An 85,435-nucleotide genomic window follows, 5' to 3' on the forward strand; every position below is an offset into this window, starting at 1 on the left:
TCCCGCCAAAAAATGCGCACCTAGTCGGGTGCGCATTTTTGTTGGGCCGGGCGCCACACCTGTGGTGCGGCGGGGCAAGGCGCGCACTTTGGGCTAAACTCATCCCTTGGTTTTCCGGCGCTGAAATCGCATATAGGGCGCAAGCAAGACTCGAAAGGAGTGCAGAGCAATGATGGACATTCTGGGCGGCGGCGCAAGCGCGGCACCTGCAGGCGATCTCATCAAGGATGTGACCGAAGAGACTTTTATGGCCGATGTGGTCGAGGCCTCGATGGATGTGCCAGTTGTCGTGGATTTCTGGGCGCCTTGGTGTGGCCCGTGCAAGACGCTTGGTCCGATGCTGGAAGCCGCAGTGACCAAGGCCAAAGGCGCGGTCAAGATGGCCAAGATCAACGTCGATGAAAACCAGCGCCTCGCGGCAGCACTGGCCCAGCAGGGCCTGCCGTTGCAGTCGATCCCAACGGTTGTCGGCTTCTATCAGGGCCGCCCGGTAGATATGTTCCAGGGCGCTCTGCCGCAGTCGGAGATCGAAGCCTTCCTGCAAAAGATGGCCGAAGCCGCTGGCAGCACCGCAGATGGCGGGCTGGGCGAAGCATTGGAAACCGCAGAGCAGATGCTCGAGGAAGGCGCGGCCGCCGATGCTGCACAGGTCTTTGCCGCAATCCTTGGCGAAGACGACAAGAACGCTGCGGCCTATAGCGGACTAGCGCGGTGCCACGTGGCCATGGGCGAGCTCGACCAGGCCGAGGCAGTGCTGAATGGCGCTCCGGCGGAAATCTCCACCGCAGCCGAAATCGAGGCAGCACACGCACAGATCGAACTGGCGCGGCAGGCTGAAAACGCAGGGCCGGTGGCAGAGCTGCGTGCGGCGGTCGACGCCAACCCGGACGATCACCAGGCACGTTTTGACCTGGCGCAGGCGCTGCACGCGGCGGGGGACGCCGAGGCGGCCGTGACCGAATTGCTGGAGCTGTTCCGCCGCGACCGTGAGTGGAATGAAGGGGCTGCAAAAGCGCAGCTGTTCACCATTTTCGAGGCGCTCAAACCCAACGATCCGGTTGTGCTCAATGGCCGCCGCAAGTTGAGCTCCATGATATTTGCCTGAGCCGTTTGCGGCGCTAGGTTCTCACTCATGATAAAAGCCGCAGACCTGCCGGATACGATCCCCGTCTTCCCTTTGCCCGGAGCGCTCCTGCTGCCTCGGGCAAAGCTACCTTTGCATATCTTCGAGCCGCGTTATCTCCAGATGCTGGAGGACGTGCTTAAGACACCGAACCGCGTCATTGGCATGATCCAACCGAGCCATGCCCGCAACGCGGATGGCTCGGGGCTGCATGCCATAGGGTGTGCCGGGCGTGTGACCCAGTTCTCCGAGACCGAGGATGGTCGATATTTCATAACCCTCAGCGGTCTGTCCCGCTTTCGGGTCAAGGAAGAGATCGAAGGTTTCACCCCCTATCGCCGTTGCGCTGTGGATTGGGCCGGGTTTGATATGGATCTGGGCCCAGCGGAATGTGATGATGGTTTCGATCGCACAGCCCTGATGGGGCTCCTTGGGCGCTATCTCGATGCGCGCGGGATGTCGACGGATTGGGGCGCGCTTGATGAGGCCGGAGACGAGCTTCTGGTGAACTCGCTTTCCATGCTGCTCGATTTCGAACCCGAAGACAAACAGGCGCTTTTGGAAGCGCCAAGCCTGTCGACACGGCGGGAAACGCTGGTCACATTGATGGAGTTTGCCCTGCGTGGCGGCTCTTTAGAGGAAAAACTGCAATGAATGAAACGACACCCGCCTTTGATCGGCATATGCTGGAGGCGCTGGTCTGCCCGGTGACGCAGACCGTTCTGGAATATGATGCCGAGGCGCAGGAGCTGGTGTCGCGCGCGGCCAATCTTGCTTTCCCGATCCGCAACGGTATCCCCGTGATGCTGACGGATGAGGCGCGCCCGCTTGAATAACCTGTCGGTACGTGGGCGCTCAGAGCGGGCGCCCGCGCAACAGGCGCGGCAAATCTCCCGAAAGTCCTGCCGCTTCGCGCACAAAACCTCGGCGTAGGCCAGGCAGTGCATTTGTGAGGCCAAGCCCCAGATCTCGGGTGGCGCGCAGGATAGGATTGTCGTTTGAAAACAGCTTGTTGAACACATCTGTCGCTAGCGCGAGAGAGGTGGTGTCGAACCGGCGCCACTGTTGATAGCGCGCCAGAACCAAGGGGCTGGCGAGATCCTCACCGCGCCGCGCTGCATCGGTCAGAACTTCTGCAAGGCTGGCGATGTCGCGCAGCCCCGCATTGAGTCCCTGGCCCGCGATCGGGTGCAGCCCATGCGCCGCATCGCCCACCAAGGCCAGTCGCTCGCCATAAAAGGCATTGGCAAGGCTCAATTTCAGCGGATAGCTGAAGCGCTTGCCTTCCAAATCGATCTCTCCGAGGAAAGACCCAAACCGGGGGCGCAGCACCGAGAGGTAGTCCTGATCCGAAAGTGCCTGAATGCGCGCAGCCTCGGCATGAGTCTCACTCCAGACAATAGAGCTGCGATTGCCCGGCAACGGCAGAATTGCAAGCGGCCCCGGCGGCATAAAGAACTGATGGGCAATGCCGTTGTGAGGTTGCGCATGTGAGATAGCGCAGACCAGTGCGGTCTGGCCGTAATCCCACCCGGTGCGCTTGATGCCGGCGCGCGCGGCGGTGCCGCTTTGACGTCCATCCGCGCCGACCAAAAGCGCACCCGAGAGCTGTGTGCCATCTTCGAGAGTGACGGTGATGGCATCCGCACTCACGGTCTGTGCGATCACAGGCTGGCCCGAGATCTGGGTGATTTTTGGCTCGGCCTCGAGTGCTTTCAGAAGGGCGCGGCGCAGGTAGCGATCTTCGACCATGTAGCCCATGGGGCCCTCGTCGAGGTCGCTTTCCTCAAAATGCAGGAAAAGCGGCGAAGGGCCGCGACCGGCAACGCCGTCGCTAACCTTGATCTCGTTCATCGGTTGAGCGTGATCCTCGATAACTGCCCAGATCCCGATCTGTTGCAGGAGCCGCGTCGAGGCAAGCGCCAGAGCATAGGAACGGCCGTCAAATTCGGCGTCCTCGCGCAGGGGCGCCGGAAGCGCGTCGATCAGGGTCACAGAATGGCCAGCCTGTGCCAGCGCAAGAGCAAGCGACGGACCATTCAGGCCTCCGCCCACAATCAGGATATCACGCGTATCAGTCATGCCTCGCAATATGCGCTGCCTTGGGGGATTGTCCATGCTGTTGTCATGCCATCGCACAGAGGCATGCTGCCGCAGCCCGCCGATCGCGTGGTGCCCGTCACACCTTCAGTGTCTTGGTGCGCCAATGTGGGGCCGAGCGGGATTGTGCGCGCGGGGTGCTCTCGCTACGGTGGCCGCAAATGACACTCTACCCTTCCAGGGGACCCACAAAGAGGCACAGGTGATGCAGGACTGGCTGACCATGAGCGCGGCGCAATTGGGGCGCGGGATCGCCTCCGGAGAGATCGACCCGGTGGCACTGACAGAGGCCTATTTGACGGCGATCGACAGCCATCCTGAGACAGCGCGGATCTACACGAAAGTCACCCACGAGCGCGCACGCGCCGAGGCCAAGGCCGCGCAAGAGCGCGCAAAAGCCGGCCTGCGCCGCTCACCGCTCGATGGGGTGCCAATCAGCTGGAAGGATCTTTTTGACAGTGCCGGGGTAGAGACCGAGTCCGGCTCGGATCTCCTCAAAGGACGGATCCCCGATACCGACGCGCTGGTGCTGGACACAGCTACGGCGCTGGGGTCGGTGTGCCTTGGCAAAACACATATGAGCGAGCTGGCCTTTTCTGGTCTTGGCCTCAATCCGATCAAGGCAACCCCGCCTTGTGTGAATGATCCCGAGGCGGTGCCGGGCGGGTCGTCCTCGGGCGCGGCAGCCTCTGTGGCTTTTGGGCTAGCGGCAGGGGCGATCGGCTCTGATACCGGCGGATCAGTGCGAATCCCATCGGCCTGGAATGATCTCGTGGGGCTCAAGACCACCTCCGGGCGGGTGAGCCTTGAGGGAGTTGTGCCCCTGTGTCTGAAGTTCGACACTATCGGCCCGCTGGCGCGCAGCGTCGAAGATGCGGCCTTGATGCTGGCGCTCATCGAAGGCTCTGCCACGGCGCCAGATCTCGAGGGCGCGACGGTCGAGGGCAAGCGCTTTGCGGATCTGCGCACCGTGGCGCAGGATGATCTCGCACCCGAAGTGGCCACGGCTCATGCGGCCGCCCTTGATAAGCTGCGCGAGGAAGGGGCAGAGATTGTCCCGCTCGAGGTGCCAGAGTTGCCAGACGCGATGGCGCTCTCTGCTATCCTTTTCACCACCGAAGCCTACGGCCTGTGGAAAGACGTGATCGAGGCCTCTCCTGATCTGATGTTCCCCGAGATACTCGCCCGCTTTCGCTCTGGTGCGGAGTTTTCGGGCTCTGATTATGTGGCTGCCTGGGCCAAGCTTGAACAGGTGCGGATGGCCTGGGATCAGGCGGTTGCGGGCTTTGATGCGGTGCTGGCCCCGGCAGCGCCGATCCTGCCGCCCAATCTTGCACGGCTTCAAAGCGATCACGATTACTACGTCACCTCGAACCTGATGGCGCTCAGGAATACGCGGATTGGCAACTTGATGGGCGTCTGCGCGTTATCGTTGCCCACAGGCACGCCAAGCTGTGGTTTGCAGGTGATCGGCCAGCCCGACTGCGAAGAGGCGCTTTTGCGCATCGGTGCTGGCGTCGAAGCGGCACTGGCCTGAAAGACACAACTGTTGCACCCGCGCCATCAGCGGGTGGACGCATGCCCCTTTGGCCTGTAACTTACGGATCAAACGGGGCGATTACGATCCCGGTATTGAGGCACAGACATGAAGTTTCCCGAGCGGTTTGCCCATCTGCCGCCCTACGCGTTTCCGCGTTTGCGTGCGCTTCTTGACCATCACGCGCCTGGTGGCGATGTGGTGCAATTGACCATTGGCGAACCAAAACACGAATTCCCCGCATGGGTGACGGATGTGATCGTAGAGAATGCCTCCGCGTTCAACAACTACCCGCAAAACGAAGGCAGCGATGCGCTGCGCGGTGCGATGGCCGACTGGGCTGCGCAACGCTATGGTGTGACGCTTGATCCTGCGACACGCGTGATGGCGCTGAACGGTACTCGCGAGGGTCTTTACAATGCGGCGATGGCACTATGCCCCGAGGAAAAGAACGGCCAGCGCCCGGTGGTGTTGATCCCGAACCCCTTTTATCAGGTCTATATGATCGCGGCGATTTCGGTGGCGGCGGAGCCGGTCTTTGTGCCAGCAACCGATGAGACCGGCCATCTGCCGGACTATGCATCGCTGCCCGAAGAGGTGCTGAACCGCACCGCGATAGCCTATATCTGCTCGCCCGCAAACCCGCAGGGGGCCGTGGCCTCGCGGGAGTATTGGCAGCAGCTTTTTGCGCTTGCCGAAAAATACGATTTCAAGGTCTTTGCGGATGAGTGCTACTCGGAGATCTACCGGGACACTGCACCGGTTGGTGCACTCACCGTTGCCGATGAAATGGGTCTCGATCCCGAACGCGTGGTTCTGTTCAACTCGCTGTCCAAGCGGTCCAACCTGCCGGGGCTGCGCTGTGGTCTTCTGGCTGGTGGACCAGAGACGCTGGTGCAGGTCAAGAAACTGCGCGCCTACTCCGGCGCGCCCATTCCTGGCCCCTTGCAGGCGGCGGCCGCAAAGGTCTGGGCGGACGAGGTACATGTCGCCGAAAACCGCGCGCTCTATCAGGAAAAATACCGGATCGCGGACGAGGTCTTTGCGGGTCTCAATGGCTACATGTCACCCGAAGCGGGCTTCTTTTTGTGGTTGCCGGTCGAAGATGGCGAGGCTGCAACCCTGAAGCTTTGGCAGGAGACAGGTGTACGGGTCTTGCCCGGCGCGTTCCTGGCCCAAGGAAAGGGAGCGGAAAACCCCGGCCACGGATATATCCGCGTGGCGCTGGTTGCGTCCGAAGAGCAAACCCGCGCATCACTGCAGCTGTTGCGCGATTGTCTCTACTAGACTGATAGGAATGCCTGCTTCCGTCACAGCGGGGGCAGGCCAAAAGCAAGACGAAACACCGGTGGGGCTGATCCAAGAGCGAAACAGCCGATGCCCCACACGAGCGAACCGAGGTAGGCATGGCATTTCAAACCCGCAGCAGGAATCCCCTCCTGGACAGCAACATGCAGGCGGCCATTGAAAAGCGCGGCAAGGAGCTGATCGGCCTTGTGCTGATCGGCGTTGGCCTGTTGGTGGCGGCGATCATCGGCTCTTATACGCCTGATGACAGCAACTGGATGGTCTCCACCGATGCGCCGGTGCAGAACTGGCTCGGTCAGACGGGCGCGACGATTGCGTTTTTGCTGATCACGTTTCTGGGCAAGGGCGCTTGGGCGATTTCGGTGTTCCTCTTTGCATGGGGCACGCGCTTTTTGTTGCACAAGGGGGAGGGACGCATTCTGTGGCCCGCCTTGATGCTGGTGTTCTGGCTCATTGTGGTCGCACTCCATTTCGAAACCCTTGTGCCGGACGAAGAATGGCGCGCCTTCCACAACGCCGGCCTTGGCGGCATGATCGGAAATACGGCGCTTGGGGCGCTGCTGGCGCTATTGCCGTTTGGGCTGGCTTTTCTGGTGAAATCGCTGTCGTTCCTGACCGCCGTTGCGATGATTGCGCTTGGGGCCTTTGTGCTTGGGTTCTCTCGTGATGAGCTGAAGCGCATCGGGCGCTTCCTGCTCCTGGGCGTGCTGTTGGCCTATGACATGATCGCGCGGCTTTTGGGCCGTGGTGCCAGCGGGGGGCTTCAGGCCGCGCGCACATGGCAACAGCGTCGTGCCGAGCGCCGCAGCGATGCGGCTTATGACGATGATGCGCTGGTCTACAGCGATCCGGTGGAGCCTGCAGCGTTTACGCGCGCCGAGCCCCAGTTTGGCTTACATGCGCCTGCGCCCACACCTGAGCCTCACCCGGAGCCTGCGACCTCGACCGAGGACCGCGGCGGGCTTTTCAGCCGCGCGACCAACCTCATTCGTCGCGCCGAGCCGGTCGAAATGCCCGAGCCGGAATTGGTAGAGCCGCAGCCGGTTGCCGATGTGGAGCACGCGCCCGGCGACGAACGGATCGCACAGAAGATCGCAAATGCGGTCCGTATCCGGCGCGCTCAGGCCCTGCCGCCAGAACAGGATCCGAACCTGCCGCTGACCAAGGGACGCGGTAAGCGTCCCGAGCCGTTGATCTTCAATGCGCCAGCACAGGAAGCTACGACAGAGCCGCCTCTCTCGGCACCGGTACAGCAGATCCCGGCTGCGCCGACCATCACCAGCGTGATTCCGCAGGCGCCCCAGGTCGAGGATACGGTTTCCGGACCCAATGAGGCGTTTTTTGTGGACGAGGTCCCAACCGAAGATCTGCCGCAGGACCCGGTCACTTCCAAAACCGCCGCACCCGAACCTGCACCCGCGCCTGCCGTAGGGTCCGCACCGCGTGTGCAGATCACGCCTCGTGTCGATCCGACACCGGCTGCGCCCGTATCTGAACCCCGCGCGGCTATGGCTATTCCGGTTGCAGAGCCGCGCAAAGCCGTGGTGGAGCAGCCCCAGCGCAAGCCGCTTCAGCCTTCGACCCGTGCCAAGGCCGAGGCGCAACCGAACCTGTTCAAAGAAGAAAACAGCGATTTTGAACTGCCGCCGCTCTCGCTCCTGACGAACCCGACGGCAATCGAGCGCCATCATCTCAGCGATGAGGCGCTTGAGGAAAACGCCCGCATGCTCGAGACGGTTCTGGATGACTATGGCGTCAAGGGCGAGATCGTCTCGGTCCGTCCGGGGCCGGTCGTCACAATGTATGAACTGGAGCCTGCGCCGGGTCTCAAGGCCTCGCGTGTGATCGGTCTGGCGGATGACATCGCCCGTTCCATGTCGGCCCTTTCCGCGCGCGTCTCCACCGTGCCGGGCCGGACCGTGATCGGGATCGAACTGCCCAACGAGAACCGCGAAAAAGTGGTGCTGCGCGAGATCCTCGCCAGCCGTGACTTTGGCGATGGCAACCAGCACCTGCCGCTGGCGCTGGGCAAGGACATTGGCGGTGACAGCATGGTGGCCAACCTCGCCAAGATGCCGCACCTGTTGATCGCGGGGACCACTGGTTCCGGTAAATCCGTTGCCATCAACACCATGATCCTGTCGCTTCTCTACAAGCTCACGCCCGAAGAATGCCGCCTGATCATGATCGACCCCAAAATGTTGGAACTGTCCGTCTATGACGGCATTCCGCATTTGTTGTCGCCGGTTGTGACCGATCCGAAAAAGGCGGTGGTGGCGCTCAAGTGGGTCGTGGGCGAGATGGAAGACCGCTATCGCAAGATGTCCAAAATGGGCGTGCGCAATATCGCGGGCTACAATGGCCGTGTGTCCGAGGCGCTGGCCAAGGGCGAGATGTTCAGCCGCACCGTCCAGACGGGGTTTGACGATGATACCGGCGAGCCCGTGTTCGAGACCGAAGAGTTCGAGCCCAAGAAACTGCCCTATATCGTCGTGATCGTTGACGAGATGGCCGACCTGATGATGGTTGCGGGCAAAGAGATCGAAGCCTGCATTCAACGCCTGGCGCAGATGGCACGAGCCTCGGGTATTCACCTTATTATGGCGACGCAGCGCCCGTCCGTGGATGTGATCACTGGCACCATCAAGGCCAACTTCCCCACCCGGATTTCCTTCCAGGTGACCTCCAAGGTGGACAGCCGCACCATCCTTGGCGAGATGGGCGCCGAGCAGCTCCTCGGGATGGGCGACATGCTCTACATGGCCGGTGGCGCCAAGATCACCCGCTGCCACGGCCCGTTTGTCTCGGACGAAGAGGTCGAGGAGGTGGTGAACCATCTCAAACAATTCGGCCCGCCAGACTATGTGGGCGGTGTCGTCGAAGGTCCCGATGATGAAAAGGCCGACAATATCGACGCCGTGCTGGGTCTCAATACCGGGGGCAACACTAATGGCGAGGATGCGCTTTACGATCAGGCGGTGGGAATCGTGATCAAGGATCGCAAATGCTCCACCTCCTACATCCAGCGCAAGCTTGGCATCGGGTATAACAAGGCCGCGAGGTTGGTGGAGCAGATGGAGGAAGAAGGTCTCGTCTCTGCCGCAAACCACGTCGGGAAAAGGGAAATTCTGGTTCCCGAGCAATAGGCGATAAAAGGCCGGGCGGGGTGCCCGGCCTCTTCACATCAGATTTCAGACGCATATCTTTATATACATGAAACAGTTTGTCTTTGCCCTTGCGCTTGGCGCAACCTCGCTTGCGTCGGCTGCTGCATCCGCGGCCGAACAGCTGAGCCTCAATGAGATCTCGGCCTATCTCAACAGCTTTGCCACCGCGAAGGCCGATTTTACGCAGGTGAATGACGACGGCAGCTTGTCGACCGGCACGCTCTATCTGCGTCGCCCCGGCAAGGTGCGGTTTGAATACGCTGACAATGCTGGGCTGGTGCTGGCAGAGGCCGGGACGGTGGCGATCATGGATCCCAAATCCAACCAACCGCCAGAGACCTACCCGCTGAGCAGGACGCCGCTTTCGATCATTCTGGCGCGCAATGTGAACCTAGCGCAGGCCAATATGGTGGTGGGACACGGCTTTGACGGGGTGTCCACCGTGGTGCGCGCCCAAGATCCCAAGGCACCAGAGCATGGCAGTATCGAGATGATGTTCACCGACAACCCGGTGCAGCTTCGCAAATGGGTCATTCACGGTGGTTCAGGTGAGGAAACCACCGTCATTCTTGGCGAGATGCAGACTGGGTTGTCTTTCCCGTCGAGCTTGTTCAGCATCTCCCGTCCAAAACGCGACCGCTGAACGTTATAAAGCCCCGCACCCATAAGGCGCGGGGCTTTGTTTTCATCAAGTCAATTCCTCAACGGAACTTGCGGCAATTGCTCAGCTGCACCTGATAGGCGTTCGAGCGCGCCTCGACCTTGTTTGCCACGTTCAAAAGCCATCCCTTGCTGCGGTAGGTGCCGCGTGCATAGCCGGTGTGGCCCTCATGATAGGCGAGATACTGATTGCGAGCGTCCGAGAGCGGGATGCCGTTTCGCTGCAGACTGCGGGTCATGTACCAGCCCATGAAATCGGTGGCGTCCTCGATGCGATCCCGTCGCGCCCTGCGGCGCCCGGTATCATCTTTATAGTCTTCCCAGGTGCCATCCAGAGCCTGACCGTAACCATAGGCGCTCGAGATGCGGCCCATCGGAATGATGCCGAGCGCGAACCTATGTGGCGTGCGCGCATTTCCGACAAAGCGGCTTTCTTGATGGATTGTGGCCATCTGGACATGGACCGGGATTCCCCAACGGCGCTCGGTATTCTTGAACGCGCGCAGGTAGTTGGGGCGTTCCGTCACAATACTGCAGGCATCGTCCAGATCCCGAGGCGGAGAGTTATACCCTCCACCACAGGCGGCCAATGCCAACAACAGCGCCAGGGCACTTATGATTCTGCTCATTGCCTCTGCCTTTTGATTTTTGCTGCAGTTTAGCCAATCCGCCTGACAGAGAAAATCCCTTTTGAAATCCGACCATGTTTCGCGCGGAACTTGGGAAAGGCGTTTGAAAATATCGGTTTGCCGCACTGTGAGATATGGCCGGACAGACTGTTTCTGCAAAAACTCGCTGCCAAGGTTGGACATTCACGGTCAGAAAACGCTAGTACAGGGGAAGAAGAGGGCCGACAAACATGCTGAAAACGCGCGCAAAATATAATCTTGGCCAGGTCGTCCGTCATCGCAAACACCCGTTCCGCGGTGTCGTTTTTGATGTCGATCCCGAGTTTGCAAATACCGAAGAATGGTACGAGGCAATTCCCGAGGACAGCCGTCCTGCAAAAGAGCAGCCCTATTATCATCTGCTGGCTGAAAACGAGCAGACCTATTACGTTGCCTATGTTTCAGAGCAGAATCTTGTGGCCGATTATTCCGGCGAACCCGTGACCCACCCGGATCTGCACGAGATGTTCACGGGCTTTGATGACGGCAATTATCAGTTGCAATACCAGTTGAACTGATGGGGACGCCGGGTGTGGCCCGGCATCCCGCGTGGTTTTAGTAACCGAGCGCGCAACCATCCTTGCGTGGATCGCTTGCACCCTCCAACACACCGGTGTCGTGAATGTGGATCGCCTGCGAGCCGCCGATTGCGGTGGTAGGGATATCCACCTTGTGGCCCATCTCCGTTAGTTCGGCGCGGACAGCATCGCTGTATCCGCGCTCAACGTTGAAGACGCCGCGATCGGTAAAGGCGCGGGGGGCGTCCATGGCCGCCTGCGGCTCCATGCCAAAGTCACGCAGGTTGGAGACAAACCGGGCGTGGCCATTGGGCTGGTATGCGCCGCCCATTACGCCAAATGGCATGGTGATGCGCCCGTTTTCGGCCAGCATGGCCGGGATGATCGTGTGCATCGGACGCTTGCCGCCTGCAAGCTCGTTGGCGTGCCCGTCCTCGAGGCAGAAACCCGCCCCTCGGTTCTGCAGCAGGATACCGAATTTGTCGGAGGCAATCCCGGAGCCAAACCCATGAAAAATTGAATAAATCAGCGAAACGGCCATGCGGTCCTTGTCGACCACGGTGATGTAGATGGTGTCTTTGTGGACTGCTTCGCTGATGTCGGCGGGCGACGCCATCGCGCGTTTGGGGTCAATTAGCGCGGCCAGCTTCTCAGCGGTTTCCGGCGCCAACATGTAATCAAGACGCGACATATGGTCGGGGTCGGCGAGGAACCGGTTGCGCGTGTCATATGCCAGCTTGGCTGCCTCGGCCTCGATGTGGGCGCGCGCGGCACCAAATGGATCCATCCCCGCGATGTCGAAATGCTTCAGGATGTTGAGCATCAGGATCGCCGTTGCCCCTTGCCCGTTGGGTGGATGCTCCAGCAGGTCGACCCCTTTGTAGTGCCCTTGGATCGGGTCGGTCGCGGTGGCTTGGGTGGCCGCAAAATCCTCGGCGGTGTGCACCCCACCGCGTGTGGTGAGGGCTGAAATCATGTCTTCTGCGATTTCACCGCTGTAGAACGCGTCGCGCCCGTCGCGGGCAATGCGGCGCAGCACTTCGGCCTGGCCGGGGGCGCGGAAGATCTCTCCGACGCGCGGCACGCGCCCGTTGATCAGGTAGGTGTCGCGTGCGCTGCCCTGCAGTGTTTCGGCGTCGTTGCCCCAGTCGAAGGCCACGCGCGGTGCGACCGGCACGCCTTCCTCGGCGTAGTGGATAGATGGCGCCAGGAGCGCATCGAGGCCAAGTTTACCTTCGGTTTCAGAGAGATGGCAGAATGCATCAATCGCACCGGGCACGGTCACGGCATCGGCACTGTTCAGCGGCACCGCCTCCAGGCCACGAGCGCGCAGATCTGCGGCCTGTGCAGCCTTCGGGGCACGACCTGATCCATTCAGCGCCCGCACGGTTGTTTCGCCCGCGCGATTGTAGAGCACAAAGCAGTCGCCACCGATTCCGGTCATTTGCGGCTCACAAATCCCCAAAAGAACGGCGCCAGCAATCGCGGCATCCATGGCGTTGCCGCCGCGTTTCAACACATCCACCGCAACCTGAGCGGCCAGCGGGTGGGACGTGGCACATAGGCCGTTTTGCGCAAAGACCGCAGAGCGGCCCGGTGTCTGGAAATCACGCATTCCTGTTCTCCCTTTTTCGCGCAGAGCCTAGTGGTCTGGGGCAAAGTGGCAATGGCAAAAACGCCAAGGCTGCGAACGCTGGAATGCTGAGAGTGTGCTGCGACGGCATAGTATGGCCCGCAGGAGTATAGCCCCGACGCCACTTGCTTGGTGGGGGCAAAGAACAGGGCGCCGGGGCAAGCCATATAGTCCAGCTCTGCGTTGATACTTTGCTGAGGAGTGAGGCGTCTGTTGGCCGCTTTTATGGCAGGAATGCGGCGCGCACCCCCGAGTTATTCGTGATTTTACGAAACTCCCGACCGGTCGCTTATTGCGTGAGCTGGATCTCAAAGCACAGCGACAGCTGGTTGTTGTCAGGATTGCGCTGGTACTGGATGTCGCTTGCCAGCTCACGGATCAAGAACCAGCCAAAGCCACCTTCGGGCAGATCTTCGAGCGGCGTGCTCGGATCCACCAACGCGGGCTTGCCTTCGGGAAGTTTGGCATCGGGGAACGGCGTGCCCGCGTCGCGTATTTCTACCCACAGGCGGTCGGAATGGAGGTTGCAGCGTATGAGAACATCACCCGTCGCCGTTTCGGCATAGGCATGTTCGACAACGTTATTCACAGCCTCGGCGAGGGCGATCTGCACCTCGTCGACCCGGGTATCGGCAATACCCATGTCCTTCAGCCGCTGAACCACCAAAACGATGCCGCGTCGGGCTTCAATCTCGGTCGCCCTGAAGGAGCAGGCGAAAGTCTCAACCATGAATTTTGGTCCTCAAAGACAATCCCGGCAGTTTCAATTCTCTGCATGCTCAGTATCGAGCGCTTCTTGCAGTGTGTCGAACAGGCTAAAGACGGTGTCCATCCGCGTCAGGCGAAACACCTTGTCGACCATCGGGGTAAGCCCCGCGAGATCGAGTTTGCGATCCTTGCCGAGCTGTTTCATCGCGGCGACGATCGCGCCCAGCCCGCTCGAATCAATGAATTCCACATGGGAGAGGTCGAGGATCACCCGCGACGGACCAGCTTCGGTTTCCGTGCGCATGTCTTCTTTGAATTGGATCGCCATGGCCGCGTCAATGCGCTGGGCATTCACCGTCACCACTTGTGCGCCGCCTGCTTCCGTGCTCGTAAGGCTCATGAGAGTGTTCCTTGGCTCGTCATTCTTGGAACTCACTCTAGATCTTAAATGTTATTATTCAGTATGGATAGTGCCGACAATTGGAGGAGAAGGTGGAATGACCAAGATCGTTATCGCGGGTGCAGCCCGAACGCCGATGGGTGGATTTCAGGGCATGTACGACGGCGTCAGCGCAGCGGATCTCGGTGGCGCGGCCATCAAGGCAGCGTTGGAACGCGCCGGTGCGACAACCGTGGATGAGGTCTTGATGGGATGCGTTCTGCCAGCAGGTCAGGGTCAGGCGCCGGCACGGCAGGCCGGATTTGCTGCCGGTCTTGGCGAGGAGGTTCCCGCCACCACGCTCAACAAGATGTGCGGCTCTGGCATGAAGGCGGCGATGGTGGCCTATGATCAGATTGCGCTTGGGCACAGCGATGTGATGGTTGCGGGCGGTATGGAGAGCATGACCAATGCCCCCTACCTTCTGCCCAAGATGCGCGGTGGCGCCCGGATCGGCCACGGTCAGGTCATTGATCATATGTTCCTCGACGGGCTTGAGGATGCCTATGACAAGGGGCGCCTGATGGGCACCTTCGCCGAAGACTGCGCAGAGCATTATCAGTTCAGCCGCGAGGAGCAGGACGCCTTTGCGCTGGGGTCCTTGTCAAACGCTCTGGCGGCGCAGGAAAGTGGCGCGTTTGAAGGTGAAATTACTGAAGTTACAGTGAAAACCCGCAAAGGCGCTGTTGTCACAGATGCGGATGAGCAGCCCAAATCCGCCCGCCCCGACAAGATCCCGACCCTGAAGCCCGCCTTTCGCGAGGGGGGGACGGTCACCGCAGCCAACTCCTCGTCGATCTCGGATGGGGCGGCGGCGCTGGTACTGGCCTCCGAGACCGCCGCTGCAGCGCGCGGGCTTTCGGTGCGCGGTCACATCCTTGGCCACGCGAGCCACGCACAGGCACCGGGCTGGTTCACCACCGCCCCGGTTCCTGCCGCACGCAAGCTGATGGCGCAGATCGGTTGGGACGTGGAGGATGTCGACCTCTGGGAGGTCAACGAAGCCTTCGCCGTTGTGCCCATGGCCTTCATGCGCGAGATGGGCATCCCGCGTGAAAAGGTGAACGTCAACGGCGGTGCTTGCGCGCTTGGCCACCCCATCGGGGCGTCTGGTGCGCGCATCATGGTGACGCTCTTGAACGCGTTGGAAAAGCGCGGCCTCAAGCGGGGAATTGCCGCCATCTGCATCGGCGGCGGCGAGGGAACGGCCATCGCGATCGAACGCGCCTGATCTCTTGCGATCATCAAGACGGCGCAAATTTTGCGCCGCTTTTTATATGCTCAGGGGCGGCGAGAGCACGTCGCTCAATTTTGAAAAGGCAAATATCCCATGCGGGTAAACTATGAGGATCTCTCCAAGGTCGTGGCGGCGCTGACCGAGGGCGAAACCGATGAGGTGGCCCTGATGGCGACCGTCGTCTGCGAGCTGCATCACGCCGATGACCGGTTTGACTGGACTGGCTTTTACCGCGTGACCGAACCCGAAGTGCTCAAGATCGGTCCCTATCAGGGCGGGCATGGCTGTCTGGTGATCCCATTTGCACGCGGTGTTTGCGGCGCAGCGGCGCGATTGAACGAAACCCAGCTGGTCGATGACGTCGACGCCTTTCCCGGCCACATCGCCTGCTCGTCGTCGACGCGGTCTGAGATCGTGCTTCCGGTGCGCAACAGGGCGGGCGAAGTCATCGGGGTTCTCGACATCGACAGCAACCAACCTGCCGCCTTTGATCGCGATGACCAGGACGCGCTGGAAACCTTGCTCCATGCGGTCTTCGGGCGCCTGCCATTGCAGAGCTGACGGCCACCTCACCACATGAGCTTTGACGCCTGGATCATCTTCACCCTGTTCTGGATCGCTTTTGTCACCACGCCGGGACCAAATGCGGTGAACTGTATTTCCAACGGGATGAACCTCGGCTTTGCCAAGGCGATGCTTGGCGTTCTCGCGATCCTGACGCAGGCGTGTGCCTTTTTGATCCTCTCGGCGCTGGGCGTGACGGCCTTGATCGCCGCATCCCCCACGGCGTTTTTTATCGCCAAGCTGGTCGGGGCAGGATTTCTGATTGCGCTGGGCATAAGGGGCTGGCGCAATGCTACCAAACCGGCCCCCGCCGCTGCACGCCCCGCGCGTCACGTCTATGTCCATGCGCTCGCCGTTGCCACCATCAACCCCAAAAGCGTTGCGGGTTATCTGGCGGCGTTTTCGCAATTCGTGCAACCGGATGTTCCCATCTGGTCGCAGATGCTGGTCATCATGCCAACGGCGCTGACCCTCACGGCCCTGAGTTATGCGGGGTTCACACTCCTGGGCGCCCTCATGGGTCGCGCGGCTCTGGCAGCGGTGTTCAACGTCTGGATTCGCCGCCTGCTTGGAGTCTGCTTTATCATCTATGGTGTATTGCTCGGGCTGAGCAGTGCGCCGACCCCGACCGCCGCGCCTTGAGGTGGCAAACATTTGAAAGGAACGATTATGATCAAAGGTCACTGTCTCTGCGGTCAAATTCAGTTTGAAACCACCGCACGGCCCGAGGCTTCCTCCATGTGCCATTGTAGCCAGTGCCGCCGTCAGTCTGGTGGGATTTGGTCTTCGGCCCATGTGACCCAGGATGCGCTGCACATCACGGGTGATGTCAGCTGGTACAACGCCAGCCCAGAGGCAAAGCGCGGTTTTTGCGCGACATGTGGCTCGTTTCTGTTCTGGAAGCGCTCTGACGAAGACACCATCAGTTTCTCCCTCGGGGCGATCGACAATCCAACCGGGCTCAAGTTGGAAAAGCACATCTTCGTCGCGGAGAAGGGAGACTATTACGACATCGCCGACGGCGTGACGCAACAATCCTGAGCGCCGCAAATCCCGCTCATGCGCAGGTCGTCGCAGAGAGTGTTTACCCTTTGTCATTAGGCTGTTCTGATGCAGCTAGATTTTGCTTTATAAGTTAACCAGTTGCGGGCAGATTGCGCGAATATCGAATCGGCGTTGAGGGAGACGGTCCATGAGCACGAAGCCAGAGAATGTGGACACGCCTCAGGGCCTCTCTTTTGCGCTGACGGCTTATATCATGTGGGGCTTTCTGCCGCTCTACATGAAGATGCTGGCCCATATTCCCCCCACCGAAGTTGTTGCGCATCGGGTGATCTGGTCGGTTCCCATTGCCGGAGTCTTGCTGCTCGCCTTGGGCCGAATGGGGGATCTCAAGGCCGCGCTCCGGAGCCCGCGCGTCCTCGGCATGGGCTGTGTCACGGCGGCGTTTGTCTCGATCAACTGGGGGATCTATGTCTGGTCAGTGGGGGCAGGCTACGCGCTGGAGGCCGCACTCGGCTATTACATCAACCCGCTCTTCTCCATCGCGCTTGGGGCGCTGTTGCTGGGGGAACGGCTAACCCGTGCGCAGATGGTTGCGGTGGGTCTTGCCACGCTTGCCGTTGTCATCCTCACGGTGGAGGCTGGTCGTTTGCCGCTCGCCGCATTGGGGCTGACATTTTCCTGGGGCTTTTACGCGTTCTTCAAGAAGTCTCTGCCAATCGGGCCCAACCAGGGCTTTTTGCTGGAGGTGTTGATCCTCACCATCCCCGCGATCGGCTACATCGCTTATCTAACCACAACCGGCCAAAGCCATTTTGCCAGCGTGCGGTTTGATACGCTTTTGCTCTTGGGCTGTGGTGTTGTGACCGCGGTGCCGCTCATCATCTATGCCAATGGGGCCAAGCTTCTCAAACTCTCCACCATTGCGATCCTGCAATATATTGCGCCGACTATGATTTTCCTGGTTGCGGTCTTTGTCTTCAAGGAACCATTTGGCGGTGCGCGCATGGTCGCCTTCCCGTTGATCTGGGCCGCACTTGTGATCTATTCAACTTCGCTTTTGCGCGAAATGCGGCGCAAGGGACGCCAGGCGCTCACCGATGCGGCGCCCCCCCGAGAAGCCTGAGAAGACCGTGCGCCAGTTTTCTGGGTCAACGGTTTGCCTTGTCACTGGGGCGGCGCGGCGCTAGGCAGCGCCCATGACTGTATCCAGCGAGTATTGTCCACCGAGCGATCCGCTCGATATCCTGCACCATGACGCGCAGCTTCTTGTGGTCAACAAGCCTGCGGGCCTGTTGTCCGTGCCAGGCAAAGGCGCGCATTTGGCAGATTGCCTGATTGCGCGTATTCAGGCGGCATTTCCCGAGGCGCTCTTGGTGCATCGATTGGATCGCGACACCTCCGGCGTGATGGTCTTTGCAATGACGCCCCATGCACAACGCCATCTGGGTTTGCAGTTTGAAAAACGGATGACCAAGAAAGCCTATGTCGCCCGTCTAACGGGCCGGTTGGAGCCGCGTTCGGGAACGGTGGATCTGCCCCTGATCGTGGATTGGCCGAACCGCCCGCTGCAAAAGGTCTGTCACGAGACGGGCAAACCCGCGCATACGGACTGGAAAGTCATCAGTTATGGTGAGAATGAAACCCGCGTGCGGCTTTCGCCCAAGACGGGTAGGTCTCATCAGCTGCGCGTGCATATGCAGTCGCTTGGTCATCCGATCCTGGGCGATCCGCTTTATGCAAGCGGGGCTGCGTTGGAACACCCACGCATGATGCTGCATTCCGAAGAGCTGCGGCTAAAGCATCCGGAAGGCGGCGCGTCGCAAAAGTTTCGGGTCAAAGCGCCGTTTTGACGCTCTCCCTTGGTTGGCTGCGAAATCGCCTTGGGGTCTGACCGCTGACTTTGCGAAATTCCCGCTGAAAATGCGCCTGATCCGCGTAGCCACAACAAAACCCGATCTCGCCCAGGCTCTGGTCGCTGTTGCGTAACATGTCGGAGGCGAGGCTGGTGCGCATATGGCGCAGGGTTGCGGAGAAGCGCCCCCCTTCGGCCAGCAAGTAGCGTTGCAGGCTCCGTGTCGAGAGGCCAAGCCATGCTGCCGTTTCCTCGATACGCCACGCCCGTGCCGGATCGCTTGCGATCAGGTGATGCAGATGATCGGTCAGTCGCTGCGAGGTTCCGGTGTCAACCTCGGGTAGCGGCGGAGCATCCTGCCAGTGAATGACACCCTGCCGTGAGGTTCGCACCTGAAGCCCTGCGCGCTCCATCAGTGCGTGCAGGATAATGAGCTGTTCTTCCACGCGGTCTTGAGATGCCGCTGGATCGATTGCGAGTCGTAGGCTCCGGTCGCCGACATCCTGAACAGCCATCCGAATTTCGAGCGCGCAATAGCGTTGCAAGCGCAAAAACTTGCCGCAGATCACACCGGGATCCGGGACCAGGCAAAGGCTGCGCACAACAGCAGTGTCCGAGCGCGCAATCGCCCGGCGAATGTCATCCGGCGGTGCATCGCTGGCCACCCTGAGCCCCAATGCGGCGCGGAAATCCATATTCTCCCTCCCGGCGGATGCCAGATGTTCGGGCTACTTTTGCAAGTTTGCGTGACGGTTTGAAGACAAAAGGAGAGCGCAGTAGTCGTGTCAACAAAAAGAGCCGCCCCAGAGGGCGGCTCCTGATGCGATGTCTGTCGTTTAGGCGTCGGGCGTCCAGCCCCCTACGGCTTTGACTTCCATAAAGTCCTCAAGCCCCCAGACGCCGCCTTCACGGCCGTTGCCGGACTGTTTCATGCCGCCAAACGGCGACCCGGCGCTGCGGGATTTACCGTTCATTTCCACCATGCCCGAGCGCAGCACCCGCGCCAGACGGTTGGCGCGCGCACCATCCTGTGTCTGCACGTAGTTGGTCAGGCCATAGGGGGTGTCATTGGCGATCTCGACAGCTTCTTCTTCGGTCTCGAAGGGGATGATTGCCATCACTGGGCCAAAGATTTCCTCGCGCGCGATGGTCATCTGGTTGTTTACATCTGCAAACACCGTGGGCTTCACATAGTAGCCCTTGTTCAGACCGTCCGGGCGACCGGTGCCCCCGGCCACAAGGCGCGCGCCCTCGTCGATGCCCTTCTGGATCAGATCCTGGATCTTGGTCCACTGCAGTTCGTTGACGACGGGGCCGATATGGCGGCCTTCTTGCGAGGCGGGGCCCACCTCGACCTTGTTGGCAACCGCAGCGGCCTCTTCAACCACGCGGTCGTAGATACTCTTTTGAACCAGCATCCGCGACGGTGCGTTGCAGCTCTGACCGGTGTTCTGCATCATATGCAGCACGCCGCGTTTCACGGCCTTTTCATCGGCGTCTTCAAAGACGAGGTTGGCGCCTTTGCCACCCAGCTCCAGATGCACCTTTTTCAGGGTATCTGCCGCAGCCTTGGAGATCGCCGTACCCGCGCGGGTCGAGCCGGTAAAGGATACCATGTCCACATCCGGATGCGACGACAGTTGCGTGCCCACGCCCGCGCCATCGCCGTTCACGAGGTTGAAAACACCGGGCGGGAAGCCGGCTTCGTGCACCAGTTCGGCAAAGATCATCGCATTGAGCGGGCTCTGCTCGGAGGGTTTCAGCACCATGGTGCAGCCCGCAATCGCAGCGGCGCCGAACTTCAGCGTGATCTGGTTCATCGGCCAGTTCCACGGGGTGATCAGCGCGGCAACGCCTACGGCCTCATAGATGATGCGATCGTTGGGGGCATGATCGCCGAGTGGGCGCTCGAACTGGAAATTCTTTGCCGCCTCGATAAAACCGTTAAGGTGCCAGCTGCCCGCGCCTACCTGACTGGAGCGCGACATGTCGATGGGGGCGCCCATCTCGCTGGACATGGCCTGCGCCAGATCTTCTGCGCGACTGTTGTAGATCTCGACGAGCTTCTCCACCAGTGCGATGCGCTCTGCTGGTGGCGTCGCCATCCAGCCGGGCAGCGCGGCTTTGGCGGCGGCAACGGCAGCATCGGTGTCGGCCTGACTGCCGAGCGAGATCACCGTGCAGGGCTCTTCGGTGGAGGGGTCGATAACGGCGCAGTCATTGGCCGCCGAGGGTTCAACCCACTGGCCATTGATGTAGAATTCGCGTTTCTCAAGCATGGTATGCTCCCTGATCGAGGCTTGGAATTGGCCCATAGGTGGCCATCTGGCGCCACTGTGTCAGGGCGCGTGCGGCGCGGCAAGTCGGATTTTTGATCAAATTCTGAAATCGCGCGGTGTCTCACCGCCTGACGTCGGGGCTGCGACAATTTCAAAGGCATGTGGGCAATGCCCTTTAACCCAAGCCGAAAGAGAGTAGGGTTGCCGCAGCGATTCACGCGACTTCAGACAAGAGGAGTACTCAAATGGGTTTGCGTATTAACGACGTTGTGCCGAATTTCACCGCAGAGACGGATCAGGGCACCATCACTTTTCACGATTGGATTGGCGACAGCTGGGCCATCCTGTTCTCGCATCCAAAGGACTTCACCCCTGTCTGCACCACCGAATTCTCTGCCGTTGCGCAGCTCTCGGAAGAGTGGGCAAAGCGCAATACCAAAGTGATCGGCGTCTCCGTTGACGGTGTTGAGGATCACAAGAAATGGAAGGGCGACATCGAGAGCTACGGCAATGCCCCGGCCGGTTTCCCGATCATTGCCGATGAGGGTCTTGCGGTTTCCAAAGCCTTCGACATGCTCCCGGCCGAGGCCTATCTGCCCGACGGCCGTACCCCTGCCGACAGCGCTACGGTTCGCTCTGTCTTTATCATCGGTCCCGACAAGCAGCTGAAGCTTTCTATGACCTATCCGATGACCGTGGGCCGCAACTTTGCCGAGATCCTGCGCGCGCTCGACGGTCTGCAGATGTCCGGCAAAGGCGTTGCAACCCCCGCAAACTGGGTGCCCGGCGAAGACGTGATCATCCCGCCGACCGTTTCCAACGAGGACGCCAAAGCCAAATTCGGCGAGTTTGAAACGATCTTCCCTTACCTGCGCAAAACCAAAGCGCCAGAGTAAACGCGCATTGCGCACCAAAGATCAAAGCCACCGCATTTCTTGCGGTGGCTTTTTGCCTGCAGGTCGTCGCGAGGGAGGCGGCTCAGTCCGGGGCGGGTGCAAATTCCGCCGCTCTTGTCCGGCGCAGGTCCAATGCCTCAGCCTGCAGGACTTTGCCAAATTCTCCATCAAGGTCGCGGGTGAAGGCGAGGGTCAGGTTTGAGGCATCCTCATCCAGCCAAAGCGGCGATTTCTTGAGGAACGCGAACCCGTAGTCACGGTGGATCAGACGAGGTTGCGCATAGCTGATGCCTTTCCTCGCGATCGCAGTCAGGATCACGTTGACCAAATCTTCTTTGCTCTCTGCCGAGCGGACGGTGTCTTCCAGGACCTCTTTCATCGAGGGGCTCTGCGGCATCAGGGTCTGCGCGGCAATCGCGCGCAGCTCATCTATGCCATATTCAGCCAGCCTTTGATCAAGCGCGGCAATATCGAGCGTAGAGCCATGCGAGAAACCTTGCTGGATGACCCATTTCGTGAGGCCAATCTCGCCCCGCCTTACCGTGACGGTCTTGTCATTGGTGAGCGGAAAGCTCTTCCAGAAGCGCTGAAACCGCTTATCGTTGAACAGCTTCCCGCTCATCATCAAAGCGAAGGAGCAGTAGTGAAAGTTGCGGTGATTGCTGGAATAGTGCCAGCGGATGTCCCGGAAATTCTTCGGATCGACCCGCGTGTGGCCATAGTTCGTCGCCGCACCCGCGAAATCCAGCTCCAGCGCTTCGGCATCGGCCAGCCAATTGCGCGACCCAGGCAAGGGGAACCAGGCAGAATCGTTGAGCAGGACAAAACGCTCCACGCTTGTGTGACGCGCGGCGACCTCAAGAACACCATCGCGGTAGCCGCCAAAATCATAGCCATAGTTCGGACGCTGGATGACGAGATGCGCATGAGCGCGCAGGTGTTCAAGGTCGCCCTCATCAAGGGGCAGGTTTGAGACCACGACGGGCGCGTATCCGTTCTGTGCAAGATACCGCAGCGCCTCGATATGAGACCCGAGAATGCCGGAGCTTGGAAAGATCAGGTAGACCGCGACCTTTGGACGCTTGGGGATCTGACCTTCGGTGACGGTCTTCTTTCCAGAAAGGAATAGATCATAATAGGTCCGCGAAAACAAAAGGCTCGCAAGACGAGGCCCAATGTTCTTTAGCTGCCTGCCTTGACGCTTCAGCTCGCGTTTGATCTTCCATAGAGGCAGCGACATCAAAAACCCACTTTCAGCTCAATATGCGCCGGTGATTAGCCTGTTCGAGATGCCAAGGCAACTTGGGGCGCTAGCGTGCGTCAAAGGGCTTGAGCGCGTCCGCACATTGACGTGCGGCCAAAACCCCACGCAGAAAGGCCAGGTGTTTCGCCCGTTTGCGCGCCGACAGCAGGGTGAGTGGCGACAGAAGCTTGCTCAGGGCTTCGATCAGGGCATTTCCAAAGGCGTTGGGCATCCCGTGTTTGCGGCAGGCGTAGACACGGGATTGACCCATGTACCAGGCCTTGAGCGCCGCCGTCCGCGGTGACCGCGCGGTGGATTCGCCAAAGAGATGCACCACCTCAGCGCCTGTCACCAGCCGCAGCGGTCCACAGTCAGCCTTGAGCCGGAGGCTCAGGTCGTCATCCTCGTGATAGAGAAAGATCTTCGGATCAAAGCCCTTAACAGCTTCGAACGCCGCGCGGCGCACAAAAATCGCAGAGCCTTGCAAAACGGGTAGCTCGCAATCCGCGTCAGCCGCCTCGCGCGGCAACCACTGCGCCTTGGGCAAGAGTTTGCTGCGCCGTTTAAAGGCGACCTTGCCATTGCCCTCGCGCAGGCGGGGGTTGAAGGCGCAGGCGTCAGGGTGCGCGTCAGCGGCCGCCAGAAGCGCCTCGATCGCGCCGGGCGCAAGCTGGGCGTCGGGATTGACGAAAAACAGGAACTCCATTGTCGCCCGTGCCGCGCCGAGATTACAGCCCCGGCCAAAGCCGATGTTGCGTTCTGAGGCTATGAATTCTGCGCCATGGGCTTGCGCCAGATCCCGAATTTCACCCGGATCCTTGGACCCGTTATCGACCACGATACAGTCCACGCCCGCAGGGATTGAGGCCAGCAGGGTCGGCAGCACCGCCGCAGAATTATAGGCAACCGTGACAAGCGTGACGCGGGTCATAAAATCCTTTCCGGCGCTTGCAGAGCGCGGCCCATAAAAAATGCCCGGGAGACATCGCTCCCGGGCACCTTATGTCAGATCAGATTGTCGTGGGACAGATCTTACTCTGCTTCTTTCTTCTCTGCGACGATCTCTTCGCCAGTTTCCTGATCCACGACTTTCATGGACAGGCGTACCTTGCCGCGATCGTCAAAGCCCAGGAGCTTCACTTTCACTTCCTGACCTTCCTTCAGCACGTCGCTGGGGTGGTTCAGGCGGCGGTTTTCGATCTGGGACACATGCACCAGACCGTCGCGCTTGCCGAAGAAGTTCACGAAGGCGCCGAAGTCGACGATCTTCACAACTTTACCGGTGTAGACCGCGCCTTCTTCCGGCTCTGCCACGATCGCGTGGATCATGTCATAGGCCTTCTGGATCGCTTCGCCGTTGGCGGAGGCAATCTTGATCACGCCGTCGTCGTTGATGTCGACCTTGGCACCGGAGACTTCGACGATCTCGCGGATGACCTTACCGCCGGAACCGATCACTTCACGGATCTTGTCGGTCGGAACCTGCATGGTCTCGATGCGCGGTGCGTGCTGCGAGAACTCGGAGGCTTCGGTCAGCGATTTGGCCATCTCACCAAGGATGTGCAGGCGGCCCGCTTTGGCCTGAGCCAGCGCGTTTTTCATGATTTCAGGCGTGATGCCTGCAACCTTGATGTCCATCTGCAAGGAGGTGATGCCTGCTTCGGTACCCGCAACCTTAAAGTCCATGTCGCCGAGGTGATCCTCGTCGCCAAGAATATCGGTCAGGATGCCGTAGGAGCCGTCCTCTTCGAGCACGAGGCCCATGGCGACACCGGCAACCGGTGCTTTCAGCGGCACACCTGCGTCCATCATCGAGAGCGAGCCACCACAGACCGAAGCCATGGAGGAAGAGCCGTTCGATTCGGTGATCTCAGAGACCACGCGGATGGTGTAGGGGAAGTCGGTCGGAGCCGGCAGAACCGCCTGCAGCGCGCGCCATGCGAGCTTGCCGTGGCCGATTTCACGACGACCCGGAGAGCCCACGCGGCCCACTTCACCAACCGAGTAGGGCGGGAAGTTGTAGTGCAGCAGGAAGTTCGATTTGAAGTTGCCGTGCAGCGCGTCGATGAACTGCTCATCGTCGCCGGTGCCGAGCGTGGTCACCACGAGACCCTGCGTTTCACCACGGGTGAACAGCGCAGACCCGTGTGTACGCGGCAAAAGACCGGTCTGGCACTCGATCGCGCGGACCTGATCCAGGGCACGACCGTCGATGCGGCGACCGTTTTTCACAACGTCGCCCCGCAGAACAACAGATTCGAGCTTTTTCAGCGCGGAGCCGAGGTTGCCGTCTTCCTGCTGCTCTTCGGTCAGAGACGCGATGATCTCTTCTTTGGCGGCGCCAACGGCGGCAACACGTTCCTGCTTGTCAGAGATCGCATAGGCTGCGCGCATCTTCTCTTCGCCCGCTGCTTTAACGGCAGCATAGAGGTCGGAGTAATCCGGCGGCGTGAAGTCGAAGGGCTCTTTTGCGGTTTCTTCTGCGAGCGAGACGATCAGATCGATGACCGGCTGGATTTGCTCGTGTGCGAAGGTCACAGCGCCGAGCATTTCTTCTTCGGTTAGCTCGTAAGCTTCGGATTCGACCATCATCACGGCATCTTTGGTGCCTGCAACAACAAGGTCCAGACGCTGCTCGGGGTTGAGGCGCAGGTCCTGCATGTCGTCGACGGTCGGGTTCAGGATGTACTCGCCATCCTCGTAACCGACGCGCGCACCCGCGATCGGACCCATGAACGGCACGCCAGAGATGGTCAGCGCGGCGGAGGCGGCGATCATCGCGACGATGTCGGGGTCATTGACCAGATCGTGGGACAGCACGGTGCACATCACCAGAACTTCGTTTTTGAAGCCGGGAACGAACAGCGGGCGGATCGGGCGGTCGATCAGACGTGCAGTCAGCGTCTCTTTTTCAGTCGGACGCGCTTCACGTTTGAAAAAGCCGCCCGGAATCTTACCGGCGGCGTAGTATTTTTCCTGGTAGTGAACGGTCAGCGGAAAGAAATCCTGACCGGGCTTTTGTTCGCGGGCGTAGGTCACGTTGGCCATGACCGAGGTTTCGCCGAGCGTCGCGATCACGGTGCCATCTGCCTGGCGCGCAACCTTGCCGGTTTCCAGTGTGAGCGTTTCTTCGCCCCACTGCATTGTTTTCGTCGTTACGTTGAACATCTATCGTATCCTAAGTCGGAGCGCTCCCAGGCGTATCCCGGGTCTCCTAATTGCGTGGCGGCCCCATTGCCGCCGACCCTTATGCTATCTTTCTTTCGCGTGCCGGGGTCTGGGCACATCGTCTCAGATACTTCCGCCCATACAGCAGTTTCGCGCAGAAAGAAAGTGTTCGCTGACGCCGCGCAGCAATCGGTCAGCTGCGCACGCCCCGTTCGAGTGTTTTGCGCTCGGCGGCATCCAGCCGCGCCAGTGCCGCTTCGGGGCTGAGCCCTTCGCGGGTGGCGGCCTGCCAGATCCGGCGACAGGACTGCGCCGACCACGGCAAAGCCGCCTCGCGCAGCCAGGCCCGCAGGGGGGCGGGCAGGCGATCATAAGCGGCCATCGGATCCTCGCGTCGGGTGCGGGTCGGCAAAGCGACCGCGCCCCGGTTGGCGTTTCTCTGTTGCCGTCTCATGATCATGCTGCCTGATCGGCCCGCCGCCACAGCGGGAAGGGATCGTCCAGATCCGCATAGTCCTGCAGAGTCTCGGCCGTTGCTTCGGGGATCAGGCAGGCATCCAGCGTGGCCTTCAGGGCGGGCCAGTCGATGCCCGCGCCGATGAAAACCAATTCCTGACGGCGATCGCCAAAGGGCTCCTGCCAATGCGTCTGTATATAGTCGCGCGCCTGCTGGTGGGTGGGCCAGCGTTCGGCAGGAACGGATGCCCACCATGTCCCCAAGGGCGCCACGCTTGATAGCGCCCCCGCAAGCGAGAATTCCGCCACCCACTCGGGGCGGGTCGCAACCCAGAAATGCCCCTTGGCGCGGATTACCCCGGGCAGATTGCCGTTCAGCACCACGTGCAATTTGCTGGGATCAAACGGCGCCCGTGCGCGATAGACAAAGGACGCGATGCCGTATTCTTCGGTCTCCGGCACATGATCGGCAAAGCCATAAAGCTCCTTCGCCCACATCGGGTGTTCATGCGCCTTTTCAAAATCAAAGAGCTTGGTGTCGAGGATCTTGTCGGCAGACACCTCGCTGAAATCGGTCTCGATGATCTCGGCATCTGCGTTGAGGCTGCGAATGATCTTGCGTGCCGCGTCCACTTGCTCGGCGCTGGCGAGGCTCACCTTGTTAAGCACAACCACATCGGCAAATTCGATTTGGTCGGTCAGCAGATGCACCAGGGTGCGCTCGTCTTCTTCGCCCAGCGTCTCGCCCCGGTCCGCCAGCAGGTCGTGACTGGCAAAATCGTTCAGCAGGTTCACGGCGTCGACCACCGTGACCATCGTGTCCAGACGCGCCACATCCGAGAGGCTCTCGCCCTCCGCATCGCGAAAATCAAAGGTTGCGGCGACCGGCAGCGGCTCCGAGATCCCGGTGGACTCAATCAGCAAGTAGTCAAAGCGGTTCTCAGCGGCGAGACGGCGCACCTCGGCCAGAAGGTCATCGCGCAGGGTGCAGCAGATGCAGCCGTTGGACATTTCCACCAGCGTTTCTTCGGTCTGGCTGAGGTCAGCGCCGCCCTCGCGCACCAGATCCGCGTCGATGTTGACCTCGCTCATATCGTTCACAATCACCGCAACGCGCCGGCCTTCGCGGTTGTTCAGGATGCGGTTCAAAAGCGTGGTCTTCCCCGCGCCGAGAAAGCCGGAGAGGACGGTGACGGGAAGGCGGGGATCGGACATCTGCGACTCCTGTGTGAAATGTTATAAGATAACAATCATGATGCGCAAAAAGAGGCAAGACCCTTGCTGCCCACCGCTGGTCAAAATTAGACGCCGCGCGCATAAAAAACGCCCGCTCCCAAGGTGGGGCGGGCGTTTCTTGACCGAAGTCCTGAGCGGCGTCTTAGCGACGGATGCCCAGTTTCTTGATCAGGTCCTGATAGCGCGCTTCTTCTTTGCCCTTCAGGTAGTCCAGCAGCTTACGGCGCTGAGCAACCATTTTCAGAAGACCACGGCGGCCATGGTTGTCTTTTTTGTGGGTTTTGAAGTGCTCGGTGAGCGTGTTGATGCGCGAGGTCAGGATTGCGACCTGGACTTCCGGAGAACCGGTGTCGCCCTCTTTGGTCGCGAATTCTTTCATCAGGCGTGTTTTTTCTTCTGCAGTGATCGACATCGGGGTCTCCTTCATAAGGTTAGAGTGGATGGCGCAGGCCGGGATGTCGTCCAGCGCAGGCCCATGGAGAGTCCCAAGTGGCGGTGATTCCACATCGGGATGCGGGTCATTACGGAATTCAGACCCGTTTTGCAAAGGAAATCGCGCGCGGTGCGGTTCGGGGAAGAGGGGGTAAGCACCCGTCTGCTGGTGTTTTCTCAACAGAAGCCATTCGACACCCTTTGTCCAACAGCCTCGGGATACGCGATGGGCACAGTTGCTACCCTATTCTGGCAATGGCAGATGCGCCACGTCGCCCGCCTCGGCCTCCACCAGCAAGATCTCATCTGCTGTCAGGGTCTCAGCCCCGGTGAGGCGCATGGCGATCTCTCCGTCCAGACGCACAAGTGTCTGTCCCGGCGTGTCCGGGTCGGGTTCGAGCTCCAGCTCGGGCAGACCCTGCGCGCTATCATAGATCAGGAGGAGCTGATCCTCGGCGCTGTTGAAATCGACCAGCTCGACAGTGCCTTGTGCGATCCAATCGCCAAGCAGTATCTGGTCCGCGCCATCGCCACCTGTGACGTAATCCGACGCCCCGGCAATCAACGTGTCGTCGCCGTCACCGCCGTTGATAAAGTCGCGCTCTGCATCGTCGTCTGCGCCCGTGACCACGTCATTGCCACGCCCGCCAAACAGCGTGTCCTCGCCCGCGCCGCCAAACACACGGTCGTCATCGTCGTTGCCATGCACCGCATCGCTGCCCGCGCCGCCCGCGACCACATCTGCGCCGGAGCCGCCATGCAGCGTGTCGTCGCCGGCGTCGCCCTGCAAGCTGTCCGCCTCCAGCCCGCCCAACAGGGAATCAGCGCCGTCGCCCCCCGAAAGAGAATCCTGTCCCTCTCCTCCGTCGAGGTGATCGTCGCCCGCGTCGCCGTGGAGTGTATCTTCTCCGGCCGCGCCATAAAGGTCATCCGCACCCGCGCCACCGCTGAGGTAGTCATTGCCGTCATAGCCGTTGATCTGATCATCGCCCCCCAGCCCCGAGATTTCATCATCGGTCGCGCCGCCAGAGAGCTGATCGAGATCCTCCGTACCAAGGATGATATTGCGCTCATCAGTGTCGTCACCGTCAGCGACCTGAGGGCTCTCGTCTGTCTCTGTGGTGTCGGAGGCATCGTTGCCAGCAGGGTCGACGCCCGTGAGGAATTCGTCAGGCGAGACGATTGTGCTGCCGGTGCCATCCGCTTCGGCATCGGGATTTGTTTCGTCCGAATCCGCGTCATCGGACTCAAAATCAATCATGATCGCACTGCCAACTGCGACCATTCCGAGGATACTGGCCAACCACAACATGGCACCGGTCCACTTCGTTTCAGACACTCTTTAACGAGGGAGAGCCTCTCACAAAGAGATGGCCAAACTCTAAACAAAACAGGAACGCAGTTACATGTAGCCCTTATGGCTCAATATCTTGACGCCAGAGCAGGGGCTGTTGCGCATAGGGAATATAGAGGGGGTGTTTGGGGTGACCGGCTTTGCTCAGTCCCAAGTGGTGCAGCGGGCGACCGCTGGCGCGCAATGCTGCGGCGACCCGGGGGCCTTGGTTGCGATGCGCCCCATGGGTCCCCCACGCGCAGATCACCATATCGGCCCAGTCAAGACCCGCCTGCAACACCGACATATTGTCTGCCCCTTCGGGATCCGCTGCGGCGCGCATGTCGCGTGGGTCGGTGGCGCGATAGGCAAAGATATTTGTGGCCTGAAAACCGCCAAACCCCAACGCCCGCGCACGTCTTTCGCAGCGTTCGATGGTGGGGTCGTTCTGGACCTCTGTTGCCTTGGAGGGGTTCAGCATCACGAACATCACCTTTTGCCCCTGCGGCTCCCAGATCCGGGTCAGGCTGTAGCGATATGTTTCGCAATCGGAATAGAGCGCGGTGGAGGGTGCATCGCCCTTAACGTGATGACGTGTGATCATGGGGCGGGTTTTGGCGCATCGCGGGGTGAAGTGCAATTGCTGCCCGGTGCCGGTGTAGCAGCATCCACCGAGCCGCTCACACAAGGGTCGGGCGGGAAGGTCAATACGTCTGACCCATTGTTTCGCGTGCGAAACAATGGGTCAGCGGATTTTCCCTATACTTTACAGTGTCTTAATCTTGGTTGTGCGAGCGTGAATGGCGCGTGCGCGCAACGCGGGTAAAGCGCCTCAGTCCTGATTGAAAACGCGCGAAGGGTGCAGCTCTCCGGCCTTGAAGGTGCCCACGGCCACGGCTTTGCCTTCAAGAGAAGCCCAGGCTTCCTCGCCATATTCCACGTCAGAGGCGATCACCATGCCCGGGTTGCCGTTGCGCAGTCGGGTCGCGCCTTGCGGTGTGCATTTCAGCTCGGGCAGATCCGCAAGCCCCTCCTCAAGCGGCCGCAGGAACTGGTCGATCTCGGGTGATTTTGCAAGCGCGTCAATCTGTTCAAGGGTCACGCCATCTTCTGCATCAAACGGGCCGGACCAGATCCGGCGCAGCTCTCGAACATGGCCAAGGCAGCCGAGTTTTTCGCCCAAATCGCGCGCGATGGAACGTACGTAGCCGCCCTTGCCGCACGTCATTTCCAGAACAACATGATCGGCGTCGGGACGATCCAGCATCACCAGCTCTTCGACCCAGAGCGGACGGGCGGAAAGCTCCACTTCTTCGCCGTCCCGCGCCAGCTTGTAGGCGCGCTGACCGTCGATTTTTACAGCGGAGAACTTCGGCGGCACCTGCTGGATTTCGCCAATAAAGCCAAGCAGTGCTTCTTTGATGTCATCATCCGTGGGGCGCTCTGCGGAGGTCGCAATCACTTCGCCTTCGGCGTCATCCGTATTGGTCGCCGCCCCAAGGGTCACGGTAAACGTATAGGCTTTCATGGCGTCGGTGATAAACGGCACGGTCTTTGTCGCCTCGCCAAGTGCCACCGCAAGCACACCGGTTGCCTCGGGGTCGAGCGTACCGGCATGGCCTGCTTTTTTGGCGTCGAACGCCCAACGGACCTTGTTGACCACCGCCGTCGAGGTGAGGCCTGCGGGTTTGTCCACCACCAACCAGCCGGAAATGTCGCGTCCCTTGCGTTTGCGTCCCATGAATGCCCTCAGAAATGTCGGATAAGGCGCGCGGCGTAGCGCAGGACTGACGGGCTGTCAATTCTGTAGCGTGTCGCCTTCGTTCGTGTCGCGATCTTCGATCACGCCCACCACCGGCCCCATCATGAAGCCCGCATCCGATCGCTGCAGGTCAGGCGCATGCAAACGCGAGATATTTCCATCAAAATAAAGCGCTTGGGGCAGCTGGAGGTGATCGCGAAAGAGGCCCGCAAAATCGTGGAAGTTCACTGTATTGCGCGAAATCGCAAAGACCACGCGGCGGCCATCGGCGCTGGTCCCGACGCCATTGCGGATGTAGCGGGAATCGCTGTCCTTGAGGAACCGAGGATGCAACTCGCCGTCTATCACCAGCATTGGCCCGGATTGGGTCGCACTTTTGCAGGTGGTGCCGCTGGCCTCAAAGGCGAGGGTCTCGATTACATCGGCCCGCCCCTCACGCAGGCAAAAGACGCCATTGGGCACAAGCCCAAAATTGCCAGGACCGGGGTTTGTAACCAACCGCATCTCCTGGCTGCCGTCCTCCACATAGAGCCCCACCGGCGAGCGATCAGAGTGATACATGCCTGCGTTGGTGGCAAAGGCCAGCGTCTTGCCTTCTGCTTCGAGTCGGTCCTCGATGGTAGAGAAATGCCCCATGACCGCACCCGTATCGTCGCGCAGGAACAGTCGAAGCTCTTCCCGGCTGGCGTCCACCTCGCACAGGGCATAGCGATTGCCTTCATAGGCCAGGTCCTGGCACTCGACGGCAGAGGCCTGTCCCGACCAAAGCACAATCCCAAGAGGCAGGCCCCACAGCAGAGCGCGCCACATGGCCTCAGTCCTCCAGATCGCGGCGCACCGCGTCCTGATTGAACAGCCGCCGGGTGTCATCCATGCGATCAAAAGTCTCGTCGATCTGGAATCGCAGATCGGGGGTGAATTTCAGTCCGGTCTTCTTGCCAATGGCGCGGCGCAGCTCGCTCTTGTTGCGTGCGAGCAGTTGCAGCACGTCCTCTTGGCCCTTGCCTCCGAGAGGCAGCACATAGGCCGTTGCGATCTTGAGATCCGGCGAGGTGCGCACTTCGCCGACAGTGATAGAGAGACGGTTCAGCTCCGGATCATGGATGTCACCACGCGCCAGCACTTCGGAAAGTGTGCGCCGGATGACTTCGCCGACGCGAAGCTGACGTTGAGAGGGGCCGGGCCCGTCGTGGAACTTGTTCTTTGCCATAAGACTCGATCTATGCCGAAAGCCGCCCTTTGCCAAGCGGTCCTCAGCAGGGTAGGAGGAATCCAGCGGATAGTCCAATCAGAGAGTGAGGCCATGACGGATAAACCAGGGATCGTGATCACCGGCGCTTCGGGGCGCATGGGGCAAATGCTGATCAAGACGGTGCTGGACAGCGACAAAGCCGAACTTGCCGGTGTGGTCGAGCGCGAAGGCCACGACTGGGTCGGTCAGGATATTGGTATCGCAATGGGGGGCGCGGCCCTTGGGGTTGTGGTCACCGACGATGCGGGCTCGGCCTTCGCGGGCGCACAGGCGGTCATTGATTTTACCGCACCACAGGCCACGATCGCCTTTTCCAAACTGGCCGCAGAGGCTGGCTGCGTACATGTGATCGGAACCACGGGCATGAGCGAGGCGGAAATCGCCCAGCTGGATCCCGCGGCCCAGGACACGGTTCTGGTCCGCGCCGGAAACATGTCTCTGGGCGTTAACCTGTTGGTTCAACTGACCAAAAAGGTCGCCGCCGCACTCGACGAAGATTTCGATATCGAAGTGATCGAGGCACATCACCACCACAAGGTGGACGCGCCCTCGGGCACCGCATTGATGCTTGGGGAAGCTGCGGCAGAGGGCCGCGGTGTGGCGCTTGCCGAGGTTTCGGATCGGGGGCGTGATGGGATCACGGGTGCACGCAAAAAAGGCGACATTGGTTTCTCGGCCATTCGCGGTGGCGACATCGTCGGCGAGCATGACGTTCTTTTTGCAGCGGCGGGCGAGCGCATCGTGCTGCGCCATATGGCCACAGATCGCGCGATCTTTGCCCGTGGCGCACTCAAGGCCGCGCTTTGGGGACAAGGCAAAGACGCCGGCGCCTACGACATGATTGATGTTCTCGGGCTTTGAGCAAGATCTGAAGCCTTGATCACATGGGGGCTTTAACCGCATGGGGCCGGCCTCCGGGTCGGCGCCCCCTGCCGGGGTATCTGGAACAAGCCGGAAACGTCGGAGCTTCTTCTATCCCCAAATATCCCGGGGTGAGCGCCCGCAGGGAGCGAGGGGCAGAGCCCCTTGTGGCTGTGCTCAAAAACTGGACGAGCTCAAAAATCGATCGCGATGCCTTTTTTCTCCCAATCGCCATAGCGCGCGGGATCGGGGCCGTCGCGACCACCAAGTTCGGTTGGCAACGGTTTTTCAGCGTCACGGGCCTTGCGGCGTTCCTCAGCCTCCGCCAAAGCGCGCTGGGCGGCTGCGGGCAGGTCCTTTGCCCGGTTGGATTCGGGGGTGTCGCTCATCGGGGCTTCTCCGCAGCGTGGGTTTCATTATCCTGAGCCTATGATATACGCCCGCGTCCGATGTGGACAAGCCGATCCCCGATCAGGAGCACTTCTCTATGACTGACCATCCTTCCTCCGCCTCAGATGCCCGTCGCGCTGCGGTTGCGCTTCTCGACAAGGTTCTGGGCGAAGGGCTTTTGCTCTCGGAGTGTCAGACGCAGATCTTGGAGCGGCTCGAGCCCGCGGATCGGGCCCGCGCGCAACGCCTCGCGCTGCAGGTCCTGCGCGCGCTGGAACGTGCCGACCGCGTGCTTGCAAAACATTTGCGCAAGCCGCCAGCGCTTCATGTGCGCAATGCGTTGCGTCTGGGCACCGTCGAGCTCTGCTCGGGCGGCGCGGCGCATGGGGTTGTGAATGACATCGTCAATCTCGTGGCGCGTCACCGTCGCCATGGCCAGCTCAAGGGGCTGGTCAATGCGGTGCTGCGCAAGGTGGCCACCGAGGGGCCCGGCGAATGGGCCAAGCTGCGGGTGCCGCGTTTGCCCAAATGGCTGCGCGCGCCTCTGGTGCAGGCGTGGGGCAGCGATGCGATGCTCGCAATCGAAGCGGCCCATTTTAAAGGCGCGCCTTTGGATCTGAGCGCCAAGCCGGGGGCAGATCTGGCGGCGCTGGAAGGTGCGATGACCCCTACTGGAAGCCTGCGTTTGCAGGACGCGGGTCAAGTCTCGGCCCTTCCCGGCTATGAACAGGGGGCGTGGTGGGTGCAGGACGCAGCCGCAGCCCTTCCGGCGCAGCTTTTGAATGCTGCGCGCGGCGAACGTGTGCTTGATCTCTGTGCGGCGCCCGGCGGCAAAACCTTGCAGATGGCTGCCGCAGGGGCTCAGGTCACAGCGGTTGATATTTCCGAAAACCGCCTTGCGCGTCTGCAGGAGAACCTCACGCGCACCGGGCTCTCTGCCACGGTTGTTGCAGGCGATGTGTTTGAACAAAAGGGGCAGTATGATGCGGTTCTGCTGGATGCCCCCTGTTCAGCCACAGGTACCATCCGCCGCCATCCGGATTTGCCCCATGCCAAGGACGGTGCCGGTTTTGGCGGGCTCATCGAGCTGCAGGCGCAGATGCTCGCCCACGCCTGGGGGCTGGTGCGGCCCGGAGGGCGTCTGGTCTATTGTACCTGTTCCCTCTTGCCAGACGAAGGTGAATGTCAGGTCGAGGATATGCTCGAGATGTTCCCCGGTGCCCGGATCGGTGACCGGCTGAAGTCGCTTTCGGGTATTGATCCAAGTTGGATCACCGAAGAAGGTGGCCTGCGCCTCAGACCGGACTATTGGGCCGAGATTGGCGGTATGGACGGGTTCTACATGGCCGAACTCGTAAAGGCCGAGGTCTAAGGCTCCGCAAGGCACCCGGTGCCCCGCCCGCAGGGCGCTCGGCCCAACGGGAGCGGACCCTGCTCTGATGATACGCGACGGGCGGGAGAGTTTGCAGCTCTGGCGTCCTCGTCGCAACAGAGCGCATGACTCCCGACCGCAGGCGCGTTATCCTCCCGCCAAAACGCCAAAGGCGCGTGAGGCAAGAGAGCATGTCCAAATATGACCGAATGGCCAGTCGCGGCACGCGACTGCTGAACCGCTATACCGCCTGGAAGGCGCGCAAACAGCCCGCGGCCACTGGGTTTGTCTCGCAGCCCGAGCCGCGTACCATAGGCAGTTTTGCGCGTGGGCGGCAGCTGGTGGCCGGCAACCTCCTGTTTGCAGGCTATCTGGTAGAGAGTGACACCACTGGCCTTTGGGATGTGGAGGCGCCTGATTTTGCCTTTGAGGCAGAGCGCCAGGGCTGTACATGGCTCGATGATCTGGCCGCGGTCGGCGATCTGAAGGCGCGCAGCAAGGCCCAGCACTGGGTCCGGGGCTGGATCGATGAGTTTGGCAAGGGCACTGGTCCCGGCTGGTCGCCGGATCTGACCGGGCGGCGCGTGATTCGATGGATCAACCACGCCCTATTCCTGCTGAGTGGTCAGGACAAACCAGCCTCCGATGCCTTTTATCGGTCTCTCTCGCAGCAGACGTGGTTCCTGTCGCAGCGCTGGAAGGGGGCATCGCCTGGCTTGCCGCGGTTTGAGGCGCTTACCGGGCTGATCTATGCGGGGCTTGCGCTCAAGGGCTGCGAGGAACTCGCAGACCCTGCGGTCAAAGCGCTGGCTCAGGACTGCGCGCAGCAGATCAACGCCGAGGGCGGCCTGCCGACCCGCAACCCCGAAGAGCTACTGGATGTGTTCACCTTGCTCACATGGGCCGCAGCGGCGTTGCATGAAGCGGGACGGTCGGTGCCGCGCGAGCATCACGCCGCGCTGGATCGTATCGCACCCACACTGCGGGCCTTGCGCCACAGCGACGGGGCGCTGGCGCGGTTTCATGGCGGCGGGCGCGGGCAGGAGGGCTGGCTCGATCACGCGCTGGCCGCCTCGCATGTCCCTGCAAGACCCTTTGAAGGGCTGGCGATGGGGTTTGCACGACTCTCGGCGCGGCGCACTTCGCTCATCATTGATGCCACCGTGCCACCCGTTGGCAAGGCCTCCTACAATGCACACGCTTCGACTTTGGCTTTCGAGCTAACGTCCGGGCGGCGTCCCTTGATCGTGAATTGCGGCGCGGGCGAGAATTTCGGGCTAGAGTGGCGTCGGGCGGGACGGGCCACGCCCTCTCATTCTGCGCTCTGTATCGAAGGGCACTCAAGCGCCCGGCTGGCCGCGCCGCAAAAGGGCACGGGACATGAGTTCCTGATCGACGCGCCCACCGATGTGCCAATCGAGCGCGAAGACCTTGTGGATGGGTATCGGTTTCAGGGTGCTCATGATGGCTATGCCAAATCCTATGGCGTGACCATTGCGCGCTCTTTGGAACTGTCGGTGGACGGGCGCATGGTGTCGGGCGAGGACATGGTGCTGGCACTTGATGACGCCGCAAAAAAGTGCTTCGACAGGGCGCTGGACGCGGGCGGCCTGCGCGGTATTGGCTATGATTTACGGTTCCATTTGCACCCGGATGTGGACGCAGCCCTTGACTTAGGGGGCGCAGCAGTATCCATGGCGCTCAAGAGTGGGGAAATCTGGGTATTCCGTCACGATGGTCAATGCGACCTCAAGCTGGAAACCAGCGTTTACCTGGAAAAGGCCCGCTTGAAGCCGCGTCAATCGCTGCAAATCGTCCTGTCGGGCCGGGCCATTCAATATGCGACCCAGATCCGCTGGACCCTCAGCAAGGCGCAGGAAACGGCTGTGGCCGTGCGCGACTTGGCCCGCGACGACCCCATGGCCTACGAAGAGTGAACCTGAACAAGGATTCTGACACCGATGACCGACCTCCACCCCGTCCGCCGCGCCCTTCTGTCCGTCTCTGACAAAACCGGGCTGATCGAGCTGGGTAAATCCCTCGCTGAGCGCGGGGTTGAACTGCTCTCGACCGGTGGCACTGCCAAAGCGCTGCGCGATGCCGGGCTGACCGTGAAGGACGTCTCCGAGGTGACCGGCTTTCCCGAGATGATGGATGGCCGCGTAAAAACCCTGCATCCGATGGTGCATGGCGGCCTTCTGGCTCTGCGCGACAATGACGCGCATGTGGCCGCGATGACCGATCATGGCATTGGCGAAATCGATCTCTTGGTGGTGAACCTCTACCCCTTTGAGGCGGCGCTGAAGCGCGGTGCGGCCTATGACGAAATGATCGAGAACATCGACATCGGTGGTCCCGCGATGATCCGCGCGGCGGCCAAGAACCACGCGTTTGTCAATGTGGTGGTGGATGTTGAGGATTACGGCGTCCTCTTGGAGGAGCTGGACCAGAACGACGGTCAGACCTCCTTTGCCTTCCGTCAGTGGCTGGCACAGAACGCCTATGCGCGCACCGCTGCCTATGATGCGGCTGTGTCGAACTGGATGGCCGGAGCGATCGGTCTTGATGCGCCGCGCCGCCGTGCCTTTGCTGGTCAGATTGCGCAGACGCTGCGCTATGGCGAGAACCCGCATCAGGACGCGGCCTTCTACACCGATGGCACCGAGCGTGTGGGCGTGGCGACCGCAGAGCAGTTGCAGGGCAAGGAACTCTCCTACAACAACATCAACGACACCGACGCAGCCTTTGAACTCGTGAGCGAATTCGCCCCCGAGGACGGCCCGGCCGTGGCGATCATCAAACACGCCAACCCCTGCGGCGTGGCGCGTGGCGCAACCCTCTTGGAGGCATACAACAAGGCGTTTGACTGCGATCGCACCTCAGCATTCGGGGGCATCGTTGCGCTCAACATGCCGCTTGATGCCGAGACCGCAGAGGCAATCACCCAGATCTTTACCGAAGTGGTGATCGCACCGGGGGCCTCGGATGAGGCCAAGGCGATCTTTGCGGCGAAGAAGAACCTGCGCCTCTTGATCACCGAGGGCCTGCCTAACCCGCAGGACGCAGGCCTGACCACCCGTCAGGTTTCGGGCGGGATGCTGGTGCAGGACAAGGACGTTGGCCACCGGGCCATGGACGACCTGAAAGTGGTGACCGAAAAGGCACCGACCGAAGAGCAGATGGCGGATCTGCTCTTTGCCTGGAAGGTCGCCAAACATGTGAAATCCAACGCGATTGTCTATGTCAAAGACGGCCAGACGGTGGGCGTGGGCGCAGGCCAGATGAGCCGCGTCGACTCCGCCACGATTGCAGGTGTCAAAGCACAGCGCATGGCGGATGCGATGGAACTGCCCGAAAGCCTCGCCAAAGGCTCCGCAGTGGCGTCGGATGCTTTCTTTCCCTTCGCTGATGGCCTGATGGAAGCAGCTTCCAATGGCGCCACCTGCGTCATTCAGCCCGGTGGCTCCATGCGTGATGACGAGGTCATCAAGGCGGCGAATGACGCGGGGCTTGCCATGGTCTTTACCGGTATGCGCCACTTCCGCCACTAAGACCGGAGATCAAGAGACCATGCGGAGCTATGCGCTGTATCTTGCGGCCCTCATTGCGCTGATCGTGGATCAGGCCACCAAGATCGGAGTCGTCTTCGGCCTCGATCTGGTGCGTGTGCTGCGCATTGATGTGGCTCCGCCCTTGCTCAACTTTCGCTATGGCGAAAACCGGGGCATCAATTTTGGTCTGTTCAATGATGGCGGCGATTCCAGCCGCTGGATCTTGATCGGGATCTCTTTGATAATCTGTGCTGCGGTGTTCCTCTGGGTGCGCCGCAGCCACGCCAACAGTCGCCTGATGCTGATCAGCGCGGGGCTGGTCATCGGCGGCGCGCTCGGCAATGTGCTGGACCGGGTGCTCTATGGCTATGTGCTCGATTTTCTCAACATGTCGTGCTGCGGGATCAACAACCCTTATGTGTTCAATGTCGCGGATGTGTTCATTTTTGCGGGAGCGGCAGGGTTGATCCTGTTTGAAGGCCGCGCAAAAAAGCCCGCGTGACCTCCTGCGCGATATGCGCTAGAGGTACAGAGACCGTCTGGGCCTGCGGCGGGTGGATCGCCGGATAAGGACCCAACTGATTGATAACGCATGTCTGAGGCGCTTTCCGGGTTCTGGCTGTCGCGCGGCATGCACAAAGAGGATCGCGCCCCATGCGCTTTGTGACTGCACCGATCATCTTGAGCTCTGTTTTGCTGCTGGGCGCTTGTGCCAACAAGCCGCTGCATGATCTGGATGCGCGCCGCAACTCGCCGGATGAATTCCTCGTTTTGCCCAGCAAACCGCTGGAACAGCCGGAAAGCTATGCTGCCCTGCCCGAGCCCACGCCCGGTGGCAGCAATCGCACCGACCGCAACCCGCAGGCCGAAGCGATTGTCGCGCTGGGCGGACGGCCGAGTGGCGCCGGGATCCCTGCCTCCGAAGGGACATTGGTGGCGGCGGCAAGCCGCTATGGCGTTGAAGGCGACATTCGCGAGACATTGACGGCCGAGGATACGAAGCGGCGCAAGCGGGCGGGGATTCTCGCAAATATCAAGCTCTTCCCCGTGGACCGCTATGCGGAAACCTACGAGGACGATGCGCTGGATCCGCAACGCGTCAGCGCCGCCTATCGTCGGGCCGGGGTTCCGACGCCCTCTTCGCCACCAAACGGCGAATAACCCTTCACAATTTCGGCAAACCGTCTTGTCGCTGACGGTCGGCACCGTAATTTGATGCCCAGCAGGCTAAAACGACTCTGCGCCGGGCCGTGTCGTCGCGCGCGCTCGGGTACCGATCTGGAGGATAGGACACATGACAACTGAGGCAGCAATCCTGTCGGGGCTTCGGGCCAGCTGGCGGTCTGCGCTTTGTGCCGTCGTGATGGCGACAGGACTTGGCGCGCCGGGTCTTATGGCGCAGGAGACGTCCGTGGATGGGGCAGGGGCCGCGCAAACCTCGCAAAGCGGCGCCGAGATGGTCACAACCTTCACACTTGAAAATGGCATGATGGTGGTCGTGGTCGAAGACCATCGCGCCCCTGTGGTGCAGCATATGGTCTGGTACCGTGCCGGTTCTGCAGATGAGCCAGTCGGTCAGAGCGGTGTTGCGCATTTTCTCGAACATCTGTTGTTCAAAGGGACCGACACGCTGGAGGCGGGCGAGCTTTCGGCGACGGTCGCGCGCAATGGCGGGCGCGACAATGCGTTCACCAGCTATGACTACACCGCGTATTTTCAGCGCGTGGCTGCCGACCGGCTTGAGCTGATGATGCAGATGGAAGCGGACCGGATGCGCAATCTGCGCCTCACCGAGACCGACATCGTGACCGAGCGCGAGGTGATCCTAGAGGAGCGCAATCAGCGCACCGACAATGATCCAACGGCCCTGTTTCGAGAGCAGATGCGCGCGGTGCAATATCTCAACCATCGCTATGGCCAGCCGGTGATTGGCTGGCGGCATGAGATGGAGACCCTGTCGATGGAGGACGCGCTGTCCTACTACGGCACATATTATGCGCCAAACAATGCCATCCTTGTGGTGTCGGGCGATGTGCAACCCGAGGCGGTCCGCAAGCTGGCCGAGACCTATTACGGCGTGATCCCGGCCAACCCAGATCTGCCCGAGCGGCTGCGCAGCGAGGAGCCCCCCCAAACCGCGGCGCGTCGGCTGACCTTTGCCGACCCCCGGGTGTCTCAGCCTTATGTGCAGCGGTCTTATCTGGCGCCCGAACGTGACAGTGGCAGTCAGGAAAAAGCGGCGGCGCTTTATCTGCTCTCGCAGCTTCTGGGCGGGGGCAGCACGTCTTATCTCGCCAATGCGCTCCAGTTCGAGCAGCAGGTGGCGGTTTATACGGCAGCCTTCTATTCTGGGGTGTCGCTGGATGACACCACGTTTGATTTTGTGATTGTGCCTGCCGATGGCGTCACGCTGGACGAGGCCGAGGCCGCGCTGGATCGCAGCGTTGCGCAGTTTCTTGAGGCTGGCGTTGATACCGCACAGCTCGACCGGATCAAGCTGCAGCTGCGCGCCTCGGAGATTTATGCCCGCGATGACGTCGATCGGATTGCCAACCGCTATGGTCGCGCGTTGACCTCCGGGCTGACGGTTGAGGACGTGCAGGACTGGCCACGGGTGCTGCAATCCATCACTGAAGACGAGATCATCGCCGTCGCGCGCGAGGTCTTGCGCCCGCAAGCCTCGGTCACCGGATACCTGATCCAAAGCCCGCAGGAGGTCGCCCAATGAGCCGCTTCAAGACAGCCCGACGTGCGCGTGCTTTTGACATGCGTCCCGTGAAACGCGCCCTGATGGCGCTATGCCTCGGGTTTGCACTAATGTTCGCTGCGCAGATGGCGCGGGCGGAGATTGACATCAAGGAAGTGACCTCGCCTGGCGGCATCAAGGCTTGGCTGGTCGAAGATCACAGTATCCCCTTCGCGGCGCTGGAACTGCGGTTCCGGGGCGGCACCTCGCTGGATGCGCCCGGAAAACGCGGGGCCGTGCATCTGATGGGCGGGCTCCTCGAAGAGGGGGCAGGGGAGCTGCGTGCGCAGGACTATGCCCGCGCGCTTGAGGCCCTTGCTGCAGATTTTTCCTATGACGCGGACAAGGACACGGTTTCAATTTCTGCAAGTTTCCTCAGCGAGAACCGGGATGACGTGATGGAGCTCTTGCGCCAGACCATTCAGGAACCACGGTTTGATCAGGACGCTTTGGATCGGGTGCGTGCGCAGGTGCTTGTGGGCTTGCGTTCGGACCAGACCGACCCAAATGCGATTGCGGGCAAGACCTTTGCCCAGCAGGCCTTTGGCGATCATCCCTATGGCAGCGATGGCAAAGGCACCATCGAGAGTGTCTCGGCGCTCACGCGTCAGGATATGTTTGCCGCGCATGAGGCAGTGTTTGCCCGCGATCGGCTTTATGTGAGCGCGGTGGGCGACATCACCCCCGAAGCCTTGGGGGCGTTGCTCGACGAGCTTTTGGGCGATCTCCCTGCCGAGGGTGCGCCGATGCCCGGTCCGGCAGAAGTCCTGTTGACCGGGGGGACCACCGTGGTTCCCTTTGCAACGCCGCAATCGGTGGCGCTCTTTGGGCAGAAGGGTATGGATCGAAACGATCCCGACTTCTTTGCCGCTTATGTGCTTAACCAGATTTTGGGCGGTGGGTCGTTTGAAACCCGCCTGATGCAAGAGGTACGCACCAAGCGGGGCCTCACCTACGGTGTCTATAGCTATCTGGTGCCGCGGGATCTGGCTGCCACCTACATGGGCTCATTTGCCTCTGCCAATGAGAAAATGGCCGAAGCGGTGGGCGTGGTGCGCGATCAGTGGCAGGCTCTGGTCGAGAGCGGTGTCACGGAGGCGGAGTTGCAGGACGCCAAGACCTATCTGACGGGTGCCTATCCCCTGCGGTTCAATGGTAACAGCCAGATTGCATCGATCCTTGTGGCGATGCAGATGGACGGGCTTTCGACCGATTACGTGGTGACCCGCAACCAGAAGGTCGAGGCGGTGACGCTTGAGGATGTGAACCGGGTCGCCAAAGAGCTGCTTGATCCCGAAGGGCTGCGATTTGTGGTCGTCGGAGAGCCCGAGGGGCTGAGTTCTACGGATTAAGTCTCTGCACGTGGTTTGAAATCGAATGCGGCGCGGTCCCAGGTGGGGCCGCGCCGCTTTGGTTTTGTGGTGGTCTCAGGGAAGGCCCGGAGCCCCACCGTTGATCACTCGCCGTAGGGGATCCAGACGGTCTTGACCTCTGTCGCGGCCTGCAAGAAGCGCTTTGACTGATCGCGCGACCAATCGAAGGCGTGGCCGTTGTTGACCCAGGTGCGCTTGAGGTTCCCGGCAGAAGCGGCCTCGATCATCTTGGAGAGGTCGCTGGAAGAGAAACTCCAGACCGCGTCGATATCGAGGTGCTTGGCCATTGTGTCACCGAGGTCCTTGTGCGGGCCGGTGAGGATATTGACCACGCCAGCGGGCACATCAGAGGTTTCGAGCACCTGATAAAGATCCGTAGCCGCCAGAGGAAAGGCCTCTGAGGCCGCGAGCACCACGCGGTTGCCCATGGCAATGGCGGGGGCCATGGCCGAGACGAGCCCCAGGAGCGGCGCCTCATCGGCGCAGAGGACGCCAATGGTGCCCACGGGTTCTTTCATGCCAAGAGCCACGCCACGGATCGGCACGCCATGGGCGAGACCGTCGTATTTGTCGGCCCAGGCTGCGGCAGAGAAGAGGCGTTGCAGCGACGCCTCGACCTCTGCGGCGCCCTCTCCTTTGCCGGTCATTGCGTCAATGCGGGCCGCAAACTCCCCCGCGCGAGCGGCGAGGTTCTCGGCCAGATAATAAAGGATCTGCGCGCGTAGATGGCCGGTGGTCTTGGCCCAGCCCTTGGCCGCATTAGCGGCCTCGACGGCATTTCTGACATCCTTGCGGCTGCCAAGGCCGACGTGGCCCAATAGGTCGCCTTTGGGGCCATACACGGGTTTGGAATAGCCGCTGTCGGGGCGCGCTTGCTTGCCGCCGACAAACATCTTCGCGGTGCGGTCAATCCCTTCCGGGGTCGCGCTTTTGGCGTTGCCTTCAAAGGCCACAACCGGCTGGAGCGCCTCAGACTGTGCCTTGGGCTTGGTATAGGCCATCAGGCCCTCAACTCCGCCCTCGCGGCCAAAGCCGCTCTCGCGCACGCCGCCAAAGGGGGCAGCGGCATCAAACATATTGGTTCCATTGACCCAGACCACGCCGGCAACGAGCTTGGGTGCGACATCCAGCGCGAGGTTCACATTCTCTGTCCAGAGCGTCGCTGCAAGCCCGTAGCGGGTGTTGTTTGCGAGCTCCACAGCCTCTGCTGGGGTGCGGAAGGTGGTAGAGACCAGAACCGGGCCAAAGATCTCTTCCTGCATCAAGGGATCAGAGGGCGAGAGGCCCTCGATCAGGGTCGGCGGGAAGAAACAGCCCTTTGCGGGCATGTTGACTGCCGATTGATGCACGGTGCAGTTTGTGGCCGAGGCCACCAGACGGCTGATCTCGGCGTGTTGAACGGGGTCGACCACAGCGCCGATGTCGATGCATTTGTCGAGCGGATCGCCCAGACGCAGGGTTTTCATCCGTGCGCGCAGTTTCTGGTGGAACCGCTCAGAGACGCCCTCTTGCACCAAGAGCCGGGAGCCCGCGCAGCAGACCTGCCCCTGATTGAACCAGATCGCATCCACGAGGCCTTCGATGGCGCTATCAAGATCAGCGTCGTCAAAGACGATGTAGGGGCTTTTGCCGCCAAGCTCGAGCGTCAGCGCCTTGCCGGACCCTGCAGTGGCTTCGCGGATCTTGCGCCCCACCGAAGTGGAGCCGGTAAAGGCGATCTTGTCGACCTCTGCATTGACGATCATCTCGCCCACGGCCCCGTCGCCGGTTACGATATTCACGACCCCTTTGGGCAGGCCCGCCTGACGGCAGATGTCGGCAAAGAGCAGCGCGGTGAGCGAGGTATATTCGGCGGGTTTCAGCACCACCGTGTTACCCATGGCGAGTGCAGGCGCGACCTTCCACGCGAGCATCAAGAGCGGGAAATTCCACGGGATGATCTGACCGCAAACGCCAAGTGCGGCGCGGTCGCTCATCTCGTCATCCATCAGCTGCGCGTGGCCCGCGTGGTGGTAGAAATGGCGCTGGACCAGCGGCACGTCGATATCGCGGCTCTCGCGGATCGGTTTGCCGTTGTCGAGCGTCTCTAGCACCGCAAAGAGGCGGCTGTGTTTCTGCAGGAGGCGGGCGATGGCATAGAGGTATGTGGCGCGACCGGAACCGCCCATCGCGGCCCAGCCTTCTTGCGCGGCGCGGGCGGCTTTGACAGCCGCATCAATGTCCTTTTGCGTGGCTTGTGTCAGCTCTGCCAGAACCTCGCCGGTTGCGGGGTTCTTGCTCTCGAACACTGTGCCGGGGGCGGTGAAATCACCGTTGATGAAGTGACCAAACTGGCTGCCCTGGTCGACCAACCAAGCAAGGGCTTCTGCGGCATTTTCCGGGGCGGGGCCATAGTCCATGGTCTCGAAGATCTCTTTGATTGTCATATCTTGGTCCTCACGCCATCGGGTGGCGGTAGCCAGCGGAATAGGCGCCGGTCACATGGTGTTCGAGCTGGCGTTCGATGTCGCCCAGAAGGCTGGACGCGCCAAAGCGGAACAGGTCCGGCTGCAGCCAGCGGTTGCCAAGTTCCTCTTTCATGAGGCTGAGGTACACCAGCGCGTCTTTGGCCTTGGAGATGCCACCAGCGGGCTTGTAGCCCACATGAAAGCCGGTGCGCTCGTAATACTCGCGAATGGCGCGGATCATCACCAACGAGACGGGCAGGGTGGCGTTGACGCTCTCTTTGCCAGTGGACGTCTTGATGAAGTCGGCACCCGCCATCATGCAGATCATCGAGGCGCGGGCGACATTGCGCAGAGTGCCAAGCTCGCCAGTGGCGAGGATCGCCTTGACGTGGGCATCTCCGCAGGCCTCGCGGAAGGCTTTCATCTCGTCATAAAGCGCCTGCCAGTCCCCCGAGAGCACATGGCGGCGCGAGATCACAATGTCGATTTCCTTGGCGCCGGCCCGCACGCTTTCGCGGATTTCCTCGAGCCGCAGGTGGAAGGGCGACAGCCCCGCCGGAAAGCCCGTAGAGACGGCGGCAACCGGGATATGGGTGCCATGCAGCGCGCGCACGGCGGCGGGGATCATGTCGTGATAGACACAGACGGCTCCGGTCGTGATCCCGTCGATGCCAAGTGCCGAGAGAATATCCGCTCGCACCGGCTGGCGCGCCTTGGCGCAGAGACGGCGCACGCGGGCCTCGGTATCATCGCCCGAGAGCGTGGTGAGATCGATGAGGCTGATCGCCTTCAAGAGCCAAGCGGCCTGATAGTCCTTCTTGACCGAGCGCCGACCCGGCAGGCTCGCGCAGCGGCGTTCAATCGCGGAGGTATTGGCCTCCAGGCTCAGGGCCCAGTCGAGATCAAGCGCGATACCCGGATTGCGGGGCAGGTCGCTGTGTTCATGGTCCTGCGTGGCGGCTGCGGTCGGCTTGGCCTTGGCGGAGGGTTTGGCAGCGGAGGTCTTCGGCGGCTGCGTGCCGTCTTCTGCGGTTTGGCTGTCCATTTTCGGGAGTCCTCGAACGTTTCGCCCCAAAATCGCACGCGATCCCGCTTTGATGCAAGGTTTCCCCGAGGTTTTCCTGTCCAATTTTTTACCAAAAGGACAAAAAACGAAGTTATGTGAGAATAATTCTCATTTTCATTGACGAAGTTGCGAAGCGTTCTCATATTGACCGGGAGAGAAGCGAGAATCTTGCGGACAGGGAGCACATACATGTTGAACCGACGTCATACGCTTTTGGGGCTTGGGGCTGTCGCGGCTTTGGCTGCGACACCGGTCGTTGCCACAGAAGGGCGGCTCGATGTTGTGGCGACCACGGGCATGATCGCGGATGCTGCGCGTCAGATTGGCGGCGCGGATGTAGAGGTCACGGCGCTGATGGGTGCGGGGGTCGACCCGCACGCCTATCGCCAGACCCGCAGCGACATCGCGGCGATGACCCGCGCGGATCTGGTCCTGTGGCATGGCCTCTATCTCGAGGCGCAGATGGAGGACTTCTTTCACGGTTTGGCCCGCAAGCGCGAGGTCGTGGCGGTGGCGGAGGCCATGCCCAAGGATCTTTTGCGGGGTCACGACGACTATGCGGATAAGTTCGACCCGCACGTCTGGATGAGCCCCGAGCTGTGGAAGCATGTCGTGCGAGAGGTGGCGCGCGCGCTCACGGCTGCGCGTCCCGCGCTTGCGGATCGTTTTGCCGCCAACCTTGAGCGCCACCTTGGCGAGCTAGATCGGCTGTCAGATTACGGACGGCGTGTTGTGTCCGGCGTTCCGCAGGAAAACCGCGTGCTGGTCACCGCGCATGACGCCTTTGGATATTTTGGTCGTGACTACGGGTTTGAGGTGATGGGCCTGCAGGGCATCTCCACCCAATCCGAGGCGGGGCTGAACCGGATAGGCGCCTTGGTCGACACCCTGGTGGAGCGCCAGATCAAGGCCGTTTTTGTAGAGACCTCTGTTGCGGATCGTTCCATGCGGGCGCTGATCGAAGGGGCGGCGGCCAAAGGGCATGCAGTTGCGATTGGCGGCGAGCTCTTCTCGGACGCGATGGGGGCGGATGGCACCTATGAGGCGACCTATGTGGGCATGCTCGACCATAACTTTACCACCATTGCCGGCGCTTTGGGCGCAGAGGTGCCTGGGGCTGGGATGGACGGCAAGCTTGGGGCTGGGCACTGATGATGCAGCTCTCATTGGCCAGCCATAATGGCCAGACCGCACCGGATACGCAGTGGGATCAAAGTCCGCTCGCCATTCGTGGTCTGACTGTCAGCTACGGTGAAAAGCCTGCGGTGTTTTCGGTCGACATGACAGTTGAGCCGGGCCAGATGACTGCGATTATCGGGCCAAATGGAGCAGGGAAATCTACCCTTCTGAAGGCCGCGCTGGGCATTGTGCCGCCCGTGTCCGGCCGCGTGCAGGTGTTTGGTCGCCCGCTCGATCATCAACGCGCGCGGATCGCCTATGTGCCACAACGCGCATCAGTTGATTGGGATTTCCCAACCCGGGTGATCGACGTGGTGATGATGGGGCTCTATCGCGAGTTGGGGCTTTTGGGGCGCATCCGGGGGACCCACCACAAGATCGCGAGAGACTGTCTGGAGCGCGTCGGGATGAGCGAATTTGCCACCCGTCAGATCGGGCAGCTTTCGGGCGGCCAGCAGCAGCGCGTGTTCCTCGCGCGCGCCCTGGCACAGGGCGCAGACCTCTATTTGCTGGACGAGCCCTTTGCAGGCGTGGATGCGGCCACGGAAAAAGCCATCATTGGCGTCCTCAAGGCTCTGCGGGCCGAGGGCAAGACCGTGGTGGTGGTGCATCATGATCTGGCGACGGTAGGGGACTATTTCGACAATGTGTTCCTGATCAACACCCGCAAGGTGGCAGAAGGACCGGTTGCCGAGGCCTTCACCGCGGAGAATTTGCAGACGGCTTATGGTGGGCGGTTGGCCACGGCGCAGATCGAACAGATCGCGCGGCCTCTGTGAACCCTGAACAGGTCGGAAAGGCAAGCAGAGCATGTTGATTGACGCGCTGTTCCTGCAGTTGGGCTATAACGCGACCTTGGTTGCGATCGGCGCGGCGCTCTTGGGCGCAGCTTCGGGTATCACTGGCACCTTCCTGTTCTTGCGCAAGCGGGCGCTGGTGTCGGATGCGGTGAGCCACGCGACCTTGCCGGGTGTTTGCGTGGCATTTCTGATCCTTGTGGCTCTGGGTGGAGACGGTCGCAGCCTTGCGGCGCTGCTCGTTGGCTCGGCTGTTTCAGCGGGGATCGGGCTTTGGTGCATGAACTGGCTCACTCGAAACACCCGGTTGGCCGAAGACGCGGCGATTGGAGCGGTGTTGTCTGTGTTCTTTGGTTTTGGCGTGGTGCTTTTGACGGTTATCCAGACCCTTGGGGTTGGCCGTCAGGCAGGGCTTGAGGGGTTCCTGCTCGGCTCCACCGCTGGCATGCTCTACTCGGACGCGCTGGTGATCGCCTCAGGCGGAGCGGCGGTTTTGCTGGTGATCCTGCTGACGCGACGGCCCATGACGATGGTGGCATTTGATCCCGAATATGCGGCGGCACGCGGCTTGCCGGTCGACAAGATCGACCTGCTGATGATGGGTCTGGTGATGGCGGTCACGGTGGTTGGCCTCAAGGTGGTGGGGTTGATCCTGATTGTCGCACTGTTGATCATCCCGCCCGTGACCGCGCGGTTCTGGACCGAACGGGCCGACTATGTGGTGATCCTCGCGGGGGGGCTGGGCGCTGTTGCCGCCTACCTCGGCGCGGTGGTCTCGGCCTTGGCGCCGAACCTGCCCACGGGGCCGATCATCGTCTTGATGAGTTTTGCGCTTTTTGCGCTCTCGCTTCTGGTAGCGCCCAACCGAGGGGTGCTGGCGGCGGTGCTGCGTCACCGTCGGTTCCAGCGCCGCGTGCACATCCGGCAGGGGCTTTTGGCGCTTGCACAAGCGCAGACCATATATGAACCCCTGACTCTGCGGCTTTTGTCTCGGGCAGGTCTGGTGCGCGCAGACGGTGTGGCCACCAAGGCGGGACAGGCGCGCGCCGCCAAGGCGCTGCGCGATGAGCGCCGCTGGGACATCCTGCGCCGCGATCAGGCGCAAGAAGCGGCGGCGGCGCTCTATGATGGGCTGCGCGAAATCGAAACCGTGCTGACCCCGGATCAGATCGCGGAGATCGACCGCAAGATCGGCACCCCGAGGGAGGCCTTCTAGATGGGCAGCGAATTTGTCACCCTGTCGCTCACGCCGCTGCTGATCGGTATCTTTGCCGCAGTGGCCTGTGCGCTACCCGGCAACTTCCTGCTGTTGCGCAAACAGGCACTGATCGGGGATGCAATCAGCCATGTTGCCTTGCCGGGCATCGTCGTGGCCTTTTTGCTGACAGGTGCAATTTCGACCTGGCCGATGATGCTGGGGGCCGCCGGCGCGGCGGTGGTTGCGGTTGTGATGATCGAAGGGATCCGGCGTCTCGGGCGGATTGAGCCCGGCGCGGCAATGGGCGTTGTGTTCACCACGCTCTTTGCTGCGGGTGTGCTCTTGTTGGAGCAGAGCGATACGTCCTCTGTACATCTGGACGTCGAGCATGCGCTCTATGGCAACCTTGAGAGCCTGATCTGGCTGGATGGCACCGGATGGGGGTCACTTCTCGATCCGGAGGCGCTGGCGTATCTTCCCGTCGAGCTGCCGCGGATGGCGGCGACATTGGTTGTCGTGGCCGGGTTTATCGCGCTCTTCTGGCGGCCCCTGAACATTTCGACATTTGATGAAGGCTTTGCCCGAACCATGGGCCTACGCACCGATCTCTTGGGGCTTGCGCTTGTGATCATGGCGGCGATTGCAGCGGTGGCGGCGTTTGATGCGGTGGGGTCGATCATTGTGATCGCAATGTTTATCTGCCCGCCTGCGGCGGCGCGGATGATGACCAATCGACTGGAGATCCAGATCGCGTGGAGCGTTGTCTTTGCCACGCTCTCGGCCATTCTTGGCTATGTGCTGGCAGGCTATGGCCCGCTATGGATCGGCATGAACGACGCCGTGAGCGCGGCGGGCATGATTGCAACCGTTTCCGGTGTGATCCTCGCCCTCGCGGCGCTCTTTGGCCCCTGCCGCACCCGTGCGGGTGCGCCCTCGGGCGTCTAGGCGCGAAGCTCTATCGAGGGTCTGCAAGTGGCCATCCGCACGCGTATTGCGGGTGGCAGAATCGCGGGCTGGCATGCTAAATCTTGCGGCATGGCTACACTCGACCCCCAAATCAGCGAAAAACCACCGATTGAGGCGCCGGCCAAACCCGCGCGCCCCGTGATCCGGCAACTGGATGACGGCGCCATCAACCGCATTGCGGCTGGTGAGGTGGTCGAGCGTCCGGCCTCGGCCGTCAAGGAACTTGTGGAGAACGCCATCGACGCCGGTGCGACCCGCATCACGGTAGAGATCGCCGATGGTGGTAAGACGCTGATCCGGGTGATCGACAATGGCTGCGGGATGACACCAGAGGACCTGCCGTTGGCGCTGTCGCGTCATGCGACTTCCAAGATTGATGGCTCTGATCTGTTGAACATTCACACCTTTGGCTTTCGGGGCGAGGCGCTGCCGAGCCTTGGCGCGGTGGGGCGGCTGGCGATCACCAGCCGGGCCGAAGGACATGACGCAGCCCAGATCCGCGTGTCAGGCGGCCATATGGAGCCTGTGAGGCCCGCGGCGCTCCGGCAGGGTAGCATCGTGGAGCTGCGCGATTTGTTTTTTGCAACACCTGCGCGGCTCAAGTTCATGCGCACCGACCGGGCGGAAATGCAGGCGATCTCGGACACGGTCAAGCGGCTGGCGATGGCGGAGCCTTCAGTGGGCTTCACCTTGCGCGATGTCTCAGGTGGCGGAGAGGGCCGCGTGACCTTCCGCGCAGATCCCATGAACGGCGATCTCTTTGATGCGTTGCACGGTCGGCTGGCGCATGTCATCGGGCGTGAGTTCGCCGAGAACGCCCTGAAAATCGATGCCACGCGCGAGGGTATCCGGCTTTATGGCTATGCGGCCCTGCCGACCTATTCGCGCGGTGCGGCAGTGACGCAGTTCCTGTTTGTGAATGCGCGTCCGGTAAAGGACAAGATGCTCACAGGGGCGCTGCGGGCGGCCTATATGGATTTCCTCAGCCGGGATCGCCACCCGGCGGCGGCCCTCTTTATCGACTGTGACCCGACGCTGGTGGACGTGAACGTACATCCGGCAAAATCCGAGGTGCGCTTCCGTGATCCGGGGCTGGCGCGCGGGCTGATCGTCTCGGCGCTGCGCCACGCGCTCGCCGAGGCCGGCCATCGTGCCTCCAGCACCGTGGCGGGCGCGACCCTGGGGGCGATGCGACCGGAACAGCCGACTGCGACAGGGGCGCCGAGGGTGTATCAGATGGACCGGCCGTCCTTGGGCGCACGGCACAGCGCCTATGCGGCGCAGACCCCCGCTCAGCCGCAGGCACCGTCCTATGCTGCGCCGCCTCCCTCTGATGCGGTAGGGTTTGCAGAGTTCTCAGGCACTTACAGTGGCCGTCTGGTCGAAGAGACACCTCTTGAGGAGGCTCAGCCCCCCGCCGAGGATCAGCCCCTTGGCGCGGCACGCGGGCAGGTGCATGAGAATTATATCATCGCCCAGACCCGCGACGGGATGGTGATCGTCGATCAGCACGCCGCCCATGAACGGCTCGTTTATGAGCGGCTCAAACGTCAGTTGGCCGAAAATGGCGTCGCGACCCAAGGTCTGCTGATCCCAGAAATCATCGAACTCTCGGATGGGGATTGTGCGCGCCTGCTGGAAGTTGCCGAGGATCTTGCCAGGTTGGGACTGGGCATTGAGGCCTTTGGCGGCAGCGCCGTGGCTGTGCGAGAAACGCCCGCCATTCTGGGCGAGGTCAATGCCGAGGCTATGATCCGCGACATTCTGGATGAGCTGGCGGATCAGGGTGAGAGCCAGCTGGTGCAGGCGCGCCTTGAGGCAATCCTGTCGCGGGTGGCCTGTCATGGCTCGATCCGTTCCGGACGGCGCATGCGCGGCGAGGAAATGAACGCGCTCCTGCGGGAAATGGAACAGACGCCCCATTCCGGCCAGTGCAATCACGGCAGACCCACCTATGTGGAGCTCAAACTCGCGGATATCGAGCGCCTCTTTGGGCGCAGCTAAGGAAGATCTGATGGACGGCATGGAGATTGCCATCGCCAATATGAGCGCCGCAGGACCCGTCCTTTGGGCCGCCGGCGCAGGCATGCTTTTGGTGCTTGTGTTGCTGTTTCAATCGTGGCGCACGTCGGCGCGCACCGCCCGCGCACTGGAGCCCCTGAGCCAGCAGATGCACACGCTCGGGCATGTGGCGCAGCAGCTCTCTGCCGGGCAGGACGCCTTGCGCGGCAACTTGCAGACAGTGTCGGACACTCAGGCGCATGCGCAGATGCAGATCCTTCAGACCATGGAAGCGCGCCTTGGAGATGTGCAACAGCGGATGAACGACCGGCTGGCAGAAAACGCGATGAAACAGGCGCGCGCAATGTCCGAGATGCAGGAGCGCATGGCCGAGAGCCTGCACGGGAATGCCAAACGCACTGCTACCTCGCTCACCCAGTTGCAAGAACGGCTTGCGGTGATCGACAAGGCGCAGGACAATATCACGAAGCTCTCGGGCGATGTGCTTTCGCTGCAGGATATCCTGTCAAACAAGCAGACGCGGGGCGCCTTTGGTGAGATCCAGTTGAATGACATTGTCTCAAAGGCGCTGCCGAGCGATTCCTATGCATTCCAACACACGCTCTCCAATGGCAAACGCGCGGACTGCCTGATCCACTTGCCCAACCCGCCCGGGCCCATCGTGATCGACAGCAAGTTCCCGCTCGAGCCCTATGAAGCGCTGCGCGGCGCTGAAACCCAGGAGGCGCGCGCCCAAGCGGCCCGGCTCCTTAAGGGCGCGCTGCGCAAACATATCCGAGACATCGCAGAGAAATATATCCTCGAAGGGGAAACCGCCGACGGGGCGCTGATGTTTCTGCCTTCGGAGGCGGTCTATGCAGAGCTACACGCGAATTTCTCGGATGTGGTGCGCGAAGGGTTCTCGCTCAAGGTCTGGATCGTCTCGCCCACCACATGCATGGCGACGCTGAACACGATGCGGGCGATCCTGAAAGATGCCCGCATGCGCGAACAGGCGGGCGCCATTCGCCAGGAACTGGGTCTGCTGCACAAGGATGTTGAACGTCTCGGCGACCGGGTGGGCAATCTCGATCGGCATTTCGCGCAAGCCCAACGGGATATTTCCGATATCAAGATCAGCGCCGACAAGGCTGGGCGACGCGCCCAGCGGCTAGATAATTTTGACTTTGAGGACCTTAACCCAGAGAGCGTATCGCGGGTTGTTGCCCTGGAGCACCCGGGCGAATGAGACCTCTGCGCCACCGTCGCACCGCACCGGATGCGGCACTCTTGCGCGAAGCGGAGCTGCGGGCGGAGAAGGTTGTCTCGATCCTGCGGATTTTCGTCGCGCTTGGGCTCATGGTGGTCTTCTTCCTCGCGGTGGGCGAACCACCCGAGGAGATTGCTGATTTTCTGCGGGAACAGTGGATTTTCGCCGTCCTGTCGATGCTGTCCTACCTGCTCCTTGGGGTGTTCAGCCTGTGGCTTGCGCGCAGTGGGCGGTTTCGGCGCTGGATGATCTGGCCGGTGGTGACGCTGGATTGTCTGTTTATGCTGGTGAATGCCTGGGTGGGGCTTGAGAATATCTCCATGCCCGGAGCCCTAACATTCCTGTTGCCGCCGACCTGGCTGGTTCCCGTGGTGATGGCCTTCGCCGTTTTGCGGTTCAATCCTTATCTGCAGGCCTATTGTGTGGTGCTGATCGTTGCGGGTCTCGGGTATCTGAGTTTTGTGAGCGATGTGACGGTGTCACCCGACGCGATCAATCGCATCAAACATCTTGTGTCCGTGCCACCCAACATCGTGCGTCTGACCATGATCCTGCTTGCAGGCGTGGTTCTGGTGGTCGCGGCGGCGGCGCTTCGGGATCTTCTGCATCGAACCTTGATCGAGACGGAGAAGCGCCTGCTGCTGACCCGCTATCTGCCCGCTCGGTTGGCGGACCGTATTCAGGGCGAAACCCTTGCAGATGTGCGGCAGGAACAGCGGCAGGATATGGCTGTTATGTTTGTCGATATTCGCGGCTTTACCTCCTGGGCGGAGGGGCGCGATCCGGCCGAGGTTGGCGCCTTTGTCACCGAATATCGCATTCGGGTTCAGAAGGCGGCCCGCGAAACCGGCGGCATGGTCGATAAGTTTATCGGCGATGGCGCGATGCTGTTGTTTGATGGCGAGGCCGCTCCCCAACGGGCGCTTGAGTGCGCACAAAGGCTCTCGGAAGAAGTGCAGGATTGGTCTGAAACCCGGCTGAAGGCAGGGCGCAGCGCCGTGAGCGTGGGCATCGGGCTTCATTGGGGCGAGGTTTTCTCCGGTGTGGTCGGAGATGAAGACCGTCTGGAGTATACGGCCCTTGGTGATACCGTGAATATTGCCGCACGGCTTGAGCAAATGACCAAGGCCTGCGCGATGGAGATTATTGTCTCGGACGCAGTGCTTGCGGCGGCGGGGGAGCCCGCGCGCGAAGGTTGGATTGCGCTGGAGCCGGCACCATTGCGCGGGCGCAACCAGCCGCTCGCCCTCTTTGGACAGAAGGAACGCCCGCGCAGGGAGGCGTGCTGATTTGCTGTAGATCAAGGTCATCTGGCCTTCGGGCTGTCACTGTAAGCGGAGCAACAGCTTTGCAGGAGGACGCGCAAGATGACGGAGATTGCAAGCAACAAGGCAGAACAGGTGGCGTTGATGGCACGCGAGATCGAGCGGGCTGAGCCCGAGCTGCGCGCCTTCATTGCGGATATGAACGAAGATGAACAGGCCGAGCTGGTGGCCTTGGTCTGGACCGGGCGCGGTGTGTTTGAGGCCGAGGAATTCGAGCAGGCTGTTGAGACTGCCCGTCGTGAAAAGACGACTCCCACCGAGGATTACCTCCTGGCGACGCCGAACCTGGCTTATGACATCGAGGCGGGGCTTGAGGCGCTCGGTATTGATGTCACAGCGGCGGCTGAGGATGTGATGGGCCGCTAACGAATTGCGGTTGCATACAAAAAGCCCCGCCAGCGGGTGCTGGCGAGGCTATTGATAGTGTTTGCGCAGTAGGGGCGCGGCTTCAGGAGCGGTGGGACACCACCTGAAGGTGCTGCGCCAGTGCGCCGATGCGCCCCATCCAGCTGTCCACCAGCGCCGGATCGCTGGGCGCGGCGCTGACGCCGGGTGCGATCTTGCCGTTCATCGCGGCCTCAATGGCGTAGGACACCGGATAGGACACCAGACGCGCCATGGCGCTTCCGCGCTCGTCGCCCCATGCGTCCATCACATAGGTCTTGTGCCACTTGGTCTGGCCGTCTTTTTCCGCCTTGAGGTCCACACAGAGCACCACGCGATCCGGCTCGCCTTCGTCATAGGCGTTTTCGTCCCAGAACTGATCGGACATTTCCTTGAGGCGAGCATCGCCTTCGGGGCCTTCAAGCGTTTCGACTTCTTTGAAGACATCCGCCCAGGCCTCGGTCCAGCCATTCAGACGTAGGGTGCCGCGCACGAAGGTTTTGACCTTCCAGTCCTTGTCGAAGTGATACTGCTCCATGAACGGCAGACTGTCGCGGTTGGGATAAACCTCAAAGGTTTCGGGCGTCGCAAGCGGCGCGTCATAGCTCGAGATCGCATCCCAGGGGCGCGCCACGTCCAGAACCTCAAAATCGCGGATCGAGCGCGAGGGCGAGCGCAGGGCCTTCAGCACGCCGAGGGGCGACCAGCTGAACTTGTAGCGAAATGGGTTCGGGATCTTTGGGATGCCGCCGCAATAGGACAGAAAGCTGATCTCATTGTCCGCGTCGAAGGCCGGAGATTCCGCGTATTCAGCCACGAGGGCATGGGCCATCAGGTGATCGATGCCCGGATCAAGCCCGACCTCATTGACCAGCGCGACTCCGGCGTCTTTGGCCTTTTGGTCGAGGGCGCGCATCTCCGGCGAGATGTAGGAGGAGGACACAAAATGCGCCCCCTTGGAAATTGCGAGCTCGGCGAGTTCCACATGCCAGTCGCCGGGCAGCATGGAGACCACGACGTCCGCCGGGCTCAGAAGCTCCGAGAGGCGTGCAATGGAGAATTTGTGGATGTTGGTGGTCAGATCCCCAACAGCCTCGGCGGCTTTTTCGGGTGTGCGGTTCCAGACGGCGACGTCGTGACCCGCTTCGAGCAGGCGACGCAGGCCGGGAATGGCGGAGAGGCCGGTGCCGCACCAGTGAATAGTCATAGTTGTTCTCCTTGATCTGGGCAGGCTTTTCAGCCCGCCACATGTTCGTCAAAGACCGCCTTGGCCCGGCCCCAGACGCCCGCATCCAGATCGGACAGGGTCAGAAGGCTTGCCAGAAGCTGATCCGCGTAATCCTCGGAGCTTTCGGCAGGAAGCATCGAGGGGAGGTTGTCGATCGCCATTACGTCCAGGACTGGATCATTGGCAACACGTACAACCGGCGCATCCCATGTGGTTGCGCGGGAATAGACGGGGACGGGATTGTAATCGCTGTCCGGATCACAGGCTACATCCCCGATTGCGGTAAGGTTGCGCGCGGCCGTGAGCGCCTCTTTGGGCACAAAAACGGGCGTACCGGGGCGGGCAAAGATGCAGTTCAGGAACAGATCATGGTCGAGGATTTCCGGGAACGGTCCGCCGCTCGCGGTCTCGTTCATATCCCATTTGGTGACGGCAACACCCATCGCCTCGCAGAGATCCGCAGCGCCAGTGCCCACCCGACCCAGAGCGCCGATGACAATGGCCTTGGGACGGTCTGCACCGGTGGCGTCCAACTCGCGGCCGAGATCGGCCAGAAGCGCGTCCTTGTTCTTGTAGACCCCAACCGGCCCGCAGGTTTCGCCGCGCTGCTGTGCGGCCCAGGCCTTGAGCGTGACAGCAGCACCTGCATACCCGGCCCAATAGCCAAAGGCGGCGACCCTGCGGCCGGACGGATCCACCAGATACTCCAGATCATAAAGCGTCCCGCCGCCCTCGCGGAACCGGCGCAGCAGTTCCTTGCCGGAGTGCTGGCCTTTGAAAGCGTGACCAAACATGATGTGGCGATGGGGCAGTGGGGTGCCGTCGTCGGGCAGCTCCTTGAGGCCAAAGATGATGGCGTCACGCGGCGCATCGGGCCAGGCGTTTTCTGGCGCAATTTCGCAGCCTGCATCGATGTAGCCCTGAAGCGGGATGGCGCGGCTGCTGCTTTCTTCGACGGTAACGCGAATACCCGCTTCCAGAAGCGCCTTGGCCCCTGCAGGCGTCAGCCCCACGCGATCCTCGTTCAGGCGCTGTTCGGCCCGGACCCAGAGATGTGTCATAGTCTTGTTCCTTAAAGCATATCTTTGGCGCGCACAGTCTTGACGCTGTCGCGCGCGTCCATCGCCTCGATGAAGGCTCTGAGTTTTGGAAAACCTGCCAGCTTCACGCCGTCACCCTCGAGCCAGGTGCAGACCACATAGAGGTAGAAATCTGCTAGGCAGGGGGTGTCGCCGAGCACAAAAGGCCCGCGCAGCCCGTGGTTGCAGATGTACTCGCAAGAGGCGGCCATGGTCTCGGGCACCTTGCGTGCCATGTCCTTGAAGGAGGCGGGGTTGGAGGCCCAGCGGCTGCCCCGCATCTTGTGGGCGTGGTTCACATGCATGGTGGAGGCGAGGTAGAACATCACCTCGCGCATGCGCGCCTGAAGGACCGGATCCGACGGTCGCAGATCGGCGTCGGGTGCGAGGTCCGCGATAAATTCCAGGAGCGCACCGGTCTCGGTCAGGATGCCGCCCTCAACCGCCAGTGCGGGCACCCGGCCCTTGGGGTTGATCTGATGATAGGCGCGCGTGGTCTGCTGTTTCTCGGCAAAGTCGATCTTGACCGCCTCATAGGCGAGACCCGCCTCCTCGAGCGCGATGGCGACGGCGACTGAAATGGTGTTCGGGGCATAATAGAGTTGCATGTCGGACTCCTGGGCGGATCTCAGAGATGGGTGCGCGCATACTGGCGATCGGGGGCTTGGAGATGCGGGACACCGTTGAACAGCACTGGCGCATAGGTGCCGCCGATGTTGTGCAGACGGTGCAGCGAGGTGTTCATGATCGCAAGCGCGATGCGTGCTGTGGCGGCAGTATCCAATCCAAGGCACTGACGCATCACCATGGAAATCAACCCGCCGGAGGTGACCACCAGAGCAGGGCCTTCGCCTTCTGAGATCTCTGCCAAGGCGGCTTTGGTGCGGGTTTCAAAGTCGCGCCAGCTTTCGGGAGGGGTATCGATACAGTCTGCTTCCCACGCGGCAAAAACCTTTGGCAGATGGGCGACAAAGCCCTCACGCTCCTTGGGAATGGCCAGCCCGTGCTGAGCTTCCATCGCCTGTGCAAGCGTAAAGTATTCCATTTCGTTGAGGCGGGGATCACGGATGATATCACCTGCGTCGAACCCCATGGCGCGGGCGGTTTCCTCGTGCCGGGTCAGGGTACCACAATAGACGCGTGCGTAATGGTCTTTGCAGTCGCGCAGATGGTCGCCGAGCCATTGCGCTTGCTGATGGCCAAGGGGGCTCAGCTTGTCGTAGCTGGCTTCATCCCGTGCCGCGGTATTGGCCTGGCCGTGACGGACCAGTGTGATTTCTGACATGCGCGCCTCTTTGATCCCGTTGCAGAAGTACTAGGGGAGGGGCGTCCGGGTTGAAAGGGCCAAACTGCGGATGTTTGTTCCAAGGCGGGTCTGGCGCAGTTATCCTGTGCAGCTCAGGCGCGGTCGTAGCCACGTTTCAGCATCCGGTGACGGTGCCGATCCGCTGCGACAGAGGCGTCGCGCAGGTTGCCGAAGATATGGATTGTCGAGCACCCTTTCCCGCCTTTGACCCCCCACTCACGCAGGAGGGACACCTCATCAAAAAGGTTCATCGCCAACTCGATCCGGTAAAACCGGGCGGGGCGGCTTTCAGAGTGATTATAGAGCAGACAGGTCGCCATCCGGTTTTTCTACGCCAGCCGAATCACCGCTGCAAGAGCCCAAAACGCGCCTGTTGTCCGCCGAGGGTTTGGTCTCGTGCAGCAGAGTTCAACGCCAGCTCACATCCCCTAGAAAGATATATCCAGCGCCGTAGATCGTCTTGATCAGGCGCGGGTTTTTAGGATCTTCGCGCAGCTTGGTGCGCAGGCGTGAAATACGTACATCCATCGCACGATCAAAGCTGTCACCGGCTCCGCCGCCGAGCCGTTCCATCATCTGCGCGCGGGAGATCAGCCGCTTGGGGCTTTCCAGAAAGAGGCGCAGGACTTCGCCTTCGGCATGCGAAAACGCGGTCTCCTCGCCATTCTCATCCTCAAGTGCGTAGCGGTCAAAATGTGCGGTCCAGCCGGAAAACTCTGCCCGATCCCCCGTGTCGGGTTGCCCACCGCGCGAGGTGTCACGCAGGCGCACGCGGATGCGCGCGACCACTTCTGCCGGGTCAAAGGGTTTGGTGATGTAGTCGTCCGCCCCCAGTTCCAGCCCCGTGACTCGATCCTGGACCTGTGCACGCCCCGAGATGATGATCACGCTTGCGCCCTGCTCAAGTGCCAGCCGGTGTACCAGCGCCAAACCATCGGTATCTGGCAGCGACAGGTCCACAAGGCAGACATCGGGAGTCACCCGCTTGAGCGCGGCCTCGAAATCGCGGGCGCGTGAAAAGCTCTGGGTGCGATACCCGGCATCCTCCAGCGTCTCGGTCAGCAGCTGGCGGATTTCGGGCTCGTCATCGAGAATGGTGACAAGCGGAGAGGCATTGGCATCAGGCATGGTCGGCCTTTTGTTGCAGGAGCGCCATCAGATGCGCGCTTTCAAAGGGTTTTGGCAAGAGTGGCGCCAGAGTGAGGGCCGCGCGATAGAGCGGATCGGTATGCGGCAACGAGGTCATCAGTACCACGGGTGGCGCATCCGGCCCCAGCCGGGTGCAGAGATCGACGCCGGTGGCATCGCCTTCCAGTTTGATGTCCGACAGGATCAGTGCAATCCCTTCGACATCCGCCAAAAGCGCAACGGCCTCATCAACGCTGGTGGCCTCGATGACGGAGTATCCAAGATCCATCAGCACCTGACGATAGGTCGCCCGAAGCGTGTCGCTGTCTTCGACCAGAAGGGCAATGCCGCCGGCCGCCATCGGCGCTGGGCGGTAGGGCAGGCGCAGCGTCACCATCGCGCCGGAGACGGTGTTGCTGATGCGGATGTCCCCCCCGGCGGATTTCACCATGTCATAGACCATCGACAACCCCAGCCCCGAGCCCTCTTGCCCCTTGGTGGTGAAAAACGGGTTGAGCGCATTCTCAAGCGCTTGCACTGAAAAGCCGGGGCCTGTGTCGCTTACGGAGAATTCGATCCAGGTCTGCCCGACCAGATGCGCGGCAACCGTGATCTGGCCGCTGGTGCCGCAGGCGTCGCGCGCATTCAAAATCAGGTTCAAAAGCGCGTCCTGCAGCCGCCCCGGATCCAAAAGGACCGGCCCCTCGCTTGTGTTGTCCAGCACGCTGAGACCGATGCCCTGTGGTAGTGACGGCGTGGCGAGGATCTTCATCTCGTCCAAGAGCGCGTGCAGGTCGGTGGCTTGCGGGCGCAGGCCACGGTGACTGGTCATTTCAGCCATCCGATCCAAGAGCCGCCCGCCGCGCCGCGCGGCTGACAGGGTGGCCTCCACGAGCTCGCCCGCGCCTTCGGGCAGGGTCATCCGATCAAGGCGTGTCTGCATTCCGAGGATGATGGTCAGAAGGTTGGAGAAATCATGCGCAAGCCCGCTGGTCATCTGCGCGGCGATCTCGCGCTTGCGGGCCTGTTGCAGGGCCACGCGGGTCTGGGTTTCCTCGGTCACATCCATCGACAGGATGAACACCCCGCCTTCGTTGTCGGGCGTAAACGCCACGCGCAGGCGGCGGCTGTCCTGATCCTCGGTGAACTCAAACACCGGGCTTTCACCCTGGTAGGCCGCCGAGAGGTGCGGTGCGATGCGGGCATAGGCGGCGGACCCGAGCGCCTCGGCAATATGCTGGCCGAGAATGTCGGAGGGGCGGCCGGGAAACACTTTGCTCAAACGTCCGTTGGTAAAGGTATAATGCCCGTCCGCATCCACATGCGCGATATGGGCGGGCATCATTTCGGTCGTGAGCCGGGTGCGGGCCTCGGTCTGCGTCAGCTGGCGCTGGGTCTCTTCAAGTGTGGTGATCGTGGCTGCAAGCTTTCGGTTGGTGGCCGAGAGCTCTTCTGTGTAGCTCATCACCTGATCCGAGAGCTCCTCGGAGCGGGCGCGGAGCAATTCTTCAACCCGCTTGGTGCGGGTGATGTCGGTGTAGACCGTGACCCAGCCCCCCTCCGGAAGAGGCGCGCCCTCGATCGAAATCACATGGCCATTGGCACGCTGGCGCTCGACGTAATGGGGCACAAAGGCGCGGGCCTGTTCCACCCGCAGCTGCACAAACGAATCGATGTCATCAATGGGGCCATAGTCGCCCTGTACCGCGATAAAGCGGATGGTGTCTTCGAACGTCGCGCCCTCTTGCACCAATTCGGGCGGCAGTGAAAACATTTCCTGAAAGCGATGGTTGCAGGCCGCAAGGCGCAGGTTGCGGTCGTAGATCGACATGGCCTGCGCAATGAGGTTCAGGCCTGCGTCGATCATCGCCATGCGTTGTGCCGTGTTCTGTTTCATACGTGCTCCCCGCCTCTTGGCTAACAGCTTGTGGCGCATTGGCAAAGTGGCTTGTGATTGCGCCCCTGAGGGTGGTCCGACAGGAATTGCAGATCGATCACCCGGGGCTGTTACAATTTGAAAGGTTTCAGAAATCATCGCGAAAAACTTGCTTTGTTACAAAGGAGCCGTCCTAATGCGGACATAAGGATCGCAGCCTGCACCTGTGGGTGAAGCGATCAATCCGGTCGAGGAGGACCGGATATGGGAGGAGTAAATACGTGTCTCAGACCGCTGCGCAGACATCGTCTGGCGCCGGGCAGCTTATGTCTGTTCCGGCCCTGCTGGAGAGAAACGCAACTGTCCATGCCAACCGCCCGGCCTACCGGGAAAAAGAGTTTGGCATCTGGCAAAGTTGGACCTGGAAAGAAACCGCCGAGGAAATCGAGGCGCTGGCGCTTGGGTTGATGAATCTTGGTGTGGCCGAGGGAGATTTCATTGCTATCATCGGACGCAACCGGCCATCGCTCTATTGGTCGATGGTGGCGGCACAGAGCGTCGGTGCAGTGCCGGTGCCGGTCTATCAGGACTCAAGTGCCGAGGAGATGGCCTATGTGCTGGATCACTGCGGTGCGGCCTATGTGATTGCGGGCGATCAGGAACAGGTCGACAAGGTGCTGGAGGTTCAGGACACGCTGACCAACCTCAAGCATATGATCTATGTGGACCCCAAGGGTCTGCGCAAATACGACCACCACCAGCTGCATCAATACAGCCACGTGCAGGAACAGGGCCGCGCCGCGCGCGATGAGCTCAGCTCGGATCTTGCGGCGCGTAAGGCGAAGCTCACGTATGATAGCACCTGCGTGATGCTCTATACGTCGGGCACCACGGGGCGCCCCAAGGGCGTTGTGCTGTCCAATCGCAACGTGATCGAGAGCGCCAAGAACGCCAGCACCTTTGACAAGCTCACCGAGAATGAAGACATCCTGTCCTACCTGCCAATGGCTTGGGTCGGGGATTTCATCTTCTCGCTGGGACAGTCCTACTGGTGCGGGTTCTGCGTCAATTGCCCCGAGAGCGAAGACACCATGATGACCGATCTGCGTGAGATCGGCCCAACTTATTTCTTTGCACCGCCGCGCGTGTTTGAGGGTCAGCTCACCAATGTGATGATCCGCATGGAAGACGCGGGTAAGCTCAAGCAGAAGATGTTTCATCACTTCTTGGCCCATGCCAAGAAAGTCGGCGGCCTGATCCTGGATGGCAAACCTGTCGGCATGATGGATCGCCTGAAGTATCGCCTTGGGGATCTCTTGGTTTACGGTCCCCTGAAGGATACGCTTGGCTATGGTCGCATTCGCGTCGGCTACACCGCCGGTGAGGCGATTGGACCGGAGATTTTTGATTTCTACCGCTCGCTGGGGATCAATCTCAAACAGCTTTATGGTCAGACAGAGGCCACGGTGTTCATTACTGTGCAGCCTGATGGCGAAGTGCGCGCGGATACGGTGGGCGTGCCCGCACCGGATGTGGAGATCAAGATCGACGACAAGGGTGAGATCCACTACCGCTCGCCGGGGACCTTTGTGGAATACTACAAGAATGCGGAATCCACCGCTTCGACAAAGGACGCCGAGGGCTGGGTCGCCACGGGTGATGCGGGCTTTATCGAGGAAAGCTCCGGCCATCTGCGGATCATCGACCGCGCCAAGGATGTCGGCAAAATGGCCAGCGGCGCGATGTTTGCGCCCAAGTACGTCGAGAACAAGCTGAAGTTCTATCCTGACATTCTCGAGGCCGTGCTATTTGGCAACGGCCGGGATCGCTGTGTGGCCTTTATCAACATCGACCTCACGGCGGTGGGCAACTGGGCAGAGCGCAACAATATTGCCTACGCCTCCTATCAGGAGCTCGCAGGCCACCCGCGCGTGCTGGAGACCATCCGCAACCATGTTGAGGCGGTGAATGTCTCAGTCGCGCAGGATGAGATGCTGTCTGGCTGTCAGGTGCATCGCTTCGTGGTGCTACACAAGGAGCTCGATGCCGATGATGGCGAGATGACCCGCACCCGCAAGGTGCGCCGTCGCATCGTCGAGGAGAAATTCGCCGACATTATTGCCGCGCTTTATGATGGTTCCGAGCAGATCTCGACCCGGACCGAAGTGACATATGAAGACGGTCGCAAAGGCGCGATCAGTGCAACGCTGACCTGTGTGGATGCGAAGGTGCAATCGCCCATGGCGCAGCAGGTGGCAGCGGAATGACGGCTCTGACGACGCTTGTGCAGGCTTGCTGCACATCGCCCCGCCCGCCGTCCCATCTGGCGCGAAATTCCAAAGGAGTGGCCCATGCTTGATGCGGCTGACAGCTATGTGACCGAGGATGGCCGCACCATTGGCGGCGTGGTCATGGAGATGAAAAACATCACCCTGCGCTTTGGCGGCGTCGTGGCGATCAAGGACATCTCTTTTGACATCCGCGAAGGTGAAATCCGTGCGATTATCGGCCCCAACGGGGCGGGTAAGTCCTCCATGCTGAACGTCATCTCGGGGTTCTATGTCCCCCAGGAGGGCGAAGTCTGGTTCCACGGCGCCAAGCGCCCGCCGATGAAACCTTATGAGGTGGCTCGGCAGGGCATTGCGCGGACGTTCCAGAACATCGCGCTGTTTGACGGTATGAGCGTGCTCGACAACGTGATGACGGGGCGGCTCAATTACATGAAGGCCGGCATGTTCCAGCAGGCTTTCTGGAAGGGACGCGCTGAAAAGGAAGAGGTCGAAAACCGCGAGGTCGTGGAAAAGATCATCGATTTCCTTGAAATTCAGGCGATCCGCAAAACGCCCGTCGCCCGTCTGCCCTACGGTTTGAAAAAACGCGTCGAGCTTGCGCGCGCCCTGGCGGCCGAGCCGAAGCTGTTGCTTTTGGACGAGCCGATGGCCGGTATGAACGTCGAGGAAAAGGAGGACATGTCCCGCTTTATTCTCGATGTGAACGACGAGTTTGGCACAACCATCGCCCTGATCGAACACGACATGGGCGTTGTGATGGATCTCTCGGATCGCGTGGTGGTGATGGATTACGGCAAGAAGATTGGTGACGGCACCCCGGACGAAGTGCGCAACAATCAAGACGTTATCGACGCCTATCTGGGAGTCTCCCATGACTGATTTCTTCCGCGCAACTGCAATGAACAAGGAGGCGCACCATGCCTGATCAACTGATCTTTGCCATGGAGGTGACGCTCAACGGTCTGATGGCGGGGGTGCTTTATGCGCTGGTCGCGCTGGGCTTCGTGCTGATCTACAAGGCCTCGGGCATTTTCAATTACGCGCAAGGTGTTATGGCGCTATTTGCGGCGATGACCCTTGTCGGGATCATGCAGGGGCAGGTGCCCTTTTCCCATCTGATCAACGCGGTCTTTGGCGGCCATATCACCCACTTTGGATGGACAGTCCCATCCTTCGTGGCAATCATGATGACTGTCGCGGTCATGGTGTTGCTGGCGTGGCTTGTGCAGGTCCTGGTGATGAAACACCTCGTCGGCCAGGAACCGATTATCCTGTTCATGGCGACCATCGGGCTGGCCTATTTCCTCGAAGGCGTGGCGGACCTCATGTGGGGTTCCGAGATCAAGACGCTCGATGTGGGGCTGCCGCAGGGGATCAACCTCTGGATCGATGAGACCACCTTCGGGATCTTTGGCTACGGCTTCTTCATCGACAACCTCGATATCGTGGCGACGGTAATTGCCGCGCTGCTGGTTACCGGGCTTGTGCTCTTTAGTCAGTACACCAAGCAGGGCCGTGCGATGCGCGCGGTGGCGGATGATCACCAGGCAGCGCTGTCGGTCGGCATTTCGCTCAACTACATCTGGGTGCTGGTCTGGTCGGTTGCCGGGTTCGTCGCACTGGTCGCGGGCATCATGTGGGGCACCAAATCCGGCGTCCAGTTCTCCTTGTCGCTGATCGCGCTTAAGGCGCTGCCTGTTCTGATGCTCGGGGGCTTCACCTCGATCCCCGGTGCGATCGTTGGCGGCTTGATCATCGGGGTCGGAGAGAAGCTCTTTGAATTCCTGATCGGCCCCATGGTTGGCGGTGCAACCGAGAACTGGTTCGCCTATGTGCTGGCGCTGATCTTCCTGGTGTTCCGTCCGCAAGGCCTCTTTGGCGAGAAGATCATTGAACGCGTCTGAGGCTCATATCCTCCCCACCTCCGGTGGCATGCAGGCTCAGCCCTGCATCCGCTGGAAGGCGGCGATGACCACTGCGGCTACAACCGTGACGGCCAGTGTGAGGGCGATGGTGATGTCTCCGATGAGCCTGCCGATGAGGAAGGTGATCATGGCGGCGCCACAGAGTCCCACCAGAACCAGCCCCCAAAAGAACGACATGTCCTGGGGCTCAACGCTGTCCGAATGCGGAGCCGCTGCAGGTGCTGCGCGGCGCGTGGGCGCGGGGGCGGCAGGGCGCGACCTTGGCCGCGCCGCTTGCGAACGCGTTGCCGTGGTGCGGGGTCGCGGTCCGGTGGGCTCCACCTCCGCGTCTTCCACCACTGACAGCAGTTTCGACCGGGCGTCCCTGTATTGGGCGTCGGTCAGATCTCCTCGCTTCCGTGCAGCCTCCAGCTGCCGGAGTCTCTCCAGCATTACGGTCATTTCACCCACTCACTTTTCCCACGCAAAATTTGCCGGGGAGATTGGGGCAAAATGTGGCGAAACCCGGATATCTGACGAAATGGTTAACGTGGGAGGCCGCGCATGGCCAAGCTGATTTCCATTCTGAATGTCATTGCATGGTCTGGATTCTGGGCCTTTGGCTATCTCGCCCTGACAGGCGAGGGCTACACCGGCGGGCAGGTTACTGTGGCGACGCTCTTGGCGGCACTCGGTCTGTTTGCAGGCATCTTTGCCTATCTGAAACTGGTGCGGATATCGGAGCGGAAAGGCTACGCCAAACCCTCCAATCGCATGACCAGAACCCAGCGCGATGACGCGCAGTCCAAATGGGGAGAGGTCTGATGCAAAACGATAAATTCAAAGAAGGGAGCCTCTGAGCCATGTTCTATCGTGAAGCCGGGGATTTCAAACTCTCCTATGTCGAGGACAGTCAGACTTTTCCGATCAAATTCGATCGCTACCGCTACTATGCGGTGCTCGCTCTGGCCTTTGGCGTGGTGCCTTTTGTAGTCAATGACTATTGGGTCAATGCGATCCTCTTGCCCTTCCTCATCTATGCGATTGCGGCGATTGGGTTGAATATCCTTGTTGGTTACTGCGGGCAGGTGTCGCTGGGCACCGGGGGCTTCATGGCGGTTGGGGCCTATGCCTGCTACAAGCTGATGACAGCCTTTCCCGAAGTGTCCATGTTTATCCATGTTCTGCTTGCAGGCGGAATCACCGCGCTGGTCTGCGTGCTCTTTGGTTTGCCCAGTTTGCGCATCAAGGGATTTTATCTGGCGGTGGCCACATTGGCGGCGCAGTTCTTCCTGGTCTGGCTCTTCAACCGCGTGCCGTGGTTTTACAACTATTCCGCTTCTGGCCAGATCAACGCGCCCGAGCGTGACGTATTTGGCATCATCATCACCGGCCCCAATGCACCGGCCTGGGCGACCTATCTGTTCTGCCTGATTTTCCTGACCTTCTGCGCCATCGTGGCCCGCAACCTGACCCGCGGCACCCAGGGGCGGACGTGGATGGCGATCCGGGACATGGATATCGCGGCCGAAATCATCGGGGTGAACCCTTTGAAGGCAAAAATGACGGCCTTTGCGGTCTCGGGCTTCTTTGTCGGGATCTCGGGCGCGCTGTTCTTCGCGGTCTACCTCGGGGCGGTCGAAGTGGGCGAGGCCTTTGGCATCAACAAGTCGTTCCTTGTCCTCTTCATGGTCATCATTGGCGGCTTGGGCTCGATCTTTGGCTCTTTTGCGGGCGCCGCGTTCCTGGTGCTGCTGCCGGTGATCCTGAAGGTCGTAGGCGTGGATTGGCTGGGTTGGCCGACGGACATCGTCGCACATTTCCAGCTGGTGATCGTGGGTGCGCTGATCATCACGTTCCTTATCCTGGAGCCACACGGCCTTGCGCAGCTCTGGCGCGTCGCCAAGGAGAAACTGCGGCTCTGGCCCTTCCCGCACTAGGGAAGGCGACCAAGACATTCGCCGGGGGCGGCAAGAGGAGGTCGGCCCCGACCTAAAACACATCGGAAAAATTCAGGGAGGATGACACCCGATGAAACTGAAACTGACAAGCGTGGCGCTGAGCGCACTGATCGCAGCAAGCCCGGCAATGGCCGATCTGGTATTCCCCGATCTCAGCTATCGCACAGGCCCCTATGCGGCAGGCGGCATTCCGTTCTCCGACGGCTACAACGACTATTTCACTCTGGTGAACGAGCGTGACGGTGGCATCGGCGGCGTCAAGGCACGCGTGATCGAATGTGAGACCGGCTACAACACCGAAAAAGGTGTGGAATGCTATGAATCCACCAAGGGCGAAGGCGCTCTGGTCTATCAGCCGCTCTCCACCGGGATCACCTATCAGCTGATCCCCAAAGTGACCGCCGATGGCATCCCGCTTCACACAATGGGCTACGGTCGGACCTCGGCCGCCAACGGCAAGGTGTTCTCTAACGTCTTCAACTATCCCGCCAACTACTGGGACGGGGCTTCGGGTGTGATCAACTACCTGCTCGAAGAAAATGGCGGCGACCTGAACGGAAAGAAGATCGCGCTGGTCTATCACAACTCTGCCTATGGCAAAGAGCCGATCCGCACGCTGGAAGAGCTCTCCAAGAAGCACGGGTTTGAGCTGAGCCTGCTGCCGGTTGATCACCCGGGTCAGGAACAGAAATCGCAGTGGCTTCAGATCCGCCGCGACCGTCCCGACAATGTTGTGATGTGGGGCTGGGGCGTGATGAACCAGGTGGCAATTCAAGAAGCCTCCAACATCCGCTTCCCGATGGAAAACTTCATCGGCGTCTGGTGGTCCGGCGCTGAGCACGACGTGATGGCCGCTGGCGACAAGGCGGATGGCTATAAGGCCGTGACCTTCCACAACGTTGGTCGTGACTTCCCGATCTTTGAAGACATCCAGACGCATGTCGTCGACAAGGGTCTTGCGGCAGGCGCTGGCGATCAGATCGGCAACGTTCTCTATAACCGCGGCATGTATGCGGCGATGCTTGCTGTCGAAGCAGCCAAGACCGCACAGGAGATCCACGGGACTGCCGAAATTGACGCCTCTATGATGCGTGACGGGATGGAAGCGCTCTCCATCACGGCTGAAAAGATGAACGCGCTTGGTATGCCGAACTTTGGTCCGTCCTTCGATGTCAGCTGTGAAAACCACGGCGGCCCCGGTCTCGTGGGTGTGACCCAGTGGGACGCGGAGACCCAGACCTGGTCGCTGGTTTCGGGCTTTAACCCGACTGACCAAGAGGTGATCGACGCTCTGGTGGCCGAAGACTCCGCATCCTATGCGGCGGAGAACAACATCGAAGAGCGCTGCAACTAAGGCGCCTCTCGCGCCGGGGCGTCTTGCTCCGGCGCGGTTCAGGAAACTTACCCGATGTGGCGGCATGCGCCACATCTGATCCGTCCCAAGCGGACGCTGGCAAAGGATAGCTTTCAACATGCTGGATGCGGCCAACTCCACAGACGTGCAGGCGGAGACACTGCTTGAGGTCAACAACATCGAGGTGATCTACAACCACGTGATCCTCGTGCTGAAAGGCGTGAGCCTGAACGTGCCCAAGGGCGGCATCACCGCGCTGCTCGGCGGCAACGGAGCGGGCAAGACCACGACTCTGAAGGCGATTTCCAACCTGCTTCACTCCGAGCGTGGTGAAGTGACCAAGGGCTCTGTCCGCTATCGTGGCAGAGACGTTCACGAGCAGGATCCGGCGGAGCTGGTGAAAACCGGCGTTATTCAGGTGATGGAAGGCCGCCATTGCTTTGAACACCTGACAGTAGAGGAAAACCTCCTGACGGGCGCCTACACGCGCGGCGACAGCAACGCCAAGATCCAAGAGGATCTGGAACTGGTCTACACTTATTTCCCGCGCCTCAAGGAACGGCGCAAAAGCCAGGCGGGCTATACCTCGGGCGGGGAGCAGCAGATGGTTGCGATGGGCCGCGCCCTCATGAGCCGTCCCGAGACGATCCTTCTGGATGAGCCGTCCATGGGGCTAGCACCGCAGCTCGTAGAGCAGATCTTTGAGATCGTGAAGTCGATCAACGAGAACGAAGGCGTGACCTTCCTTCTGGCGGAACAGAACACCAATGTGGCGCTGCGCTATGCCCACTACGGCTACATCCTGGAATCCGGCCGTGTGGTGATGGATGGCCCCGCTGCCGAGCTGCGCGAAAACCCGGATGTGAAAGAATTCTATCTCGGCATGTCCGATGAAGGCCGCAAGAGCTTTCGCGATGTGCGGTCCTATCGCCGTCGCAAACGGTGGTTGAGCTGAGGCGGGGAGGGACGACATGACCTATTTCGACAAATTGGAAACCCGAAGCGCCGAGGAACGGGCGGCAGATCTGGCGACTTTGTTGCCCGAACAGATCGCCCGCGCCAAGGCCGCCCCGGGCTTTGCAACACAGCTTGCGGATGTGGATCCTAAAAAGATCACCTCGGTCTCAGCCCTTGCAGAGCTCCCGGTGCTGCGCAAATCCGACCTGAGTGCCGCCCAGTCGGCCAAGCCTCCGTTTGGCGGGTTTACCGTGAAACCCGCGCATGGGTTTGCGCATATCTTTCAATCTCCCGGACCGATCTATGAACCGGGTGGCGTAGATCACGACTGGTGGCGCATGGGGCGTTTCCTGCACGCGGCAGGGGTCGGCGAACGCGATGTGGTGCAGAATTGTTTTGGCTACCACCTGACACCGGCAGGCATGATCTTTGAAAATGGCGCACGCGCAGTTGGGGCTGCGGTTCTGCCCGCGGGCACCGGCCAGACCGAACTCCAGGTCACGGCCGCTCGCGATGTCGGAGCCACCACATATGCTGGCACCCCGGACTACCTCAAGGTGATCCTCGACAAGGCCGAGGAAATGGGCGTTGAGCTGGGCTTCAAGAAGGCAGCTGTTGGCGGTGGTGCGCTGTTTCCGAGCCTGCGTCAGGAATATGCTGATCGCGGTATCTCTTGCCTTCAGTGTTACGCGACTGCGGATCTGGGCAACATCGCTTATGAGAGCGCCGCCATGGAAGGCATGATCGTCGACGAGCAGGTCATCGTCGAGATCGTTACCCCCGGAACCGGCACCCCGGTTGCGCCCGGCGAAGTGGGCGAGGTCGTGGTGACAACGCTCAACCGAGACTACCCGCTGATCCGGTTTGCGACCGGCGACATGAGTGCGGTGATGCCCGGTCAGAGCCCCTGCGGGCGCACCAATATGCGCATCAAAGGATGGATGGGTCGTGCCGATCAGACGACCAAGATCAAAGGCATGTTTGTCCGCCCAGAGCAGGTTGCGGCCCTGGTCGACAAACACGACGAGATCGTGAAGGCGCGGGTCGTTGCTTCGCGCAATGGCGAAATGGACGTGATGACGGTGCGTATCGAGGCCAATGGCGGCGACGAGATCACGTTTGCCCGCTCGGTGGTCGATGTCCTCAAATTGAAAGGCACGGTCGATATCGTCACACCCGGCTCTTTGCCCAAGGACGGGTTGGTGATCGAAGATCAGCGCAGCTACGACTGAGCCAAACAGATATGATCCAAGTGAGCCGCCGTTGCCGACATGCCGTCGCAGCGGCGGCTTTGCGCTGGAATTTCCGACAAAAATGCTTGAAACAGGGCCGACTCGTTATGAAGGCCGCATGAATGACGCACGCAAGCCAGACCCAAGCGCCAGCTCCTCGCCGTAAAACCTCTGCGCGCATCAAAGGCGCGCGGCGGTTCCAGGTGGTGGCATGGGTGGTGGCAATCGCGTGCCTTTTGCCGATGGCTGCAGTCGCGATCGCAGCCCTGACGGGCGGGGTGGAGACGATCACGCATCTTGGCCAAACCGTGCTGCCCCGCTACGCGCGCACAACGGTGTATCTGGTACTGCTGGTGTCACTTGGGACCTTTTCCATCGGGGTCGGGGCCGCGTGGCTGGTGACAATGACGCGCTTTCCCGGTGCACGGTTCTTTGAGATCGCGCTGGTACTGCCCCTGGCTTTTCCGGCTTATGTGCTGGCTTATGGCTATACGTTCCTTCTCGATCATCCGGGCATCGTGCAGACAACTTTGCGCGAGGTGACAGGCTGGGGGCCGCGAGACTACTGGTTCCCTGAAATCCGCTCGCTTGGGGGGGCGGCGCTGATGCTTGTTCTGGTGCTCTACCCCTATGTCTATCTTCTGGCGCGCGCCGCCTTCCTGCAACAAAGCGCCTCTGCATTCCTCGCGGCGCGGGCGCTTGGCGACAGCTCGTGGCGAGCGTTCTGGCGTGTGAGCCTGCCAATGGCACGCCCTGCGGTGGCTTCGGGTGTTCTCTTGACGGTGATGGAGACCATCGCAGACTATGGCACGGTCGCCTACTTCGGGGTGCAGACCTTTGCTACGGGTATCTACACCAGCTGGTTTTCGATGGCGGATCGCGCCGGTGCGGCGCAGTTGGCGCTATGCTTGTTGGGGTTTGCGCTGATGCTTGCGGTTGCAGAGCGCATCAGTCGTGGCCGCGCCCGCTATCACCACGCAGGCAAGCAACAGGCTGCTTTGCCCCCGGCCACGCTGTCGCGGGGAAAAGCGGCAGGGGCAATCATCCTCTGCGCGCTGCCGGTTGTGTTTGGGTTCCTCGTGCCGCTCATAAGCTTGACCCTGATGGGATTGAACTCGGAGCAGAACCTCTTGAGCCGCCGCTATATTTCCTTCATCACCAACTCGTTGACCTTGGCCAGCACGGCTGCCGTGGTCACGCTTCTGGCTGCAGTCTGCCTTGGGTTTTATCAACGTCTGAAACCGGGACGCCTGTCGAGCACGGCGGCCAATGTTTCGCGGCTCGGCTATGCGGTGCCCGGTGGTGTGATCGCGGTTGGTCTCATGGTGCCATTTGCCGCCTTCGACAATGCGCTTGATGCTTGGATGCAGGCCAATTTCGGCCTGCGTACCGGGCTTTTGGTGACGGGCTCGATCTGGCTCTTGGTGGTGGCCTATATGGTGCGCTTCATGGCGGCCGCGCTTGGCGCATATGAGGGCGGACAGGCGACAGTACATGCAAATATGGATGCAGCGGCACGGTCATTGGGGCAGAGCCCATTGGGCATGCTGCGCCGCGTGCATCTGCCGATCCTGACACCCAGCCTTTTGACAGCCTTGCTGATAGTTTTTGTGGACGTGATGAAGGAGCTGCCCGCGACTTTGATCATGCGCCCCTTCAACTTCGACACTCTTGCGGTGCAGGCGCATCGGTTAGCGGCGGATGAGCGGCTCGAGGGCGCGGCGGTGCCCTCTCTTGTGATCATGGCCGTTGGACTGTTGCCCGTGATCCTGGTGTGTCGTCAGGTCCGGCGGCGCAGTTAGGCCCTAGCTGCCGGTCCACCAGGCCTCGATCTGGTCGTGGCTGATCCGCTGCTCGGGCCCCAGCGCCACCAGGAGGGTTTCATTGGCGTCGCAGCGGCGGGCTTCGACATGTCGGCCAACGATATGGAGCTGGTAAGCCCCGCCGGAAGTCAGCACAAAACCTTTCATGCGATAGAGCCCCTCCGGGCGCTCCGCGAGCTTGTCGCCGAGGGCGCGGCGGTCGATGACTTCGGTGCTGCGGTGATGCCAGCTGACGTAGCCGGGATGGGAAACGGTGCTTTTGCTGCGTGGAAGCGGCGTGATGTCGAATAGCAGACGAGAGAGTTCGATGTCAGATGTCAGCGTGGGCGTGCGAGCGCCGAGTGCGCCGAGTGCCGCGATGACGCCGTCATCACTCTCGTGTTCTAGCTTGCTCACCAGTACCAGGTCCGCCGCACAGATCTGCTGCGTGACCTGTGGCTTCAACAAGGGGTCGTCCATGAGTGTGGAGAAATTCGAACCATCCACAACCGTAACAATGCCCGCATAGCTCAGGCGGCTGTCATTTAGCAGCGCATTGGCGATGGCCACGGGTTCGGCCACACCGCTGGTTTCGATCAGGATGTGATCCGGTGGCTCAGCACGAGACACAAGGTCATTCACACTCAGTGCAAGATCATCTCCCAGCGAGCAGCACACGCAGCCATTGGTGAGCGCGACGCTGTCGACAGTCTTGTTCGAGATCAGGGCCTCGTCGATGTTGATGCTGCCAAAGTCATTGATCAAGACAGAGAGGCGCAGCCCGTGATCCTCGCCGAGCAGCGAGTTGATCAATGTGGTCTTTCCTGCTCCGAGATAACCGCTGATGATTGTGACAGGAATACGCATCAAACCCTATCCCCGCGCATTGAATGCAACGTATTCAGCATCTCAGCCGAGCTCCCTATTGTGTGCAACTGCAAACTCTGTGGCTCGCTGGGAGCGATTCCATAGAGGTTGGGGGGGCGATGGTCCAGCCCCACCTTGGCGCCGCGCGCGGGACATAGGCCCGCCCGCGCGCTTGCCCCCTGATTTTGCATGATAATTAAACGGCGGTTCAATTTTCTCATTTGCAAGAGGGCGTCGCCCCTTAGAGGTGCTGGATGGGTCAAGTTGCGCTTCTGACGCGAATTTTGGCGATTCGCGACCGTTGCGACGGTCGTTTGTGTTGTTGCGAGCGGAAACGAAAAAGGGCGCAGCAATTGCCGCGCCCTTTGACATAACGTGGGGAACGATTATTCCCAGCCAACCTCGTTAAAGATCTTCTGTGCGGTCGGCACGTTCTTGGCGACCTTGGAGAGGTCCACGTCGTCGGCCTTGAACTCGCCGAGCTGTGCAACGCTTTCCGACTTGCTGACGCCCGGGACCGCCGGGAATTCATCGTTGCCGCCGGAGAAATATTCCTGCGCCTGATCGGAAGCCAGGTACTCGAGGAATTTGATGGCGTTCTCACGGTTCGGTGCATGTGCTGCAACACCGGCGCCGGAGAGGTTCATGTGGGCGCCTTCAGCGTCCTGAGCCGGGAAGGCGACGCCGATCTTCTCGATCTCAGCCGAGAGGCCTTTGACGTCTTTGCGCAGGGCACGGGCAAAATAATAGGTGTTTGCAATCGACACGTCGCACTCGCCGGAGATCAGGCCGCGTAGCTGGTCGGTATCGCCACCCTGCGGATCGCGGGCAAAGTTTGCGACGATGCCTTCTGCCCAATCGCGTGCCGCCTCTTCACCGTGGTTCTCGATGATGGCCGACAGCAGGGTCTGGGAGTAGACATTGGAAGACGATCGGTGGCAGACCATGCCTTTGTATTCGGGCTTGGCAAGATCCATGTAGTCTGCGGGCGGGTTGGCCACGTCAGTCTTGTCATAGAAGACGATGCGGGCACGCTGAGAGAAACCAAACCACTGGTTGTCGCTATCTTGCAGGTTGGCGGGGATGCGCTCTTCAAGAATGTCGCTGTCGATGGACTGAAGCACACCGGCGTTCTTCGCGCGCTCAAGGCGGGAGGTGTCGACGGTGATCAGAACATCCGCAGGAGAGTTGGCCCCTTCGGCCTGCATGCGCGCGACCAGCTCATCGGCTTTGCCTTCGATGCGGTTGATGGTGATACCGGTAGCCTCTTCAAAGTCGGTGTAGAGGCGTTCGTCGGTGTCGTAATGGCGGGACGAGTACAGGTTCACAACCCCGTCAGCAACGGCGGTCGTAGCAAGGCTCGCGGCGATTACGGTAGTGAAGACTTTGATTTTCATTCGATTTCCATCCTCGTGAATGTCGCTAGTCCCTGGGTGACGCTCGCTCGGCCAATTCCCAAGTTGTTTAGTCAATTACTATATTGGGCGCGAAAGAAAAGGGGGTATCCGATAAATTCAGTCAGAAAATTTCTGCGGCCGGCCAATTTAGGCGCGGTCGAGTGTCGCAGCCACGCGGATACGGAGGCTCCGGGCGGCTTGAGTGTAAGGCTGGAGAATGGAGTTTCGGTCGAGATCGGGGATGTGCGCCGAGTCGTGCGGCGGGTATTGGTTGGTGTGAGAACCAAACCCAAAAACAAAAAACCGCATCCTGAGATGCGGTTTTTCGGAGCCTTCAAAGAGGCATCATGTGCTAAGTGCTCAGCCTTGGCGTGCTTTGAACTTGCGCTGCGTCTTGTTGATGACGTAAACGCGGCCCTTGCGACGCACAACCCGGCAGTCACGGTGCCGGTTCTTCAGCGAGCGGAGCGAGTTCTTGACCTTCATGGTCTCTCTCCTTTTCTGCGGCGCGAACCAGCGCCTGGGTTAGCGGGGCGTCCTGGACCGCAGTCCAAAACAGCGAAATCATGGTGGGCGGTACAAGGATCGAACTTGTGACCCCTTCGATGTCAACGAAGTGCTCTACCGCTGAGCTAACCGCCCATGATGCCAACTCAAAACTACGCCGATTGGCGCATCGCTTCGCGTCGGTGAAGGGGTCTATAAAAGGAGTCGATTGTGGGTGCAAGAGCTTTTGCCACAGAAATATAAACTCTATGCTGGGAATCTCAGGCAAGAGGGCGGAGTGGGCATGTCAGGTCAGGCATATTCTATCGAAATGCCGCAAGGGTGGCAGTCACCGGTGGTGATTGCGTCGCCTCACAGCGGATCGAATTACCCAAAAACCTTTGTTTCTCAGTCGATTCTGGACGCAAACCGGCTGCGCAGTAGTGAAGATGCCTTTGTCGATCAGTTGTTCGCAGCTGCCCCGAGGCTCGGCATGCCATTGCTGACAGCCAAAATGCCCAGAGCCTATGTGGATCTCAATCGCTCCTCCGATGAGCTTGATCCGGCCTTGATCGAAGGGGCGCGCCGGCGTGGACAGAATCCCCGAATTGCCTCGGGGCTTGGCGTGATTCCCCGCGTGGTCGCGAATGGGCGCGAGATCTATCGCGGAAAAATCCCGATGGATGAAGCCGTGGCGCGAATCGACGACTATTGGGTCCCCTACCATGCAGCGCTACAGAGGTTGCTGGATGCCTCCCATACGCGGTTTGGCAGGGCGATCCTTATTGATTGCCACTCCATGCCTCATGAAGCGATCGAAAGCTGCTCTCCGCGACGTGAGAGACGGCCCCAAATCGTGCTGGGCGATCGCTTTGGCGCTGCTGCCGATGCGGCGATCGTCGACCAGGTCGAGGCGGCCTTTGCCGAAGTTGGCTTTCGTGTTGCGCGCAACAGCCCGTTTGCCGGCGCTTACATCACGCAAACATACGGGCGCCCTTTCCGTCATCAGCACGCCATTCAGGTTGAGATTGACCGCTCTCTTTATATGCACGAGGCTGACGTCGCCCCCAACGACGGGTTTGACGACGTGCGCGCGCGTCTGACCCTGGCGTTGCAGCGGATTGCGCAACTGGGTGAGGATCTCACCCCGATGGCAGCAGAATAGCCCGAACCGAGCAAGCCCCCGGGGGCGTTCCAGATTCTAACGAAGTGACCGACCTTTTCGGATCGCCTCTTTGCCAAAGCGTTTGCGAATCTCATCCGTCGCGCGTTCTGCATTGGCGCGTTTGGTTGCGTCCGGGTCCAGCAGGTCCCCTGTGGCATCCGCTTGCGCTTCGGGCGCCAACTCGCTGATGCCGCAACCAAGCAATCGAAATGGGCCTTGCTGGATCGTCTGGTCCAACAGGCGCCGCGCCGTGCGATAGATTTGATCTGCATATTGCGTCGGGCTGTGCAGGGACTGTCGCCGAGTGAGGGTCGAATGGTTCGCGCGCTTGAGTTTCAGTGTTACCACCCGTCCCGCGAGACCTTTGGCCTTGGCGCGATCTGAAACCTGTTCCGCGAGGCGCCAGAGGTGGCCATCCAGTACCTCAGAATGCATCGTGTCCTCAAAGAAAGTGGTTTCTTTGGAGATGGATTTGACCGGCGCGCGCGCAGAGACCTTGCGGCGGTCCTCGCCGCGCGCAAGATGCCAGAGCCGATCTCCCATGCTGCCAAATCTGTCATGGAGATCGCGCCGTTCCCAACGCAGAAGGTCAGAGAAGGCTCGGATACCCGCCTTTTCGAGCGAAGCCTGTGCAGCGGGGCCAATGCCCCAGATGAGGCGCACAGGTTTGTCGCGAAGAAACTCCGCGGTTTCAGCTTTGCCGATTACGGAAAACCCGCGCGGCTTGTCGAGGTCGGACGCCACTTTGGCGAGGAACTTATTATGGCTGAGGCCAATGGAGCCCGTGACCCCCAATTCGTCCTTCATGCGCTTCACAAGCCGCGCGAGCATGACGGCAGGCGCTGCGCCATGCAGCCGCTCTGTGCCCGAGAGATCCATGAAGGCCTCATCCAGAGAAAGCGGCTCTACTTCAGGTGTCAGTTCGTCCATCATAGCGCGAATGGCGCGGCTGGTTTCGGCGTAGACCTCCATGCGGGGTTTGATCACGACTGCATCGGGGCAGAGTTTGAGCGCCTGAAACATCGGCATTGCGGAGCGAACGCCGCGAATGCGCGCCACATAGCAGGCCGTGGAGACCACACCGCGATGCCCCCCGCCAATTATGACCGGCTTGTCTGCGAGCTCAGGATTATCGCGTTTTTCAACACTTGCATAAAACGCATCACAGTCCATATGCGCGATGGAGAGCGACAAGAGTTCCTCATGCTGCTTAACGCGCGGGCTGCGGCAGACCGGGCAGCGTTTGGGGCCGCGAGGTGACGTGCCGGGGTCAAAACAATGCAGGCATTCGCGGCATAGGGCAGGCATGAGGGGCTCGAACTAAGGCAGAATAGGGGTGCTTACCGATGGCGTTCACAGTAGCGTGCACGCAGCGCAAGCAGGCGCATCCATGCGGGGTTGAACTGTATCATGAGCTTTAAGGGAGCGAAACTGCTGCTGTTTCTCGGGCCTCATCTCCTGGTGATTCTGCGCGACCAGAAAGCGGGTATCCCCTTCCCCGGACACTGGGATTTTCCGGGTGGCGGCCGGGAGGGTGATGAAACCCCGCAGGCCTGCGCCTTGCGAGAGACCTACGAAGAGGTCGGCCTGATCTTGCCCGAAAGCCGCATTCACTACAGCCGCCGCTATCCTCGGCCTGATGGTGCAACCTGGTTTTTTGCGGCAGAAATCGGCGCGCGATGCGTGGGGGATATCAAGTTTGGTGATGAGGGGCAGGGCTGGGATCTGATGACGCCCGAAGACTACATCGCGCATCCCCTCGGCATTCCGCGATTCAAGGTCCGGTTGCAAGACTACCTCCAGAGCGGGCGCCGCGCAGCCGAGATCTGACCAAATGCGCATTAGTTCGGTCTGCGCTGGAGCCGAGGGAAAAACCCCAAATTTTGTGTTTTTGAAAGAAAGCCCCCGCACAATTGGCGGGGGAAGGTGACGTTTCTCAGGAAGAGGTAAACGTCAGGGGAGTGTCTCACCCCTAGATTCACCCATGTGAGCCAGTTTCGCAAAGGTTGAGAGGGTGTTTGAGGGGATTTAACGGTCTGCCCTGTGCTTTCGATGTCACGCCGCATACATTCAACTTTTCAAATCGAGCCGGGGTGCGACTCAATTTGTTCTTTGATCCCTGCGGGTTGCGGTCGAGCGGCGCGTTAGGGTGGCCCCGCAGGGCGCAACGGGGCTATTTGGTGCGTTTGCGTTTGTTTATCGGGGTCGAGCGCACAAAAAACAGGCGTGTGGCTGCGCGTGCCTCAGTTCGGCGCTTTCGCCTGCGGGCTGTTCATCTCTTGCAGAATTGACTCTGCCGCTACCCGGGGTGCTTCCGCCTGCCAGATCGGGCGACCGACAACGATGTGGTCAACGCCGGAAGCAAGAGCCTGCGCCGGGGTTGTAACGCGCTTCTGGTCGCCAAGGTCAGCGCCCACCGGGCGCACACCAGGAGTGACGATCAGCTTGCCTTCTGCTTCGGGCAGGGAGCGGATCATGGCGGCTTCCTGCGGGCTTGCAATGACGCCATCTGCGCCAGCCGAGAACGCCTTGCCGGCGCGCTCTTGCACCAGATCTTTGATCTCACCGGATTTGATCATCGCCCCATCCAGATCGTCGCGATCCAGCGACGTAAGGATTGTCACGGCGAGGATCTTCAGATCCTTGCCCGCAGCCCCTTCTTTTGCGGCGCGCACCACATAGGGGTCGCCGTGCACGGTCAGGAAGTCGAGATCGAACTGCGCCAATCCGCGCACCGCGTTTTCCACGGTGGCCCCGATGTCAAAGAGCTTCATGTCGAGGAAGATCTTTTTACCTAACTCTTGCTTCAACTCATTTGCGAGGGCCAGCCCGCCCCCGGTGAGCATCCCAAGGCCGATTTTGTAGAATGAGACCGCGTCACCCAGCTGTTCCGCCAGTTTGAGCCCTTCAAGGGCGTTGGGAACATCCATGGCAACGATCAGGCGGTCATCTGCGAGGGGGCTGGTCATCGGGGATACTCCGGTTTTTAGGGCAAGCTGGCGCCTTCCTACTGTCTTAGAAGGGCCTCGAAAAGGGGAGACGGTGGCTTTTTGCCAGAGTTGATCCCGGTCAAGGTTCGTCAACTTCTCGGATGTTACTCTGGGACTTGAAGATGGGGCTCGAATGCCCACATCTTTGATCAAGGCCTACACCGACCCTGTGCCGCCAAGCGGGCGGGGTCACGAGAGGGGCGCTTATGAAGAGGAGAAGAAGATGGACTTGAACAAGTTCACTGAACGGGCGCGTGGTTTTGTGCAGGCGTCCCAGACGATTGCGTTGCGTGAAGGCCACCAGCGCCTGACACCGGAACATATCCTGAAAGCATTGCTCGACGACGATCAAGGCATGGCGTCGAACCTGATTGCGCACGCGGGCGGGAACATCGCGCGTGTGAGCGAGGCAGTAGAAGCCGCGATCGGCAAGTTGCCGAAGGTTTCTGGCGATGCTGGTCAGATCTATCTGGACGGGCAAACCGCCAAGGTTCTGGATGAAGCGGCCAAGGTGGCCGAAAAAGCGGGCGACAGCTTTGTCCCGGTCGAGCGACTGCTGACAGCGCTTGCCCTCGTGAAATCCAAGGCAAAGGATGCGCTGGACGCAGGTGGCGTGACGGCGCAGAAGCTCAATGAGGCGATCAACGACGTACGCAAGGGGCGCACGGCGGATACCGCAACCGCAGAGGATACTTATGAGGCGCTGAAGAAGTTCACCCTCGACCTCACGGAGCGTGCGAGAGAGGGCAAGATCGACCCGATCATTGGCCGCGATGACGAAATTCGCCGCGCCATGCAGGTTCTGTCGCGTCGCACCAAGAACAACCCTGTGCTGATCGGCGAGCCGGGCGTGGGTAAAACCGCGATTGCCGAAGGCATGGCTTTGCGGATCGTCAATGGCGACGTGCCCGAGAGCCTCAAGGACAAGCGTCTGCTAGCGCTCGACATGGGCGCGCTTATTGCGGGTGCGAAATATCGCGGTGAGTTCGAGGAACGCCTCAAGGGCATCCTCAATGAGGTGACCGATGCGGCGGGCGAAATCATTCTGTTTATCGACGAGATGCATACCCTTGTAGGGGCAGGCAAATCCGATGGCGCGATGGATGCGGCCAACCTCATCAAGCCGGCACTTGCTCGCGGTGAGCTGCACTGTATCGGCGCAACCACGCTCGATGAGTATCGTAAATACGTAGAGAAGGACGCAGCCCTGGCCCGCCGCTTCCAGCCTGTCATGGTCACGGAGCCGACGGTGGAAGACACGATTTCCATCCTGCGTGGCATCAAGGAAAAGTACGAGCTGCACCACGGTGTCCGCATTGCGGATGCGGCGCTGGTGTCTGCCGCTACGCTCTCGAACCGCTATATCACCGACCGGTTCCTGCCCGACAAGGCGATTGACCTTATGGACGAGGCGGCATCGCGCCTGCGGATGGAGGTGGACTCCAAACCCGAAGAGCTCGACGCGCTGGATCGGCAGATCCTGCAGATGCAGATCGAAGAAGAAGCGCTGAAGCTCGAGGATGATGCGGCGTCGAAGGACCGGTTGGAGCATCTCCAGAAGGAACTGGCAGACCTGCAGGAGCGTTCGCGCGAAATGACCGCGCAATGGCAGTCCGAGCGTGACAAGCTCGCCTCTGCGCGTGATCTGAAAGAGCAGCTTGATCGCGCACGTGCCGAACTCGACATCGCCAAACGCGAGGGGAATCTCGCCAAGGCGGGTGAGCTGTCTTATGGCGTCATTCCGGGGTTGGAAAAGCAGCTCTCTGAGGCCGAACAGAAAGAAGAGCAGGGCCTGATGGTCGAGGAAGCGGTGCGCCCGGAGCAGATTGCAGCTGTGGTGGAACGCTGGACCGGTATTCCGACCTCAAAGATGTTGGAGGGCGAGCGCGAGAAGCTCTTGCGGATGGAAGATGGCCTGCACAAGCGCGTCATTGGTCAGAACGCCGCCGTGACGGCCGTGGCTAACGCGGTGCGTCGGGCGCGCGCGGGGCTCAATGATGAGAACCGTCCGCTGGGGTCCTTCCTATTCCTTGGGCCGACCGGCGTGGGGAAAACCGAGCTCACCAAAGCTGTGGCCGAGTTCCTCTTTGACAATGACAGCGCGATGGTACGCATCGACATGTCGGAGTTCATGGAGAAACACGCAGTCGCACGTCTGATCGGTGCCCCTCCGGGCTATGTCGGGTATGACGAGGGCGGCGTGCTCACCGAGGCGGTGCGGCGCAGACCTTATCAGGTGGTTCTGTTTGACGAGGTCGAAAAGGCCCACCCGGACGTGTTCAACGTGCTCTTGCAGGTGCTCGATGATGGCGTGCTGACCGATGGTCAGGGCCGGACCGTGGACTTCAAGCAGACGCTGATCATCCTGACATCAAACCTCGGAGCGCAGGCGCTGAGTCAGCTGCCAGATGGCGCGGATGCAGCAGATGCCAAACGCGACGTGATGGATGCGGTGCGGGCACACTTCCGGCCCGAGTTCCTGAACCGTCTGGATGAGACCGTGATCTTTGACCGTCTGGGACGGCACGATATGGACGGTATCGTCGAAATCCAGCTTGGGCGTCTCGCCAAGCGTCTGGCGCAACGCAAAATCACGCTGGAGCTGGATGAGGGGGCAAAGACCTGGCTCGCAGATGAGGGCTACGACCCGGTGTTCGGGGCGCGTCCGCTCAAACGCGTGATCCAGCGCGCCTTGCAAAACCCGTTGGCCGAGGCCCTGCTGGCTGGCGACATCAAGGACGGTGAAATCGTTCCCGTGTCTGCCGGGGCTGAGGGGCTGGTGATCGGGGATCGCGTCGGCAGCTCCGATCGTCCGCTGCCGGATGATGCCGTGGTGCATTGAGCACCCACCTATATAAGGAAAATGGGGTCGCCCTCTGGGGCGGCCCTTTTTTAAACGAACGTCTGAATTCTAAAGGTCTCGTGATGGAGCGCGTTGCAGTCGTGACCCGCCTCTCCGGGCAGTAATGCTACAAGTTAACGGAGGGCGGCCCTTAAGGGCCGCGTGATCCGACGACAGAAAGGAAGTGCGATGGGGTTTGCAATGAACGCGGTGTCGATTCTTGCGGTGATGTTCATCTGTTTGATTGGCGTATTGGGCCTTGTGGCACTGATCATGTTCCTCATCGATCGCAGCCAGACGCAGGACGCCATTCGGCGCAACTATCCGGTTCTTGGCCGGTTTCGTCACCTCTTCAGCACCCTTGGAGAGTTCTTCCGCCAGTATTTCTTTGCAATGGACCGCGAGGAATTGCCTTTCAACCGGGCTCAGCGGGAATGGATTGCCCGTGCCTGTGCGGGTGTGACGAACACAGTCGCCTTTGGCTCTACGCGCAATACATCCGTGCCCGGAACGCCAATTTTTGTGAATGCGCCCTTTCCACCCCTTGATGATCAATTTGCAAGCGCGGAACCGATGCTCATCGGTCCCACTGCGCGTGTACCATATAATGCGCCGTCCTTCTTCAATATCTCGGGTATGAGCTACGGGGCCCTCTCGCGCCCGGCCATTACAGCCCTGAGCCGTGGGGCGCGCGAAGCAGGGGTTTGGCTCAACACCGGTGAAGGCGGATTGAGCCCGTTTCACCTAGATGGCGGGTGCGACATCGTCTTTCAGATCGGAACTGCCAAATACGGTGTGCGAGACACGGCCGGCAACCTAAGCGATGCGCGGCTCAAGGAGCTTGCGGAGATCCCACAGGTCAAGATGTTTGAGCTAAAGCTCGCGCAGGGGGCCAAACCCGGGAAGGGCGGCATACTGCCCGCCGAGAAGGTCAACGCCGAGATTGCAGAGATTCGCGGCATTACAGAGGGTGAGGCCAGTATTTCACCGAACCGTCATCTCGACATCGCGAATTACGATGACCTCTTGGATATCGTGGCGCGCATCCGGGAAGTCACGGGTAAGCCCGTGGGCATCAAGACCGTCGCCGGCTCCGAGGTCGCCCTGCGCGAGATGTTCCTGAACTTTGCCGCACGGCCCGAGGATGTGCCGGATTGCATCACCATAGACGGTGGAGAAGGCGGCACCGGCGCGGCACCGATGCCTTTGATCGATCTTGTCGGCATGTCTGTGCGTGAGGCGCTGCCTTTGGTCTGCAATCTGCGCGACGAATATGGCTTCAAGGACCGTATTCGCCTGATTTCGAGCGGCAAGCTGGTCAACCCCGGTGATGTGGCCTGGGCGCTGGCCGCAGGGGCGGATTTTGTGACTTCGGCGCGCGGGTTCATGTTTTCCCTGGGGTGTATCCAGGCGCTCAAGTGCAATCGCAACACCTGCCCCACCGGCATCACCACGCATGATCCGCGTTTTCAAAAGGGGCTGGTGGTCGAGGACAAGTATAAAAAGGTCGCGCGCTACGCCCGTGAGGTGATCCACGAGGTGGAAACCATCGCGCATTCCGTGGGCGTTGACGAGCCGCGCAAGATGCGGCGCCGTCATGTGCGGATCGTGGGCGAAGGCGGGGCGTCGGTTCCGATGAACGTGGATCAGCCCTCTTACGGCAGCAGGGGCAGCAACGCCTGATCTGGAAAGAGCAGAGCCGCCAGCAGCGCCACCGCAATCCCGGCAAAGATCCAAGAGGCGCGGCGCAGGGTGGGGTGGCCGCTCCAGGCTTGCATCAGGACCGCAGCGCCACCGTTGGACAAGATACCAAGCGCAAGCACCTCATGGCTGACCTCTCCGCCGAGGGCTGCGATGAGACCGGAAAAATACATGCCGAGCAGCACCAGAAGCGTCAGTCCATACAGCCGGTAGGTGAGCGGGCTGTCGCCATATTGCGCCATCAGACCATTCAGCCGCTTCTGTGGCGCAAAAAGGAACAGATGCGTGAGGCCAAGGGTGACAAGGATCTTGATTCCCAAGATCACGGTGAGCGGGTTCATTGAGACATCAGTCATGACGGTCCCTC

79 protein-coding genes and 1 tRNA gene are annotated in these 85,435 nt (G+C 60.8%); 44 read left to right on the forward strand and 36 right to left on the reverse strand.

What is annotated here, in order from left to right; genetic code table 11:
* Positions 1-169 precede the first annotated feature (169 nt).
* Genes TM1040_RS04560 through TM1040_RS04570 form a run of 3 tightly spaced genes read left to right on the forward strand, consistent with a single transcriptional unit; the run spans position 170 to position 1,959 of the window.
* Positions 170-1,105: a thioredoxin family protein gene (locus TM1040_RS04560; protein ID WP_011537425.1), complete on the forward strand. Its 936-nt coding sequence runs from the start codon at positions 170-172 to the stop codon at positions 1,103-1,105.
* Positions 1,106-1,132: 27 nt separating this feature from the next.
* Positions 1,133-1,777 (forward strand): LON peptidase substrate-binding domain-containing protein, encoded by a 645-nt coding sequence (locus tag TM1040_RS04565; protein WP_011537426.1) that lies wholly within the window; start codon positions 1,133-1,135, stop codon positions 1,775-1,777.
* A complete protein-coding gene (locus TM1040_RS04570; RefSeq protein WP_011537427.1) occupies positions 1,774-1,959 on the forward strand; it encodes a Trm112 family protein in 186 nt (61 codons plus the stop codon). The genes TM1040_RS04565 and TM1040_RS04570 overlap by 4 nt, the downstream gene beginning before the upstream one ends.
* Before the next feature lie 19 nt (positions 1,960-1,978).
* On the opposite strand, the gene TM1040_RS04575 is transcribed toward TM1040_RS04570, so the two are convergent.
* Positions 1,979-3,205 (reverse strand): UbiH/UbiF/VisC/COQ6 family ubiquinone biosynthesis hydroxylase, encoded by a 1,227-nt coding sequence (locus tag TM1040_RS04575; protein ID WP_011537428.1) that lies wholly within the window; start codon positions 3,203-3,205, stop codon positions 1,979-1,981.
* A 223-nt stretch (positions 3,206-3,428) separates the two neighbouring features.
* On the opposite strand from TM1040_RS04575, the gene TM1040_RS04580 reads away from it, so the two are divergent.
* The 4 genes from TM1040_RS04580 to TM1040_RS04595 all read left to right on the forward strand — a co-directional run bounded on the left by TM1040_RS04580 (position 3,429) and on the right by TM1040_RS04595 (position 9,878).
* Positions 3,429-4,760: an amidase gene (locus TM1040_RS04580; RefSeq protein WP_011537429.1), complete on the forward strand. Its 1,332-nt coding sequence runs from the start codon at positions 3,429-3,431 to the stop codon at positions 4,758-4,760.
* A 108-nt stretch (positions 4,761-4,868) separates the two neighbouring features.
* Positions 4,869-6,047, forward strand: a complete 1,179-nt coding sequence (locus TM1040_RS04585) for an aminotransferase class I/II-fold pyridoxal phosphate-dependent enzyme (RefSeq protein ID WP_011537430.1) — start codon at positions 4,869-4,871, stop codon at positions 6,045-6,047.
* Positions 6,048-6,166: 119 nt separating this feature from the next.
* The gene (locus TM1040_RS04590; RefSeq protein WP_011537431.1) at positions 6,167-9,214 is read left to right on the forward strand and encodes a DNA translocase FtsK; all 3,048 of its coding nucleotides are present in this window, start codon (positions 6,167-6,169) and stop codon (positions 9,212-9,214) included.
* A 67-nt stretch (positions 9,215-9,281) separates the two neighbouring features.
* Complete coding sequence (locus tag TM1040_RS04595) at positions 9,282-9,878, forward strand: LolA family protein (protein ID WP_011537432.1); 597 nt, start codon at positions 9,282-9,284, stop codon at positions 9,876-9,878.
* A 58-nt stretch (positions 9,879-9,936) separates the two neighbouring features.
* Here the strand turns inward: TM1040_RS04595 and TM1040_RS04600 are convergent, their stop codons facing one another.
* Complete coding sequence (locus TM1040_RS04600) at positions 9,937-10,524, reverse strand: hypothetical protein (protein ID WP_011537433.1); 588 nt, start codon at positions 10,522-10,524, stop codon at positions 9,937-9,939.
* Positions 10,525-10,754: 230 nt separating this feature from the next.
* Here TM1040_RS04600 and hspQ point away from each other — a divergent pair, with 230 nt between their 5' ends.
* A complete protein-coding gene (gene hspQ / locus TM1040_RS04605; protein WP_011537434.1) occupies positions 10,755-11,081 on the forward strand; it encodes a heat shock protein HspQ in 327 nt (108 codons plus the stop codon).
* A gap of 37 nt (positions 11,082-11,118) precedes the next feature.
* Here hspQ and TM1040_RS04610 read toward each other — a convergent pair whose 3' ends face one another.
* The 3 genes from TM1040_RS04610 to TM1040_RS04620 all read right to left on the reverse strand — a co-directional run bounded on the left by TM1040_RS04610 (position 11,119) and on the right by TM1040_RS04620 (position 13,822).
* Positions 11,119-12,696, reverse strand: a complete 1,578-nt coding sequence (locus TM1040_RS04610) for a gamma-glutamyltransferase family protein (protein ID WP_011537435.1) — start codon at positions 12,694-12,696, stop codon at positions 11,119-11,121.
* Positions 12,697-13,003: 307 nt separating this feature from the next.
* Positions 13,004-13,444, reverse strand: coding sequence for an ATP-binding protein (locus TM1040_RS04615; protein ID WP_011537436.1), 441 nt, complete (start codon positions 13,442-13,444; stop codon positions 13,004-13,006).
* A gap of 33 nt (positions 13,445-13,477) precedes the next feature.
* Positions 13,478-13,822, reverse strand: coding sequence for an STAS domain-containing protein (locus tag TM1040_RS04620; protein ID WP_011537437.1), 345 nt, complete (start codon positions 13,820-13,822; stop codon positions 13,478-13,480).
* A 97-nt stretch (positions 13,823-13,919) separates the two neighbouring features.
* Here TM1040_RS04620 and TM1040_RS04625 point away from each other — a divergent pair, with 97 nt between their 5' ends.
* From TM1040_RS04625 to TM1040_RS04650, 6 genes are all read left to right on the forward strand, one after another.
* Positions 13,920-15,092 (forward strand): thiolase family protein, encoded by a 1,173-nt coding sequence (locus TM1040_RS04625; RefSeq protein ID WP_011537438.1) that lies wholly within the window; start codon positions 13,920-13,922, stop codon positions 15,090-15,092.
* A gap of 99 nt (positions 15,093-15,191) precedes the next feature.
* Complete coding sequence (locus tag TM1040_RS04630) at positions 15,192-15,659, forward strand: GAF domain-containing protein (protein ID WP_011537439.1); 468 nt, start codon at positions 15,192-15,194, stop codon at positions 15,657-15,659.
* A gap of 15 nt (positions 15,660-15,674) precedes the next feature.
* The gene (locus TM1040_RS04635; RefSeq protein WP_011537440.1) at positions 15,675-16,304 is read left to right on the forward strand and encodes a LysE family translocator; all 630 of its coding nucleotides are present in this window, start codon (positions 15,675-15,677) and stop codon (positions 16,302-16,304) included.
* A 27-nt stretch (positions 16,305-16,331) separates the two neighbouring features.
* The gene (locus TM1040_RS04640) at positions 16,332-16,703 is read left to right on the forward strand and encodes a GFA family protein (protein ID WP_011537441.1); all 372 of its coding nucleotides are present in this window, start codon (positions 16,332-16,334) and stop codon (positions 16,701-16,703) included.
* A gap of 151 nt (positions 16,704-16,854) precedes the next feature.
* The gene (rarD, locus tag TM1040_RS04645; protein ID WP_011537442.1) at positions 16,855-17,790 is read left to right on the forward strand and encodes an EamA family transporter RarD; all 936 of its coding nucleotides are present in this window, start codon (positions 16,855-16,857) and stop codon (positions 17,788-17,790) included.
* Between the two features lie 73 nt (positions 17,791-17,863).
* The gene (locus TM1040_RS04650) at positions 17,864-18,517 is read left to right on the forward strand and encodes an RluA family pseudouridine synthase (protein WP_011537443.1); all 654 of its coding nucleotides are present in this window, start codon (positions 17,864-17,866) and stop codon (positions 18,515-18,517) included.
* Here TM1040_RS04650 and TM1040_RS04655 read toward each other — a convergent pair.
* Positions 18,501-19,214, reverse strand: coding sequence for a helix-turn-helix transcriptional regulator (locus TM1040_RS04655; RefSeq protein ID WP_011537444.1), 714 nt, complete (start codon positions 19,212-19,214; stop codon positions 18,501-18,503). The two genes, TM1040_RS04650 and TM1040_RS04655, sit on opposite strands and share 17 nt — an antisense overlap.
* A gap of 141 nt (positions 19,215-19,355) precedes the next feature.
* On the reverse strand, positions 19,356-20,798 hold the full coding sequence (locus TM1040_RS04660) for an aldehyde dehydrogenase family protein (protein WP_011537445.1): 1,443 nt from the start codon (positions 20,796-20,798) through the stop codon (positions 19,356-19,358).
* A gap of 245 nt (positions 20,799-21,043) precedes the next feature.
* Here TM1040_RS04660 and TM1040_RS04665 point away from each other — a divergent pair, with 245 nt between their 5' ends.
* On the forward strand, positions 21,044-21,694 hold the full coding sequence (locus TM1040_RS04665; protein ID WP_011537446.1) for a peroxiredoxin: 651 nt from the start codon (positions 21,044-21,046) through the stop codon (positions 21,692-21,694).
* An 82-nt stretch (positions 21,695-21,776) separates the two neighbouring features.
* On the opposite strand, the gene TM1040_RS19710 is transcribed toward TM1040_RS04665, so the two are convergent.
* The 11 genes from TM1040_RS19710 to rbfA form a co-directional block, all read right to left on the reverse strand.
* Positions 21,777-22,934: a lipopolysaccharide biosynthesis protein-like gene (locus TM1040_RS19710; RefSeq protein WP_011537447.1), complete on the reverse strand. Its 1,158-nt coding sequence runs from the start codon at positions 22,932-22,934 to the stop codon at positions 21,777-21,779.
* 70 nt (positions 22,935-23,004) lie between these two features.
* Complete coding sequence (locus TM1040_RS04675; RefSeq protein ID WP_011537448.1) at positions 23,005-23,868, reverse strand: glycosyltransferase family 2 protein; 864 nt, start codon at positions 23,866-23,868, stop codon at positions 23,005-23,007.
* A gap of 101 nt (positions 23,869-23,969) precedes the next feature.
* Positions 23,970-26,105: a polyribonucleotide nucleotidyltransferase gene (pnp, locus tag TM1040_RS04680; protein ID WP_011537449.1), complete on the reverse strand. Its 2,136-nt coding sequence runs from the start codon at positions 26,103-26,105 to the stop codon at positions 23,970-23,972.
* Positions 26,106-26,298: 193 nt separating this feature from the next.
* Positions 26,299-26,559 (reverse strand): DUF6525 family protein, encoded by a 261-nt coding sequence (locus TM1040_RS04685; RefSeq protein WP_254658845.1) that lies wholly within the window; start codon positions 26,557-26,559, stop codon positions 26,299-26,301.
* Positions 26,560-26,561: 2 nt separating this feature from the next.
* Positions 26,562-27,776 carry a zinc metallochaperone GTPase ZigA gene (gene zigA / locus TM1040_RS04690; protein WP_011537451.1) on the reverse strand — a complete coding sequence of 405 codons (1,215 nt, stop codon included), beginning with the start codon at positions 27,774-27,776 and terminating at the stop codon, positions 26,562-26,564.
* Between the two features lie 163 nt (positions 27,777-27,939).
* Complete coding sequence (gene rpsO / locus TM1040_RS04695; RefSeq protein ID WP_005607207.1) at positions 27,940-28,209, reverse strand: 30S ribosomal protein S15; 270 nt, start codon at positions 28,207-28,209, stop codon at positions 27,940-27,942.
* Positions 28,210-28,473: 264 nt separating this feature from the next.
* A complete protein-coding gene (locus TM1040_RS04700; protein ID WP_011537452.1) occupies positions 28,474-29,541 on the reverse strand; it encodes a calcium-binding protein in 1,068 nt (355 codons plus the stop codon).
* Between the two features lie 103 nt (positions 29,542-29,644).
* A complete protein-coding gene (locus tag TM1040_RS04705; RefSeq protein WP_011537453.1) occupies positions 29,645-30,166 on the reverse strand; it encodes a DUF1643 domain-containing protein in 522 nt (173 codons plus the stop codon).
* A gap of 228 nt (positions 30,167-30,394) precedes the next feature.
* Positions 30,395-31,303, reverse strand: coding sequence for a tRNA pseudouridine(55) synthase TruB (truB, locus tag TM1040_RS04710; RefSeq protein ID WP_011537454.1), 909 nt, complete (start codon positions 31,301-31,303; stop codon positions 30,395-30,397).
* A gap of 57 nt (positions 31,304-31,360) precedes the next feature.
* Entirely contained in the window at positions 31,361-32,134 is a 774-nt protein-coding gene (locus tag TM1040_RS04715; protein ID WP_011537455.1) for a phosphodiester glycosidase family protein, read from the reverse strand.
* Positions 32,135-32,138: 4 nt separating this feature from the next.
* Positions 32,139-32,534, reverse strand: coding sequence for a 30S ribosome-binding factor RbfA (gene rbfA, locus TM1040_RS04720; protein WP_005636729.1), 396 nt, complete (start codon positions 32,532-32,534; stop codon positions 32,139-32,141).
* Between the two features lie 93 nt (positions 32,535-32,627).
* On the opposite strand from rbfA, the gene dapB reads away from it, so the two are divergent.
* Positions 32,628-33,437, forward strand: coding sequence for a 4-hydroxy-tetrahydrodipicolinate reductase (gene dapB / locus TM1040_RS04725; protein ID WP_011537456.1), 810 nt, complete (start codon positions 32,628-32,630; stop codon positions 33,435-33,437).
* A gap of 194 nt (positions 33,438-33,631) precedes the next feature.
* Here dapB and TM1040_RS04730 read toward each other — a convergent pair whose 3' ends face one another.
* A complete protein-coding gene (locus TM1040_RS04730) occupies positions 33,632-33,826 on the reverse strand; it encodes a DUF1674 domain-containing protein (RefSeq protein ID WP_011537457.1) in 195 nt (64 codons plus the stop codon).
* Positions 33,827-33,924: 98 nt separating this feature from the next.
* On the opposite strand from TM1040_RS04730, the gene TM1040_RS04735 reads away from it, so the two are divergent.
* The 7 genes from TM1040_RS04735 (at position 33,925) to TM1040_RS04765 (ending at position 42,848) form a co-directional block, all read left to right on the forward strand.
* The gene (locus tag TM1040_RS04735; protein WP_011537458.1) at positions 33,925-35,199 is read left to right on the forward strand and encodes an RsmB/NOP family class I SAM-dependent RNA methyltransferase; all 1,275 of its coding nucleotides are present in this window, start codon (positions 33,925-33,927) and stop codon (positions 35,197-35,199) included.
* Between the two features lie 191 nt (positions 35,200-35,390).
* Positions 35,391-37,136, forward strand: coding sequence for a heparinase II/III family protein (locus TM1040_RS04740; RefSeq protein ID WP_011537459.1), 1,746 nt, complete (start codon positions 35,391-35,393; stop codon positions 37,134-37,136).
* Between the two features lie 24 nt (positions 37,137-37,160).
* The gene (gene purH / locus TM1040_RS04745) at positions 37,161-38,750 is read left to right on the forward strand and encodes a bifunctional phosphoribosylaminoimidazolecarboxamide formyltransferase/IMP cyclohydrolase (RefSeq protein ID WP_011537460.1); all 1,590 of its coding nucleotides are present in this window, start codon (positions 37,161-37,163) and stop codon (positions 38,748-38,750) included.
* Between the two features lie 19 nt (positions 38,751-38,769).
* Positions 38,770-39,252, forward strand: a complete 483-nt coding sequence (lspA, locus tag TM1040_RS04750; RefSeq protein ID WP_011537461.1) for a signal peptidase II — start codon at positions 38,770-38,772, stop codon at positions 39,250-39,252.
* A gap of 152 nt (positions 39,253-39,404) precedes the next feature.
* Positions 39,405-39,911, forward strand: a complete 507-nt coding sequence (locus TM1040_RS04755) for a DUF3035 domain-containing protein (protein WP_011537462.1) — start codon at positions 39,405-39,407, stop codon at positions 39,909-39,911.
* Between the two features lie 133 nt (positions 39,912-40,044).
* A complete protein-coding gene (locus TM1040_RS04760; RefSeq protein ID WP_011537463.1) occupies positions 40,045-41,478 on the forward strand; it encodes a M16 family metallopeptidase in 1,434 nt (477 codons plus the stop codon).
* A complete protein-coding gene (locus tag TM1040_RS04765; RefSeq protein WP_011537464.1) occupies positions 41,475-42,848 on the forward strand; it encodes a M16 family metallopeptidase in 1,374 nt (457 codons plus the stop codon). Before TM1040_RS04760 ends, TM1040_RS04765 begins: the two co-directional genes overlap by 4 nt.
* A gap of 104 nt (positions 42,849-42,952) precedes the next feature.
* Here TM1040_RS04765 and TM1040_RS04770 read toward each other — a convergent pair whose 3' ends face one another.
* Together TM1040_RS04770 and deoC are read right to left on the reverse strand one after the other, a co-directional pair.
* On the reverse strand, positions 42,953-45,295 hold the full coding sequence (locus tag TM1040_RS04770; protein ID WP_011537465.1) for an aldehyde dehydrogenase family protein: 2,343 nt from the start codon (positions 45,293-45,295) through the stop codon (positions 42,953-42,955).
* 10 nt (positions 45,296-45,305) lie between these two features.
* On the reverse strand, positions 45,306-46,361 hold the full coding sequence (deoC, locus tag TM1040_RS04775; RefSeq protein ID WP_011537466.1) for a deoxyribose-phosphate aldolase: 1,056 nt from the start codon (positions 46,359-46,361) through the stop codon (positions 45,306-45,308).
* A gap of 210 nt (positions 46,362-46,571) precedes the next feature.
* Here deoC and TM1040_RS04780 point away from each other — a divergent pair, with 210 nt between their 5' ends.
* The 8 genes from TM1040_RS04780 (at position 46,572) to TM1040_RS04815 (ending at position 55,484) form a co-directional block, all read left to right on the forward strand.
* A complete protein-coding gene (locus tag TM1040_RS04780; protein ID WP_011537467.1) occupies positions 46,572-47,534 on the forward strand; it encodes a metal ABC transporter solute-binding protein, Zn/Mn family in 963 nt (320 codons plus the stop codon).
* Between the two features lie 2 nt (positions 47,535-47,536).
* A complete protein-coding gene (locus tag TM1040_RS04785) occupies positions 47,537-48,340 on the forward strand; it encodes a metal ABC transporter ATP-binding protein (protein WP_044026637.1) in 804 nt (267 codons plus the stop codon).
* A 31-nt stretch (positions 48,341-48,371) separates the two neighbouring features.
* Positions 48,372-49,574 (forward strand): metal ABC transporter permease, encoded by a 1,203-nt coding sequence (locus tag TM1040_RS04790; RefSeq protein WP_011537469.1) that lies wholly within the window; start codon positions 48,372-48,374, stop codon positions 49,572-49,574.
* Positions 49,575-50,501, forward strand: coding sequence for a metal ABC transporter permease (locus TM1040_RS04795; RefSeq protein ID WP_011537470.1), 927 nt, complete (start codon positions 49,575-49,577; stop codon positions 50,499-50,501). It abuts the gene before it with no gap.
* Positions 50,502-50,591: 90 nt separating this feature from the next.
* The gene (gene mutL / locus TM1040_RS04800; protein ID WP_011537471.1) at positions 50,592-52,526 is read left to right on the forward strand and encodes a DNA mismatch repair endonuclease MutL; all 1,935 of its coding nucleotides are present in this window, start codon (positions 50,592-50,594) and stop codon (positions 52,524-52,526) included.
* Positions 52,527-52,536: 10 nt separating this feature from the next.
* Positions 52,537-53,772 carry a DNA recombination protein RmuC gene (locus TM1040_RS04805; RefSeq protein WP_011537472.1) on the forward strand — a complete coding sequence of 412 codons (1,236 nt, stop codon included), beginning with the start codon at positions 52,537-52,539 and terminating at the stop codon, positions 53,770-53,772.
* Positions 53,769-55,082: an adenylate/guanylate cyclase domain-containing protein gene (locus TM1040_RS04810; RefSeq protein ID WP_011537473.1), complete on the forward strand. Its 1,314-nt coding sequence runs from the start codon at positions 53,769-53,771 to the stop codon at positions 55,080-55,082. The genes TM1040_RS04805 and TM1040_RS04810 overlap by 4 nt, the downstream gene beginning before the upstream one ends.
* 78 nt (positions 55,083-55,160) lie before the next feature.
* A complete protein-coding gene (locus TM1040_RS04815) occupies positions 55,161-55,484 on the forward strand; it encodes a DUF3775 domain-containing protein (RefSeq protein WP_011537474.1) in 324 nt (107 codons plus the stop codon).
* A gap of 82 nt (positions 55,485-55,566) precedes the next feature.
* On the opposite strand, the gene TM1040_RS04820 is transcribed toward TM1040_RS04815, so the two are convergent.
* The 7 genes from TM1040_RS04820 to TM1040_RS04850 form a co-directional block, all read right to left on the reverse strand.
* Complete coding sequence (locus TM1040_RS04820) at positions 55,567-56,709, reverse strand: saccharopine dehydrogenase family protein (RefSeq protein ID WP_011537475.1); 1,143 nt, start codon at positions 56,707-56,709, stop codon at positions 55,567-55,569.
* Positions 56,710-56,738: 29 nt separating this feature from the next.
* Positions 56,739-57,791, reverse strand: a complete 1,053-nt coding sequence (locus tag TM1040_RS04825; RefSeq protein ID WP_011537476.1) for a saccharopine dehydrogenase — start codon at positions 57,789-57,791, stop codon at positions 56,739-56,741.
* Positions 57,792-57,802: 11 nt separating this feature from the next.
* On the reverse strand, positions 57,803-58,417 hold the full coding sequence (locus TM1040_RS04830) for a glutathione S-transferase family protein (RefSeq protein WP_011537477.1): 615 nt from the start codon (positions 58,415-58,417) through the stop codon (positions 57,803-57,805).
* 20 nt (positions 58,418-58,437) lie between these two features.
* Entirely contained in the window at positions 58,438-59,094 is a 657-nt protein-coding gene (locus TM1040_RS04835) for a histidine phosphatase family protein (RefSeq protein WP_011537478.1), read from the reverse strand.
* Positions 59,095-59,207: 113 nt separating this feature from the next.
* Positions 59,208-59,435: a WGR domain-containing protein gene (locus TM1040_RS04840; protein WP_011537479.1), complete on the reverse strand. Its 228-nt coding sequence runs from the start codon at positions 59,433-59,435 to the stop codon at positions 59,208-59,210.
* 88 nt (positions 59,436-59,523) lie between these two features.
* Positions 59,524-60,243, reverse strand: a complete 720-nt coding sequence (locus TM1040_RS04845) for a response regulator transcription factor (protein WP_011537480.1) — start codon at positions 60,241-60,243, stop codon at positions 59,524-59,526.
* Positions 60,236-62,140, reverse strand: coding sequence for a hybrid sensor histidine kinase/response regulator (locus TM1040_RS04850; RefSeq protein WP_011537481.1), 1,905 nt, complete (start codon positions 62,138-62,140; stop codon positions 60,236-60,238). The genes TM1040_RS04845 and TM1040_RS04850 overlap by 8 nt, the downstream gene beginning before the upstream one ends.
* Positions 62,141-62,445: 305 nt before the next feature.
* Between TM1040_RS04850 and TM1040_RS04855 the strand changes: the two genes are divergently transcribed.
* The 3 genes from TM1040_RS04855 to TM1040_RS04865 all read left to right on the forward strand — a co-directional run bounded on the left by TM1040_RS04855 (position 62,446) and on the right by TM1040_RS04865 (position 66,314).
* Positions 62,446-64,386 carry an AMP-binding protein gene (locus tag TM1040_RS04855; RefSeq protein WP_044026975.1) on the forward strand — a complete coding sequence of 647 codons (1,941 nt, stop codon included), beginning with the start codon at positions 62,446-62,448 and terminating at the stop codon, positions 64,384-64,386.
* Between the two features lie 84 nt (positions 64,387-64,470).
* Complete coding sequence (locus TM1040_RS04860) at positions 64,471-65,289, forward strand: ABC transporter ATP-binding protein (protein WP_011537483.1); 819 nt, start codon at positions 64,471-64,473, stop codon at positions 65,287-65,289.
* 38 nt (positions 65,290-65,327) lie between these two features.
* Entirely contained in the window at positions 65,328-66,314 is a 987-nt protein-coding gene (locus TM1040_RS04865; protein ID WP_011537484.1) for a branched-chain amino acid ABC transporter permease, read from the forward strand.
* 36 nt (positions 66,315-66,350) lie between these two features.
* On the opposite strand, the gene TM1040_RS20470 is transcribed toward TM1040_RS04865, so the two are convergent.
* Positions 66,351-66,512 (reverse strand): hypothetical protein, encoded by a 162-nt coding sequence (locus TM1040_RS20470; protein WP_254658846.1) that lies wholly within the window; start codon positions 66,510-66,512, stop codon positions 66,351-66,353.
* A gap of 366 nt (positions 66,513-66,878) precedes the next feature.
* Here TM1040_RS20470 and TM1040_RS04875 point away from each other — a divergent pair, with 366 nt between their 5' ends.
* The 6 genes from TM1040_RS04875 (at position 66,879) to TM1040_RS04900 (ending at position 73,620) form a co-directional block, all read left to right on the forward strand.
* Positions 66,879-67,139 carry a hypothetical protein gene (locus TM1040_RS04875; protein ID WP_011537486.1) on the forward strand — a complete coding sequence of 87 codons (261 nt, stop codon included), beginning with the start codon at positions 66,879-66,881 and terminating at the stop codon, positions 67,137-67,139.
* Positions 67,140-67,177: 38 nt separating this feature from the next.
* Positions 67,178-68,254: a branched-chain amino acid ABC transporter permease gene (locus tag TM1040_RS04880; RefSeq protein ID WP_011537487.1), complete on the forward strand. Its 1,077-nt coding sequence runs from the start codon at positions 67,178-67,180 to the stop codon at positions 68,252-68,254.
* A gap of 91 nt (positions 68,255-68,345) precedes the next feature.
* Positions 68,346-69,629 (forward strand): ABC transporter substrate-binding protein, encoded by a 1,284-nt coding sequence (locus TM1040_RS04885; RefSeq protein ID WP_011537488.1) that lies wholly within the window; start codon positions 68,346-68,348, stop codon positions 69,627-69,629.
* Positions 69,630-69,747: 118 nt separating this feature from the next.
* Complete coding sequence (locus TM1040_RS04890) at positions 69,748-70,584, forward strand: ABC transporter ATP-binding protein (protein ID WP_011537489.1); 837 nt, start codon at positions 69,748-69,750, stop codon at positions 70,582-70,584.
* A 16-nt stretch (positions 70,585-70,600) separates the two neighbouring features.
* Positions 70,601-71,818: a phenylacetate--CoA ligase family protein gene (locus TM1040_RS04895; protein WP_011537490.1), complete on the forward strand. Its 1,218-nt coding sequence runs from the start codon at positions 70,601-70,603 to the stop codon at positions 71,816-71,818.
* Positions 71,819-71,940: 122 nt separating this feature from the next.
* The gene (locus tag TM1040_RS04900; RefSeq protein WP_011537491.1) at positions 71,941-73,620 is read left to right on the forward strand and encodes an ABC transporter permease; all 1,680 of its coding nucleotides are present in this window, start codon (positions 71,941-71,943) and stop codon (positions 73,618-73,620) included.
* A gap of 3 nt (positions 73,621-73,623) precedes the next feature.
* Here the strand turns inward: TM1040_RS04900 and TM1040_RS04905 are convergent, their stop codons facing one another.
* The 4 genes from TM1040_RS04905 to TM1040_RS04925 form a co-directional block, all read right to left on the reverse strand.
* Complete coding sequence (locus TM1040_RS04905) at positions 73,624-74,487, reverse strand: CobW family GTP-binding protein (RefSeq protein WP_011537492.1); 864 nt, start codon at positions 74,485-74,487, stop codon at positions 73,624-73,626.
* 386 nt (positions 74,488-74,873) lie between these two features.
* Positions 74,874-75,884, reverse strand: a complete 1,011-nt coding sequence (locus TM1040_RS04915) for a Fe(3+) ABC transporter substrate-binding protein (RefSeq protein WP_011537493.1) — start codon at positions 75,882-75,884, stop codon at positions 74,874-74,876.
* A 360-nt stretch (positions 75,885-76,244) separates the two neighbouring features.
* Entirely contained in the window at positions 76,245-76,370 is a 126-nt protein-coding gene (ykgO, locus tag TM1040_RS04920; protein ID WP_005648635.1) for a type B 50S ribosomal protein L36, read from the reverse strand.
* An 81-nt stretch (positions 76,371-76,451) separates the two neighbouring features.
* Positions 76,452-76,526: transfer RNA gene (locus tag TM1040_RS04925), tRNA-Val, on the reverse strand.
* A 148-nt stretch (positions 76,527-76,674) separates the two neighbouring features.
* On the opposite strand from TM1040_RS04925, the gene TM1040_RS04930 reads away from it, so the two are divergent.
* Complete coding sequence (locus TM1040_RS04930; protein WP_011537494.1) at positions 76,675-77,535, forward strand: N-formylglutamate amidohydrolase; 861 nt, start codon at positions 76,675-76,677, stop codon at positions 77,533-77,535.
* A 36-nt stretch (positions 77,536-77,571) separates the two neighbouring features.
* On the opposite strand, the gene TM1040_RS04935 is transcribed toward TM1040_RS04930, so the two are convergent.
* Positions 77,572-78,843 carry a DNA polymerase IV gene (locus tag TM1040_RS04935; RefSeq protein WP_011537495.1) on the reverse strand — a complete coding sequence of 424 codons (1,272 nt, stop codon included), beginning with the start codon at positions 78,841-78,843 and terminating at the stop codon, positions 77,572-77,574.
* Positions 78,844-78,945: 102 nt separating this feature from the next.
* On the opposite strand from TM1040_RS04935, the gene TM1040_RS04940 reads away from it, so the two are divergent.
* Positions 78,946-79,365 carry an NUDIX domain-containing protein gene (locus tag TM1040_RS04940; RefSeq protein ID WP_011537496.1) on the forward strand — a complete coding sequence of 140 codons (420 nt, stop codon included), beginning with the start codon at positions 78,946-78,948 and terminating at the stop codon, positions 79,363-79,365.
* Positions 79,366-79,778: 413 nt separating this feature from the next.
* Here the strand turns inward: TM1040_RS04940 and pyrF are convergent, their stop codons facing one another.
* Complete coding sequence (pyrF, locus tag TM1040_RS04945) at positions 79,779-80,504, reverse strand: orotidine-5'-phosphate decarboxylase (protein WP_011537497.1); 726 nt, start codon at positions 80,502-80,504, stop codon at positions 79,779-79,781.
* A 244-nt stretch (positions 80,505-80,748) separates the two neighbouring features.
* Here pyrF and clpB point away from each other — a divergent pair, with 244 nt between their 5' ends.
* Together clpB and TM1040_RS04955 are read left to right on the forward strand one after the other, a co-directional pair.
* Positions 80,749-83,367, forward strand: a complete 2,619-nt coding sequence (clpB, locus tag TM1040_RS04950) for an ATP-dependent chaperone ClpB (RefSeq protein WP_011537498.1) — start codon at positions 80,749-80,751, stop codon at positions 83,365-83,367.
* Between the two features lie 189 nt (positions 83,368-83,556).
* A complete protein-coding gene (locus TM1040_RS04955) occupies positions 83,557-85,050 on the forward strand; it encodes an FMN-binding glutamate synthase family protein (protein WP_011537499.1) in 1,494 nt (497 codons plus the stop codon).
* Here TM1040_RS04955 and TM1040_RS04960 read toward each other — a convergent pair.
* Positions 85,023-85,424: a hypothetical protein gene (locus TM1040_RS04960; protein WP_011537500.1), complete on the reverse strand. Its 402-nt coding sequence runs from the start codon at positions 85,422-85,424 to the stop codon at positions 85,023-85,025. The genes TM1040_RS04955 and TM1040_RS04960 overlap by 28 nt on opposite strands.
* Positions 85,425-85,435 lie beyond the last annotated feature (11 nt).

Source organism: Ruegeria sp. TM1040 (assembly GCF_000014065.1).
Classification (GTDB): domain Bacteria; phylum Pseudomonadota; class Alphaproteobacteria; order Rhodobacterales; family Rhodobacteraceae; genus Epibacterium.

Excerpts from the sequence above, each read along its gene's own strand:
- TM1040_RS04625 (WP_011537438.1), top strand. The coding sequence starts at position 13,920 with ATGACCAAGATCGTTATCGCGGGTGCAGCCCGAACGCCGATGGGTGGA.
- TM1040_RS04850 (WP_011537481.1), bottom strand. The coding sequence starts at position 62,140 with ATGAAACAGAACACGGCACAACGCATGGCGATGATCGACGCAGGCCTG.
- TM1040_RS04845 (WP_011537480.1), bottom strand. The coding sequence starts at position 60,243 with ATGCCTGATGCCAATGCCTCTCCGCTTGTCACCATTCTCGATGACGAG.
- TM1040_RS04665 (WP_011537446.1), top strand. The coding sequence starts at position 21,044 with ATGGGTTTGCGTATTAACGACGTTGTGCCGAATTTCACCGCAGAGACG.
- TM1040_RS04860 (WP_011537483.1), top strand. The coding sequence starts at position 64,471 with ATGCTTGATGCGGCTGACAGCTATGTGACCGAGGATGGCCGCACCATT.
- TM1040_RS04660 (WP_011537445.1), bottom strand. The coding sequence starts at position 20,798 with ATGCTTGAGAAACGCGAATTCTACATCAATGGCCAGTGGGTTGAACCC.
- TM1040_RS04740 (WP_011537459.1), top strand. The coding sequence starts at position 35,391 with ATGTCCAAATATGACCGAATGGCCAGTCGCGGCACGCGACTGCTGAAC.
- TM1040_RS04650 (WP_011537443.1), top strand. The coding sequence starts at position 17,864 with ATGACTGTATCCAGCGAGTATTGTCCACCGAGCGATCCGCTCGATATC.
- TM1040_RS04765 (WP_011537464.1), top strand. The coding sequence starts at position 41,475 with ATGAGCCGCTTCAAGACAGCCCGACGTGCGCGTGCTTTTGACATGCGT.
- TM1040_RS04575 (WP_011537428.1), bottom strand. The coding sequence starts at position 3,205 with ATGACTGATACGCGTGATATCCTGATTGTGGGCGGAGGCCTGAATGGT.
- TM1040_RS04885 (WP_011537488.1), top strand. The coding sequence starts at position 68,346 with ATGAAACTGAAACTGACAAGCGTGGCGCTGAGCGCACTGATCGCAGCA.
- TM1040_RS04610 (WP_011537435.1), bottom strand. The coding sequence starts at position 12,696 with ATGCGTGATTTCCAGACACCGGGCCGCTCTGCGGTCTTTGCGCAAAAC.
- dapB (WP_011537456.1), top strand. The coding sequence starts at position 32,628 with ATGACGGATAAACCAGGGATCGTGATCACCGGCGCTTCGGGGCGCATG.
- ykgO (WP_005648635.1), bottom strand. The coding sequence starts at position 76,370 with ATGAAGGTCAAGAACTCGCTCCGCTCGCTGAAGAACCGGCACCGTGAC.
- TM1040_RS04585 (WP_011537430.1), top strand. The coding sequence starts at position 4,869 with ATGAAGTTTCCCGAGCGGTTTGCCCATCTGCCGCCCTACGCGTTTCCG.
- TM1040_RS04825 (WP_011537476.1), bottom strand. The coding sequence starts at position 57,791 with ATGACACATCTCTGGGTCCGGGCCGAACAGCGCCTGAACGAGGATCGC.
- mutL (WP_011537471.1), top strand. The coding sequence starts at position 50,592 with ATGGCTACACTCGACCCCCAAATCAGCGAAAAACCACCGATTGAGGCG.
- TM1040_RS04905 (WP_011537492.1), bottom strand. The coding sequence starts at position 74,487 with ATGCGTATTCCTGTCACAATCATCAGCGGTTATCTCGGAGCAGGAAAG.
- TM1040_RS04955 (WP_011537499.1), top strand. The coding sequence starts at position 83,557 with ATGGGGTTTGCAATGAACGCGGTGTCGATTCTTGCGGTGATGTTCATC.
- TM1040_RS04565 (WP_011537426.1), top strand. The coding sequence starts at position 1,133 with ATGATAAAAGCCGCAGACCTGCCGGATACGATCCCCGTCTTCCCTTTG.
- TM1040_RS04755 (WP_011537462.1), top strand. The coding sequence starts at position 39,405 with ATGCGCTTTGTGACTGCACCGATCATCTTGAGCTCTGTTTTGCTGCTG.
- TM1040_RS19710 (WP_011537447.1), bottom strand. The coding sequence starts at position 22,934 with ATGTCGCTGCCTCTATGGAAGATCAAACGCGAGCTGAAGCGTCAAGGC.
- TM1040_RS04560 (WP_011537425.1), top strand. The coding sequence starts at position 170 with ATGATGGACATTCTGGGCGGCGGCGCAAGCGCGGCACCTGCAGGCGAT.
- TM1040_RS04780 (WP_011537467.1), top strand. The coding sequence starts at position 46,572 with ATGTTGAACCGACGTCATACGCTTTTGGGGCTTGGGGCTGTCGCGGCT.
- TM1040_RS04795 (WP_011537470.1), top strand. The coding sequence starts at position 49,575 with ATGGGCAGCGAATTTGTCACCCTGTCGCTCACGCCGCTGCTGATCGGT.
- TM1040_RS04640 (WP_011537441.1), top strand. The coding sequence starts at position 16,332 with ATGATCAAAGGTCACTGTCTCTGCGGTCAAATTCAGTTTGAAACCACC.
- TM1040_RS04615 (WP_011537436.1), bottom strand. The coding sequence starts at position 13,444 with ATGGTTGAGACTTTCGCCTGCTCCTTCAGGGCGACCGAGATTGAAGCC.
- TM1040_RS04855 (WP_044026975.1), top strand. The coding sequence starts at position 62,446 with ATGTCTGTTCCGGCCCTGCTGGAGAGAAACGCAACTGTCCATGCCAAC.
- truB (WP_011537454.1), bottom strand. The coding sequence starts at position 31,303 with ATGGGACGCAAACGCAAGGGACGCGACATTTCCGGCTGGTTGGTGGTG.
- TM1040_RS04590 (WP_011537431.1), top strand. The coding sequence starts at position 6,167 with ATGGCATTTCAAACCCGCAGCAGGAATCCCCTCCTGGACAGCAACATG.
- TM1040_RS04715 (WP_011537455.1), bottom strand. The coding sequence starts at position 32,134 with ATGTGGCGCGCTCTGCTGTGGGGCCTGCCTCTTGGGATTGTGCTTTGG.
- pnp (WP_011537449.1), bottom strand. The coding sequence starts at position 26,105 with ATGTTCAACGTAACGACGAAAACAATGCAGTGGGGCGAAGAAACGCTC.
- TM1040_RS04820 (WP_011537475.1), bottom strand. The coding sequence starts at position 56,709 with ATGACTATTCACTGGTGCGGCACCGGCCTCTCCGCCATTCCCGGCCTG.
- TM1040_RS04760 (WP_011537463.1), top strand. The coding sequence starts at position 40,045 with ATGACAACTGAGGCAGCAATCCTGTCGGGGCTTCGGGCCAGCTGGCGG.
- TM1040_RS04735 (WP_011537458.1), top strand. The coding sequence starts at position 33,925 with ATGACTGACCATCCTTCCTCCGCCTCAGATGCCCGTCGCGCTGCGGTT.
- TM1040_RS04600 (WP_011537433.1), bottom strand. The coding sequence starts at position 10,524 with ATGAGCAGAATCATAAGTGCCCTGGCGCTGTTGTTGGCATTGGCCGCC.
- TM1040_RS04940 (WP_011537496.1), top strand. The coding sequence starts at position 78,946 with ATGAGCTTTAAGGGAGCGAAACTGCTGCTGTTTCTCGGGCCTCATCTC.
- TM1040_RS04770 (WP_011537465.1), bottom strand. The coding sequence starts at position 45,295 with ATGACAATCAAAGAGATCTTCGAGACCATGGACTATGGCCCCGCCCCG.
- TM1040_RS20470 (WP_254658846.1), bottom strand. The coding sequence starts at position 66,512 with ATGTCGTTCTTTTGGGGGCTGGTTCTGGTGGGACTCTGTGGCGCCGCC.
- clpB (WP_011537498.1), top strand. The coding sequence starts at position 80,749 with ATGGACTTGAACAAGTTCACTGAACGGGCGCGTGGTTTTGTGCAGGCG.
- TM1040_RS04835 (WP_011537478.1), bottom strand. The coding sequence starts at position 59,094 with ATGTCAGAAATCACACTGGTCCGTCACGGCCAGGCCAATACCGCGGCA.
- TM1040_RS04875 (WP_011537486.1), top strand. The coding sequence starts at position 66,879 with ATGGCCAAGCTGATTTCCATTCTGAATGTCATTGCATGGTCTGGATTC.
- TM1040_RS04580 (WP_011537429.1), top strand. The coding sequence starts at position 3,429 with ATGCAGGACTGGCTGACCATGAGCGCGGCGCAATTGGGGCGCGGGATC.
- TM1040_RS04705 (WP_011537453.1), bottom strand. The coding sequence starts at position 30,166 with ATGATCACACGTCATCACGTTAAGGGCGATGCACCCTCCACCGCGCTC.
- TM1040_RS04655 (WP_011537444.1), bottom strand. The coding sequence starts at position 19,214 with ATGGATTTCCGCGCCGCATTGGGGCTCAGGGTGGCCAGCGATGCACCG.
- purH (WP_011537460.1), top strand. The coding sequence starts at position 37,161 with ATGACCGACCTCCACCCCGTCCGCCGCGCCCTTCTGTCCGTCTCTGAC.
- TM1040_RS04840 (WP_011537479.1), bottom strand. The coding sequence starts at position 59,435 with ATGGCGACCTGTCTGCTCTATAATCACTCTGAAAGCCGCCCCGCCCGG.
- TM1040_RS04935 (WP_011537495.1), bottom strand. The coding sequence starts at position 78,843 with ATGCCTGCCCTATGCCGCGAATGCCTGCATTGTTTTGACCCCGGCACG.
- TM1040_RS04895 (WP_011537490.1), top strand. The coding sequence starts at position 70,601 with ATGACCTATTTCGACAAATTGGAAACCCGAAGCGCCGAGGAACGGGCG.
- TM1040_RS04890 (WP_011537489.1), top strand. The coding sequence starts at position 69,748 with ATGCTGGATGCGGCCAACTCCACAGACGTGCAGGCGGAGACACTGCTT.
- TM1040_RS04675 (WP_011537448.1), bottom strand. The coding sequence starts at position 23,868 with ATGACCCGCGTCACGCTTGTCACGGTTGCCTATAATTCTGCGGCGGTG.
- TM1040_RS04595 (WP_011537432.1), top strand. The coding sequence starts at position 9,282 with ATGAAACAGTTTGTCTTTGCCCTTGCGCTTGGCGCAACCTCGCTTGCG.
- TM1040_RS04630 (WP_011537439.1), top strand. The coding sequence starts at position 15,192 with ATGCGGGTAAACTATGAGGATCTCTCCAAGGTCGTGGCGGCGCTGACC.
- TM1040_RS04685 (WP_254658845.1), bottom strand. The coding sequence starts at position 26,559 with ATGAGACGGCAACAGAGAAACGCCAACCGGGGCGCGGTCGCTTTGCCG.
- TM1040_RS04810 (WP_011537473.1), top strand. The coding sequence starts at position 53,769 with ATGAGACCTCTGCGCCACCGTCGCACCGCACCGGATGCGGCACTCTTG.
- hspQ (WP_011537434.1), top strand. The coding sequence starts at position 10,755 with ATGCTGAAAACGCGCGCAAAATATAATCTTGGCCAGGTCGTCCGTCAT.
- rpsO (WP_005607207.1), bottom strand. The coding sequence starts at position 28,209 with ATGTCGATCACTGCAGAAGAAAAAACACGCCTGATGAAAGAATTCGCG.
- zigA (WP_011537451.1), bottom strand. The coding sequence starts at position 27,776 with ATGTCCGATCCCCGCCTTCCCGTCACCGTCCTCTCCGGCTTTCTCGGC.
- TM1040_RS04635 (WP_011537440.1), top strand. The coding sequence starts at position 15,675 with ATGAGCTTTGACGCCTGGATCATCTTCACCCTGTTCTGGATCGCTTTT.
- rbfA (WP_005636729.1), bottom strand. The coding sequence starts at position 32,534 with ATGGCAAAGAACAAGTTCCACGACGGGCCCGGCCCCTCTCAACGTCAG.
- TM1040_RS04830 (WP_011537477.1), bottom strand. The coding sequence starts at position 58,417 with ATGCAACTCTATTATGCCCCGAACACCATTTCAGTCGCCGTCGCCATC.
- pyrF (WP_011537497.1), bottom strand. The coding sequence starts at position 80,504 with ATGACCAGCCCCCTCGCAGATGACCGCCTGATCGTTGCCATGGATGTT.
- TM1040_RS04880 (WP_011537487.1), top strand. The coding sequence starts at position 67,178 with ATGTTCTATCGTGAAGCCGGGGATTTCAAACTCTCCTATGTCGAGGAC.
- TM1040_RS04930 (WP_011537494.1), top strand. The coding sequence starts at position 76,675 with ATGTCAGGTCAGGCATATTCTATCGAAATGCCGCAAGGGTGGCAGTCA.
- TM1040_RS04620 (WP_011537437.1), bottom strand. The coding sequence starts at position 13,822 with ATGAGCCTTACGAGCACGGAAGCAGGCGGCGCACAAGTGGTGACGGTG.
- TM1040_RS04815 (WP_011537474.1), top strand. The coding sequence starts at position 55,161 with ATGACGGAGATTGCAAGCAACAAGGCAGAACAGGTGGCGTTGATGGCA.
- TM1040_RS04700 (WP_011537452.1), bottom strand. The coding sequence starts at position 29,541 with ATGTTGTGGTTGGCCAGTATCCTCGGAATGGTCGCAGTTGGCAGTGCG.
- TM1040_RS04915 (WP_011537493.1), bottom strand. The coding sequence starts at position 75,884 with ATGAAAATCAAAGTCTTCACTACCGTAATCGCCGCGAGCCTTGCTACG.
- TM1040_RS04790 (WP_011537469.1), top strand. The coding sequence starts at position 48,372 with ATGTTGATTGACGCGCTGTTCCTGCAGTTGGGCTATAACGCGACCTTG.
- TM1040_RS04865 (WP_011537484.1), top strand. The coding sequence starts at position 65,328 with ATGCCTGATCAACTGATCTTTGCCATGGAGGTGACGCTCAACGGTCTG.
- TM1040_RS04900 (WP_011537491.1), top strand. The coding sequence starts at position 71,941 with ATGACGCACGCAAGCCAGACCCAAGCGCCAGCTCCTCGCCGTAAAACC.
- rarD (WP_011537442.1), top strand. The coding sequence starts at position 16,855 with ATGAGCACGAAGCCAGAGAATGTGGACACGCCTCAGGGCCTCTCTTTT.
- TM1040_RS04570 (WP_011537427.1), top strand. The coding sequence starts at position 1,774 with ATGAATGAAACGACACCCGCCTTTGATCGGCATATGCTGGAGGCGCTG.
- TM1040_RS04785 (WP_044026637.1), top strand. The coding sequence starts at position 47,537 with ATGCAGCTCTCATTGGCCAGCCATAATGGCCAGACCGCACCGGATACG.
- TM1040_RS04730 (WP_011537457.1), bottom strand. The coding sequence starts at position 33,826 with ATGAGCGACACCCCCGAATCCAACCGGGCAAAGGACCTGCCCGCAGCC.
- lspA (WP_011537461.1), top strand. The coding sequence starts at position 38,770 with ATGCGGAGCTATGCGCTGTATCTTGCGGCCCTCATTGCGCTGATCGTG.
- TM1040_RS04960 (WP_011537500.1), bottom strand. The coding sequence starts at position 85,424 with ATGACTGATGTCTCAATGAACCCGCTCACCGTGATCTTGGGAATCAAG.
- deoC (WP_011537466.1), bottom strand. The coding sequence starts at position 46,361 with ATGGACAGCCAAACCGCAGAAGACGGCACGCAGCCGCCGAAGACCTCC.
- TM1040_RS04805 (WP_011537472.1), top strand. The coding sequence starts at position 52,537 with ATGGACGGCATGGAGATTGCCATCGCCAATATGAGCGCCGCAGGACCC.